Genomic DNA, 101,952 nt, shown 5'->3' on the forward strand with positions numbered 1-101,952 from the left:
ACTGATTATTTCTAACACCCAGCAAACGCAGTGCGGTAGTGTTTTATTAAAAAAGTCTCGAATTTTATTGTCTACTTTCTTGACAGAAGACCAAATCCTCCATTTTTACGTATTTCAAGTCACTAGGCGGACGGAATCTCTCCTTCTATTTTAGCTTTTTTTATCATAATTTGTAATTAAGCGGAACTTTTCCGTCTACTTATCAGCGCTGATGCTCACCTGAACCCCCACCAATAGAAGTTAATTAAAACTTCGCAGATACCACGATAAATAAAAAAGACGTATGCAAATTCATACGTCTTTTAAATAGAAAGTCCCCGTACTTTTTTATCAACCTTCTAATAATAGGTCTTCTGGATCTTCTAATAGTTCTTTTACTTTTACAAGGAATCCTACAGCATCCTTACCATCGATAATTCTGTGGTCATAGGATAATGCCACATACATCATTGGACGTACTTCAACAGTATCATTATTATCAACAACAACAGGACGTCTTTGGATTTTGTGCATTCCTAAAATACCAACCTGAGGTGCGTTAATAATTGGTGTTGAATTTAGCGAACCGAATGTACCACCGTTTGTGATTGTGAAAGTACCACCTTGTAGGTCATTTAAACCTAATTGGTTGTTTCTTGCCTTTTCAGCTAGGCGGCCAATTTCAGCTTCGATACCGGCAAAGCTTAATGTGTCGGCATTACGTACAACTGGTACAACTAATCCTTCTTCTGCTGATACGGCAATGCCGATATCGTAGAACTTTTTAAGAACAATTTCATTTCCTTGAATTTCAGCATTTACGAATGGATATGCTTTCAATGCTCCGATAACAGCCTTTGTAAAGAAAGACATGAAGCCAAGTTTCACACCATGCTTTTTGAAGAAAGCATCTTTACGACGAGCTCGTACATCCATAACAGCTGTCATATCTACTTCGTTAAATGTTGTCAGCATTGCAGCTGTGTGCTGTGCTTCAACAAGACGTTTTGCGATTGTTTGACGACGTCTAGACATTTTAATACGTTCTACACGTGGGTCATCATTTAATACCGGTGCTGCTGCAGGTTGTTTTGCTGCAGGAGCCGGCGTTGGAGCCGCTTGTGCTTGCTTATAAGCTTCTACTCCTTCAACACGTACGCGTCCAAGTGGATCTTTGTATGGAACCTCGTTTAAGTCGATACCAAGCTCTCTCGCTCTTTTTCTAGCCGCAGGTGAAGCAATTGCTTGCTTGCCTTTTTCTTCTGCAGCTTGTTCGGCCGCAACTGGCTCTTGTTTTGCTTCAGGTGCTGCCGCTTTTGGCTCTTCCGCTGGTGCAGCTTCAGGAGCCGGTGCTGCCACGCTTGATTCTGAACCATTTTCATCAAGCTTTGCGATAATTTGACCTACTTCAACATTATCACCAGGTTGAAATAAGAATTCTTTAATAACCCCAGTATGTTCACTGTTAATTTCAACGTTTACTTTGTCTGTTTCTAGTTCAGCGATTGACTCACCCTTGTTAACGAGTTCGCCTTCTTTTTTTAACCATTCTACAATTGTTCCTTCTGTAATGGACTCAGCTAGTTCTGGTACTTTAATTTCGATCATTGCTGATTCTCTCCTTTTTCTGTAAGCAGTGCATCCTGCATAATCCAAGCTTGTTCTTGTTTATGAATATCAGGGTCTCCCGTAGCTGGACTTGAACGCTTCGGTCTACCAACATAATCTAATTTAATATTTTCAGATAAAATGTCCATTAATACCGGTTGTAGAGCTGGCCATCCACCCATGTTCTTAGGCTCTTCTTGAACCCAAACAACCTCTTTAAGGTTTGGATACTGACTAACCAATTCTTCTAGCTCTTTCTTAGGGAATGGATACATTTGTTCCACTCTTGCAATATGCAAGCTTTCTGATTGCTCAGCAGGTAAATTAGCCGCTTCAGTCGCAAGGTCAATTGCTACTTTACCAGTACAAAGTATTAAGCGAGTTACTTTGTCTTTCTCCGTTCCCATTCCAGGCTGCTCAAGTAATGGCTTGAAGCTGCCATTTGTTAAATCAGCTAGTGATGATGCTGTTTGTGGGTGACGAAGTAGACTCTTTGGAGTCATTAAAATCAATGGTCTTGCTTCATCAGTTGAAGTAAGCATTGATTGTCTTCTTAATAAATGGAAGTATTGTGAAGCGCTTGTTACGTTCGCAACAATCCAGTTATTTTCCCCTGCTGCATTTAAGAAACGTTCCACTCTACCACTTGAGTGCTCTGGACCTTGTCCTTCATATCCGTGTGGTAAAAGCATCACAAGACCTGATTTTTGTCCCCATTTCGCATGACCTGAAGAAATGAATTGGTCAATTATCGGTTGTGCAACGTTCACAAAGTCACCAAACTGTGCTTCCCAAAGGACAAGAGCATTCTCGTCTTGAACACTATAACCGTATTCAAATCCAAGAACAGCAGATTCAGATAATGGGCTGTTATAGATTGAAAATGAAGCTTTAGCTTCTGGAATATTGTGTAATGGGACATATTTTTCATTAGTTTCATAGTCATTTAATGCAACATGACGATGAGCAAATGTACCTCTTTCACTATCCTGACCAGTTAAGCGAACTGTTTTTCCTTCTGCAAGAACGGATCCGAATGCGAGTGTTTCAGCCAATGCCCAGTCAATTTTATTTTCTTCATCCAATGCCGTTTCACGGCGTTTTAAAATACGCTCAAGCTTTGGATAAACAGTTAAAGATTGTGGCCATTGTAATAACCCCTTATTCATGCTGCGTAAAAGGTCCTCAGGGACTGTAGTATCGAATTCTGGAATTGCGGATAGGGCTTTCGGCTTTTTCGGCTTCACACGCTCTTCATTTTCTACAAAATCATCAAAAATAGATTGAAGACTTTGCATAAATTCTTCACGTTTAGCAGTAAGCTCTTCAGCTGTCATAACGTTCTCAGCAACTAGCTGATTCCCATATTTATCTGCAATAACAGGATGATTTGCAACCTTCTTGTATAATAATGGCTGTGTTACGCTTGGGTCATCCATTTCGTTGTGACCAAAACGTCTGTAGCCGACTAAGTCAATTAAGATATCTTTTTCAAAACGCTTACGGTACTCATACGCAAAGTGAATCGCAGCAATACAAGCCTCTGGATCGTCTGCATTGACACGTACGATAGGAATTTCATACCCTTTCGCAAGGTCACTCGAAAAACGAGTTGAACGAGAATCTGTATTATTTGTTGTAAATCCTACCATGTTGTTCGCAATTATGTGAACAGTTCCACCAGTTTGGTAGCCTTTTAATCTGCTTAGGTTTAATGATTCAGCTACTACACCCTCACCAGGGAATGCAGCGTCACCATGGATAAGGACACTAATGGCACTTTGCTTATCTTGAACAGGGTAACCAGCTTTTCTAGTGTTATCCTGTGCTGCACGAGTAATCCCTAACACAACTGGATTTACGAACTCCAAGTGACTTGGATTGTTTGCTAGATTGATATGAGTTACATGCTCCTTAGGGCCCTTGAATCTACGATCAGCTCCTAAGTGATACTTCACATCTCCGGACCAACCATAGTTAATTCCTCTAGAACCTTCAGATGGTATTAAATCTTTGTTTGGTGAATGGTGGAACTCAGAGAAAATCAATTCATATGGCTTTTGAAGAACATGTGCCAACACATTTAAACGGCCGCGGTGAGCCATACCGATCATGATATTATCGGTGCCATCACTACTGCCTTCTTGAATTAAACGTTCAAGCATTGGTACGAGCATATCCAATCCTTCGATTGAGAAACGCTTTTGACCAACGAATGTTTTGTGTAAGAATTTCTCAAAGCCGTCCACATTCATGAGACGCTCTGCAAGTTGTTTCTTTTCATCAGCGGTAAGCTTTAAGCCAACTCCATTGATTTCTACCTGCTGTCTTAACCATTCTCTTTCATCCTCAGTATCAACATGTCCAAATTCATAAGCAATGGTTTGCGTATAAACAGCTTTTAAATGCTCATAGGCATCCCAACCAGTTTGAACTGTTGGGGGAGCTTCCTCCCAGATATATGTTGCTGGAATGTCCATTAAATCTTGTTTCGTGAGATTATAGTAATCAGGCTCTAAAAAGCTTGTATCTGGCTTCGGCCTAGTGCGAAGCGGATAGATATTAGCTGCTAAATGCCCGTATGCACGAATGTTTTTGATTAATTTACTTCCTGATGTGATGGTCTTGATTGTTTTCGGTGAGATACCCCCACTTACTAGCTCTGCCGTTGCTGCTTGCTCATCTGCCGGCGGTGGTCCAAGCTCTTCGAAAAGCGCTTTCACAGATGCGTCCACTGAACTTGGATCATTCTTGTATTTTTCATACATGTCAAAGACATATCCCATGTTTGGACCATAGAATGACTCCCACACATTTTTCCTAAGTTGATTATCCATTTTGTTATTAGCCTCCATATTACATGTTGTAATATTTACATAGACAAGTTGTGTTTCATAGAATTCTGACATCTACCCCATACTATACCCTATTTCCAGTTATTTTCTAGTAAAATGCTTACATTGGCATTTTTTAAAAAATGCCGAAAAAATAGGCAAAATAAGAGTCATTATATAGTCATAATTCTGATTAAATATGTTATTCTTATCTTATAGTTGAAAACAGAAAGTTTCCTTGATTTAAATCAAGTTTTCAAAGGAAACTTTTCGAGCAGTAAGATTAAAGACTAAACACGCCAAGGCGCATTTGATTCTAAGAAAATAATATGATTTTAAAATAACATAAAGTGAAGTCTCTATTGTAGTACAACATTCCACTTGAAGTAAAGGTACCGTTAGGAAAGTGTATAATCACTTACACTTTTGCAAACCAAAAATCCGTTTAGACTTCGGCTAGGTAGGTAAACTAAAGTACAACAAGAGTCCACATTTTATGGGCATTCTGAAAGGAGAAAAAGTGTTCTGTATGATTCGCAGTCCACATGATCCAAGCTATATTCGTCTAGTTCCTATTTTTCAAGGTTTAAATGAGAAGGAAATGAATCTTTTACAAAAGGTCGTTCAAATTCGCGATTACCGTAAAGGGGATGTCATTTTTAGAGAAGGTGATCCTTCCGACACTCTGTATATCATCGGTGAGGGTATTATTAAAATTACAAAAGTAGCAGAAGACGGAAAGGAACAAATTGTTCGCCTCCTATTCCCTGATGACTTTTTTGGTCAATCCGCCATGCTTCAATCGGAAAACCATTATGCAAATGCGGTTGCGATTAACGATACTGTTATCTATACCATTCAGAAACAAGACTTTTTTAATATATTGGAGCGCAATCATAAAATGGCGCTACGCTTCATGCGTGCATTAAACGAGAGAATTTATCAAGCTGACGAATGGATGAGTTTACTAAGCTTAATGGAAGTCGAACAAAGGTTAGCAAGTGTACTCCTCTTGTTCAATAACCGAGTTCGTTCCATGGATGGGCGCTTTACGCTGCCTATTACAAAAAAGGTTTTGGCATCTTTGATTGGCACAACACCTGAAACCATCAGCCGAAAGTTTGTCAAATTTATTTCTGAAAGACTAATCGAGGTAAATGGTCAAAGGGATATTCACATTCTCGATCTTAAAGGCTTAAAAAAGAAGGCCAAAACATTGTAAAGTTGTAAACCCACATTAAGAATGTGGGTTTTTTGTTTTAAAAAACACAAACGCCCAACCATCCTCGGTCGGGCGTTTCAATTATCAAAATGACACATATTGAAGTGGATTCACTGCGTTTGAATGTCCACCACTGTATTGGGTTGGGCTATATGGTCCGTCATAGATTTCAAAATGAAGATGCGGGCCTGTTGAGTCACCTGTATTTCCCATGTATCCAATCAATTGACCTTGTTCCACTCGGTCATACTGGCTAACAAACCGTTGATCTAAATGCGCATAAACGGTTGTCATTTGACGTCCATTGATATAGTGAGTAATCATTATGACATTCCCGTAGCTGCTTTCTAGACGAGAACGTGTCACAGTACCACTAGCCGCCGCATAAATTGGTACATTTCCTACACGACCGCCTTTTCCGATATCAATTCCGAAGTGCATTCTTCCCCAACGCATTCCAAAACCAGATGTTAAACGACCTGTTGTTGGGTTTATAAATGCCCCGTTATTCACAACTGGCGGTGGTGCTTCAGGTAGAGAAGGCGGTGTTCTTCCTTCTTCTTCTGCCTTTTTACGTTCTTCTTCAGCTTTTCTTCGCTGCTCCTCAAGCTCTTTTTGCCTTTGGTTCCACGCATTGATTTCCATCTGAATTGCCTTTTCCTGTGCGGCTAATAACTCTCCGACATCTTCCAGTGCATGGAGCTCTTCATGCATCTTTTGCTCCTCGGCCTCCAGCTTTTTCATTACTTTATTTTGCTCTTGAATTTGAGCTTGCAGCTGGACTTCTAACCGATCTAGTTCCTTGAGCTGTTCCTCCTGCTGTACAAGTAAGGTTTTAACCTTTTCTTTATTTTCTTCAAGTTTTTTAATGTCTGCTTCATGCTCTTTCATAATTTCACGGTCAGCTTGTACAAATGTTGAAACTGCGCTAATCCGGTTGATAAAATCATTAAAGCTTTTCGCACCAAGCAACACATCTACATAGCTAACCACTCCACCGCTTTGCTGGAGGCTGCGCATCCGCTCCTTAATCAGCTCATCCCGCTTTTGGATCCGTTCCTCTAGCACCTTCATTTCTGCTTCGAGGCGCACAATTTCATCTTTTGTTTCTTGGATTTTTGCTTTTGTGCCATCAATTTTACTGCGCGTTTCAGCTACCGCAGTATCAAGTCGTTGAATTTCCTGTTCCACACCGACTTTTTGTTGTTTAATTTCACCGATCGCGTCTTCTTTTTGGGTGATTTCAGACTCTAGCTCTGACTTTTTTTCCTGAACTTCTTTCTTTTCGCTTTCTAGCTTTTCATTTTCCTGAATCGCTAACGCAGTATTAGGCATAGCTGTCAATAAACTACCGATTCCTATTGATATAACTACTCCAATCATTAGAAGTTTTCGCTTCAATGAAAAAGCATCCCCCTTCTACCAACCTAGCAATCTATCATTTAAAAGGGTCAGAAAAATATTCATCTATCCCCACAAATATCATATTTTGCTATATATTCTCATGTTTTGTATTATAACATAAAAATTTGTCTTAAAACCTCAAAGTAATATTACAATTTCATTTCATAATCTATTGAAAATACTGGGTTTCGCAAAGATTTTTCGACAAATCTTAAGGCTGTGAAAACTAAAACTCACTTGTCGAATTATAGCACAAAAAAACCCACCTAAATAGGTGAGTTTAATTTCCTGCTCTTACAGTTTTATTTCAAACGCTTGCCTGAGCGTAAAATGGATCTTTCCACTAATACATTCATCGCGTCAATACTATGCTTTGAGGCTTCATCACTTAATTTTATGCAGGATAATTCCGTACAAGCTAGAATGACCATTTTACAATTCTCGTTTTCAACAAGATGCTTGATTAACTCTTCAAGCTCACTAGGATCAATATCGAGGTCACTTTTGACATTGTTATAAATAATATCCATGACCTTTTCTTGTAAGCTATCATCCGGTGCAAAAAGCTCAAGCTGATATTTCTTACAAACATCCGCATAGATTCCACTGCGTATCGTTCCGTTTGTTGCAAGAATACCAATTTTTGCGCCTTCCCCATACATTTCATGGATATCCTTAATCGTTTCTTCCACCATGTTGATAATTGGGATTTTTGTCATTTTTTGCAGCTCATCGTAAAAATAATGAGATGTGTTACAAGGAATGGCAATATTTGCGACCCCTGCCGCTTCTAGCAGCTTGAAATCATTTTTAACAGCATCTAAAAACGTTTCACCTGTATTTGTAAGGATTGCATGGGTTCGATCCGGAAGGGTTGCATGATTAAGAATGACCATATTGAGATGGTCTTGGTCCTTATGAGCCTCTGTACGGTTGACGATTTTATCAAAGAAAACAGAGGTTGCCTTTGGGCCCATGCCACCGATAATACCTAATGTTTTTTGTTCCATTTTTACACCTACTTAACTGTCATTGCATGACTCCCTAAATCCTCATAGCTAGCAAAAAATGTATCTGCATCATATGTGATTTGTCCCTGCAATGGATCCATCACGTGCACCTTATCCCCTACATAACCATTTAGGACAACTGAATGTAAGTTTGTTGGCGCATTGAACTCCGTATTAGTATCGTGAATATTCCAGGAATAATCCACTTTCTTCTTACTTAAGTCTAAGGTTACCCAAATCACTACTGGATTCCCCTCTTCAAGCTCCATCATGATTTCCTCGCGAGAACTCCCGCTTAAGTCTACAGGCTCTAATTCAGTTCCCACCGAATCTATATACGTTTTTGCCGCTTGTACGATAGGAGGTGCATAGGTAAAGAATCCACTCCATTGTCGTGGGTTTCCAGCATATGCCTTATGTGGGTCTGGCCCATATAAAACATTGTTGATTGTTTTAAAGGGCTCCTTCGGCAAATAATTGTCGGCCATATCCAATTTGGAAACATGAAACCCATGAAAATTTAAGATCGAGGTTAACGATGTAATTTCACAGCCATTTGGCAGCTCCGGCAACTGGAGTACCTTTTCAACTGGAATAAACACTTCAATTTTACCGTTAGATACTTCACGATATGGATTGGTTTCCTGGGCATACACAGTTGTGAGCCCAGGAAATGCTCCATCTCCAGATAATACGCTTCTAGCGATTCCCTTAACGGTTTCAACATTCACTAATAAATAAATGACACATATGAGGTTCAAAAATAATAGACCTGTTACTATTTTTTTCACTTCTATCTGCCCCTTTTACTCAAGCACATTTACTCTGTTAAACAATCACTAGAAACCATGTATATGTGAAAAAACAAATTTTATAACTCGATGAAGAATTTCTTATACCATACAAGGAATACATAGATTGTATAGATGTTTCTGGCATAGTTATGTCTTCCGTGATAATGGTCATCAAGGTATTTCATAAGCTCTTCTGTATGGAAGAATTCTTTTGCAAGATCGGATTCGAACATCTCTTTAACGATGTTATAATATTTCTCTTCACGAAGCCAATGTCTCATTGGAACTGGGAATCCAACTTTTTCACGTTTTGCCCATTCCTCTGGTAGTACCTTTTTAGATGCTGCGCGAAGAGCATATTTTGTATCAATGTCATTCACTCGTAAATCACTCGGGATATTCGAAGCCATTTCCATGACTTCTTTATCTAAGAATGGTACCCGTAATTCAATGGAGTGAGCCATACTCATTTTGTCTGCTTTTAAAAGGATATCTCCTGGCAACCAAAGCTTCAGGTCAAGATACTGCATTTTTGTTACATCATCTTTCCCTTTAACCTTATCATACACTTTTTTCGTAATACTTTGTACAGAAGGGCCTGTTTGATATTCACCTTTTAAGACTTTGCGAGCATCATCTTCTTCAAATATCCTCGCTTGACCGATGAATTTTTCCTCTACCGGCTGGCCACCCTTTATTAGGAAGTTCGTGATTTTATTTTTTGGTAGCGCAGCGCTGATTCCGGAAAGTGCACGACGGATCCCAAATGGAATCTTTTCGTATTTTTCTAGCTTTCCAGACTTTTGGTACCATACATATCCACCAAAGATTTCATCCGCTCCTTCACCAGAAAGAACAACCGTTACATGTTCACTTGCTAATTTCGATAAAAAGTACAGCGGAACCGATGATAGGTTAGATTGAGGCTCATCCATGTGATATTGGATTGTAGGCAACATGTCAAACGCCTGATCTGCCGTCATTAGTTCTTTATAGTTTTCAATTTCAAGGATATCAGATAAATCCTTGGCTAAATTTGTTTCATTGAAGATTCCCTCATGATCCTGGAATCCTACAGAAAATGTTTTATTTGGCATTAATAAAGCCGTGATATAACTAGAGTCAACCCCACCTGAAAGGAAGGAACCAACCTTCACATCACTGATTTTATGGTAATTAACAGATTCCTTTAAGGTATTGTTAATTTCTTCAATATAGTGGTCAAGCCCTTTATCCTCTGCATTAAAATCAATATCCCAATAAGGCTTGATTTCGATGTTTCCCTTTTTGTAGAGCATGTAATGCCCAGGCTTTAACTTATAAACACCTTTGAAAAATGTCTCGTCAAGCACTGAATATTGGAAGGTTAAATAAGGCTTGATCGCGTCTTTATTTAACTCTTTCTTAAATGCAGGCTGTTTTAAGAATGACTTGATTTCAGAGCCGAAGATAAGCGAGTTGTCCGTTGTATTTTGCGTATAGTACAAAGGCTTAATCCCAAAGAAATCACGTGCAAAAAACATGGATTCATTGTTTTTGTCCCAAATTGCGAACGCAAACATCCCGCGAACCTTTTGTAACAGGTCTACACCATATTCCTCATACGCATGGACGACAACTTCACTGTCAGAATCACATTTAAAAATATGACCTTTTTCAATAAGGTCTTCGCGAAGCTCTTGATAATTGTAGATTTCACCATTGAACACTAAAACACAGCTGCCATCTTCATTAAGCATGGGCTGATTTCCTTCTTCAGATAAATCAATGATACTTAGGCGGCGAAAGCCTAATGTTGCATGATCGTCTGAAAAATAGTTCCCACTATCAGGACCTCTATGAATGATAGTGTCCATCATATCATTTATTACTTTTACTTTATCTATTTCAAGTTTTGAGTCAGCAAAACCAACGAAGCCACACATAGTTTAATCACCTTTTTATTTTTATAAATTTTCTAGTTGATTGTAGTTTGAGTTTGTTTTTGCGTTCATTCGCAAGTAGTTCGTTCACAATCTCTTTTTCATTAAATGGAATTTCCTTATCGCCAATTACTTGTGCAGTTTCATGGCCTTTTCCTGCTAGGAGGATAACATCCCCATCTTGACTGTTTTCTATTGCATATTTAATCGCTTCTCGACGATCAATTTCAACATGATACTGTCCATTAACCTCATTCATGGATTCTACGATTTCTTTGACAATTAGATTTGGATCCTGCTCTTTCGGATTATCAGAGGTCACAATCGATAAGTCTGCATAAGTGGCTGCAACTTTTCCCATCGCTCTTCTTTTAGCAATCCCATCTTTTCCTGGCGCTGCATATACACCAAAGACCACAATTAGTCTTCCTTTAGTAAAAGGCCTTAAGGTCGAGAGTGCTTTTTCTAAACCATCCTCTGTATGGGCAAAGTCTACGACAACCTTTCTACCTTTATCTTGGTAGATGACCTCAAGCCTTCCTTTTATGCCTTTTACAGCATCTATTCCTTCTTTAATATCTTCCAAAGAAATATGATTGGTGTATGCACAAGCGATAGCTGCTAAACTATTATACACATAAATGACACCTGGTATATTTACTTTTATTTCCACTGAACCAGTTGGTGTATTTAATTGAAAAGTGCTATAGTCAGCATAAAAATGAAGATCTGTTGGATATACATCTGCCTTCTGATTGATACCATAAGTAACGATTGCTTTATTTGAATCCTTTACCTTTTCGATTAGTCTTCTTCCATATGGATCGTCTACATTTATGATTAATTGATCCTGGGCTAAATCAAAAAGCTTAGCCTTTGCAAGAAAATACTCTTCCATGTTTTTATGAAGCTCTAAGTGATCAGGTGTTAAATTCGTAAAGATTGCCGTATTAAAATTGCAATAGGCCACACGGTTTAAGTCTAAAGCATGGGACGAAACCTCCATGATGCAATCATCAATACCTTCATCAACCATCTTTGTGAAAGTCTCCTGCAAATGCAAGGATTCAGGAGTCGTATTTTTAGTTTCAAAATGCCTATTGTTTATTATAGTACCCATTGTTCCTATCAGACCAATGGATTTTTCTGCCTGTTCGAAGATAGATTTAACAAAATAGGTTGTAGATGTTTTACCATTGGTCCCCGTAATCCCAATCAGATTTAACTTTTCAGTAGGATTATCATAAAAGTTTGCAGAAACTCTTGCTAACGCTAATCTTGTATCCGAAACCTTGATGATTGTCACATAGTCCTCAACCCATATATCTCTTTCAACCATAATGACAGATGCACCTTTTTTAATGGCATTTTCAATATAGTCATGACCATCAACTGTGAATCCAGATATTGCTACAAAAACACCGTTCGTTGTTACTTCCCTTGAATCAAAAGCGATGGAGGTTACATCTACATCAAGACTTCCCTTTATTTCGGTATAATCTAGATTACTTAAAATTGATTTTAATTGCATGGTTATCCACTCCAATAAATGACCTTAACTTAGCAAGGATGTTCAAAAAGTCGTCCGAAAATGACACATCGAATTTCGGCGTTGGCTTGCTTCTCCGTTCCTCACGTATTAACTGCATACGTTCCGGTACTCAAAGCTGCGCCGCCTTGAAATTCTTGGTCCTTTTCACCCTCCTTTTGAACACATACTGTTCGCATTATTTCTTCATTTTATTTAGTAGCTTTTTGGTAATTATACCCGCATATGAAAACGCAGGCTTCGGATCTTTCCAGTCCCAAATCGCATATGCTTTTGGTTTAAAGAAGGACTTTATTACCTGTGCCTTCGTTAATTGACCCGTTTTTAAATAACCCTTTATTGCGTAAAAGTCTTCATACGCATACCAAAAGACCAGATTCGTGTCGTGTTCAATTGCCTTAGGCGGCAATGGATTACCCGTTAGTTCACGATATGTGATGTATGGGAAGTTAAGCCCTGCCTTGTATAACATACTGTTCAAGTTTGTGATTCTAACATTCAATTCAATTAAGTAATACTTACCCGTTTCTTCATCTTTTTTAAATTCAATTTCGACAAAGCCTTTGAACCCAATTGCTTCTAGAAACTTGGAACCAATTTCATAAAGCTCTGGTACATATTTCTGTCCAGTATACACAGATGCACCAAAATTTATCGGATATTGACGGTATTTCTGACAGGTCATCCAGTGAGTTACCTTAGCCTCTTGATTTAAGTAAGCATCAAATGTATACATATGGTCATCAAACCCAGGTATGATTCGTTGCACAATCACTTCTTGGTTCGCATCTTTTGCTTTTTTTAATGCTTCATCCAATTCCTGACGATTATGAACCTTGAATAGCTTTCTACGAAAAATAGATACAAAGGTAGGAGAATCAGTAGGTTTTACTAAACATGGATATTTAATATTTTCTTCAATTTTTTCATAAAAATGATCTTCTCCAAGATGAACAGTTTCAGGTACCGCCATCCCGTGCTCCACGGCAAGCTTATGTAATTCATCTTTATCCATTGTTTTTGTATAAAGTCCTTGCTCCGTTTGAGGGATTAGATAGAATTCTTTTAGTTCATCTAAATATTCGTCTATCACTTCTACATAAGAGTCATGACATGGTATTAAAACCGGTTTTGCCGTTTGCTTTCTTGCATATTCTTTTAAAAAGGCGATAAATTGTTCCTTTTCCTTTTTATAATGTGGTGCAATTACCCGCTCTGAACAAAATTTCGATTCCGCTCCGTACGTATTTTCATAAGAATAATCAACGGCTACCGTATGTACCCCTTCACTACCCAAACATCTCATCGTGCTTAAGCCTATATAATAATTGTTTCCTAAGACAACTGCTTTATTGTTCATTCGTACCAGACTCCTTGATTAACTTCCTAATTTGACTCTTCGTCTAACATTACAATATTGACACAGAATAAGGGGTGTTTCAAGATGAAATACACCTTGTAACAAGCTGTAACATAATTGATAAAAAGAATAAAAAATAGAGTACAGTATATATGGTTTCGTACTCTAATCCTCTTTTTCGACTTTTTAGTAGATTTATCATCTTTCTTCTATTATATACTATTGCACGGTCCTACTCTTTTTAAGACTCAATTGGAAAGTAGAATTTTTGATCGCTTGTTCCTAAACTAGAAAAAGTTCGCTCCACATATTGAATTTCCGTATCCGACATTAATAATACGGTCGAGCTTCTCGTCCCATACCCATTTGTTTGAATAAATAATGAAGAAAGAATTCGCTCCCATTCGAATGACACACCCGTTTTAGGTAGAAGATCCTCGTTTGGTTGGTCTGTGTTTTGAAGTAACTCTAACAGGTCCTCCACTAGATTATCTTCCTTAATAATGGTTGTAAGCCCCTCTTTTCCTTTTTCTACTTTCGGCCAGTTTGTATTAAGCAAATGGTTGCTGAGTCCATGGATGCCCGGCGCTACGCTTTCGAGTTTTTTTCCAACATTTGAATAATAGTAGAGGTTATCTAGATCGCCGACTAATAGATTATAACCTGGATACTGGTCGTTCGTTTTTCCTAGCTGCTTCATATATTCAGCAATCTCTCCATTGTAGGTAAGCGCATCTTTTACGAGTTTTCCTCTCGAATGCTTTCCGTCAATAACCTCACTTGGATCCCGGTAGTTTGTTATCGCCGAAAAACGTCCAGCTTTCGTGACCCCCATCCAGGTTCCCATTTTTTCAAGATCTCTTCCTGCAAGAAGAGTTGGCTCATCCTCCCAAAAGTGAATTGGAGCTGTTGGTCGCTGCAGAAACTCATCTCGGTTTGCCGCAACAATTAATTTATAGACCGGATGCGCCCGATAAGCGAGCAAAACCAAACACATTCTACCACCGCCCTTTTTCACAAATTATAACATGTGTTCCTTGTAGGCGTAAAAACCTTCGTTTACACACAAAAAAGCAAGGGCGATTACCCCTGCTTATATGACGAAACTTATTTCTTTAAGGTTTCACTTTCGAAATGAATATCCTTATGAATTACTGATGCGTTTTTTGAAGCTCACGTGCTTTTAGCTCTCTTCTTAAAATTTTCCCGCTGATCTTTGTTTTTGGAAGTTCATCCAATACTTCAATTTCCCTCGGCGCAGCATGTGCGGCAAGATTTTGTTTTACAAATACACGAATATTCTCCAGTAATTCCGCTGATGGACTGTAGCCTTTCTTTAACACGATAAAAGCCTTTACGATTTCTCCTCTTATCGTGTCAGGCTTTCCAATCACACCCGCCTCCGCCACCGCTTCGTGTTCAATCAGCTTGCTCTCGACCTCAAAAGGACCAATGCGCTCCCCGGATGAATTAATCATATCATCGCTTCGCCCCTGGAAAAATACATATCCATCCTCATCGAGAACAGCCAAATCACCAGATACATACCAGTCATTAACAAAATATGAATTGTATTTTTCTTCATTTTTCCATACTTCTCTCATAATGGCTGGCCAGGATGCTTTGATTCCAAGATGACCCACCTGCCCGTTTGGTAACGGGTTTCCATCATCGTCTATTACTGCTACATCGATACCTGGAAACGGCCTTCCCATTGAGCCAGGTTTAATAACCTCTGTTGGCAGATTGACGATCAACTGTGCTCCTGTTTCTGTCATCCACCACGTATCATGGATTCTTTTCTTTAAAGTTTCGATTCCCCAGACGATGACCTCAGGATTTAACGGTTCACCCACACTTAAAATATGGCGTAATGTACTAAGATTGTAATTTCTGAGCACTTCATTCCCTTCTGCCTTCAGCATTCTGAATGCAGTGGGGGCACTATACCAAACTGTGACACCAGCTTTTTCAATTGTTGAATACCAGGAATCAGCATTAAATCTTCCACCATTAACGACAACTGTTGCCCGATTTAGCCAAGGAGCAAAAAGTCCGTACACAGTTCCAGTTACCCAGCCAAGATGTGCTGTACACCAATAAACATCATCCTCTTTTATATCAAGAACCCATTTTCCTGTTTGGTACTGCTGAATCATCGCTCGATGTGCATGTACAATTCCCTTTGGTTTCCCGGTTGATCCACTCGTATAATGAATATTAAGGCGGTGCTCAAGATCTACCCATTCAATGATATCGTTCTGGGGCTTTGTTTTTGCTAATTCTACTACAAGTGAGATTTCATCTTCCTTACACTTTTCCGGCCCCCCTGTAATGAACACTGTTTCTAATGAAGGTAAATCCTGTTTTGGAACCCTCTTTACCAACTCTGAGTCAGTGATGAGAAAGCGACCTTCACAGTCTGAAATCCGGTCCTTAACCGCATCCTCCATGAATGCTTCAAAAAGCGGCCCAACAACAGCCCCAAGCTTAATCGCAGCAATCATCGCAATATGATTTTCCGGGTTTTTCGGTAAAAAGATAAAAACAATATCTCCCTTTTTCACTCCGTGTTTTTTCAATACGGTCGCAAGGTGGTCAGATTTATCTTTTATATCTTTAAACGTAAAGACTTGTTCCTCGCCTTCATTCACATAGTGAAGAGCGACTTTGTCTCCATATCCTTCTGCTACATGGCGATCAATGCATTCATAGGCCATATTCACTTGCTCCGTTTGGTACCAGCTAAATTCCTTTTCAACTTCTTCCCAGGAAAAGTGCTCGCGAACCTTATCATAATTATGAAGATTATAGTTTCCGTCAAAAGGTTTTATGAAGTTCAATTGCGAAGTTGTCAATATATTTCTCTCCTTTCGTTAACTTAATAACGCTAGTATTTCCGCCTTCAATTGTGCTAACTTAACATCCCCTCGTGACCTAGGCTTTGGTTCTTCAACTTGAATGGTTTGATAGATTTCACCAGGCTGCCCTTTTAAAACGACAATTCGATCACACAAATAAAGTGCTTCATCGATATCATGGGTAACTAAAACCATTGTAGATTTGTATGTATCCCAGATCGTCAGCAGTAAATCCTGCAGCTGCATTTTTGTAAATGCATCAAGTGCACTGAAAGGCTCATCTAAGAGCAATACTTCCGGGGCTGTAATAAGTGCCCGAGCAATCGATACCCTTTGCGCCATCCCACCAGAAATATCCTTTGGATAGTGATTTTCAAAGCCTTGCAACCCAACTAGTTTTATATATTCTCTTGCCTTTTCGTTTTTCTCACGATCATTCTTTAAACCGAATGAGATATTTTCGATTACATTCAACCATGGCATTAAACGTGACTCCTGAAAAATGACCCCTACCTTTTCATGAACAGACTTGATTGTGTCACCGCTGATTTTTACAGTACCTGAATAATCAGAATCCAATCCAGCCAGGACGCGTAATAAGGTACTTTTCCCACATCCACTTGTACCTAAAACACCTATGATTTCACCTTGTTTTGTTTCAAGGCTAATATTTTTAAACCCCGTCTTACCGTTCGAAAAGGTTCGTGAAACATTTTGAACTGCCAGCATCTGTTTTCATCCTTTCAAGCCTACTTCACAAAACTGTCTTGCCAGTGTAGTGTTTTTTCCTCTGTTTTCTTCAAAATGGAGTCCGTTATTTTACCTAAAATCGCAAACAGTACAATGCTTGCAATAACCGTTTCAGGAGAATATGAGTTTTGACCAACAACGAGTAAATATCCTATCCCCTGGCTTGCTCCCATTAATTCAGCCGCAACAACAAACATCCATCCAAGCCCTAACCCGCTTCTGATTCCCACTAAAAAAGAAGGAAGGGAAGCCGGCAATATGACCCTTCTAATTAACTCGAATGTTGAAAAATTGTAGATTTTCCCTACCTCAATCAACTTTCGGTCAACACCCTGAATACCAGATACAATATTTAAATAAACCGGGAAAAATACTCCGACAGCGATTAGTGTAATTTTTGAAGGTTCAGCAATTCCCATCCAAAGAATAAAAAGGGGTACCCACGCGAGGGATGGAATGGAACGGAAGGCTTGAAGCATCGGATCCAATAATGCTTCCGCAATTCTAAAATAACCGACCAATGAACCAAATATTACAGCCGCAACTACCCCAATTAGAAAACCAAAAAAGATTCGATATAAGGTAATTCCAATATGCCCCCAAAGACTTCCATCTCCAGCAAATTCGATTATTTTCGCTAGGATGACCGTTGGTGCCGGCATAAGATGTGCTTCAAGAACACCGATATGACTTAAATACTGCCAAACTACGAGTAAAAATGCAGGTATAATACTTCCAAGTAGGACTACTTTTACATTTCCCGATAAAACAAAAGATAACTTCGATTTCACCTTTATTTGTCGCGATAACGCTTCGCCTTTTGTGCTCATTTTGCCTCCTCCTATCACGTGGGAGTGCCATCTCAAGAAAAGCGCAAAGCGCAATAACTGCGGAACATCGACTAACTACCGCCCACATCCTGTGGCGAACGTCGATGTCAGCACATCCTCGAGTTTGCTATGCATTTTCTTCGTGCGATGATTATGCTCCCGAAGCCTTTCTTGTCCTGTGCAAGTCAAGCATAAGACGAGCGCTGACAGAAGGTGTATTTTACCTTCTGAAGCGGTTGGCTTAGACCAGAGAGCCGATGGCGCCTTGCGCTAGACATTAAAGATGGCACCTCCACCTATTGTTTTATTACTTTTTCAGCAAAGGTAGGATTAATCAATTCCTGAACTAATTTTTCAACATCCACGTCTTTTTTGATGATTTCCTGTGCTTGAAGAATATTACCGGCTTCTGTCAGTGCCTCAATTTGTATCTCTCCAGGCACTGGGTCAGAAAAATCATTACGTTCATTTAATTGCTTATTTGCTACTTCAATATCAATATTTGCTTCTTTTGCTAAGATTTCTGCTGCTTCTTTTGGATTTTCTAAAGTCCATTTACGTGCTTTTTCGTAAACTTCAATTACTTTTTCTACGTACTGAGGATATTTTTCCGTAAATTCAGGACGAGCATTTAAGACTCCATACGTATTAAAATCAGCATTTCGGTAAAATAGCTTGGCATCTGTTTCTATTTCAAGTCTTGCCATGTGTGGATCTAGTCCCGACCATGCATCTACCTGACCTGATGATAATGCAGCCGCGCCATCACCGTGTTGCAGATTGACAATTCCAACATCCGAAGGACTTAATCCTTCTTCATTTAAAGCACGTAGTAAGAAAATATATGGGTCAGTCCCGATGGTTGCAGCAACCTTTTTCCCTTTTAAATCACTTACACTTTGAATCTCTGAGTCTTTATCTACCACTAGTGCTGTCCACTCAGGCTTTGAATAAAGATAAACTGATTCAACCGGTGCACCATTTGCTTTAGCCATTAAAGCAGCTGCCCCCGCGGATGAAGTGAAGTCCGCACTTCCACTATTTAAGAATTCAAGTGCTTTGTTACTACCTTGGCTTAGAACAAACTCAACCTTAATTCCTTCTTCCTCAAAAGCTTCCTCAGCCCAACCAAACTCTTTTAACACAAGACTTGTCGGTGAGTAAAAGGCATAATCTAATACGATTTTTTCCGGTTTTTCATTTTCTTGGCCAGCTTTACTTGTGCTATTTGAACAACCTACAATTCCTACCAACAATAGTACAGCAATAAAAATGGCACTTATTTTTTTCATCTTTTTTCTCCTTTATGATGTGGCTTATATTTCACAAGCAAATGTTACAATGGATCCTCGTAAACGCTGTGCCTCTTTATACGTACAACGGTTGTGAACGACCTCTATACCTGCCTCTGCAACAATCTGGGCTGCTTTTGGTGAAATGACGCCCTCTTGGAGCCAGAAAATTCTTGGGTTTACTTCGGTTGCTTCCTTGGCAATTTCGATTGCGGCCTCCGGACTTCTGAATACTTGAACCACATCAATTTCAAATGGTACGTCCTTTAAGTTCGCGTATGCCTTTTCCCCAAGGACTTCTGTTTCCCTTGGATTTACAGGAACAATTTTATAGCCCAGGCGCTGCATTTTTCTTGCCAATCGATTACTTGGACGAGCTGGATTGCTGCTTAATCCGACAACTGCCAAGGTCTTTGGTCTTTGTGTTTCAACTCCATCAACCTCTTCACGAACAATCGGTGACTGTAGTGCCCAGCGGATGACTCCTTCATCATTCACAACGACTTCTCCCTTTTCTGCACCTTTAAAAGAAAGACCAGTTGCTTCATAAAATGCACGATCAAGATCATTTTGTAGGTCGCGAACGGATTCAATTCCGACCGATAGACGAATCAGATCCTCAGTAACTCCTGTTAACAATAGCTCCTCTACACTTAGCTGCTGATGGGTTGTCGATGCCGGATGAATAATTAAGGACTTCGCATCCCCCACATTCGCTACATGTGACCAGAGTGCTATATTATCAATAACCTTTTTCCCTGCATCACGCCCACCTTTAATTCCGAAGTTCACAATTGAACCAAAGCCGTTATTTAGATACTTTTCCGCAAGGTCATAGGAAGGATGATCTTCAAGCCCTGGATAGGACACCCACTCAACTGCTGGATGGTTTTTTAAATAGTTTGCTAGTTCTAAAGCATTTTTATTATGTTTTTCAACCCTTAGATGTAGCGTTTCAAGACCTTGTAGTAGGTAAAATGCATTTTGTGGACTTAAGCATGAACCAAAATCACGTAATAGCTGTACGCGAAGTTTTGTGCTAAATGCAAGTGTTCCAAAATCATTTGCATATCTTACGCCGTTATAGCTTCGGTCAGGCTCCGTGAATCCTGGGAATTTTGGATTATTCCAATTAAAGCGTCCCCCGTCTACAACTAGACCGCCAATCGTGGTTCCATGACCACCAATCCATTTCGTTGCTGAGTGAACAACAATATCTGCACCCCATGTGATGGGTTTACAAATATATGGTGAAGCAAATGTATTATCAATAATCAGTGGAATTTCTGCTTCATGTGCAATTGCTGCAACTGCTTCAACATCTAAAACCTGTAGGCTTGGGTTTCCGATAATTTCAGCAAAAACCGCCTTTGTTTTTGGAGTAATTGCTTTTCTAAAATTCTCAGGGTCCTTTGAATCTACAAAATTCACCTTAATCCCGTATTTCGGTAGTGTGATCGAAAACAGATTATATGTACCACCATATAGGTTTGTAGCAGCGACAATCTCATCACCCGCTTCAGCGATATTCATAACCGCTAGAGCAATGGCTGCCATTCCTGAAGAAGTCGCAACAGCCGCAACCCCGTCCTCTAATAACGCAATTCGTTTTTCCAGTACATCTACAGTTGGATTTCCAATTCTCGAATAAATGTTCCCTGGTTCATCAAGTGCAAACAAACTACGTGCATGCTCAGAATTATGGAAAACGTAAGAACTCGTTTGATAGATAGGAACTGCTCGTGATCCAGTTGTCGGATCTGGCGATTGTCCCCCATGTAATAAAATTGTTTCTAAATCATAGCTTTCAAATTGCTGACTCATGTTTATACCTCCAATATTTTTATAAGAAAACTTGGGATTACAGGAATGTAATTCCAAATTTCATCTTCTAAGCAAGAACAAAAGCCCTCTTCAAGTAAGAAGAGGGCTTTTATTCCTCCTCTTATCTCTCAGGTAATAATACCTGCAGGAATTAGCACCTTTTCAAGAATAATCTTGAAGGTTGCCGGGTTTCGTAGGGCCATGTCCCTCCACCGCTCTGGATAAGAGTCTTTATTAAGTTAAAACGTTCCCGTTTTGCTTTATAAAAGGATTATAGTATGTGAATAATTCAAAGTCAAATACTTTTTAAAATATTTCATCTTGTTAGAATTTTTACTTCAGATCTATTCTTACCCCCTATTCCTATGTACTCGCTGCTTAAAATAGACTTAAAAATCATTTGTCCCGCATTAACGGGCAGAAAACCCCCACCTCAAAACTCTAGTTAAAAACGAAGATGTTTCGATGACTGATAACTGCACGTAAAAGCCTCATAAAAGGAACAAAGACTAAGAACGCCACGTCCTGTGGCAACGTAACGTCTTTGTGGCCCACATCATGTGCGCCTCAACTAACAATCAGTGGGGATTAGTAACCCCCCACTGATTGAAGTTTCACTTTATGTCATTTTTGTGAAGCCTATTGCTTTTATCCGAAATCCGTTGTATATTAAGAGTGTAGAAAGTTAGTGAAAAACTTCACAAACTAACTACTCTAGAGCTGGCAGCTAAAGCACTCATATTTTTTTACAATAACTTGTGAAGAATTTCACAAATAAATGATAAGGGGAGATTAGAATGAGAACATTCTTAAAAGGACCTAAAATGGCAGTTATTTGGACAGTATTACGTGTATGGTTAGGAATTCAATGGCTAGAAGCTGGTTTTCATAAAATTACTGGAGGATTTGACGCAGGCGGTTTCCTACAAGGCGCATTAGCTAAAGCAGGCGGGGAACATCCAGCAGTAGCAGGCTGGTACGCAACATTCCTTGAAGGCTTTGCCGTACCGAATGTTGAATTAATCAACGTGCTTATTCCTTGGGGCGAATTTCTAGTAGGTCTTGGATTAATTGTAGGTGCTGCAACTATCCCAGCATTAATTGCTGCTGGATTCATGAACCTTAACTTCTTACTTGCTGGAACTGTAAGCACAAACCCAGTATTTTATACAGTAGCAGTCATTCTCTTATTCGCAGGCGCTGCAACTTACTACTACGGTGTAGACAGATTCGCAGTACCTTTCCTTACAAAACGAATCAACGAGAAAAAAGCTGCAAAAACAGCAGCGAACGTTGCGTAACTAAAAAAAGTGTTCCTCCTAATCCAGGAGGAACACTTTTTTATATTCTATTCATCATCAATTTCGCCGTCACCAATTTCATCCTCTTCTTCGATTTCCTCGATGTCTTCGCCTTCTTCAGGCATTTCATCATCTCCGCAACCTATTAAGAAAAACATCGGGAACGACAATAGTAACAGCAGTAGCATCCGTTTCATTACAACCCCTCCCTTTTTCTAGGCTTTCCTTTCAATCCCGAAATATGTAGACTAGAAAGAGGAAAGGGTAATAGTAGTTCTAATATTGGAGGTAGAAACGATGCGAAAAATAAAGCTTGGAACCAGTTCCCTCGAGGTACCAGTTGTTGCAGTAGGCTGTATGAGGATTAATTCTTTAGAAAAGCCCGAGGCAGAAAAATTTGTACAAACAGCATTGGAAGTTGGTGCAAATTTCTTTGACCATGCTGATATTTACGGTAGTGGTGCTTGTGAGGAAATCTTTGCAGATGCGATACATATGAATGATGATATCCGTGAAAAAATTATCCTTCAATCCAAATGTGGCATTCGAAAAGGAATGTTTGATTTTTCAAAGGAATATATCCTTAATTCCGTTGATGGAATTTTAAAACGACTCAAAACTGATTATTTGGATGTCTTACTTTTACATCGTCCTGATGCCCTTGTTGAACCCGAAGAGGTTGGCGAAGCATTTGACATATTAGAGTCCTCTGGGAAAGTTCGTCACTTTGGGGTTTCCAACCAAAAACCGATGCAAATTCAGTTACTTAAAAAATATGTGAAGCAACCAATCGTTGCGAACCAGCTACAGCTAAGTATTCCAAATGCCCATATGATCGCAAGTGGCGTAACAGGTAATATGCAAATTGATCAATCCATAAACCGTGATGGAGATGTGCTTGATTTTTGTCGCTTACATGACATCACAATTCAACCGTGGTCACCTTTTCAATATGGTTATTTTGAAGGGCCTTTTCTTGGCAATGAAAAATGCCCTGAATTAAATCAAAAAATTGACGAAATCGCCGAAAAATATGGCGTTTCCAATACAACGATTGCCATTGCATGGCTATTACGTCATCCAGCAAACATGCAACCAGTTATCGGAACCATGAATATTGACCGCTTAAGGGATTCCGTGAAAGCAAGTGAAGTTCAGTTAACCCGTGAAGATTGGTACAGTATTTTTCTAGCTGCAGGATATCTATTACCATAAAAGTAGTAGAGGCACCCCAAAAAGGTGCCTCTTTCCTTTAATTTTCCGAAAATCCTGTAGCAATTACAGTCACAATAATTTCGTCTTTTAAGTTGTCATTTATGACAGAACCAAAAATCATATTTAAGTCCTCATGTGTTGCTGAAGAAATCACGTCTGCTGCTTCTTGAATTTCAAATAAGCTTAAGTTCCTTCCACCCGTGATATTTAAAATCACACCACGTGCACCACTTATCGATGTTTCAAGAAGTGGACTATTGATTGCTTTATGAGCCGCCTCAACTGCACGGCCATCCCCTTTTGCCATTCCAATACCCATTAAAGCTGTTCCGCGGTGGGACATGACCGTTTTAACATCGGCAAAGTCTAGATTGATTAAGCCTGGTACAGCAATTAAGTCAGAAATGCCTTGAACCCCGCGAAGAAGTACATTATCAGCCTCTCGGAATGCTTCAATCATTGGTGTACGCTTATCGACAATCTCTAATAGTTTTTCATTTGGAATAATAATTAACGTATCCACCGCTTCCTTCATCGCGTCAATGCCTGCATCTGCATTTACTGCTCGCTTACGACCTTCAAATCGAAACGGTCTAGTTACCACGCCGATTGTCAAGGAACCTAATTTCTTTGCGATCCTAGCAATTTCCGGGGCCGCACCAGTTCCAGTGCCACCGCCCATTCCCGCAGTAACGAAGACCATATCCGCGCCTCTTAATGCTTCCTCGATTTCTTTTTCACTCTCCTCAACGGCTCTCATTCCAATTTGCGGATTGGCACCTGCTCCAAGTCCGCGCGTTAACGATGCACCAATTTGAATGACGACCTCCGCTTTTGATTGATTCAGGGCTTGTCCATCCGTATTTACCGCAATGAATTCAACACCTTCTACCCCTGCTTCAATCATTCGATTGACCGCATTATTTCCACCGCCGCCAACACCAACTACCTTTATTCTTGCAAATTGATCTATGTATGGTTCAAACTCGAGCATGACATTTTCCTCCTAACCGCCCATTCCAGCTTCCTAAAAAGAATCGAATTTATACTATATACTTCGTAGTACTACTTCGCTTTTTGTCACGGATTTCCTCTATGAAATGAAAAGAAACCACTCCCATGTACCTAAATCGCATAATATTAAATTTGTTTTACAAACTAATAACAATATATGACGAAAGGATACGACCATGAGAACTAGAATTGCTTTGATAATCGTAGTCTTCATGTTACTCTTGCCTATTGAAACAAGCGCAAACTCCCACGACAATATCTATGTCATTCAAGCAGCTGATACATTACCAGACATTGCGAAAAAGTTCGAAACCACGGTGGATGAATTAAAAATAACCAATGGGATTCAATCCGATCTTTTAGTTGTCGGGCAAAGGCTTTGGGTCCCTTTTTCCTATGAAGTAGCATCTGGAGATACGTTAAAGGGGATTGCTGCAAGGTTTCATTCATCCCTTGAGCAAATCAAAACATCAAATGGGCTTTCATCCGAGCGAGTTGTCCCCGGGCAGATTCTTAAAATTGTTCCGAGAAGAATGAATATGCAAGGAGAACATATTTTAATGACAAAGGAAGAGTTTAAGGCGTGGCTCGGTAATCAGAATATTAAACGAAAAATAAGGCTCATCCAACAGCATCACACATGGATACCTGATTACAATCGATTTAACGGCTCCAACCATTTTGTGCTTTTAACAGGAATGGAAAGATACCATAAAACTACGATGCGTTGGAAGCATATTGCCCAAAACATCACTACCTTTCCAGATGGGAAGGTTGCTGTTTCACGGCCACTACATATAGCGCCGGAAGGCTCAATTGGTAATAAGGCCAATTCTGTCGGAATTGCAATTGAACACGTTGGAAACTTTGATATCGGTTATGATGTCATGACGAAAGAACAAAGTGACACAATCATTTATGTCAATGCTGTTCTTAGTCTTAAATTTGGCTTAACCCCTTCGATTGACAGTATTACATACCATCATTGGTGGGATTTACGGAATGGAGAAAGAGTGTTGGACAAGGGGCCTGACTATAATGTGAAGACCTGTCCGGGGACAGGCTTTTTCGGAGGAAATTCCACAACAAGTGCCGGGAAGTACTTCTACCCGCTCATCACACGTAAAATGGAAGAGCTTCGAAAAGAAATGGCACAATGATTTCGCGGTAGCGATTAGCTACCGCTATTCGTTTTATATTCATTTCACTTGAGGCCCAAATAATCTTATGATTTTCAATGGTTCCTCACTCGTATTTTGTACTTTTACAGATGGAACCTTTGCTGGAATGAAAAATTGATTTCCTTGGGCTAGTGACTGCTTGTCTACACCAGAAACGATGCTACCGTTACCTGAGATAACTAATAGACCATAAAACACACCATTTCCTTCAACTTCAATTTCATTATTCACTTCAAGAAGATTCATTTTAAAGTAAGGAATATTACCATACCCAATTAATTCAGATTCTTTGTTCCCAATCGTATCTTTTAATTGTGTCGGGGCAATTTTCCACTTGATTAGCGTTTCTTCTCTTGTGTAGTTTTCATACGTGAAGCACTCAAACATTTTCTCAAAGCCAATTCCCTGGTGGCACATAAAATCATCTAAAACAAATCCTTGAGGTGTGGTTTTTTCGATACGAATCGTAAAGTCGGTCGGCTCCTGTATTTCAACAAGAAGGCATCCTGCACCGATTGCGTGTGGTGTACCTGCCTCAATTAAGAAGGTGTCACCTGATTCTACATAAAATTTATGCATACAATCTAACATTCCCTGTATATCCTGAACCTCAAATAATTTTTTCCATTTCTCTTTTGTCACACCTGGTTTAAACCCTAGGTACACATATGGAGGTTCACCATCAATTTCTCTGCCCCCTAGTATATGCCAAGCTTCTGTTTTTCCATATGCTGAATTAAAAAGCTCACGTGCTTTGATACGATCCGGGTGAACCTGTACAGTTAATCTTTCAGCAGAATCTATGATTTTTACTAGCACACCTGTTTTTGCACCAAACTCTTCAACATGAGCTGCTCCTAAAAATCCTTCTGGGTCATTTTCGATAAGTGATTTCAATGTAAGGTCGACATCAGGTATATCAACCTTACTTAAACCCTCATCAGTAATATGCTCGCGTCCCTTATTCCTTGCCGAAACAACTGACATAATCCATTCCTCTGGAAAATGACTATCTGTTGGATTTCCTTCTCGCAATAATTCCTCTAATATTTTTCCGCCTATATATGTGCGCCAAGCCCTAGTAGAAGACAATTTAATCGGCTTTGACCCATCTAATTTCGCATTCAAAATGATCACATCCCTTAAATCTTACTGCTATACACCGGAATAGGCCATGAAGCCACCATCAACCGGTATTGTTACACCCGTTACGAATCCTGCAGTTTCTTCATCAATGAGCCATAATAAAGTGCCAAGTAGATCCTTTGGATCTCCAAAACGCTTCATTGGTGTATGCCCAATTATTTTTTGTGATCTTGCTGTTAGAGTACCGTCCTCATTTAATAAAAGATTCCGATTTTGCGTTGTGAGGAAAAACCCTGGAGCAATTGCATTTACCCGCATTCCCTTCTCAGCAAAATGGACTGCCATCCACATTGTAAAGTTATTGATTCCAGACTTTGCTGCACTGTAAGCAGGAACCTTGGTCATAGGAGAATACGCACTCATGGATGAAATATTGATAATAACAGGTGACTTCTGCTTAAGCAAATCCTGACCAAATACCTGACTCGTCAAAAAGGTGCCCGTAAAATTACTTGCAAAAACCTTCGAAAAACCACTTTCGTCAAGATCAAAAAACGACTTTTCGGAAGTCCCCTCTCCCTGATAAGTCTCATCAGAAGTAATTGCGTCAGGGTGATTTCCACCAGCACCATTTATTAAAATATCAATTTGACCAAAAGCTTCTAGAACAGCTTCTTTTGCCTTTTCTAGAGACTCTCGATCAAGTACATCTGCCGCAACGGCGATCGCTTGTCCACCATTATTGTTAATTTCAGAAGCTACTGTTTCTCCTTTTTCAGCTGTGCGATTGAGGATTGCCACATTAACACCCTGTCGTCCAAGCTCACGTGCCATTTCTGAACATAGTACACCACTACCTCCAGTAATAACGGCCGTTTTCCCCTTTAAACTTTTATGAATTGGTAACACTTTGGCTCCTCCTTTATTTCAAAGATTGATAGGCATCCCATAGCCCAAGTAAGTGCATAATGCCAAGTCCACGGTCATATAAACCATAGCCCGGTCGGCATTTTTCGTTCCAGATATGTCGTCCGTGATCAGGTCTTATATACCCATCAAATTGCCTATCCGATAACTCTTTCATAACACCCTTAATATCAATGGATCCATCAGATGTTAAATGAGACGTTTCAATAAAATCCCCATTAGGAAATAACTTTACGTTTCGAATATGGGCAAATGGTGATTTGTCGGCAAATTCACGTGCGAGCGTAACCATATCATTTTTTGGATTTACCCCTAATGAACCTGTACAAAAGGTGATTCCATTTGATGGAGAATTGGAAATGGATAATAGCTTTTGTAAGCTTTCCCTACCAGTGATAATTCTTGGCAACCCAAAGATGGACCACGGTGGGTCGTCTGGATGGATAGCCATTTTAATCCCAGCCTCTTCTGCCACTGGCAGAATTTCATTAAGAAAATAGGTGAGGTTCTCCCACAAATCTTCGTTTTTCATTCCTTCATAAGCTGCGAATAACTCTTTAATTCTACCAATCTTCTCAGGCTCCCACCCCGGTAAAGTCATCTCTGAGTAGGAGGAGAAGGTCTCAATCAACTCGTCTGGATTGTCTGTTTCTACCTTTGCCTTTTCATAAAACAAGGCGGTTGAACCATCTGGAAGCGCCCGAAACAGATCTGACCGCGTCCAATCAAAGATTGGCATAAAGTTATAGCAAATAACCTTTACCCCAAATTCTCCAAGGTTTCGTATCGTTTGTTTATAATTTTCTATATAAATGTCTTTCTCTTCATTTCCAAGTTTTATAGATTCATGGACATTTACACTTTCCACGACTTCAGCATGAAAACCTAATGATGAAATATAATTAATTTCTGATTTTATTTCATCCTTACTCCATACCTCACCTACTGCTTTTTCGTGTAGAGCCCATACAATACCTTTTACCCCAGGTATTTGTTTTACATACTCAAGTGGCACTGTATCATTTCCGCGGCCATACCAGCGAAAGGTCATATTCATTTTGGCCATTTCTCCCTACTTAGCGTTTGTAATATTTTCTTTGTTAAAATAATCGGGGTTTTGTTTTTTTATATCATACATGTGAAAAATACCCTTTGTAATATGTTCATTTGTAACTGTCACGGCAGCTTCTACATCTTTATTTTTCAGTGCATCATAGATTGCTTGATGCTCATGCAGAACAGTAGCCCACTCAGAAGGTTCTGTCGTAACTAAACGTAGCATCCTAACCCGTTTATACTGCCCGTTCAATTGGTCTATACCCTGCCAAATGCGGTCCATATCCAACCCTTTAAAAATTAGTTCATGAAATTGATCATCAAATGCTAGGAAGTCTTTACTGTTTTCTTCCTTTAGCGCTAATTCCTGCATGGTTATGCATTTTTCCAATTTATATAATGTTTCTGGTGTAAGCTTTTCAGTTGCTTCACGGATAACAGCAAGCTCCACGGCTTTTCTCATAAATCTAGACTCTTCGATAATTTTTGGATCAATTAACGACACAAACGTTCCAATTTGTGGTTTTATTTCAATTAAGTCTTCTTTGGCAAGCTCCATTAACGCCTCTCTGATAGGCGTTCTACTCACATTTAGGTGTGCACCAATCTCACTTTCTGAGATAGGTGTTCCAGGCTTTAATGATAAATCGATAATCTTGTCGTATAAATAGGAGTATACATATTGTCTTCTTGTACCCCCATTATTTCTTCCCATTCCACTATATTTCATGATTACTCTCTCCTTGAAAAATACCGTTTGTAAGCATCTCCACTCGTGTGGATAATAAAAATTATGAATCTATTTAAATTTTATCCTAAAACGCTTACATAAAATAGACCCACTTTTAAAAAAGTGGGCTCTTTCGCATCCAATTTATTCCTAATAGGAAGGCAGCGAGCTTGCTTAACCTGCCTCCCTACATTAATAAAAAAGTTATTTACCAAATACTATGTCAGGAATAAATAATACGATATCAGGGAAGAACACCATTATTAAAACTACAGCCATTACTGCGAGGTAGAATGGAATTGCTTCTTTCACCGTATCTTCTGGAGATGCTCCCATAATTTGCGACGTTGCAAATAAGGATACACCCATTGGTGGTGTCATAATACCAAATGTTGTAACAGTCATCATAACAAGTCCAAAGTGAACCGGATCTATACCAACATTTGTTATAATTGGTACAAAGATTGGCGTCAACAATAATGTTACAACCGTTGTTTCAACGAACATTCCAGCAATAATTAAAGTAAAAATAATAATTGCAAATAGGAAATATTGATTTTCAGTTATACCTGACACTAAGGAAGATAAGCTTTGCGTTACGCCATCATACACAATTCCATATCCAAAAATGCCTGATAGAGAAATGATTAGCATGATTGCTCCAATATCAACCGCACTATCATGCACAGATTCCCAGAATTTCTTCCATGTTAAATCCTTATATACGATCGCCCCAATGAAAATCGCATACATAACAGCAAATGCACCTGATTCCGACGGAGTAAATATTCCAAATCGAATACCTACAATAAGGATAATTGGGAATAACAGGGCCCAAATTCCATCTTTAAAAGCAATGAATACCTCTTTAAAACTTGGGTAAGTTGTACGTTCTGGCAAATAGTTATTTCTTCTACTTGTGTAGGAAACAGTTGCCATTAGAATAACCATCATTAAGATTCCTGGAATAATACCGCCTGCAAAAAGCCTTCCGATTGAAACCTCACCTACGGAACCATAAATGATAAGCCCCATACTTGGAGGAATTGTTGCCGTAATAAGAGACGTGATTCCATTGACTGCCGCACCATACGCAGGCTTATAGCCTCTTTTAATCATTTGTGGTCCTAATACCCTTGATTGCATCGCAGCATCGGCAACAGCAGATCCTGAAACCCCTCCCATCAAAGTACTCAACACAACACTTACCTGAGCTAGGTTACCATACATATGTCCTGTTAAAACATTCGATAACGTAATAAGGCGTTTGGTGATTCCCGTACTGTTCATTAAATGGCCTGCAAAAATAAACAAAGGAATCGCTAGCATTGTAAATGATTGAGAAGTTGTTAACGTTCTTTGAACAGCAATTGAGATTGGTACATCAGGAGCTGTTAAGAAGAATACCAATCCTGAAATTCCGATAGCAAAGGCAACAGGCATTCCGAAAATCAATAGAAATAGAAATACAAGTAATACTACTAACATTTGTTCGCCCTCCTATCGTTTATTCTCTTTCAGAAATTGGTATGTTTTAATGCAAGTCGTAATGATCATTAAAAATGATCCAATAGGCACACTGATCGTTGCCCAAGAATAACTAATTGGAAGGGTCTGAAACAATCTGTCTACACTTTCGATTGCAAGCGGAACCCCATGGAATATTAAAAACACTAAAAACCCTATGATTACAACATTCCAAAGAACTACTACAAATTTTTGTCCTTTATCAGTGAACCTTTTTATGATGATGTCAACACTTACAAGGTCAGTATTTCTAAGTGCCATATCGGCACCTAGAAATATTATCCAAGCAAAGAGAAGCAATGATACATCTGTTGCCCAGTTTAGTGGGTATTTAAAGGTTCTAGTGATAGCAGATACAAAAACGAGTAATGTGATAGTAACTAAAAATAGTTTTACAATTGACTCTTCAAGTTTACAAAAATACTCGTATGCTTTCTTCATCTGTACCCCTCTTTAAAGAGTTTATTTACCCATTTCTTGATAAATTTTTTCTCTTAATTCTGTTAATCCTAATACTTCATACGCTTTTTCTGCAGCCTTTTTGAATGCATCAACATCAGGTTCTACAATTTCCATACCTTCTGCCTTTATCTTTTCTTCAATATCCGTTTGCAGGCTAGCAACGTATTCCGCATTCTTCTGAGCTACTGCTTTTGTTTCATCTAATAAAAGCTGTTGTAAATCCTCTGGTAATGTTTTAAACCATTTTTCACCAACAATGATTCCGTTTACAAGTTGGAAGTGGCTCGTTTTATTTACATATTTAATAACTTCATACATTCTTGAAGGATATGTTGACGTATGCTGAGCCTCTGCTCCATCAATAGCACCCTGTTGAACTGCTGTATAAGCTTCACCCCATGGCATTGCAACTGGAGTAGCTCCTAATGCCTTAACTGATTCCTGCCATACTGGTGAACCCGGAGTTCTAATTCGAAGACCTTTTAGATCTTCTGGTGTCTTAACAGGTTCATTTGTAAGGAAATGTCTTGGACCGTCATACCAGTTAAAACTAAGGACTCGAATTCCATGCTCATCAGCAAGTTGTTTTTCCCAACCTTTAAACGTTTCACCTTGTGTAATTTTGAGAACATCTTCATAGTTGTCAGCAAAATAAGGTGCACCGATTATTCCCATTTCCTCTACATATACACCCATACGGCTTCCATCTGTAAGAACTGCTACGTTAACACCTTGCTCAGCTTGTTCGATAACATCATCGTCAGACCCAAGCTGTGCACTCGGATAAACTTCCATTTTAAGTCTACCATCTGATTTTTCTTCTAAATTCTTCGCTAACTCTTTGAATCCTTCAACAATTGGAGCTGTTTCAGCCTGTTGTGTAGACATTTTTAAAGTGTACACTTTGTCATCTGACTTTCCACCAGATGATTTGTCACTGCTACATCCTGCAGCAACAATAGCTGTAATGAATACTAAAACTACTAAACTAATAATCTTTTTCATGTTAACCCCCTGTTTTTCTTTATTTTTATCCGAGTACCCTTTCATTTACATGAAAGCGCTTGCGAATACATTTGTATATTAGCATACTACTATTCTAATAATCAATCAATTTTTAATATAAAAACTATTATTTATTTACAGATAAAAAAACAGCGAAAATATAATATTCCGCTGTTTTTCAATAATATTTATATCGTTAATTATACACTTTTACTATCTACTTTCTTGCAATGATAGTATTCGAATAATCGTTTTCATGACTGCATCTTCTTCATTTGAACGGGTAATAAAATTCGCAGCATCTTGTAATTCCTGAACTGCATTTCGAACAGCAAAGCTATAGGTTGCGCGTGTCATGAGTTCTAAATCATTGTAACCATCTCCGAATGCCATTGTTTCTTCTGGTGTCACATTTAACAATCGCTGTAATTGTTCAACGGTAGTACCCTTATGAACATTGGCATTCGCTATATCTATCCATGCAGCTTCAGATGCAACAATATAGGCTGACTCAAAAAATGAAGATAATTTTTCCCTTGTTTCCATACATCTTAATAATGGATCATGAATGGTAATCTTAACAAAGTCATCTGTTATTTCATTGAAATCAGTGACTTGTCTAACTTGCGCATATGATCTTCTGACAATAGCCGCTTCCTCAGAAGGGATATTATCTTTGATAACAGCACCCGTTCTTGTACAAGCAATTATTGTATGCTCTAAGCTTATTTCCTCTAGTAAACGGATAATTTCTAATCCCAATTTATTACTTAGCAGAGATTCATAAACAAATTCCCCGTTATGTTTGATTCGAGTTGCGCTATCCCCTAGAATCCATAAATCATTGGCATCCTCACCGAATAGCTCCTCTACCCGTTCACATTGTTTCCCAGTAACAGGAGCGAATACAACGTCTTTTTCTTTCATGATCTTTTTTACTTCTTTGTAGAGCTCCTTGTTGAAATCACCGCTATTATTTAAGAACGTTCCGTCCATGTCAGTTAACACTAATTTAATCAACAGGTTCCCCTCCTATTAAAAAATCTCTCTCTTTAGGGCTTAGCAGGTTTCCGACACTTGGTTAAACATGCAAAAATTTCACGCAAACTGGATATGGTACGGTTATGTCTGAGTCAATTAAAGATAGTTTTCCGGATTGCTCATCCCTTGCATACAAGACAAGGTTGCTTGATTCTTGGTTGGAGCCAACAATGAATTTTTCAGTCGGGTCAAACACAAAATCACGTGGCCAATCTCCTTCTGAGGAAACCATTTCTACCAGTGTTAGCTCACCTGTTGCTTCATTCACTTGAAAGACAGCGATGCTATTATGCCCACGGTTTCCGCCATAGACAAATTTCCCATCCTTCGAAATATGAATCGCACTACCTTGGCTGTTTTCTGTAAAATCCTCAGGAATCGTTGAAATAGTTTGAAGCTCAGTAAAGCTACCATTGCTGCTATCATAGGATAAAGCGACGACTTCATTGCTAATCTCTGTCATGATGTATGCATGTTTCCCATTTGGATGGAATGCAATATGTCTTGGTCCGCTTCCTGGTCGAACAGATAAACTGCTTACCTCTTTTAAAGCACCATCCTCTACCTTATAGGTAATTAGTTTGTCGATTCCTAAATCAATTGCCACGACATACTTTTCGTCTGGGGTAAAACCGGAAAAATGAGTGTGAGGCTTCTCTTGTCTTTCATGTGGTCCTTTTCCTTCATGCGCAACCACTGACAGAGAAGATTCAATGCTGCCAGTTTCACTATTCACTGAATATAGCTCAATTGTTCCTTTATGGTAGTTCCCCGTAACAACTTGGTTGTTCGCTTTGTTTACGCTGACATGGCAAGGTGATGCTCCTTCTGCAACATCAGTATTTAACGGCTTTAGCTCACCTGTTTGACCTTCTATAGAGTAAGCTGCTACACCGCCTGATTCTCCGTCTTTTACCACGGAGTAAAGAAAACGATTGTCCTGACTTACAGTTACATATGTAGGATTTTCTAATTCTGCTACAAGCTTTACATCCTCTATTTTTTTACCATCTGTATCTAATGTAAAAGAATAAATCCCTTTGCTGTCCCCTTTTGTATAGGTACCAACATATCCGATAAATTTGCTCATTTTGTAAACCCCTTTCACTGATAGGTAATTATTTTGCTGTTACATGATATAGACAATACTAACATTCATTCTACCATTCCATATAATTGAACTGAAGCAACCTACTTCTACCTTAAGAAAGGAAATGTGCAAGCATACCTTTTTTATAAAAAACAGGAGCAGCTCATGATGAACTGCCCCGTAATATTAAAGTTCTTCCCCATTTGACTCAATGACTTTCTTAAACCAATAGAAGGAATCCTTTCGACTTCTATCTAATGAGCCATTTCCTTCGTCATCCTTATCAACATAAATAAATCCATAACGCTTAGACATTTCACTTGTAGACATTGATACTAGGTCAATTGGTCCCCATGGTAAGTAACCCAGCAAATCAACTCCGTCTCCAATGGCTTCTTTCATTTGTTCGATATGTTTACGTAAATAGTCGATTCGATAACTGTCGTGAATCGAACCATCTTCCTCGACCTTATCATAAGCTCCTAATCCGTTTTCTACGATAAATAGCGGTAATTGATAGCGGTCGTACATTTCATTAAGGACAACACGCAACCCAATTGGATCAATTTGCCATCCCCAGTCTGACGCTTCAAGATATGGATTCTTTAGTGAATTCATTAAATTACCTTCTGTGCGCTCTCCCTCTGGGGAAGCAGATGATATCATGGACATATAGTAACTAAATGTAATGTAGTCAACTGGATATTGCTTTAAAATTTCATCGTCGCCAGTTTCCTTTTTAATATTAATATCATTTTCGATGAAGAAACGGTCCATATATTTTGGATATTCTCCCCGAGCATGTACATCAGTAAAAAATAGGTTTTCCTGGTTATCTTTTTGTGCTTTTAGCACATCTTCCGGATTTGGTGTGTATGGATAATGGCTCATTCTAGCTAACATACAACCCATTTTTCCATCTGGTATGATTTCATGGAGCTTCTTAGTCGCAAGTGCACTTGCAATAAATTGGTGATGCATGCCTTGATATTTCGCTTGCATCGGGTTTTCTTCCTTATCAGAGATAATTCCTGCTCCAGTATAAGGGCTGATCGCAATGATGTTAATTTCATTAAATGAAATCCAGTATCTTACTTTATCCTTATAGCGTTTGAATACAGTTTCTGCATAACGTACGAAATGGTCAATTGTTTTTCTACCAACCCACCCATTATATTTTTCAGTTAAACCATAAGGTGTTTCATAGTGAGAAAGTGTTACAACAGGCTCGATTCCATGCTTTAATAATTCATTGAATACATTATCGTAAAATTGCAATCCAGCTTCATTTGGTGTTTCGTCATAGCCATTTGGATAAATTCTAGTCCAATGGATGGAAAGACGAAATGCTTTGAAACCCATTTCTGCAAGTAAAGCAATGTCTTCTTTGTATCGGTGATAGAAATCAATTCCTTCACGCTTTGGATAACGTGCAGTTGACTCACCACTCAATGCTTTGCGAATTTGTTCAGATGTAATTTCCATTGCATTGTCTTTTTTGCGTTGGTCTTTAGGAATGTATTCTACGAAGTCAGCCGCAGATAACCCCTTGCCTTCTTCATCAAATGCCCCCTCAATTTGGTTAGCTGCAGTAGCGCCTCCCCATAGAAAGTTATTTGGAAATGTTAATTTAAATTGTGCCATTATTTATTTCTCCTTTTCCTTTTTCTAATTATTTCATTACGGTGAGTAATTTTTCACCAGTATTGATGTGTTTCATTTCTGCTGGTAAAACTTCTAAATAATCGTTTGTATTGGTAATAATAACAGGTGTTACTGTTTTATAACCTGCATCCTTAATACCTTGAATATCAAAAGTAACCAACTTTTCACCTTTTTTCACAACTGCATCCGCAGCTACATGCGCTTCAAAATGCTTGCCATCTAATTGAACTGTGTCAATTCCAATATGAATTAGTACTTCAATTCCATCTTCACTTACTAGACCAATCGCATGCTTTGTTGGAAATAAAGTTGCTATCTTACCATCAAATGGAGCTACAACAACCCCTTCTGTTGGTTCAATCCCGACACCTTTACCCATTGCTGCACTCGAAAATACAGGGTCATCTACATCCTCTAATGGAATCATTTCACCTTTAATTGGTGATAAAACATCGACTGTCTTTCCAGCTTCCTTGTTTGGGGTTACTACTGGTGCGTTATCTACATTTTCAGCAACTGGCTCCTCAGCCTTTTTTCTACCTTCTGTACCAAAAATGAAAGCTAATATGGTTGCTGCAATAAATGCCGCTCCAATACCAAATACGTATCCAAGAGTAGGAGTGTAAGCTGGTATCGTTAATGCGCTGTTAAATACAAATGTGAAAACTCGTACATCAAATAAAGCAACAAATGCTCCACCAATAGCACCTGAGATTAGTACAAGTGGAATCAATCTTCTATAGCGCAAAATTAGACCATATAAAATTGGCTCGGTAACTCCAGCAAGAATTCCTGATAAGGTTGCTGCAAAAGATAAAGAGCGTAAATCTTTATTTTTTCTTGAACGAAGGAAAATACCGAATGCAATACCCATTTGTGCGAAAGTAGAAGCGGCGGTAATTGGCCCAATCACATCTCCTCCACGTGTGAAGTTATCAATCATAATTGGAACAACGCCCCAATGCACGCCAAGTACCACAAGGATTGGCCAAATAAGTGCAATTAAAATTCCAGTAAGGACTGAAGAAATATCAAGCATGAATGTAACTGCATTTCCAATCCCTAAGCTAATGTACTCACCGAACGGACCAAACACCAATGCGGTAAGTGGAACCATAACTAAAATACCAATCATCGTTACGAAAAATAACTGAATGGTGTCTGGTGTTATTCGTTTTAACCATCTTTCAAATGGAGCATAAACTGCCATCGCAATAAGGATAGGGAATACGGATGATGAATAATCCGCAACAATTAATGGAATTCCAATGAAAGTTATGTCGCCTGTTCTTTCTAGTAAGGCTGTGAAATTGCTGTCTAGTAAGCCAGCCGCAACGACACCACCAACAACGGGGTTCGCGCCTAGTTTTTTTGCAGCAAAAATACCAACAAAAATTGGCAAGAAATAGAATAGGCCACTTGATGCCGCGTTTAATACCGCATATGTTGTCCCTTCAGTATCAATCCAATTAAGAGTAGTCAGAACCGCCAGTATTGCTTTGATCATACCAGCACCTGCTAATGTAGAAATTAGCGGTGAAAAAGTACCCGATATATACTCAAATACTTTGGCGATGACCCCGGTCTTTGTTCCACCATTATTGCTATCTCCTTCATTTCCGGAAGTTATATGGTGATCATTCATAATTTCCGTATAAACTTTTCCTACCTTACCTCCTATAACGACTTGGAATTGTCCGCCTTGCTCAACTACAGTTAATACATCGGGAATATCAGACAAAGCATTTTTGTCAGCCTTATCATGATCCTTAAGTTTAAATCTTAATCGCGTTGCGCAATGTACGAGGGAGGTTATGTTTTCTTCTCCCCCAACTAAATCAACTATTTTTTTACCTAACTCTTTGTTATTCATAGTTGTTTCTCCTTTATATAATTTTTGCAAATAAAAAACCTGAACCAACTTAAAACACTCTTAGAGTGTATTAACTCGGTTCAGGTTATGCCCAATTAAGGTAACATTCCTTCGAAGGATATGAAATTTACAATTTCAATATAGCATTTTGATTTTCCATTTGTCAACGCTTTCTTCGACATATTTCAACTTTTTTCGACAAAACCCTTATTCAGCCTTTTGATTTAGCAAATGGCGATTCGTGACTCGGTGAATATGCACGGTTAAATAAACTTCTTCTTCCTTAGAAATCTCCCAGCCAAATTCTTTGCTTAAATAGGTGGCAATTTTTTGCGTACACTTATATGCATCGGAGTACTTATGCTTGATCTGCTCATGGAAAAAGTCATCAATTGAATCCATCGACTTTTCCTTACGCATATACCTCATCCCAAAGAAGCGTAGGTGTGTTAAAAACCGTTCATAATTCAAAGAGGTTTCATCCAGTTCCATTTTAAAATGGTATTTGACAATGTTTAAAATATCATTCACCATTTGAGTAATTTGAATAGCTGCCGCCATATTATCTCCCGAAAGCTGGCCGTTCACCAAATGCAGCGCAATTGATGCCGCTTCATCTTCATCAAGCCTAATACCCGTTTCTTTTTCAATCATGTCCAGTGCATTTAATGCAATCTGGAATTCCGTCTTATAATATTTTCGAATCTCCCATAAAAGGGCATTCTTCAATTGAATCCCTTGTTTATGTCGACTAATCGCAAAGCTAAGATGATCAGTTAAGGCTACATATAAATAGTCATCTAGTTTATAAGGCAACTGGGTTTTGGCATAATCTAAAATTTTGGAGGATATGTTTAAATAAAGCTCTGATGTATCTTCAAGCAGTTTTGCAATCTTCTCGGAAATCCCATGCTTTTGTAGAATAAAAGTTTTCTCAATTTTTGAATCATCAATAATGTCTCCGGCCTTCCGTTGAAAGGCAAGGCCCTTTCCCATTGCGACAATCTCTTGGTTTAATTCATTTCTACACATCACCACATTATTATTTAAAACCTTCTCGATTTTCATGCTTACACCTCGTCCTTAGCCAAACAAAATAAAAAAACCTATATTTGCACATAAGAATACCATTAATGACATTCTATCACAAACATAGGTTTTGCCTGCCGAACAGTAACAATCCTTTAAATTTATTGTAAACGATTAATCTATTTATATCAAACAAATTGTTTTGTTATTTAGTTCCTTTATGCTAGACAACTTTCGTTTTCCTAAGATGGTAAGGGTTCTTCTTAAAGTTGATACTCCTTTAGCATCTCTTCGATTGCGAACGCTACCCCGTCCTCCTCGTTTGTTTTTGTTGTATATTTACAGATGTTCAGAATTTCCGGGTCAGCATTCCCCATGGCAACGCCACGTCCTGCCATTTCAAGCATACTTTTGTCGTTTAAATTGTCTCCCATTGACATGACATCCTTCATATCAATTCCCATACTTTCTGCTAATTCCTTAAGGGCTACGCCTTTTTTAGCTTCTGGATGGTTAAATTCCAGATTTAAATAGCCTGAAGAGGTAATGACTACTCCAGCCTCATCTTTAAGCTCATTAAACACTTGCTTATGGCTTTCCTCATCTTCCGCAAAGCTTAACAACTTATAAATTTTAAGATCATTTATGGCTTCCAGCTGTCCGTAATCCTCAACAAACTTAACACTCTCGTCCTGAAAACGCTGCTCAATCCGTTGATTAATTTCTTCATCTGTAAAATCAGGAAAAGCTGTTTTAAACCATCTAGTCATTCTTCTTATAAACTTGTCTCTTCCAAATGAAAATAAGCCTTTGTTCGTAAAAAATTCAGTATACATCTTACCGTTATGGCATGCAGTATACACCTTCTTGCAAACCGACAAATCCATTGGAATATCTCGTAAAACATTTCCATCAATATCAAATGAACTAGCACCGTTTAAAGTAATAACGGGACAAGTAATCCCTACTTCCTTAAGCGGCGTATGTGCAGCATCATAGGATCTTCCCGTTACAACCACAAATTTTATCCCTTTATCTATTGCCTTTTGAATGGCGCGCACATTTGTCTCGCTTACCTTGCTATTTTCGTTTAAAAGAGTTCCATCTAAATCTGAAGCAATCAGTTTCATCCCAAATCCCTCTTTCGTATAAAAATGAAAAAACCTAAATAAACTGTCTCCTAAAAAAAGAAACACCTTACTTAGGTTTTGCCTGCTTTACCAGTAACAATCCTAGATTCCATTATAACAACATATACAATTATTACAAAGTTCTTGATTATTGCATTAAAAAGGCTACTCACGACACGAGTAGCCTTTTTCTTTTTATTCCTCAATCGGCTCTGGATTTAAAGCACCATGTTTGATAATACTAATCAAATATCCGATTACCCCACCGACAATCGCTGGTACAATCCAACCTAATCCTACTGAATATAGAGGAAGAATGGATGTAAATAGGTCATTGATAGCCGCAATTTTTACGCCTGCTGCATTCAATCCGTCATTAATACTTAGGACGAGTGTAACAAAAATACTAACCTGGTATACTTCTTTCCGACCCTTGAATAGTGGGTGTAAGAATGTTAATGCCATTAAACAGATAGTCAATGGATATAGTGCCACTAGTACAGGAATTGAGAAGCTAATAATTTTACTTAAACCAAAGTTTGAGATAACTGCACTAAATAATGTAAAGATAACCGCCCATCGCTTATAAGAAAGAGCTGGAATTAATTTTGTGAAATAAGCTGCACAAGATGTGATAAGACCGATACTTGTTGTTAAACATGCTGCAATAACGATTACAGCAAGAATTACTTTACCATACCAACCAAAAAAGTGTTGAGAAGCAGCAGCTAAAACAGCACCACCATTTTCTAAAATGCCAAAGCCTTCTACACTTGTAGCTCCTAAAAATGCAAGTGAAGAGTAGATTGCTGCTAATAATACACCAGCTACTATTGCAACCTTACCTGTTGAAACCATGATTTCTTTTTTCGTACGTGCACCGCGTTCTTTCATGATATTAATAATGATAATTCCAAATACGAATGCTGCTAGTGCATCCATTGTGTTATAGCCTTCCTGGAAGCCTTTAAAGAAGCTATTAGTTGCATAGGTTTCTGTAGGATCTTGGATTGCCCCAATTGGATTCACAAATGCCGCGATAATAAGAATTGCAATAACCACCAGTAAAATCGGCGTCAATACTTTTCCGACAATATCAACAATCTTACTAGACTTTAATGAAAAGTATAATGTTAAACCGAAAAAGACGATTGTAAAAATAAATAATGGTAAGTAGCTTGATTGATTCTCTAAGAAAGGAACGATCCCAATCTCATAAGCTACCGTGTTTGTTCTTGGAATTGCAAATAAAGGACCAATTGTTAGATAAAGGGCAACGGTAAAGAAAACCCCATAAAATGGATTAACTCTGCCTGCTAGTGATTCCAAATCACTTTTACCTGAGAAAGCTAACGCCAAGATACCAAGAACAGGTAAACCTACTCCTGTAATAAGCATCCCGAAATTCGCTGAAAAAACATTACTTCCGGCCAATTGACCTATTTGAACTGGGAATATTAAGTTCCCCGCTCCAAAGAATAATGCAAATAACATAAATCCTACTGCTATGGTGTAGCTAAATGACCCTTTTGATGACATATATATTCCTCCTAAAACACCCTAGAACATCTATTTTTCCGATAACATATCTAGAGCATAAAATTATTCTAGTAAAGTCGTCTTGCTTACAAATCTCAATTTGATAGTCATTAATATATCACACAAAATATTCAAAATCAACACTTTTCAGAAAATAAAATTATATCAAAATACTTTTAATAATAAATGTAAGTATTGGAATATAGTTCCATTGCACCAGAGTGATTCAGATGTCCTTCTTTCGGCCTTATTTTCCTTGAAGGAAAAACCCATTCCAACAAAGAAGTAATGTAGTAACGAGCAAACTAAAAACGGAAGGGATGATTGAATGAAGATTGCTATTTTATCCGATATTCACGTCGGCCTGAATCGCAAAAATACAGGGATGGATATCATGTCACAGATAATAAAATGGATTGCAATCAAAAGACCCGAGGCATTTATCATAGGTGGTGACATGACAGCTGGCCCTGTAAAAAGCCTTGGTTTGTTAAATCAATTGCAAGAGGAATTTCCAAAAATGAAACTATTATTTGTCCATGGAAATCATGATATTTACCATGAAGATTCTAAATCTGCTTATGATATACTACTTAAATTTCCTGGTAATCTGGGAAATGGTCCGGTTGAATTGAATGACGAGTGGGTTGTAATTGGTGATGGGGGCTGGTATGACTATAGCTTTGGAATTGAAGGCTATACAGAGGAACAGTTTTCGATTGGAACATTTAATGATTTTACTTGGCCTGATAAGATTAACGCCCATTGGCCAGATTCAGACCAAATGGAAACGAGACGCTACCTTGAAAAACTTGAAGGTTGGCTGCAAAAATATAAAGGTAAAAAGATCATTATGGTTACACATGTCGTCCCTTTCTCACGATATATACAAGTAAAGAACGATCCCAGTTGGGACTTTTTCAATTCGATGATGGGAAGTACGCAATTTGGTGAATTAGCGGAGAAGTATCAAGTAAAAAAATATATTTTTGGCCATATCCACACGAGATATCACGAGCACTATAGAGGAATCGAAATAATCTGTAACCCGCTTGGGTATTATCCTCACGAATGGAACTCCGCTAACGCAGAGGAAGAAATTTGTTCTACCATTAAGTTTATAGAAATTTAGATGTAAGCCTGTATCAGTAAATTGATGCAGGCTTTTTTTTCGAATAAGAACCAATTCCTTAGAACAAATTAAGAAAAAGTTGGTTTCGAAAGGATTGTCATACATGATTAAAAATTCCATAAGAGTGTTTATTGTTTTATGTTCGGTCGCTGCAGCCGTACTTCTTCCTAAGAAATCGTACATAAAATATTTACCCGTTACCTTATTTTCCTCTTGCGTTGTCATGTTTGAGATCTTCTATTTTACAGTACATAAGCTTTGGAAGGTAAAAGGCGGCGTCGGTGCGTTGGTGTGTGACACCTGTATATTAATGTTGGGCCCTTATCTTTTTGCAAATTATTGGGTGTTCCACCTTTCAAAAGGGAAGTTTCTCCCATACACCATCATTAACCTTGTAGCAGATTGGATTTACGCATATCCAGTCGTATCATTGCTAAGAAAGCTACAATTTTTCAAGCTAAAAGTTAGTTCAGCCACGTTCTTTACACTAATTTTCTCAAATGCTCTTATGAATTTTATCTTCAACAAATTTTATGAGAAATGCATCGCTCCATATCAAACAACGAGTTACCGGGAATTCAATGAGGCTAACCTACCTTAATAAATAACCCAAATAAAAAGAGACCTATTAATTCACCCCGAATTAATAGGTCTCTTTTAAAATAATACTTTAAAAAGTTACTCATTAACGTGTTACTCCACTACAGTATCGGCCCCACCTTCGCCAAATACCATGATGACCACACATGTCATCCACCTGACTTCATTATAATTGACAGCGCTTTCATTTTCAATTAAAACATTTCTGCAAGTTTCGACACAGGGACGGTTCTAGTGGTCCATCCAAAGTAATTCAACCCGTTTCCAAACCCGTATATTTAAGTGAATGCCTTTCTTTGAACCACTGAAAGGTCCAAATTGAAAACCCTACCCATGTGGCACTTGCAAAATAGCCACCGATAATATCGGTTGGGTAATGGACCCCCAGATAAATTCGACTCATCCCAATTCCGAAAATCATCATTGCACTAAATAATAGAAGCGCTGTTCTCCCCCACCGTACTGGAATATGGCGCCACAACAGGAACGTAGAAATCCCATAAAACGTAAAAGCACTCATCGCATGGCCACTTGGAAAGCTATAGCCCGAGACTTCAACCAATCGATGAAAGTCAGGTCTAGCCCGTTTAAACAATTCCTTCAGTAAATAGTTCAAAATCGGCGATCCAACCATGACTCCAACAAATAAAATGAGCTCGTAGCGATGCTTCAAAACTTTATATAGACAAAACAGAATAAAAATGGATAGCAAAATGATAACTGGAGCTGACCCAATAAACGAAAGGAACTTCATCAGGAAGGTTAGCCACACAGACTCTAACCCCTGTACCAGCGATATAATATGGCTATCAAAACGAATAATATCATGACCATGGACAAAATATGCTAGTAGACCAAACACGATAAGAGAAAAAAGACAAAGGATAAAAGCAATAGATAACTGACTTTTTAATTTCATTTACGGCACACTCTTCCCTTTTGATACCTTTAGTATTATTAAATGAAAAAAGATTATACAAAATTGACTATTCCTCACTAAAAACGTCGGTGTGATAGAATAGAAGAACCTATATTAAAAAAGGTTGTGTGATGTGTGAAGCGAGTGCTTGCGATTAGTGATATTCACGGCGATTTAGATAAATTCGAGCGACTATTGGAGCTTGTACAATATGACCATAAGCATGATCAACTTTTGTTGCTAGGAGACTACGTTGATCGTGGACCACAGTCAAGGGCTGTTTTAGATAAAGTGATTCAATTACGAAGCCAGGGTGCGATTGCGTTGATTGGAAATCATGAAAAAATGATGATGGATGCCTTTCGTGCTGATTCGATGAGTGTCAAAAGGTGGTTTTACAATGGTGGAATTAAAACCCTACAAAATTACGGCTATCACATTGAAAAAGATGATGCAAACTACTGGTACACAACAGAGGAAATGCCAAACCTTCTTGAAATGAATGAAGAAATCGGTGCTCATTTAAAAATCCTAAAGGAATTTCCTTACTACTATGAAACGGATACTCATATTTTTGTTCATGCTGGCGTTCATCCGGAAACACCATTAGAATCAACAAAACCCCATTTGCTGGTGTGGATTCGAGAGGAATTTCACAATGGATATTCCGGAGAAAAGACAGTCGTCTTCGGCCATACACCTACAAAATACTTACATAAAAGCAATGAAATGTATTTCGGAGAAAATAACATCATCGGCATTGATGGCGGCTGTGCATATGGTGGAAGACTTTATTGCTATGACGCAACTAACTCACAAATTTATTTTGTCGAATAATTACCATGGGGTGGGTTCAAAGGGAACCAAGAGAACCGTCCCCATGGTTCCTTATGATTTCCACAAACTTTGTAGATGCGGGTGATAGTGGAACGTTTTTCATGTAACAGATGCCGATGCTTCGTTTTGGAACTTCTTCTTTTAGCCGCACCTTATGTAAGATTCCCTTCTCTAAATATTCCTGAGAAAACTCCTTGGTGACACAAGCAATACCTAGATTAATTTTTGCAAACTCAAGTAGGAGGTCGTGGGAGCCCAGTTCAAACTCAGGTGAGATTCTTAAGCCCTTTGATAACAAAAAATCGTCCACATATTTTCGCGAAACAGATTTTGGTTCTAGAATAATTAAAGGATGTTTCAGTAATTCAGTTAAACTCACTTGCCTTGGTAAACGTTTTTTATATTTTTCTCCACACACAAAAATATCATGAATATCCATGCACGGGATTTGTGCCAGGGCAGGATCATCGACAGGGAAATTACATATGGCAAGATCAACCTCGCCCATCTTCAATAAAGAAATAAGTTCCTGGGTAGTCCCGTTTTCGATGATAAACTTAATATTGGGATATTCCATGTGGAAGGTTTCTAAGTATGTCAGTAAAAAGTACTTTGAAATCGTATCCCCTACACCAATTATCAATTCGCCTTTTGTTAAATTCTTGATTTCTAAAATCATTTCCTCCCCGACTTTGAGGAGATTCATTGCAGAATGGACATATTCAAATAATAGCTTCCCCTCATTGGTCAAAGAAACCCCTTTTGGAGTCCGATTAAATAACCGTATGTCCAGTTCTCTTTCCAGCTGCATCATTGCCTGACTAACCGCGGGCTGTGTCATGTAAAGTTCCCTTGCCGCTTTTGAAAAGCTACCATTTTTAGCAACTATACTAAAAACCTTATATAAATCTAATTTACCTATCATATAACTCACCCTTATACCCATTATTAGATATATTAATTTTACTTATATCACATAATAGATGTATAGTACTAGTGGATACTAATTACATTAATCTTATCAGCATGTAGGAGTGATCGTTTTGGAAAGAGTAGTAGGAACAGTTGCAAGAGGTTTACGTGGACCTATCATCAATAAGGGTGACAGCATTGAGCAAATTGTTGTTGATACTGTATTAAAGGCTTCTGAGGTCGAGGGCTTTGCAATTCAGGATAAAGACATCATCACTATTACTGAGTCTATTGTGGCTCGCGCTCAAGGAAACTATGCGACCATTAATGATATCTCGAAGGATGTAGAAGCAAAATTCGGCGATGACACAATTGGCGTCATATTCCCGATTCTAAGCCGTAACCGTTTTGCAATCTGTCTTCGTGGAATCGCGAAAGGTGCAAAGAAAATTGTCCTAATGTTAAGCTATCCTTCAGATGAAGTGGGTAACCATCTTGTGGACCTCGACCTTCTTGATGAAAAAGGTGTAAACCCTTGGACAGATGTTTTAACAGAACAGCAATTCCGTGACCTTTTCGGACACAATAAACATCCTTTTACTGGTGTAGATTACATTGATTACTATAAATCATTAATTGAAGAATACGGGGTTGAATGTGAGGTTATCTTCTCAAATAATCCAAAAACCATTCTAGACTATACAAAGAGCGTGTTAACTTGTGACATCCATACAAGAATTCGCACAAAGAGAATTTTAAAAGCAAATGGCGGCGAAAAGGTATACAGCCTTGATAATATTCTTGCAGAATCAATCAACGGAAGTGGCTATAATGAACAATATGGTTTACTTGGCTCTAACAAAGCTACAGAGGAAAGCATAAAGCTCTTCCCACGTAATTGCCAGCCAATCGTTGACAAAATCCAGGAACTTCTTAAAGAGAAAACTGGTAAAAATGTAGAGGTTATGGTTTACGGAGACGGTGCGTTTAAAGACCCAGTCGGAAAGATTTGGGAGCTTGCTGATCCAGTTGTTTCCCCTGCCTATACTGCAGGTCTTGAAGGTACACCAAATGAAGTAAAATTAAAATACCTTGCTGATAACAATTTTGCGGATTTAAAAGGTGAAGAGCTTAAAAATGCAATTTCTGAGTTTATCGCAAACAAAGAAGGTGACCTTGTTGGTCAAATGGAGGCACAAGGTACAACACCTAGAAGATTAACTGACCTTATTGGTTCTCTTTCTGACTTAACATCAGGAAGCGGAGACAAAGGTACTCCATTCGTCTTCATCCAGGGTTATTTTGATAACTATACAAAATAAGTAGGTAAAAAACAGTCATATAGAACTCGCCATAGTAAAATGGGCGAGTTTCTTTATTAGGAAAACACACTAGCATACGTAAAATAAGCGGAGAATTTTCGGTTATATGCGAAATGAAGCTTATTTCGGGGTGAATAAGGGTAGGTTTTCCGATTATGCCCAGCAAAATCCCCCATTTTCCAATTTTTCGAATCCATAGGCGGAATATCTCCGTCTAGAAGGTTACTTTTAATGATTAATTACGAATTTGGCGAAATTTTTCCGTCTATTTATCAGCTCGGATGCTTGTGGTATTCTCTTACTAGGTAAAAAAGATAGGAAGGATGATAGTTTGATCAATTTAGTCAACTACAATTGGGAGGCCCTACTCATCAATTCAGGTTTCACAATCTTAAAATTAATCGGGATCTTCATTGCGTTTTTCATTGTAAAAAAGATTGGAAACAAAGTCATTGACCGCACCTTTACAAAATTACAGGATAAACAAAATATTTCTTTAGGACGAGCCCATACGCTTCAAAGGCTGATGGAAAATATCCTCTCCTATGCATTGATCTTTATTTTAGTTGCCTCCATATTTGACATCTTTAATATACCTGTTGCAAGTCTTATTGCCGGCGCTGGAGTCGTGGGACTAGCAATTGGTTTTGGAGCACAGGGACTAGTAAGTGATGTTGTAACTGGTTTCTTCTTACTATTAGAAAAGCAAATTGATGTGAACGATTATGTAACCCTTGGAGCCCTTGATGGAGTTGTTGAATCTGTAGGATTACGTACCACACAAATTCGAGGATTTGATGGAACCCTACATTATATTCCGAATCGTGACATTAAGACTGTGAGTAACCATTCTCGAGGAAATATGCGCGCACTTGTTGATATAAAAATTGCTTACGACAAGGACATTGATCAAGCCATTATTGTAATGCAAGAAGCTTGCGACCGAGTTGCTGCCGATAATCCATCTATTGTCGATGGACCAAAAGTCATTGGTGTTCAAGACATCGGAACCTCTGATATTGTGTTGCGTGTAATTGCTAAAACAGTAAATGGCGAGCAGTGGGAAGTTGAACGCCAATTGCGGAAAGCCATTAAGGAGGCATTTGACGCCGAAAAAGGTAATTCCAATGTCACATCAGAATAGCAAAAGCCTATTTAAATTGGCCCTCGATAAATTGAAAAGGGACATCCGTTTGACTGGATGCCCCTTTTTTTATATCTATTAGTTACGATTATTGTGCAGTGTATCCGCCGTCAACGATTAAGCTGTTACCTGTCATGAATGTGGAATCGTCACTAGCAAGGAATAATACAGCTTTCGCCATTTCTTCTGCTTGTCCAAGACGTTTCATTGGAGTCATACCGCGTAATACCTCTTTGCTTTCTTCAGGAATAATTGGAGTATCAATGAATCCCGGGCATAAAGCATTTACACGAATATTCTTTTCTGCATATTCAAGTGCAAGAGAACGAGTTAAGTTCACTACGCCAGCTTTTGCTGCGTTATAAGCTGCTGAACCTGGAGATCCAACCCAACCGTACATAGATGCAGTGTTTACGATTACTCCACCATCAGCTTTTAAGAATTCACGAATTGCTTCACGAGCTACTAAGAAAACTCCGTCTAAGTCTACATTTACTGTATTTCTCCACTCAGAGTATTCTAACTCATGTGATGGTTGAACGCGACCAATTCCTGCGTTATTGAAAACAACATCCACTTTTCCAAAAGCTTCAATTGTTTGTTTATAGATATTTGCTACTTCTTCTTCACTTGTAATGTTTGCTTTCACAAATAAAGCTTCTGCGTTTAGCGCTTTCAATTCTGCTTCAAAAGCTTTTCCTTTTTCTTCGTTTAAGTCTACTAGAACAACCTTTGCTCCTTCTTCAACAAATAAACGAGCAGTTGCTGCTCCAATTCCTGAAGCTCCCCCAGTTATGATTGCCACTTTATCTTGTAATTTTCCCATGATGTAATCCCCCTTAAGATATAATATGGATATAGTATTACCCAATGCTAGAGAGTAATACAAACGGTGTTGTCACCATTTGTTCACAATTTTATTCTACTATTCTGGTTATAATAAACAATCATCAAAGAAAATCAAAATGTCTAATTAATAGACACTTTTAATAAAAATGTCTTTTTTGGGGGAGGTTTTTTTAATGAATGATGAATATGAATTGGACGATAGTTTGAAACGCCGAAATCGAACAAAAGAACATTTAAAGCTTGCCCTCATCGACCTGATCAAGGAAAAGGGGTACCATTCGGTTTCTGTAAAGGACATTGTCAATAAGGCTTCCTATAATCGCAGTACCTTCTATGTCCACTACCATGACAAAATCGATTTAGCAGAGGATTTACTAGATTCCATGATGACAGGATTATGGAATTCTGTAGGAAAACCATATTCATCAGGGCAAAGGGTATATACATCAAAGATCGGTAAACCGTCTTTTCATATTGTGTCCTTTATTGATGAGCATCGAAACTTTTTTGAACTCATTAAATATGACGATACATTGCCAGGGTTACACACCATTTTTCCGCAAACCATTTTAAAAATATATCAAGAAAAATTTATATTTGAAACAATCAACAACATTCCAGTCAACATGGACTATTTCAAACGTTACACAGCTTACGGCTTTTACGGGCTTATCCAAAATTGGATAACAAGTGGATTTAGGGCAACTCAGGCTGAGTTTATTGAGGAAGTCATTGATTTAACAAAAACGCATATATACTCATTTAAATATACTGGTAACTAAAAGGATGGGTTCTTTATGTGAACCCGTCCTTTTTAATAGATTTGTCTCCGAAGCTCTGACGCAACTAATTGCATATCCTCCAACAAAAGCGGATACAAGTTTGGTCTTCTTCTTGCAGCGAGCGGATGATACGCGACAGTCGTTTGATAGCCATTTATCTGGTAAAAGTTTCCCCTCAGCCCTTTCACTTCAAGCTCGGGATTACCGAAAAATGACTGAACGGCAACATTTCCAAGACAAATAATCAACTTAGGTTTATGTTCTTCCAATTGGGCATACAAATGACGGATACAAATTTCCCTTGTTTTTTCCTTGTCATAGGCTTTTACCGGTCTTCTTTTTAAAATATACGTTACATACAATTGCTCTTTATCTATACCTGCTTCATGAGCCGCTTTCTGCAAGGTCTGCCTTGTTCCACAAATCATTGGATTGCCTTCACGGTCTTCTCGTGCACCTGGATTATCTAAAATAATCATAATAGGTGCTTTTGGATTCCCCTCACCCCATGTCATTCGCGACCCTTGCTGGTACAAACCGCACTCCTTACAATCCTTCTGATCTTCAGGCGGTGGGTCCTCATTCCACATAACTGGACAAAATGAATTCACATACCTCACACTCCTTGAGGTTAGGATAACCAAAATAAAAAAAATCTGGACTGTTTACTAAGTCCAGATTTTTTATTATAGTACATTTTCACTGACGATTTGAAAAATAAGAAGCACTGTTACAATCCTTAAAATTGGCTTTACATACTGGGGCTTTAGCTTTTGAGCAATACGCACCCCAATTTGTGCTCCTGTAAAAGAACCTAGCAACAACGCAATTGTAACAGGCCAAATAATTTGACCTGTCGCAATGTATGTGATTGCAGCCCCAAAACAACTAGAGAACGTAGCAAGTCGTACCAAGCCAACTGCTCGAATATATGCGATGTTTAAGTGATTATATAGATAGAGCATTAATGTGCCCTGTCCAGGACCAAACAACCCATCATAAATTCCAATACTGTATAGCCCCGGTGCACTGACTTTACTGAACTTCAGAGGCTCATTTCCGGTAAAATTCCCTTTTCCGATAAAAGAAACAATAAAAGCAAATAATAACAGGACAATCGCAACTATATACATATTTTCCGCTGAAATCCGTGAAGCAATAAAGCCCCCGCTGACCCCACCAGCCAAGCTAACAGGTATAATCCAAGCGGATTCTTTTAATGAGAGTTCCTTTTTTCGCATTAAGTAGAAAAAACTTGAGAACGAGCTTATTGTGTTTGAAACTTTATTCGCTCCAATTGCCGAATGAACAGGCACACCTAAAAGCAACATTGACGGCAAGCTAATCAATCCCCCACCACCAGCAAGTGTCCCTAAAGTCGTCGCACATATCCCAATAAAAAATAGAATAATATATTCCATTTCGTACCACCCCTTGTACCTTAAGTATAGTAGCAAAAAAGTGATAAAGAAATTTAATCTTTATTATGAAAATGGATAAGTTTTCCCTATGGACCAGACACAAAATGTTAACAGAATTTTCATATTTATTTAGTTAGTTTTCTTTTAAAATAAGGATAGAAATATAGAAAGGAAGTGGAAGTGTGTTACTCAAAGCACGAACTGAATCAGATGAATTGTTAACCCTGCGATTTTTAAACATTCGAACGGAGTTAACATCAAAAGAAAAATATTATTATCAAAACCTTGAAAGAGGCTATGAGGGTGAGCTGAGGTTTGATTCCATGATACAAGACCTTGGGGAAGAACGGTACGTTATCAATGACTTATGGCTTGAGATGAACAATTCCTTTTTTCAAATTGATTCGACGGTTATTTCACAGGGAGCTATTAACCTTCTTGATATAAAAAATTTCCAAGGTGACTGTTATCTGGACTCAGATAATCTCTATTCTGTTTCTACTGGACGTGAATATAAAAATCCCATAAATCAGTTAAACAGATGCGCATCTTTATTCCGCCAACTGCTTCAAAGCCTCAATCTAAATTACCTTGTGGATGCCTCCATTATTTTTATCCATCCAGAATTCACACTATATCAAGCACCTCTTGACAAGCCTTTTATTTTACCTACTCAATTAAATCGGTTTTTAAGAGATTTAAATAAGGGTTCTTCTCAGTTGAATGACGGGCATAGGAAACTTGCCCAAACATTACTGGAACTTCATCAGACGAAAAACCCTTTTGCAAAGTTACCGGCTTATACGTATGACCAAATTAAGCCTGGGACCTATTGCAAGAACTGTAAGTCATTTCAGGTTTCAATTAGGCACCATCATTTATTTTGTAATAGCTGCGGGGAGCAGGAAAAAATCGACCAAGCAATTATGCGGAATGTGAAGGAATTTAGTTTGCTATTTCCAGATCAAAAAATTACAACCCAAGCAATATTTGACTGGTGCAAACTGGATTTATGCAAACGTACATATTCACGAGTTCTTAAGAAGAACTATAATTCTATCGGCACTACCAGAAATACTTATTATAGTTAGAATTTTGAGGATTAAGAATGAATATTTCCAACCCTATCTAGCTTTTTAGATAGGGTATTTTTCTTTTTGGCTGGAACTTTTATTGCCCTTTTTATCAAACTTAGTCCAAATGATACCGGCAATTAGACAAAGGTTGGGAGTTTTGCTTTCGGACTCTTATACTCTGTTTCTCGCTTTCCATGTCCGAATGACTACTTGATTCGGACTCCACTCCACATCTTCGCCTTCTCTCTGTCCATGACCTTCGCTTTTGGACTCTATTACTCTCTTTTTCTGCTCTCTTGTCCAAATAATACCGGCATTCTGACTCATCTCAACACTTTCATCATCTCTCTGTCCAAATGACACTCGCTTTTGTACTCTATCACTCTCTTTTTCTGCTCTCTTGTCCAATTAATACTGGCATTCTGACTCATCTCAACACTTTCATCATCTCTCTGTCCAAATGACCATCGCTTTTAGACTCTATCACTCTCTTTTTCTGCTCACTTGTCCAAATGGCACCTGCATTGCGACACACTTTTGCACTTTCATCATCTCTCTGTCCAAATGACTCTCGCTTTTAGACTCTATCACTCTGTTTCTCGCTTTGCATGTCCGAATGACTACTTTATTTGGACTCCACTAAATATTTTCGCCTTATCATTGTCCAAATGACAACTGCATTCGGACTCATTTCCGCATCTTTGCTTTCTTTCTGTTCAAATCGTACTCAAATTTCTGATTTAAGACACAAAAAACAGCCTTGCTTGGTTGCTAGGCTGTTTCTACTTTCTTTCTCCCATAGACACAAAAAAACCACTTGCTTGAAACCAAGACAAGTGGATTTTTTCATTTTCATTATCCCATAATAAGCAAATAAATAAAGAACACAACCATCATCACTAAACCAAATGGAGCACCGAATTTGGCCCATTCTTTACTTGTGATTCCAAGTTTGTTGGCTGATATGATGTTAGGAATATTTCCTGGGATAAGCATCCCACCACTAATGATTAGCCCTAATAGCAAGAAACGTAGGGTTTCTGCATTCATGGATGGACTAATCTCAGCTGCAGCAAGTGTAGCATTATCGAGAACTGCTGAAATCATATTAATCCAATATAAAACCCCAGGCTGTAAATGAAGTAAATACTGATTTACTAGTGGCTCGTAACCTGCCCCTAGCAATGTTAGACCCATGACGAATAAGTAAATTTTAAACGAACGAATAATAATTTCAGAATAATTTTCCGCCTGGTTGTCCCCATCTAAGCCGCCATCACCCTCAACGGGTTTTAGTGCAAAGAACGCTACAACACCAATAGCAAGAACCGCAACAATAACTTCCAAGCCAATTAATTGAAAGAGATAAAAGAAATCCTCTTTTAATTTACTAGTCGTAATCGTCGATAATGGTTCCCCAACTGGCGTTAATACTGCTCCTAGCCCTATTGAAAAACACGCTAAGATAACAGTACGAATTTCCGTTTTGCGGTCCAAACTTAACGTACTTACGATTGATACGAGTACGATAGCGGCAATAATAGCAGTGATCACACTGGATAATAACCCTAAAACGACTATAATAATTGCAAGAAATAGACGAACATCCATTTTGTGACTTACTTTTAAAATAGCTCCTTCAATCGGCGTCTTCAACCATTTGAATAACAAGCCAGCGATAAGTACAGCTAGCGTAATGAAAATTGGGTCTTCTAAAGCGTGAAAAAATAATTTTCTATTAAAGACACCACTTACTAGTGCCGCTAGAAGTCCCATGACAAATAAAAATGGCTCTAAGTTTCGTTCAATTGGCTTTACAACGAAAGGTAAAAATAGAACGAGTAATAAAATAATAATGAGTCCAGCAGTCATAATGTATTCCTCCAATCCCTCTGTTTTTCCAGTTACTTTTACTAGTAGACCTCATGTATTGCTGGGTAAATTTCTGTGACACTCTATGATCACGTAATCTCGACTCAATTTATTTTAACACACTTTTCAGAAGAGTTTTAATAAAATTTACGGCAGTTTACTTATCATCCAAAAACCCGAAAGTTCCACATACCTAGTTGCGCAAATTAAACATTCCACACTAAAATTACACATATTTAATAGCCTTCAAGGCGCATAATTCGGTATTCGGTACTATTTCTACGATAACAGCAGATTATGTCTACTAGAAATGCCCTAAAGGGAACTTATCACGAAATACGTTGGATTATCGCATTTGATTCCATTACTTTATTATTGGTATACTTACACTCGGTTAAGCGAACCGTACGTTTCTATTTATTTTTCAGGATATTAACTTGTGAAATTATTCACAAACAAAAAAGGAGTTGATAAGATGGGATCTGTTATCCAATCGGAGCAAAATCGCAACGAAGCGTTGAGTGATGATTATTCCTTGGATAGAGTACCACTTAACAAAAGAAACATGAGTTGGTTAAGTATAACGAATATTACATTCGGAATTGCAACGGCTATTTTTTATTTCCAAATGGGAAGTGTTATGGCACTACAGTTTGGTGCTATTAACGCAATCATTTCCGCTATATATGCGATTATCGTTGCCGGTATTCTTGGAACATTCATTGCGTACTTATCTGCAAAGTCTGGTATGAACGTCAATTTATTATCAAGGGGTGGCGGATTCGGCTATATTGGCGCATCATTAACCTCCATTATTTATGCCACAAACTTCATCATGTATTGTGCCCTTGAAGGTTTAATTCTAGTTTCCGCGGTCCATGAATTCTTACCTATTATTCCCGAATGGGCTTTAATTCTTTTCTTTGGTACCCTCGTCATTCCATTAAATTGGTTTGGAATCAAACAATTGGACAAATTACAAAAATGGTCATTACCGCTTTTTGGTGTTTTTTTAATTGCCGCAATTGTGGTGGCCGCTATGAAACCATCTTTATATGATGGTAGCTTTTGGTCTTATATGCCAGAGAATGTTCAAGTTGGAGGAACCGCCCTCTTACTTTGTATAGGTATGCAGCACGGGATTATGGGATTAACTCCTTTACTTGCATCCGACTATGCTCGTTTTCTTAAACCCAAGGACAGGAAAATTGGAGTATTTGCAATTGGGTTTGTCCCACAGATTTTCTGTTTTGGTGTAATGGGTGGTTTAGGTATTTGGTTCGGTGTTCGTCTAGGAGAGCCAAATCCTGGTGTTTACATCGTTACGCTTCTAGGTATGTGGGGAGCACTCTTTACAATGATTACCCAAGTAAGAATTAACGTTACAAATATTTATAGTGGTTCACTGTCCCTTTCGAACTTCTTCGAAAACGTTTTTAATTTTAAACCTGGAAGACGTTTTTGGGTGGTTGTGACTGGCGTGTCTGCAATCTTCTTAATGCTTGGTAATATCGTCAACCATCTTAGTACAGTATTGACTTTCCAAGGAGTTTTCCTATTATCTTGGGCAGCCATTTTAGTTTCCGATGCGGTTTTCGTTAAGAAAATCTTAAAACTTAGCCCTGGCTATTATGAGTCTAAACAAAAGAACTTATTTAAATGGAATCCCGTCGGTGTTGGTGCATTATTGATTTCATGTAGCCTTGGCACAATCGCCGCACTTGGATATATGGGAACATTTCTACAAAGTACGGCAGCATTTTTTGCAGCAATACTCGCCTCTATCCTAACTATTATTTTGGCTGTTGCAACAAAAGGAAAATATTATATTAAGGAAGAAGCAACTGATATTAATAAAGAAGAATACGTCGCTTAGCGTTTTAACCCTCTACTTTTAAAAAAGTGGAGGGTTATTTTTATCCTCTTATTAAAGCCAAAATTCGCTGAAAAATAGTTTTAAATAAGATATAATCGAATTTAGATATACTAATCTTATGAAAATTGTGAAACGGAGGAATAAATCTTGTATCCTAATATTCTTAGACATCCTGGACCTACTCCAATTCCTAAAAAAGTGGAACTGGCAATGGCCCAAAATATGATTAGCCATCGAACACCAGAATTTGTAAAGCTCTATCAAGATGCAACTGGGCGTGTCAAATCTGTTTTCGGAACTGAGCAAGATATTTTGCTTCTTCCTTCAGGTGGAACAGCAGCACTAGAAGCAGCTGTGGTAAATACGGTTTCTCCTGGAGATGAAGTTGTTGTCATCACAGTGGGTGCCTTTGGGGATTATTTCGTTTCAATCTGTGAAAAATATGGCTTAACTGTACATAAACTAGCAAAAACTTGGGGTGAAGCTTGCACAAAAGAAGACCTAATTGAATTTTTGAAACCGCTATCTAATATTAAGGCTGTTTTTGCTACGTATAATGAAACTTCAACAGGAATCTTAAACCCTGTCAACGAACTAGCAGAAGTCGTACGCAATCATTCAGATGCTCTCTTCATTGTCGATGGAGTAAGTTGTATTGGCGGCGCTCCTGCTGAAATGGATGAGTGGGGCATCGATATTTTGGTCACTGGTTCACAAAAAGCAATGATGCTTCCTCCGGGACTTGCCCTGTTAGCCGTAAGTGAAAAAGCTTGGAAAGCCATAGAGGCTAATCAGTCTTCTGCTTATTATTTAAATCTATTAAGCTATCGTGAGTGGGCGAAAAAAGGAATGACACCTAATACGCCAGCAATTTCACTCATTATGGGACTTTCTGCTGTGTGTGATTTAATTGAGGAGGAAGGCGGATTTTCGAAAACCGTTGAACGACATGAATTGATGAAAAATATGGTTCGAGAGTCCATGAAGGCTTTGTCAATAGGATTGTTAACAAGTGAAAAGTATGCCTCACCAACAATTACTGCAGTTTGTGCCCCAGAAGGATTGGATTTGGCTGCCTATTTAGGGCACTTAAAAAAGAAGTATCACCTTGATTTTGCTGGTGGTCTTGGCCATCTTCAAGGTAAAATTTTCAGATTTGGACATATGGGCTATTGCCTCCCTAGCGATATCCTTCAAGCTGTATCCCTAATGGAAGCAGGATTGCAGGACTTTGGCTATCGATTTGAGCCTGGTGCTGGAGTGAATGCAGCACAGAATGTCTTCTTGTCTTCATTAAGAAAGTAATAAAAAAAGGTGCCTGACCCCAACTCATATTAACGAGTGCGGGCCAGGCACTTTTTTTAGTCATTGATTTCGGCCTCAATTCGGCTCATAAATTCCTCAGCTGCGTTGTACCCTTGCTGTTTCAAATACCAGTTATTTGCGGCAGCCTCAATAAGCCCTGCTACATCACGTCCTGGCTGTAGCTGAATTTCAATCGAAGGAATCTTAACATCCATATATTCCATGGTGTTGATTTCCTGATCCAAATCGTTATACAAGCCATCTTTTTCCCATTTCGTTAAATGAATATCGAGGGATATGCGCGTTTCATCTTGAAAGGCTTTTCGCCCATACATGCGAACCACATTTAATAAGCCGATACTGCGAAGGGCCAAAAATTCTTTTGTTTTTTCATCATGTGTTCCAAGAATCGTTTGAGAGCTTAGCTTTTTTAACACGACGATGTCATCCGCAACGAGCCGGTGTCCTCTACGAATTAATGTGTGGGCTGTCTCACTTTTTCCAACACCTGAATTTCCTCGAATGAGAATGCCAATCCCAGATACATTCATACAAACTCCGTGGACCGCAATTTCCTCAGCCAATTCCTTAATCAAATAGGCATCCAATTTTACGATAAAATCAGAGGTTATCTCAACTTCTTTCGTTACCAACAACGGAATCCCTTGATCCACACAGTGCTGTGTTAAATAAGTGAGTCCCTCTTCCCCACATGTGACGATAAAACAAGGAGGATGATATTGAACAATATTACCAATCCGAATTCTACGTTCCTCTTTTGTAAGCTTATGTAAATATGTAACTTCTTTTTTCCCTAAAATTTGAACCTGCTCTGTCGGAAAAAAGTCGAAGTGGCCTACGAACTCTAGTCCTGGACGATGTACCCGGGATTGCGTAATCGTATTTTTCAGCTGACCCTCACCGGCCAATACCTTCAACGAAAACTTCCGTACCAAGTCTTCTACAGTTATTTTCTTCACAATTCCATTCACCGTCCAAATTCCCTTTTTATAGAATTATACTTTATGTTAGGTGAAAACGTCATCATATTTAGGAAAATAATTTGGCTAGTTAGTCTGCCCCCCGGGTGAGCCGGAAGGCTTTTAATATGGGTGGGATTACAGGTTTGTCCGATACAGTTTCATGTTGGGTCGGTATCTTTAAATTTGGAGCCTATATAATTGGTTCTAGGGATGATATCCCGCTTTTAAATTTTGAGCCGATAACATAAAAAAGAGCTTCCCGAAATGGAAAGCTCCTTTTTATAAACCTTTCACAGTTTCCCAGATTTCTTCGTTTACTGGAATTCCCTCTTTTAGGTTTTCTTCACGTTCCCTCGCTGTTCTTTCACCTGGATATAATATTTCCGTAACGCCATCCCGCTTTGCTGAGGTCTTTATATACTCAGACATATTTTCAATATAGGAGTCCGCAAAATCTTCACCCGCATAAGCAGTCGGATTTATCGCAATAAATACTTGTGAAATTCCTTCGTCCCTTGCATCCATTCTCATATCAAATGTTGATCTACCAACTGACAACGCAGAGACTACCATATCGATGGCGATAGAAAGCCCTGATCCTTTCCAAAAACCAGCAGGCAGAACCTCTCCACCGTTTAAAATTGCGTCTGGGTCATTCGTAAGATTACCCGCTGCATCGAAGCCACCATCAAATGGGAGCTTCACTTCTGCTAGTGAATAGGTCTGCAGCTTCCCGTATGAAAATAAAGACTGAGCCATGTCCAATAAAACATGTCCTCCATTTTTCTGTGGGATCGATATAATCAAGGGATTATTCCCGATTCGCTTTTCTGTTCCACCCCATGGCGGCATATTTGGAAATGTATTGGTCATGCAAATTCCGATACAGCCCGCATCGGCTGCTTTCAAACCATATGTACCTCCACGTAACCAGTGGTTCGTGTTACTTAACGCAACACAGCCAATGCCAAATTCTTTGGCGAGTTCAACCGCTCTTTCCATCGCAATGCCTGCATTAATTGGGCCAAACCCCAATTGGCCATCCCATTGTTCAAGCGAACCGATACCGTTTCGTTTTTCCGGACGCATATTTGGCTTAATCGCACCCTCATCTATAGCCTTCACAATAGAGGGAAACCTGTTCAACCCGTGTGAATAGACACCATCCCGACTATTATCAGCGATAATGGATGCAGCCGCTTCTGCCATTTCTTCCTCAAAGCCTCTTTTTATAAGGACTCTCTTAATTTCATTTTTTAAGTCATCATAATGTACACGCATGTTTATTCCTCTTTCCCTTTTACTACTGGGTTTTCTTCATAGGAGACCCAATCGCTATAACTTCCTGCGTATAGTCTTACATTCTTAAACCCTGCCATTTTTAAAGCAATAAAATTGGGGGTTGCCGTTACACCTGAACCACAATAAACAATAATCTCATCTTCATTGTTAAGGTCGGCAAATCTTTTTTTCTGTTCTTCGCTATTTTTAAAGACGCCTTGCTCCAAGCTTTCTGCCCAGCACTTATTAACTGCACCCGGAATATGGCCTGCGATTCGGTCAATCGGTTCAACTTCCCCTAAGTAACGGCTTTCATCCCTTGAATCTATTAAAATTGGAGATTGTTTCTTCTGATCAACGATATCCTTTATTTCCTCGTAAGAAGCAAGCATGCTTTCGCGAATATGGACTTCAAAGGTTGCGGATTCTACTTCCGGCACTTCCTTCGACGTCGGATATCCCGCTTCACCCCAACCCCTAAAGCCTTCGTTTAAAACATATACCTTGTTATGCCCCAGATACGTTAACAGCCACCAAAAGCGTGATGCAAACTGCCCCTCGCCCCCATCATACACAACCACTGTTTTCGAATTGTCTATTCCTACTTTCTCAATTTCACGCTTTAACAGCTCCATATTTGGAAGCGGATGTCTACCCCCATGCACAGATACAGGCGCAGACAACTGCTTTTCTAAATCAAAATAAAATGCGCCCGGAATATGGCTTTCCTGATAAAGCTGTTCCCCTTCTGTTGGATTTCCTAATGCAAATCGGCAATCTACTATTTTTACATCCTTGTTATGTAGTTGTTCAACAAGCCATTCTTTATTCACGACAAAATGCACTGAAATCGCCTCCATCTATTTACTTCCTATTACCATTTTACAATTAATTATGGAACTCTTTCAAAGAAACTCGTTTTTTAATTTAATCTAGGGGGAAAATAAAGAAAATGCAGTTTGAAAGGAAGAAACAAATGAAGACAACTGATGTACTTGTCCATTGCTTGGAAAATGAAGGTGTTGAGTATCTATTTGGCATCATGGGTAAGGAAACGCTTGATCTCATGGATTCATTGTCAAAATCGAAACAAATTACGTATATCAATGTACGTCATGAACAGGGAGCCGCTTTTATGGCCGACGTTTACGGAAGATTATCCAAAAAGGTTGGCGTTTGTCTAGCAACACTAGGACCTGGTGCTACCAATCTTTTAACGGGAATAGCAAGTGCTACTCTTGATCATTCTCCAGTTGTCGCCATTACTGGACAAAAAGGATTTGAAGGTCAACACAAGGAGTCCCATCAATATCTTGATATCGTAAAAATATTTGAACCCGCGACAAAATGGAGTGTTCAAATTAAGGATTTAAAAACGATACCTAAGATAATCCGCAAAGGATTTCGGGAAGCACAAATGGAAAAGCCGGGAGCTGTCTTAATTGAATTGCCAGAGAATCTAGCACTTGAAAATTCTGCCTCCCTGCCACTACCGGTTACACCTATCCCAAAAAGTAAACCGACTGCAGAAGCGCTTGAAGCTGCACGAGTTTTAATCAAACAGAGCCAAAAGCCGGCTATAATCGTAGGAAACGTTGTAATAAGACAAGAGGCTGTAGAAGAGCTTCAAAAATTCATCGAACAACTTCAATCACCTGTTATCCATAGTTTTATGGCAAAAGGAATTTTGCCAAAGGACCATCCATTAAATTATTTTACATTTGGGTTTATGAAAAAGGATGAGGCTCTGCCTTTGATGGACGAATCAGATTTATTGATCGTCATTGGTTTTGATTCGATTGAGAAACCACCGAAGGATTGGAATAAAAAGAAATGCCCGATTTTACATATCAATCCACTCCCAGCCGAGATCGATGAATACTACCCTGTAAATGGTGAATTGATTGGTGATTTAAATGAGACCTTACAAGCACTGACTCAATTAGAGCTTTCTTCTAAACAATGGGCTCCAGCTGGAAATGTAAAAGAACGTATTGAGACTGCCTATCAAATTAATAAAGATGTAAAAGGAAAACAAGCACTTTCGATAGAAAACGTACTTACGGTAATCGAAGCTCACTCAACAGAAAAGACCATCGTAATCTCTGATGTTGGGGCTCATAAGCTTGCCATTGCCCGCACGTATCAACCAAAACAAGCCGGTCGGCTCATTATTTCAAATGGATTGGCTTCAATGGGGATTGCCATCCCTGGTGCCATTGGTGCCAAATTAGCATGCCCAGATGCTCCTGTTATTTGCATTACTGGAGATGGAGGAGCCTTAATGAATATTTCCGAATTGGAGACCGCCAAACGATTGGGGTTAGCTATCATTGTGATTATCTTAAATAATATGTCGTTAAAGTTAGAGGAACAAATGATGGAGGAAAAGTTCTATGGTAATAGTTATGGAGCCCAATTTGGAAACCCTGATTTTTCGAAGCTTGCTGAAAGTTTTGGGGCAAAGGGGCTTAGACCTATTCAGTTGAGTGATTTTGATCAAGTATTAAAGTATGCGTTAACTAACGAAAATGAGCTCACAATGATTGATATTCAAATGCCACATCAATAAAAAAGATGGTTATTTTGTTTCGAAGCAAAATAACCATCTCCTTTTTCGAGATACTTCTTCTAGTCATTAAGTTTTTTAATAAACACAACCTTCAGATAGTTCCCTTCTTTAAACTGCTTAATCGTTTGGAAATCTTGAGGTAATGAAAATTCCTCTTCGATTCTATATTTGCCGTTACTTTCCTTAAAGGCCGCATCAATAAATCCTTTAAACTTTTTCATGTCAAATGATGCACTATTTGTTGATGCGACAATAATTCCATTTTTCTCCGTAATCGCAATTGCTTCCTTCAAGAGATTCTTATAATCTTTTTCGGCACTGAAGGTGAATTTCTTCGACCTCGCAAAGCTTGGAGGATCAAGGATGACCATATCAAATTTCAGATTCTTTTTACCCGCATATTTAAAATAATGGAAAACATCCATAACGATAATATCATGGGCTTCATAATCAATGCCATTTACACTGAACTGCTCAATCGTCTTCGGTAAACTACGATTAGCCAAATCAACACTCGTTGTCTTTGCGGCTCCGCCCAATGCTGCAAAAACGGAAAAAGCCCCGGTATACGAAAAAGTATTTAATACTGTTTTCCCTTTTGCATACTTATCTCGAATGGTTCTTCTCACATCTCGCTGATCTAGAAAAACTCCAACCATCGCTTCCTCGTTAAAATAAACCGCAAAGTTAACCCCGTTCTCTTTTACAATAATCGGAAATTGTCCTCGCTCACCAGCTAAAAATCCATCTTCCTCAATAAATTTCCCATCAGCTCGAAATCTTTTTTTCTGGTATATCGCTTTGTACTCTACGAGATTTTTAAGGGAGGTAACCACATGATCGGAATACGTATAAATTCCTTCACTATACCAATTGATTAAGTAATATCCATCAAAATAATCAATCGTGAAGCCTCCGATTCCGTCTCCTTCTCCATTAAATACTCGAAAGGCGGTAGTTTCTTTATCGTTAAAAAAGGATTTTCTTTTATCTAAGGCTGCTTTTATCTTCCTTTCAAAGAACGATTGGTCAATCTTTTCCGCCTTGACCCTCGTAAGCACCCAGCCGTATCCCTTGTTTTGTTTCCCGTAATAGCCCTTGCCGATAAAAGCATGATTTTCATCAACAAGGTTAATAAGCACACCCTCTTCTAAAGCACTTGTGTCATTCATGACTTGCTTTGTGATAAGTGGATATCCTTCCTTATACTTATTAGCAAGATTTGATTTTACCTTTATAGTCAATTCCGTTCCCATCATCTTCATCCTTATCTCATGTCTACTTTTTACCTATGATACATTTCTCCAGGACAATTTAAAAGGGGACAGCCCTCGCTACCTTAAAGTAACGAGAGCTGTCCTCTTTTTTTACTTATTCATCGCAGAAAGGAAATCACCTAATAAGCTGTCTAAGTCCGCTTCTTCTAGATCATTTTCCTCTTCGATTGTTTTTTCTTGCTTTGCAGTGTCCCAGTTAAAATTATTTAATTCATCATCGAAGGCATCTCTATTATTGTTTGAAGTAGTTGGTATTTCCACCTCATTTGATGCTAATAGTTGTGACTGAATAGAGGTTACCTCTTCCTGAAGGTACAAAGCCTCATCCAGATCCAAGGAATTGCTATTTAAGGAAGCTAGCAGGGCAGTCGCACGAACTGGATCCGTTAAAAGCTGATAAATTATACTACCAAGCAGGGCCTCGGAGTGCTCATGCTTCAGCCAGTTTCGCTGGGATTTACTTAATTTATGAGGGAGTGGAACTGTAACGACTTCCCGTTCCCTTGAATTGGACTGGCCGACGCCCTGCATAACAAACTCAGCAATTTTACTTGAAAAATTCCTTCGCTCTGTTTCCTTCAATTTTTGTAGATGCTTTAATAAATGATCAGGTGTATCGGATGGTACACGAAAAGAAATCGCTTGGCCCCTTTTCACCTCGGTTGAGGCAGACTTTTTCATAGGATCACCTTATCTTATTACTTATTTTTTGACCTGCTCTTGTGGTACCTTTTGCTTCTCATTCTTCCTTACATAATCAGTAATGAGCTTATAATAAGCATTGGCCATCATCCAAATGCTCTCTTTTTCATCTTCAAAGAATTCAATATTATAGCCATCAAGATTATTATTTAATGTTTTCATATATTCTTTTAACACAATTGACCCGCCACCAACGAAATAGCAGATTTCCGTTTGCGAGTTTTTCAACCAAACATTGCGAAGTAACCGATATTGCTTTTTGGCTAATTCAAGCAGAATTCGATCTGTAATGTCGTGAACGCTTGTCCGGCTCCCTTTTACCATAATATGATTCCGGTTGTTTTTTCGTGTAATAATATCGACCACATCACGGCGACTATCTAATTCTACTCCGTGCTTAGAGCGAATTTCTTCTCTTATTGCTTCCAATGATTCAGACACACCCAAATTAAAGCCTTGTGCCTTATCATCATCGACAGTTCGGTTACGAATCACGGCAATATCTGTTGAGAGTCCACCGATATCTTGAATCAAAATTCGTTTATCAATTAAATCCTTATTAATCACCTTAAGATTATGGTCCATTACGAGGTTGATATAAGCGGCAAAGCCTTCTGGATAGACTTTAACCTCATTGAACTTAAGGTTTACCTTTAGTCCCTGGTATCTTGGTGTTACAAGAAATTCCACCTGATGGACCGAGCCTGTTAGCTTAGAGCGGTATCCCGTATCTTTGCCTTCTTTTACTTCACGAAGCGGTAATCCAGTGCCGAGAGTGTAATTTGCATCAATCACATTTTTTGAACGTGGGAAGGTAGATGTGTTTTGCTCACTAACCGCATCCAAGGCCAATGTAGCAAAAAGCATAATCAAGGTTTGATCTTCCTCTGATTTGCTGCTTCCCGGGTCTAATTCTGATGCACTACTGCTCTTAGTCGCCAAATGGCCAACTCGATAAATCGCATTATTTTCTTTTAGAGCAGGGGAATGTACCTTAATATGAATTCCCTCCAGTGGGTCCTTACTATTTAATTCTTCTATTCCGATTACCGGGCGGTCCTCGGTGTCTCTAGCGATTATATTAGGTATATTTAATTCGTAATCTAGTTCTCCAAAGATCGCCTTAATTGAGTCATTACCAACATCAACTGCTGCAATTCTTGACATAGACATTATCATCAACATCCCTTTTAGTAGATTTTTTTATTGCTATGTACACTAAAAGCGTATAAGAGATTACTAGATTTCACAATGACTCTCACTGAAAAGAAACATAACTGTAAACCTGTAAACACCTTGTAAACATGTCGATTTTTGTATACATTTTCGTAAACTTTGAACACAAAAACGTACACATGTTGTCATTCCGGGATGTATACAGATTTGTAAACATGTAAACGAAATTGTGCACATCATGTTTACGTTTTGTGGACATGCAAACAGATTTGTAAACACCAAAAAAGGGATGCTGCCAAATGACTTGGAAACATCCTCTACATGTTCTTATACAACATTATCTAATTTGTCCATTTCCTCTTATCGTATATTTAGTCGAAGTTAAGGCTGGTAAGCCCATTGGTCCACGTGCATGAAGTTTTTGAGTACTGATCCCAATTTCAGCTCCAAATCCAAACTCAAATCCATCTGTGAATCTGGTTGATGCATTATGATAAACTGCTGCAGCATCTACTTCTGTAAAAAATTGCTCTACATTATCAATGGATTCAGAAATAATCGCTTCTGAGTGCTTTGTTCCATATTGATTAATATGAGCAATGGCTTCTCCTACATTCTCAACCACTTTTACGGCAACCTCTAACCCTAAAAACTCTGTACCCCAGTCTTCTGGACGAGCAGGGATAACATCTTTTCTTACCTGCTGAATTGCATCATCACCATGAATTTGAACATCATGTTCTTGTAAAGCCTTTACTAGCTCCTGCAAATGGTTGGATGCCCAATCCTTCTGCACCAGAACATTTTCAATCGCATTACATACAGATGGGCGTTGGACTTTCGCATTAATCGCAATCTCTATCGCCATTTTTGGGTCAGCTGTTTCATCAATAAACACATGACAATTACCTGCCCCTGTTTCTAGTACTGGAACGGTTGAGTTTTGAACGACCGTCTGAATCAATTTTGCGCCACCACGCGGAATTAATACATCAAGATATTCATTTAGTTTGAACATTTCTGACGCTGTTTCCCTGCTCGTATCTTCTAATAATTGTACAGCCTCAATTGGTAGATGACTTAATTCTAAGGCATGTTGGATTACCTTTACGATCGCCTTATTAGAATGAATCGCAGTCGAACTACCTCGAAGCACTACGGCGTTCCCTGTTTTTAAACAAAGACTTGATGCATCAACTGTTACATTTGGCCTTGCCTCATAAATCATTCCAATAACTCCAAGCGGAACTCGAACCTGCGCAATCTTTAGGCCATTTGGACGCTCCCACTCCTCTAATACTTGTCCAATCGGGTCTTCTAGCTTTGTCAACAAAATAAGAGCGTCTGCCATATCTTGAATCCGCTGTGCGTTTAACTTTAAGCGGTCAAGCAACGACTCGCTCATTCCATTTTCTTTCCCTTCTTGTAAATCTTTTTGATTTTCTTCTAAAATAAATGCTTGTTCCTTCATTAATTGCTCTGAAATCGTTGAAAGTGCCTTGTTTTTTTGTTCTGTCGTCGCTTTCGCTAGAATCGCAGCTGCTATTTTTGCCTTTTTCGCTTTCTCAATTAACTCACTCATATTTAACTCTCCTCTCTTTTTGACTTACCCAATTATCCCTATGGATGACAACACCTTGATCACTGTTTACTTTAACCATTGCCTTTGTACTAGATAATCCTTTAATTTCTATTAATTGATCGGATGAAAAATTTACTTTTCCTTTTCCGATCACATCTCCCTTTACGTTCACAACCTCAACGACATCATTGATTTTGAAATTGCCAATAATATTCGTTACCCCTGCAGGGAGAAGGCTTTTACCATGTCTTAGAATAGCGGCTGCAGCACCTTGATCAACTTCAATTTTTCCACTTGGAATCGAATGTAAGGCCAGCCACTGCTTTGCTGTATTCATACTAGGCCGTGAGGAGTTCCCAATGTAAGTTCCGTCCCCTTTTCCTGCAAGAATATCAACAAATTTTTCCTCACCTGAACCAGAGCCAATAAACACTTTCACTCCGAGACCTAACGCTGTACGTGCTGCCTCTATCTTTGATTTCATTCCTCCAGTGCCTACCTTTGACCCCGCTCCAGAAGCGCCACTTAATAATTCATCATGAATTTCATCAAGGAAGTTATACTTTTTTGCATCTGGATGTGTTTGTGGATTTTGATCATAGATTCCATTGACATCTGTAATGATAATCAAAAAATTCGCATGTACAAGGCCACTTACTAGTGCTGATAACATGTCATTATCACCGAAGTTTAATTCTTCTAGTGACACGGAATCATTTTCATTGATGATGGGTACAACATTTCGTCTTAAAAGCTCGGATAATGTTGCATAGGCATTGTTATATTGATCTTTATATAAGAAATTCTGTCTTGTTAACAGCAATTGTGCGGCAACAATCCCATGCTTTTTAAATTCCTCTGTATATCCTCTTAAAAGTAATCCCTGTCCCACTGCTGCAGCTGCCTGTTTACCTGCTACGGTTTTAGGTCGGGAAGAATAACCAAGATCCATAAATCCGGCTGCAACGGCACCAGATGAAATGAGAATCACATCATGCCCGAGTTCCTTTAATCGGGCAATCGCATCAACATGTTCACGTAGCTTTTCAATACTAAGACCACCGTTTTGATTTGTTAATGAACTACTCCCTATTTTGACAACAATTCGTTTTTTCTTCATTTCATTCACCGCCAAATTAGTAACTAATCAAATACGCCATGGCGTATTTGCGCCCAGATTTTTTCGCGCCCACGCGAAAAGTTTCCTTTGAAAATCTGTGGCATCCGCCGGAGGCTTTTACTTTATTAATGGGGTTTATCCCCCATTAATAAAGTAAAAAGGCCCTTCTATCCCTATAAAAAGGACGAAAAGACCGTATCTTTCGTGGTACCACCTTTATTGATACTAGAAGCTCCCTCCTAGTATCCACTCGAAAACCCTTTAACGCAGGCGACGGTTAGGTTTTGCCTAACAGTTCAAGGGACAGGTTCAATAGCATTGCAGGCGCGTAAAATCTTTCAGCCGATGAATTTTACTCTCTTTTACCCGAGGACTATTTACTAGTTCCCTATCATTACTTCTTATATAATTAGATGAGTCCGTAACTATCTTTTTGTTTTATAGATTAGGAATATTATGAATCAAATTTGTTGCAATGTCAATCTCGCTAAATGATAATATGAAATGAATAATGGGAATTGATTATAGGAAGAAACTATTTAATTATAATAAATAATGCTTTTGCATTGACATAAATAATAATATCTATATAATAATTAGTATAAACAAGTAATAATTATAGATTTTTAGTCCATAATACTAATAATCTATTTTTAAATATTTTCATATTGGAGGAATTTTATTATGTCAATTATCGGAAAAGAAATACTACCATTCACAGCACAAGCTTACAATGCCGGAAATGGCGATTTTGTCGAGGTTTCGGAGGGAAACCTAAAAGGACAATGGAGTGTTGTTTGCTTTTACCCAGCAGATTTTACATTCGTTTGCCCAACTGAGCTTGAGGATCTTCAAAACCAATATGCAACATTAAAAGAATTAGGTGTTGAAGTTTATTCTGTTTCAACAGACACACATTTCACACATAAAGCATGGCACGATCACTCAGATGCAATTAGCAAAATTCAGTATGTGATGATTGGTGACCCTTCACAAACAATATCACGCAACTTTGACGTGTTAGATGAAGAAGCAGGTCTTGCACAACGCGGAACTTTCATCATTGATCCAGACGGTGTTGTACAAGCAATGGAAATTAATGCAGACGGTATTGGCCGTGATGCAAGTACTCTTGTTAATAAAATTAAAGCTGCACAATATGTACGTAACAATCCAGGTGAAGTTTGCCCAGCTAAATGGGAAGAAGGAAGCGAAACACTTAAGCCAAGCCTAGACTTAGTAGGTAAAATTTAAGGGGTGCGATAAATGGTATTAGATGCTGGCATAAAGCAACAATTAAACCAATATCTCGAACTTTTAGAAAATGATGTGCTACTTAAAGTCAGCGCAGGGTCTGATAAAGTTTCAAAGGACATGCTGTCACTCGTTAATGAGTTGGCAGCAATGTCACCTAAAATTAAAGTTGAACAAACTGAATTAGAAAGAACACCAAGCTTTAGTGTGAACCGTGTTGGTGAAGATACTGGGGTAACCTTTGCTGGTATCCCGCTTGGTCATGAATTTACTTCACTTGTTTTGGCTCTTTTACAAGTAAGCGGAAGAGCTCCGAAGGTTGAGCAAAAACTGATTGACCAAATCAAAAATATTAAAGATGAATATCACTTTGTCTCATATATAAGCTTAAGCTGCCAAAACTGTCCTGATGTTGTACAAGCACTTAACTTGATGAGCGTACTGAACCCTGGCATTACACATACAATGGTTGATGGGGCTGCTTTCAAAGAAGAAGTTGAAAGTAAAAATGTCATGGCAGTACCGACCGTATTCTTAAATGGTGAATCTTTTAGCAGTGGACGTATGTCATTAGAGGAAATCCTTTCGAACCTTGGAAGTACTCCTGATGCATCAGAATTTGCTGAAAAGGACCCATACGATGTTCTTGTAGTCGGAGGCGGACCTGCGGGTGCAAGTGCAGCAGTTTATTCAGCGCGTAAAGGCATTCGTACAGGCCTTGTTGCAGAACGTTTTGGTGGCCAGATTTTAGATACACTTAGCATTGAGAACTTTATCAGTGTGAAGCGTACGGAAGGTCCTAAGCTTGCAGCAAATCTCGAAGAACATGTAAAAGAATACAATGTTGATGTGATGAACCTTCAGCGTGCGAAACGTATTGAAAAGAGGGATTTCGTTGAAATTGAACTAGAAAACGGTGCTGTTCTAAAGAGTAAAACCGTTATTCTTTCAACTGGTGCTCGTTGGCGTAATGTAAATGTACCAGGTGAAGCAGAGTTCAAGAACAAAGGTGTAGCGTACTGTCCGCATTGTGATGGTCCTTTATTTGAAGGCAAGGAAGTAGCCGTTATTGGTGGCGGTAACTCTGGTGTTGAAGCTGCAATTGACCTCGCAGGTATTGTGAAGCATGTAACAGTTCTTGAATTTAATTCAGAGCTTAAGGCTGACACTGTACTGCAAGACCGTCTATTCAGTCTTTCAAACGTAACAGTTATTACAAATGCTCAGACAACAGAAATTACGGGTACTGACAAAGTAAACGGTATTTCTTATGTTGACCGTAACACTGAAAAAGAACATCATATTGAATTACAAGGTGTGTTTGTTCAAATTGGACTTGTGCCAAATACAGATTGGCTAGGTGACACAATCGAACGCAACCGAATGGGTGAGATTGTTGTTGATAATCACGGTGCTACAAATATCCCTGGAGTGTTTGCTGCAGGAGACTGCACAAATAGTCCTTATAAGCAAATTATTATTTCAATGGGCTCAGGTGCAACTGCTTCCTTAAGTGCATTTGACTACATCATTCGAAACAATTGGGATACAAGTGCCGATGAGGCTGATCAAAAAACACTCGTTCACCAATAAAAACAACCACATTTGCTGATATATAAGAAAGTCACTTTATTATCCTATCGGAAGTAAAGTGACTTTCTTTTTTCAAGTATATTATTTTACAGATATGTATCGTATTTGAAGTTTTTATGGCAATGTAATCAGAGACCGCTACTATCAGCAATTGCCCCAATCATAACCAATACCCAAAATCCTAATTTAAAGATTACCAATGAAATGATCCCAAGAATCAGTCCAGCTATAGCCATTCCTTTTTTTTCTTCATTATTTCTTTCAATAACTCCAAAAATAATAGCTAAAACAGGCATCACATAACCTAAAAAAGGAATCCACGCAAAAAACAAACCTATAATACCCAAAACTAAAGCTGCTACTGCCACGATTCCCACCCCCTTCCTTTCGTCTGTTAATCCACTTTAAATAATAGTAGGCCAAAAGAATGATTCTTACAAAATTATACAGTATTTTCCTTTAGATTGTTGTTATTATTTCCAATAGTTATTAGCAGCAGCGATTGTTTGAAAATGAATGGCAATTACCTGTGATGCCAAAGTTAGACTATCTGGATTTTTTGCATACTTAGGTCGCAACTTTTTCCTAATTTCTTCTGAGGGTTGCGTATATCCTACACCCTTCCTTGCTAACATAATGGCCAATTCAAAGCCCTCTTGAGGTGTTCTTGTCTTCAAGCTTGTAAGCCAATCATTCATAATGGTATCCCCCTTTTAGCTTCTTATCTAAATCTATAAGGGGGACACCGGGAACATTCGTAAATTTTATTAATCTCTAGCTACTAATTCCCGCATCCAGGTCCAAGTGGGTCAGCACTTATCGGCTGGGGAATGGGTTAAGTAGCCAGGCTAATAAATAGGCGGAGAAATTTCGCCTAAGTCGTAATTATTATAAAAAGGAGCAAAAATAGACGGAGAGATTCCGCCTATTGTCTCGAAAAATTCGAACTTGGGGGATTTTGTGTTGCTTAGTCGGAAAACCTCCCCTTATTTACCCCGAAACTAGCAACATTTTGAATATAAATGGAAAATCTCCTTTTATATTACTTTTGCTGGATTCCTATATCCACAGTGCAAATAGTTAAATGTTAATATTTGTTAAATTGTTCTTGTTAAGGAAATTCTAGCTCATTACAATATAGAGAGTGTGACTATTCAAATGAAATGAGGACTAGACTTGGACTATATAAAACCAACAAAGTTAGTAGAAGATGTTGCAATTGCTGGTGTTTACAAATCGAACTTGAAACCAAGTGATATTTTAATAAAAGGGATACTCTCAGGAGCCTTTTTGGGATTTGCAACTACATTCGCCTATACAGCTACGATTGAAACAAACCTAAGTATTGTAGGTGCTTTTATCTTTCCCGCTGGGTTCGTACTCATATTGTTATTAGGTCTCGAGCTGGTGACCGGTAATTTCGCCATGCTGCCGCTTGCTAGAATAAGAGGCCTAACTTCTAGCACAAAAGTTATCAATAATTTCTTTTGGGCCTTTCTTGGAAACCTTCTAGGAAGCCTTTTGTACGGTATTTTATTTTATATAGTGACAACAAAATTGGGGCATGTCACCCAAGGAGACATGCTTGACAAAATTATTTCGGTGGCAGAGGGAAAAACTCTCGCCTATAAAAGCCTTGGTGGAGAAGGAATAATTGTTGTATTAACAAAGGCCATATTATGTAATTGGATGGTCACTTTGGGTGCTTTTATGGCATTCGTTTCAAGTTCAACGATTGGAAAAATTGCGGCCATGTGGCTGCCAGTGTTTATGTTTTTCGCCCTTGGCTTTGAACACGCCGTCGTCAATATGTTTGTTATTCCCACAGCCATTTTTATGGGGGCTAATATTAGCTTAAGTGATTGGTGGCTGTGGAATCAAATTCCTGTTACAATTGGTAATTTTATTGGTGGCTTTATTTTTACAGCATTGGCACTACATTTTGTAAATAAGAAAAAGGTAACAAAAACTGAAAATGTCATCATCCACTACCCTTCTGCCCTTAAGGATAAAGAAATTTAATACATGTTATACACTAAAAAAGGTAAGAACATTTTCAAGTGAATGTTCTTACCTCTTTGTATGGGATTACCTATTAATGATGATCATGTCCATTTCCCTTTTTAGGTAATGTGGTTGGCACCTGTGATTCTGTACCTGGTTCGACTAGTAGGAATTGGCCCATCATGCCGTCGTCTTCATGACGCAATAAATGGCAGTGATACATATACGGGACATTTGGATCTGGGTAGTCTCCGAACTCTACAACAATCCTCACCTTTGATCCATTTGGAATAAACACCGTGTCCTTTCTACCTCTCTCATACTCTGCTGGTTCCTTATCATTAATGTCCAAGACACGGAAAGCGGCATTATGAATATGGAAATTATGAGACCAACCAAAATTATTAATCTCCCAAATTTCCGTTGTACCGGCTGGAACAACTTCATCAATTCGATTCATATCCATTAATTTGTCATTAATCTTGTTCTCCATTGTTAGCTTGAATTGACGGACCGGCGCATCTGTTGGAACTTCAATTGGTGGGACAGTCGATAATTGCCCCTCTATTGGCGCGACTTGCGTTAATTCAGAAGCTGCCACAATCTTCAACAAATCAAATTCTCCTTTATCAATTCCATTATTTCCGCTAAAACTATGGAGAATCGTTTCCTCGCCTGGCTTGAATTCAACTACAATTTCTGCACGTTCCCCAGGGCTTAACATAAAACGATCCATAGTGACCGGCTCTTGCAGGAGCCCAACATCATTTGCGACAAGCTTAAAAGAACGGCCATCGGTAAAGCCAAAATGATAAGCTCTAGCATTCGACCCATTAAGCAAACGAAATCGAACCTGACTTGATGTCACTTCAAGAAAAGGGTCGTACGTTCCATTCACAAGTATTTCATTACCAAGTGTGCCGAAAACCCCTTCGTTATCCTCTTTCATTTGGCCATCACTCGTAAATAATTTATCCTGTATTATAAGTGGAATATCATCAACACCATACTCAGAAGGAAGTTTGTTAGAATCCTCGTCATCGATAATAAACATGCCTGCAAGTCCTCGATATACATGCTGTCCCGTTTTCCCATGTAAATGAGGGTGGTACCAGGTCGTGGCAGAAGGTTGATCAATTATCCAATGTGGTGTCCATGTATCCCCTGCCTCAATCATTTGGTGTGGACCTCCATCCATCACAGCTGGCAATCTCATCCCGTGCCAATGTAATGTAGATGTCTCCCCTAAGTTATTTGCGACATTAAAAGAAACCTTGTCACCGCGCGAAGCCCTAATGGTTGGACCTAAATAGGTACCGTTAATTCCAAAGGTATCCGCCATTTTCCCTGGCAACAATTCCGTTTTTCCTTTTTCCATTGTTAATGTAAAGTTTTTTGTACCATCAGGCTCTATTGTAGGTTCGACAAGTTCTGGAATTTTTAAGGGTTGTGTAAAGTCTAGTTTTCCTACATTTGTTACCATCTCTTCCTTGCCACAACCTACCAAACTTATCATAAGTAACGCTATTAGCAGTGTGAAAAATCTATTATATGATCTCAATTTTTTCCCTTACTTCCTCTCTTACCCATTTGGTAAACTCCTAGCCATACATTGTTTCTAGTCTATTTTACTATGTTTTTTCTTGGTCAAATTCGAATCTCAATTTTGTCAAAAAGTTGACACATAATATGAAAATAACCCCATTTTCCGTAGTTCATAAACTTGCTTTTAAAAAATCTACTTCACCTCTAGATTTCCATAAATTTAGAAATGAAATGGTTATGATTTACATAATCGGATAAAATGGTATTTGTACATAATCCATTTTAGAGGAGTGAAATGATGTCTGTAGATATTTATCTTGTTTTTAATGGCAACTGCCGAGAAGCCGTCGAATTTTACGCAAAGGTGTTTAAATGTGAATCACCCCAGATTATGACTTTTGCTCAATCCCCGCAAAGTCCAGAATACCAGCTTCCAGAAGAAGCAAAAGACTTGGTCTTGCACGCCCGTCTTAACATCGATGGAAGTAATATCATGTTTTCAGACAACTTCCCTGGTCAGCCTTTTGTTGAAGGCAACAACGTTACACTTGCGTTAATTAGTAAAAATATGGATGATTTAAAATCTTGGTATGAACAATTAAAGGATGGCGGAACTGTTGAAATGGAACTACAAGAAACATTCTGGAGCAAACTCTACGGTCAAGTAACAGATAAATTCGGAATCCATTGGCAAATAAACTATGATAATGGTGAAATGGCCATGTAATAAAAAGAGATACAGGGAACTTTTCTAATGAAAAGGCTGTATCTTTTTTATTTGCCATTCCGTTCACCTGATGAATGTAAAAAACCCCAACTGCAACTTTCCACATTTTAAACTTTCCAATTCTTACATTGTTTCACCTAAAAAAAGACATGCTAATGAGGGATAAAGTGAAAAGCCTTCTACTACATTTAAATTTCTCTACTGATTTCGCAGCTTTAAAAACCTATGGTTGAAGGGAGTTTTATTGGTGAAATTGTTTCAGGTTAGAAAAGGACAATTTGTCTATTACAATAACGAGTTACATAAGGTTTATGGGGTAAAACCAATGTATAAGCAATCTGTTCATCTTATAAAGCTAAGAGATTTATCTCAGCATTTAACCAGTGCGGCGCAAGTGGAAAGATATAAACCAAAGGAATTTGACAGCTTTATTTTTAATCACAAGGCATATACGCTCCGGCTCGATCAAAATGCTGAAGAAGGCGATTATATATTAATTCACAATCCAAGGCCCGATTCTTTAGACACTTATTCGCTAAATGAAATTGAAATGGCTGAAACGGTAGATAGAAAAGGAATCATTACAAGTAATTCTCACGGAATCAAGCACAATGAGTACATGTTAATGGTGCCTGGCCGTGACAAAGACAGCCATCCAATCGATTTTAAAGACATGGAATCTGCTGATGTTGCAGATTTAGAGGAAGCCCTGCCCCAAAATGTGAATCTTTTAGACAATGCATTGCTACCTGCTTTAGGAGACATCTACCAGAAAAAGGACAGTACCGAATTATTTATAACAATGGTTCTGGCAGTTAAGGCCGAAACTGTTTACCTAGGAGGCGGACTAGAAATATCAGCGTTTGAGTTGATGAACGCCGACAAGTGGGAGTTTCTTTATAATCTTCAGGATCAGAATTCGTAATCTTACCTTTGAAAACATCCTACTTTCACTTAAAAAATATGCATTTTATCTTACTAGGAGGTTCCCATGGCCAGAAAAAGTCAAAACGGATCAAGCGTTTTTATTATTTCATTAATACTTACCCTTATTTTTATTATTTGGGGTGTCTTTTTTACAGAGAATCTCGCTCATGTCACCGATATCATTTATAATGGCTCAATTGATTATCTTGGCTGGGTATATCTTGGTGCAACCTTATTCTTTGTGATTTTCTCCGTCTATTTATTATTTTCAAGATATGGTGATATTCGGCTAGGTAAAAAAACGGATCGACCTGATTTCAACACCGGTTCCTGGCTTGCAATGCTGTTTGGTGCAGGGATGGGTATCGGGATTGTCTATTGGGGTGTTGCCGAACCAGTTACCCATTACACAAATCCACCAGTTGGGGAAGGTTTTACGGTTGAGGCAGCCAATACTGCAATGAAATATACCTTTTTTCATTGGGGCCTTGACCCATGGGCAATCTATACAATTATTGGTTTAGCCCTTGCTTTTTTTCAATATAATAAAAAGCTTCCTGCATCCATTAGTTCTGCGTTCTACCCAATGCTTGGCGATCGAATTTTCGGGCCGATCGGGAAGACAATTGACATACTGTCCATTTTTGCAACAGTTTTTGGGATTGCAACATCCTTAGGACTTGGTGCTATGCAGGTTACGGCCGGAATGCATGATTTATTCGGCGTTCCCAATGCATTATTCGTCCAGATCATTGTGATTGCAGTCGCGACGGTCCTTTTTACAATTTCGATTAATACAGGCTTAGAGAGAGGAATCCAGTATTTATCAAATACAGCGATGATTTTATCTTTTGCAATCATGTTAGTCGTCTTAATTGTGGGGCCGACCATGACTGTTGTAAAAGTATTTTTTAATACAACAGGTCTCTATCTAAGTGACTTTATTCATATGAGTTTAAGGCTAAAGCCCTTTGGTGAAGGGGAATGGATTGCATCGTGGACATTATTTTATTGGGCATGGTGGATAGCCTGGGCTCCATTTGTCGGAATGTTTATTGCCCGCGTTTCAAAAGGACGAACAGTAAGAGAGTTTGTGATTGGCGTGTTGATTTTCCCTACCCTTGGAACATGTCTTTGGATGTCCATATTCGGCGGTTCCGCATTAGATCTTGTTCTAAACACTGGAAATCGAGACCTTGCAACCCATATTACCGAAAACGTCTCATTGTCTATTTTTACATTCTTTGATTACCTTCCATTAAGTTCTTTGTTAAGTATTCTGGGGTTTGCCGTCGTAGCGATTTATTATATAACAGTTGCCGACACCGCTACCTTTGTATTAGGCATGCTGAGTGAAGGTGGAACATTAAATCCTTCGAATAAAATTAAAGTAACCTGGGGCGTCATCCAATCAGCTTTAGCCGCTGTACTTCTTTTAGCTGGAGGATTGGAAGTATTGCAAACAGCCTCCATCGCAGCTGCTCTTCCTTTTGCGATTATCTTAATCATCATGTGCTTCTCACTATTAAAAGGATTAAAAAGTGAGGTTGAAGTACAAAGAGGCAATAAAAATATCACTCGCTCTATAAAGAATTAAAATCATTGAGAATCTCCTTGATAATTGGTCAAGGAGATTTTTCATTTCCAAAAAGAACCTCCCTTTTAAAGGAGTGAAAAAGACCAGCCAATCCTGTTGTCATGCTATAATAGTTTAGTAGTTTTTGAGCAACTGGAGGTTTCATAATGAAAATAAATAAGGGCATCTTATTTGTATTAGTAGGTGCTGGATGTTTTGGGTTTACACCGATTTTTGCTAAATTGGGGTTTAGCTATGGCTATTCACTAGGCCAAATTAATATCGTTCAAATGATTATTTCATCATTTTTATTATGGTCTATTACTTTGATTAAACGCCCGAGCTTCAAAGGGCTAAATAAGAGAAATGTTCCACAAATAATGATAACCGGTTGTTTTATCGGATTAACTAGTATTTTTTATTATGGATCGATGCAATTTTTACCGGCTTCGTTGGCTATTATTTTAATGTTTCAATTCGTTTGGATTGGCATTATTTTAGAATGGATTTTCAGCAAAATAAAGCCTGCACCTGTCACAATTCTATCGATTGTTTTCATTTTAATCGGGGTCTTTTTTGCATCCAATATAGTAAATGGTGATATTCAGGGACTGCCTTTTAAAGGTTTCCTATTTGGTATTCTTTCTGCATTCACATATGCTGGTTTTATTTTTTTCAGCGGAAAGGTTGCTGTAGATGTAGATCCTTTAGCTAGGACTTCTTTAATGGCAACTGGATCAACCATTTTAATACTTATCCTATTCATGCGTGACATTCCATCTGTACTTCCAATGGAGGCAAACCTTTTAACGACTGCTGCTGGTGTTTCGCTATTTGGAGCAGTCCTTCCTCCACTCTTTTTTGCAGTGGGTGCACCATTGGTTTCAGGGGGAGTCGCCAATATCTTAACATCCATTGAATTACCGGTTGCCATCCTATCAGCTAGCCTTATTTTGTCAGAAACGGTTACGGGGCTACAGTGGGTAGGCACAGCTATTATATTAGTAGCAATTGCGATAAATGAACTTGGTAGTAGACTTTATCGAGCTAGAAGGCATGTTGAGGGGTAGCGTTTTTTGTAGAAATTCCTCAGTAAGTAGAAAAGCGTCAAAGACATTGATCTAGTCTTTGACGCTTTTTACATAAGAACCTTATTTATAGCTTTTTAACAAATTCTGATTTTAATTTCATTGCCCCAAAACCATCAATTTTACAATCAATGTTATGGTCTCCTTCTACTAAACGTATACCTTTTACTTTCGTACCTTGCTTTAGTGTGGATGAACTTCCTTTTACTTTAAGGTCTTTGATAACTGTTACAGTATCCCCATCACTTAATACATTTCCATTTGCATCCTTGATTATCTTATCATCTTCGTTATTCTCTACTTCTAACCCTAATGCCCACTCATGTGCACATATTGGGCAAACCAATAGCGTTCCATCCTCATAGGTGAATTCAGAATTACATTTTGGACAATTTGGTAGATTACTCATATATTTATATTCCTCCATTAATATTTTACTATCATCCACTACATCTTAGCATACTTTATCTCTCACTTGGCTAGGTACATCCCTTTTTGGCAGCTACCAGAAATGCTTTTGCAATATAATTGCCATAGATGTAACCAATTTAAAACCTCCCTGTTCTTTTTCTACGGTAAATCTATGTTACGATTATTGAAAATTAGCAACCAAAGAACATGGAGGGTAAAAGAATGCTTAAAAAAATGGTAGGGATTTTGGCAGGTACTGTACTCTCAGTATCAGTAAGTGCTAATGTACAAGCATCAACGATTACAGTACAAAAAGGTGATACCCTTTGGGATTTATCACGAGCAAATAATTCATCAGTACAAAACATCAAGATGTTAAATCATCTTACGACAGACCTAATTCACCCTGGAGATGAACTTACAATTGCACCTGAAAAACAATATACAGTTGAGCAAGGTGACACATTATGGGACATAGCAAGAGAACATCAAGTCACAGTTTCTCAACTTCAAGAGTGGAACCAAATACATACTGACCCTGACCTGATCCATCCTGGGTTAAATCTATTAATCTTTGAAGGCGTAAAAGCTACAGCGGCTGTTACTGTGGAAACACCGGCACAGTCTGTTGCAGCAGCACCAAAAGAAACTACAAATGCAGCACCAGTTGTTGAAACACAAAAGGAAACGGTAGCTACAGCACCGGCAACTAAAGCAACAAATACTAATACTGCTGCAGTGCCAGCTACTGAAACAAGTAATACAGGTTCAAAGGTAATTGTTGTAGAAGCTACAGCCTACACTGCTACATGTGAAGGTTGCTCAGGCATTACATCAACTGGAATTAATCTATTAGAAAACCCAAATGCAAAGGTTATCTCTGTTGACCCATCTGTTATCCCTCTTGGCAGTAAAGTCCATGTAGAAGGCTATGGAGAAGCAATTGCTGGAGACACTGGTGGAGCCATCAAAGGAAATAAAATTGATGTCTTTATTCCGTCTAAACAAGAAGCCATCAATTTCGGTCGAAAACAAGTGAAGGTCACTGTTTTAGACTGATTTAGAATGTTTTTCTTATTAAAAATCAGAAGAAGCCACATTAAATGTGGCTTCTTCATGGATTTTTAGTTAATTGTTTCTACGTTATCCAAACCATTCAATCGAACTTTGTTCAAAATTAGAGCGCCAATCATTTGAATGATTGTCTTAACAATAATTTGCCCTAAAATAGCAGCTGGTACGGCTTCCCATGGCAGAATATTAGCTCCTAGTGGGCTTAAGCCAACAATTACAAAAATAACAGAGTCGAGAAATCCTCCAACAATTCCGCTATAGAATACGCGCCAAGCGAGTGGCAGTTTCAATCTAGAATAAATTTCGGTATCAGCTGATTCAGAAACAACAAATGAAATGGCCGATGCCACCACAATTAATAATGTATCCCCAAGCATGAATGAAACCAATGCTGATAAGATTAAAGCTATAAAAATAAATAGATATGTTTTTGCTCTACCATATTTATTTTGCACCAAGTCCCGGAGAATAAAAGTCGCTCCAACCAATAACGTACCCATTGGAATGATAAAAATTCCAAACACCAATGGCGCAAAAGCTGCAGTAACCACATTCGCGGTAACAATCGATAATAAGTAAAATAGTATTCTCATGATATTACTCCTCTAAGTTGGATTTCCCTAAGTAAAATTCATCTAACCCTTTTTTTCGCAGTTTACACGCCGGGCATTCACCACAGCCATCTGCAATTATACCGTTATAGCAGGTTAACGTTCGTTCGCGGACAAATTCCAGTGCCCCAAGCTGATCGGCAAGCTCCCATGTTTGTGCCTTATTCAGCCACATCAACGGGGTTTCAATCACAAAGGAATCATCCATCGATAAATTTAACGTTACATTCAACGATTTCATAAAAATATCTCGGCAATCAGGATACCCGCTAAAGTCTGTTTCACTAACTCCTGTCACGATATGCTTTGCCCCAACTTGACGCGCTAAAACCCCGGCAAATGAAAGAAAAAGCAGATTTCGACCAGGCACAAAAGTCGAAGGCAACTCTCCATTTTCTCCCTCTTCTATCTTTATGTCTTGTCGTGTCAATGCATTCGGAGCAAGCTGATTCAAAAGGGACATATCAAGAATATGATGTTTGACACCAAGTTCTGCTGCAATATCCTTCGCACATTCGATTTCAAGACTGTGCTTTTGACCATAATCAAAAGTCACTGCTTCCACCTCTTCAAAACGTTCCTTTGCCCAGAACAGACATGTTGTACTGTCCTGACCCCCACTAAATACAACGATTGCTTTTTCCCGATTCATAGTCAAAACCACCTTCTAACAAAAAAACAGCACTCTAAGAAAAAGTGCTGTCTCGTCTTTTCTTAGTTTTTTTAAGAGGGTAGCTAAAAACCTCTTTCTTAATTAACTTTTTTATCGATTATCTATTTTTTCCGGATTTAAATCATGGTTCATTAAACGATAATTCGCCATTTCATCATATTTCGTTCCTGGCTTTCCATAGTTACACCATGGATCAATCGAGATACCACCACGTGGAGTAAATTTCCCCCAAACCTCGATATATCTCGGATCAAGTAAGTTAATTAAATCGTTCATAATGATATTGACACAATCCTCATGGAAATCACCATGATTTCTAAAACTGAATAAATATAGCTTTAATGATTTACTCTCAACAAGTTTTTTATCAGGAATATATGAAATATATATTGTCGCAAAGTCAGGTTGATGTGTAAGTGGGCATAGACTAGTAAACTCTGGGCAATTAAATTTTACAAAGTAATCACGATTTGAATGAAGATTATCGACTGCCTCGAGTACCTCTGGTGCATATTCAAATGAATATTGAGTATTTTGATTACCTAATAGTGTTAAATCCTTTAAACCTTCTTCATGGCTTCGGCCAGACATAAAAAAACCTCCTTGTAAATGTTTCCCAACACTTATCAAGAGAGGTTCAGCCAATCATTCTATAGAATACGTATGAAAAAACAGAAAAAGCCACATCCGATTATGGACATGGCATTTGTCATGTTTCCATAGTTTTTTATAGAGGGTATCAGCTATGAACCTCTCCCATATTTACCTGGGCATTCTTTACCTCAATACAATATATAATATCTGGGTAAGAACGTCAAATGGAAATTTTTGATGAGTATGTTAAAAAGTTGGTCCAATCCTCCATATACCAAAATCATTTTGCTTCAAAATTTCAGATTTTGTAAGTTTACCAGATGAGACAGATTTAATTTCCTCAAAGATAGACTGTCCAACTGATTGTACAGTTTCATTTCCATCAATGATAGTTCCTGCGTTCAAATCCATATTATCTCTCATACTATTAAACATAGGTGTATTAGTTGAAATCTTAATTACAGGTGCAATTGGTGATCCCGTAGGCGTACCACGGCCAGTTGTAAATAGGACTACCTGTGCACCTCCAGCCACCATTCCAGTAAGTTGTTCAATATCCTGCCCTGGAGTATCCATCCAGACAAGCCCTTTTTTGGTTGGAATGTCTGCATAGTCAATCAGTTCTTGAAGAGGGCTAGTGCCAGACTTTGTAGCCGCTCCAAGTGATTTTTCCTCAAGCGAACTTAATCCTCCCGCTATGTTCCCTGGTGTAGGATTCCCTGTGCGAATATCGATACCCATCATTAGTGCTCGACCTTCAGCTTGCTTAATCTTTTCATATACCCTATCAACAGTACGGTCATCAACTGCACGGTTTGCAAGCAAGTGCTCTGCGCCAATTAATTCTGTCGTTTCTGCAAGGATTGCAGTTCCACCCTCTTTTACAATTAAGTCACTTACATAGCCAACTGCAGGGTTTGCAGACAGACCAGAGCATGCATCCGAACCACCGCATTCTGTTCCCACAATTAACTCACTTACATGGCAAGGCTCTCTCATTATTGCGGAAGCATCCTGAACCATTTTAGCGGCAATCTTAGCTGCGTTCGCGATTGTTTGTAAAGTCCCGCCATTCTCTTGAATAGAAACTGTCTCAACTGGTTTACCACTTTTTGCAATCTCTTCCGCCACACTTCTGGCTTGATGTGTTTCACAGCCTAATCCGAGTACGACTACGCCATACACGTTTGGATTAAGTCCTACACCTACATACGTTCGGAAGGTTTGGTCATAATCCACCCCTACCTGCGTGCAACCATGCTGGTGAATAAAACTAACAGTCCCATGCACAAGTTGGGTAATTTGGTATGCAGCCTGTGTCGCACAAGTGATGGTAGGAAGAATCAATACGTGATTACGAACTCCCACTTTTCCATCCGGACGTCTATATCCCATAAAATATTGTTGGTTATCCATTTATATCCCCCCTACCACGTGTTCCCTCAAGATTATGAACATGGACATGTTCTCCTATAGCAATATCACAAGAAGCAACACCGATGATCTCACCGTACTTATAAATCTTTTCACCCTTTTTAATCGAAGCAACGGCAAATTTATGTCCAAAGGGAATTGATTGTAAAAGCTTTACACCCAATTCCTTATCTCCATACGAAGCAGTAACAAATGATTCTACCTCTAAATCAGCCAAAACAGTTGCAACATTATCATTCTCATTCATTAATACAGCCGAAAAACTTTGGGACATGACTCGGTCCTCCTCTAGTTAGAAAGGTGTAAATAGACTCCATTGTAGAAGAACTATATACTCCTATAACAATACCAGTTTTAAAAGAAAATTTAAATGATTTAGAATGGACAGATTAAAGGAGACATTAGTCCTCTGAATCGACATAAGGAATGGTTAGTGGACCTAATGGTAGTACTGCAACTGACATATCTTTACCATACTTTTCTTTAAGCTGCTCTATTAATTCTTCAATATTTTGGGTCGGCTTCAACATCGCCTGTGTCACTTGTTCATCTGTAAGCAGAGAATATACATAAACATCAGCCCATACTTGGATGACAGCCTGCTTTTGCACTTGCCACTGGTCAAAAGTTTTAAATTCAGGATTATTGATCATGTCTAGGATCTCCTGTGGGGATTTGGCCATTTTTAATATGTCGGCATAATTCCCATGGCTTGGAAGTCCATCTGAGCATTCTGAAGCAATAATAATCGTTCCACCCTTTTTCACAATTTTATGAGCCGCACTCATTCCTTTTACTGCTTGATACAGATTCTGATCGAGTGGGTAGCCGGAATTGGATGCTATGACTACATCAAAACGGTGATCACATTTCGTCATTGCATGCTCTTTTGCATAAGCACAGCCTTTGTCGTGCGCGGCAATTAATTCTCCAGCAAATACATTTGTAATCTGCTTTTCACGGTTCAAGGTAACATTCAGCATAAAATGAGGCTTGCACATCATGTTTATTTCCCTTGTCATATCCTGCAAAGGGTTATTCACCATATTTCCCCAAGTTGCTAAAGGATCACCAATCATTCTCGCATTATGAAAAGTCATAATTGTTTCAATCCCTGCAATCCCAGGCATGATTCCTTTGGGTCCACCGGAAAAACCGGCAAAAAAGTGGGGCTCGATAAAACCTGTTACAATTCGAAAATCCGCTTCAACATACTCTTTATTTAAATAAACGTCACAGCCAAATTTACTTTGTCCTACTTTGACAAGCGTTTCCTTATCATGACAATGGTTATTAATGATCCGAATGTTATCAACAACCCATTGCCCTAGCATTTGGACAAACTCTTCCTCTGTTTGATCACGATGTGTTCCGGTTCCATTAATAATCACAAAATTTTCAAGTGGAACATGGCTTAATTCTTTGATTAAAGCCGGAACAAGCTTCTCATTAGGTGTCGGGCGTGTAATATCACTAATTACGATGGCTACCTTATCCGTAGCTTTCACCATTTCCGCTAAAGGAGGTGACCCAATTGGGTTTTGAAGCGCCTCTTTTAAAGCCCCCATTTCATCATCAAGACCCGGGGAATTTCGCGGTTCTAAAATAAGTGCATCATCTGGAACATTAATCGTTAAATTGTCTTTTCCATATAGTAATGTTGTTTGCATTTTCTTCTCCTTTTCGAATCAATGAATTTTTCAATAAATAACCACCCCTAGCCTCTTAGTTGGCCAGGGGTGGAGCTTGTTTTCTTATACTGGTACCCCAGGGTCTTTTGGCGCCACTGGATTTTCCAGTTTCCCATCAATACCTTTACTTCTTTGGTATTTATCCATTAATATAACAGCAATTGGACAAAGAATGGCCGTTGTTAATGTAGATATTGAAATTTGCATCGTCGCTACGTTCGCAATATCCTGATAAGCTTGGGCTTCAGCAGCACTCATCATACCAGAACCAGATGCAACGACTGCAGCCGCAGCAATTGCTGCTGGCGTTCCTACTGCATTACCCGCTGTAGACGCTTCAGCCACTGGAGCAATTTGACTTTTTTCTTTAAACAGCTTGAACACGAGAATACCAGTTAATCCGGTTAATACTACAGTCATAATCCCAAGTAGTAACCCGGCGCCAACAACAGTTGGATTGAAGAATGTCATAAAGTTCATCCCTGCGCCAAGTGCAAATGCAAAGAATGGAACTGGCAGAATTTCTCCAGGAGCCAAAAATTCGCGAATCTCAGGGTCAAGATTTCCGAGAATCATGCCTAAGGCAATCGGTAATAAAACAGCGATAAACGCAATAATTGGGAATTTAGATCCTAATAGCCCTAATGACATTAATGTAAAGAATGGCCCATCATTTAATGATAGGACAGATACTGCACCAACATCTGACCGGTTTCCATATTGACCTGTCAAGGCAGCATACATACCACCATTTCCATTGGTCATTGCTGCAATAATTGCCATTGTCGATAAACCAAGGAAACCATTCATTGGATCAAAAAAGAATCCAAATAACAATCCAACAGCAAGTCCAGTTAAATATTTTGATGTTGTCAGTAATACTCCTTTTTTCAAGGCAACTCCACCGACTCTGAGATTCATCTGGCTACCTGCACAAAAGAGGAATAAAGCAATCAATGTTAAAGCGCCATTTTTAAATAATTGTTCAGAGAATCCACCAATACGTAAAAACTCATAATGACCGTCAGCAGTTGGTGCAACCCCTAAAGATTTTAAAGCATCCATAACTACAGGTATGTGCATTTGATCCACTGTATTAAATAACGCCCCTAGCATCAAAGGTACAACCATCAACCCACCAGGTACTTTTTCAATCGTTTGCTTGATTTTCATTTTCTCTTACCCCCCTATTATTAAAGAAAAAAGTACGGCACACCTGCTCTGCTGTGTTTTCTAATAACTCTTTTGACTCCTGCATCGCAACTTCTAAACTTATTGGGCGATTAATAATGCTAAAGACCCCAATAATTCCGTATTGATATAACGTTTGAATTCTTTCGCCAATAGAACCGGCAATAATGATGGTTGGAATACTCAGCCTCTTTGCTGTTTGTGCCACCCCCATGGGAGTTTTCCCAAATGCAGTTTGAAAATCTACCTGTCCTTCCCCCGTGATTACGAGGTCAGCATTTTTAAGATTTTCTTCGAGCTTTGAATATTGGATAACGACATCTATCCCTCTTTTCATGGTTGAAGGGAAAAATGCTTGAAATGCTCCACCAATACCTCCTGCTGCTCCAGCACCTGGCATATCATGTAAGCGGATACCCGTTAATTGTTCCACTATATTGCCCCAATGGGTAAGATTGTGATCAAGAAGTAGTACCATTTCATCTGTAGCACCTTTTTGTGGTCCAAACACATGTGAGGCTCCTTCATCACCAACGAGTGGATTTTCCACATCAGAAGCAATTAAGAAATGGCTTTCATGAATTCGTTTATCAAAGTTATGCATGAGTACTTCGTGAATTTGGTTTAATGCACCTCCACCAAACCCAATATCATTTCCAGACTTGTCCAGAACTTGCATACCAAGAGCTTGTAGCATACCAACGCCACCATCATTTGTGGCAGATCCGCCTATTGCTAAAACGAAATTCCGATACCCCTCGTCAAGCGCTTTCTTAATTAATTCCCCTGTTCCATATGTTGTTGCCGTCAATGGATTACGCTCAGAGCGACTAATTAAATCCAAGCCAGATGCACTAGCCATTTCAATAATGCATGTTTCGTTATCACCTAGCACCCCGAAAAATGCCTCGACTGGTTTACCTAGGGGACCGGTTACAGTTACTGCAACTTTGTGTCCTTTTGTTGAAGAAACGAGATTTTCCATCGTCCCTTCTCCTCCATCCGCCACAGGTATTAACCTCGTTTCTGCATTCGGAAATGCATTTTTTATTCCCTTCTCAATTGACAAGGCCGCTTCCATTGCTGTTACACTGCCCTTAAAGGAATCAGGAGCAATAATTATCTTTATTTTGTATCCCTCCTACGAAAACGTTTACAACAATCTGTATATTTAATTATAATGTACTTGCTTCAATTCTTCTTTATATATAAAATACAAATAATTACATAAATTCTAATAATTTTTTGTATTCAATAACCAAAAGGAGAATTAGATGATTACGAGGGAAATTGCTGAAATGCTGGTAAAGGAAACTTCGAAGGTCATGAACCTGAATATCAATATAATGGATGAAGAAGGAGTCATCATTGCAACTGGTGATCCCTCTCGTCTGAATTCAATCCATGAAGGGGCCTTAGAAGTTGTTAAAACTGGACAGCTACTTGAAATTACTTCCGACAATCAAAGACAACTTCGTGGAACACAACAAGGAATTAATCTACCTATTCATTTCCATGATGAGGTTGTCGGAGTCATCGGTATTACCGGAGAACCAAGCATAATCGGGGATCGCGGTGGCCTTGTAAAAATGATGGCAGAACTTTTAATTAAGCAAGCTTTTATGGCTTCACAGGCGGAGTGGCGCCAGAGAACGAAAGAAATGATTATCGAAGAGCTTTTAAAAGAAATACCGAACACAATCAATATTGAACGCTGGCAAAGTCTACTTCATAAAAAGCTTACTGGTCCTTTCGTCATTAGCTTAATTGAGATAGTTGATTATTCTTTTTCAAACCACTTGATTATTAAAAATACGGAAGAAGTAATTGGTAAAGGAAAGGTGTTAGCAGGATTTGTTCATGTTAACAAACTGCTGCTGATTTTATCTGAGGTTTCTCATGAAGAAGCAAAAAGGAAGTTATCTAACCTTTTTAAGGAATTTGAAAAAATGAAGGTTCAGGTTCGATTGGCATACTCTTCACTTCTTCAGAATCTTCTGAGCGTTAACCAAGGTTATTACGAATGTGAAATTGCCTTAGCTATTAGTAAATCTAATAATGAGATTATTTCTTATTTAGATATTGAACCGGAGGCACTCATTCACCAAATCAACCCAGAGGTAGCTGAACCATTTTGCAAAAGAATACTACAAGGCGAAGGTGATCTTAACCATTATATAGACACACTTCAAGCATTCTTTGACTCTAATTTTAATATAAAGGAAGCAGCAAAAAAACTTTACATCCATCGCAACACTTTAATTTACCGTCTGAATAAAATCAAAACAGAAAGCGGCTATGATCCCCAAAACTTTAAGGATGCTTTCGCATTACAAATTGCCATTTGGCTACGTAACAGAGCTAGTTCTCTTCCTAAAGTTGGGGGAAAAATAAAACCCGCAAAAAATAATAAATAATTTTCTCTCATGTAAGTCAAAATCCACCCTTTCATTTATCGTTTGGGTGGATTTTTGTATGTCATAGACGGCTTTTCACACTATCTTATGTAATTTCGCAGTTTACCAATGTTCTCAACTTCGACAGATACAACGTCTCCTGAATTCATTGGACAGCTTCCAGATGGTGAACCGGTAGCTATAACATCGCCTGGCTCCAAAGTCATTACCTTCGAAATCCAACTGATTAGGAAAGGAATGGAAAAGGACATCTGATTTGTATTGCCATCCTGTACGACTTTACCGTTTAAAGTCGTAACGATTTGTAAATTAGTTGGATCTAATCCTGTCACAATCCACGGGCCCAGTGGCCCAAATGTGTCAAATCCTTTGCCTCGTGTAAATTGGGGATCCGTTTTGGTCAGATCTCTTGCCGTTACATCATTAAAGATTGTACAGCCAAAAACATAATCCAAAGCTTCTTCTTCCTTAATATTTTTCCCGCGTTTTCCAATAACGAGTGCCACTTCACCCTCCATTTCCACCTGATTCGTTAAACTTGTTGGGGGAAGAATGATTTCACCCTCGTTTGGAATCAAAGAAGATAATGGTTTTAAAAATAAAAAAGGTTCTTTGAGATTAGGCTTCCCACCTGTTTCCTTTGCGTGCTCAGTATATGTCCAACCAAAATTAATTACCTTCTGGGGTTTTACAGGCTCTACTATCTTCATATCTTCAATGTTAACTCTTACACCATCGAATTTTATCTCATTGTTTATAATTTCATTAAAGCTACTAGATAACTGCAAAATTTCCTTATCTTCAACAATCCCGTAATATACTTGACCTGTTTGGTTCTGATAACGAACGATTGTTTGTGTTCGTTGCAATAACTTCATTTTCATACCGTACCTTCCCCTTATATATGAATTATGCTTCCTCTGGATTCACGTCTTAATTTCGTTATTTCAAACACCAAAGACCCCAATAAGTTGTCGTCCCTTTGTTGGTAAATTAATCATAATAAAGATTATTTGTAATGAGAACGTTTCCAAAATAAAGTGATTATCGTAAATTAAATGGTATTTTGTACATATTGTTCACGACAGAAGGCAATTTCGATAAAAGAGGAAGAAAACACGATAATAAAAAGCAGGGAATCTGTTTTGGGTTTCCCTACTTTTGTTCAACTGTTACAGTTGTCAAAAATTCTTTATGGATCATTCATTATTCTTTATCAATCGGGGAGTGAAGATGATCATTTGATGTATCAACATACACATTTCCATTGGCGGAAAGTACTGCATAAACAACATCATTTTTTGTTAAATGGCGTTTCATTAACTCTGATTCTAACCATGATGAGGTTAAATTGTTTTCTTCTAAATTCTTTGACATGATGTCTCCATCCATAATAAGTTCAATTGGTAGTTTCTGTTCCGGCGTCACTGCAATCTTCAAATCCTGTCTTGTTACGTTCCTAAATTGTGGTTTTTTCAGAACGGCTAACGTCCCATTCGTTTCAACAGTTGCAAAGAGAACCTCTTCGATATTAAATACATCCTTTTCCCGTAGTTGCTGATTTAAGTAATCTAATGTATATCGCATCTTTTTCATATTTTCTTCTAATATTTTTCCATTCTCTATCACAATAGTTGGGTCACCAGCAAGAAGTTTTCTTCCTTTCCTTATTTTTAATGATAAAAAGGCTACTAGAAAAAGAATGGCTATATAGATTACAAATGCAATAAGTGTATGATACATCTTAATAGAAGTATTAAATGCCATATTTGCCGCAATTGCTCCTAAAGAAATAGCTGCAACAAAGTCAAATAATGTCATTTTCGATATCGTTTGTTTACCTAATATTCTTGCTCCCCCAAGTAATAGACAGAATGAAATAATTGACCTCAAAATGACTTCAATATAATCTGGCATTTCCCCACCTCAATTTTATCCATTATAAGTCATATCATATCCTTGTTTTTATGAAGTATTTACTATTTTATCGGTTCATAAAAAAAGACAGGTTTCCCCGTCCCAAACACTGCTGCATATTGATTATGTACGTTCCTACTTTACGTCGCTGCTGAGGAGGCAGCAGCTTGGTCAGCCTTCACACAATCAATTGCGACAACAATAGCAATGATGATGGCTTCCATCTCTTCATTCAATATTTGAACCTTGTAGCTATCACCCCATGTGAACCACTCCTTGTTCACCTTACCGATAACTTTGCCATTCTGTAATACCTGAAAATCCATATCCCACCAATTTCCATGTACTTCAATGCCTGCTGCGTCAATCGTATATCGTGCTTTAAAGAAGGAAAACTCCTTCTTAATCGTTAACACTTCTCGACCATTCACCTCAACAAAGAACTTCGGTAACCAGCTAAATACCTTTTTTGTAATAAGCGCAACTTCATCTCTTTTTGTATTCATAATGGAGAAGGTCTTAGGAATTTTCATAAAACTCCCCTCCACGTAATAAACATCTTTCTCCTTTTGATCCTTAACCGTAAACTTACCACTAAGACTGAATACCTTCTGTTTTATATAAAGCTGCTTCATGCGTTAACCTCCTTCATATATAGTTCTATCTAACTTCTTTTTTTGCCGCACATTTGAATTGCTTAATTAATATATTCTACTTGTTTTCTTAGAATACCTTCTTAACCAATCACTTCCAAACGAATGGAATGGTGAAGTATCCATACACGAAGCGCATAAAGAAGAATTGTATAACAATTATAACTATTCATTTTACTAATGCAAATTCATATGCTAGAATCATTTAAATACAAAAAGGACATCGATATTGTCTGACAAAAAGACCCGTTCAAGCATCGTTGGAGGAGAAAAAATGAAAACAAACATAGCAGAATGGAAAAGCGGGCTAAAGAATGGAATTCCCATTGCAATGGGTTATTTTGCGGTTTCATTTACCTTTGGTATTCTTGCTAAGCAAGCTGGGCTAAATCCGTTTGAAGCGGTATTAATGTCCGTAACTAATTTAACATCAGCTGGGCAATTTGCTGGGCTAACGCTTATTGCTAGTGTCGCAACAATTGCCGAAATTGCTATCACACAGCTAATTATCAACTCTAGATATTTTCTAATGTCATTTGCATTATCCCAAAAGATTGATCCAAACACGTCCATTTTCCATCGATTATTAATGGCATATGGGATTACGGATGAGGTATTCGGAGTGTCTGCTGCGGTTCCTGGAAGGTTGAGCCCTTATTACGCGTATGGTGTGATGAGTGCTGCTGTGCCGGGATGGGCACTTGGTACACTGTTTGGGGTTATTTCTGGCAATATTCTGCCACCAAGATTGATTAGTGCCCTTAGTATCGCACTGTTCGGAATGCTGCTCGCTGTCATTATCCCTCCGGCAAAAGAGAATAAAATTCTTACCGGATTGATTGTCATTTCGATGATACTAAGCCTGGTATTTGCTGAGTTACCAACCCTTGAATCCATCTCATCAGGTGTAAAAATAATCATCTTAACGATTTTGATTGCTGGTATCGCAGCGTTTTTCTTTCCTGTAAAGGAGGATACATATGAATAATGCTATTTTTTATATCTTGGTGATGGCCATCGTTACGTATCTCATTCGGGTTCTGCCGCTTACACTCGTTAGAAAAGAAATCAAAAACGTCTATATCCGATCGTTCTTATACTATGTTCCATATGTGACATTGGCAGTGATGGTTTTTCCAGCCATTTTAGACGCAACGGCATCACCATGGTCCGCTCTAGTCGGCTTTATTGTTGCAATCCTTTTTGCATACCGCGGAGCAAGTCTTGTAAGTGTTGCCCTTTTGGCCTGTTTATCAGTTTTTGTAGTCGAACTGTTTTTGTATTGAATAAGAGATTTTACTCAAATAACCATATCACCTCCTACTGATAAGGAGTGTATGATATGGTTTTTTACATTTGCCTAGTCCAATTTAACTACATAAGTTCCTCCATTCAGTAATCTCCTCCAATAGAACCAGGACTAAATAACCAAAATATTTTAAATATTATTAATAATAAATGCATTATCCCTTAACATTTGAATCCTATCATTAAGTTGTACAAATCATCTATCGAAATTTTAGGAGGAAATAGTTAATGAATAAGAAAAAGCTAGTCATCCCTGTTTTAAGTGCCGCCCTTTTATTCCCGACTGCAGCAAATGTATTTGCACAACCAAACAAACCGCTTGAAATTACAAAAGTGGATTTTATTGGTATGGAAGCCCCTAAAACACAAGAGGAAAAGTCAACTATGCACACTCACGCAAAAGCTCTTGTTACATTATCAGATGGGTCCCAAAAAACGGTTGAATTAGACTATCACTCCTTAGCTAAACCAGGTGAAGTTATTAATGGTAAAATTGTTGGAGGTGCCGTAGACGTTCATGGCAATGCTATAACACGTGCAGATGGTAGCCCAATTTTTTCTACTGCACCTGATATGAATTCTCTATTAAGTGTAAACGGAAAGAGTGGAAAATTATATTTAATCAACCATTTTGAAAGCATGCCAAAAAATGAAATCGGGGAAATGCCAAAAGCCGTTTACTTAAATACAGTTGTACAAGATAAGAAAACGGGTGAATTGAAAATTACCGATATTGAACCAGTTGATTTTTCCGCTTATGGTGGAGTATGGACACCTTGTGCGGGCGTCCTTTCTCCTTGGAATACCCATTTAGGCAGTGAAGAATACGAACCGGATGCAAGAGCACATGAAAAAAATCCGGAAAACTCCAAGGTTACCCAATTTGCACGTAACTATTTTCAGGATGCAAAGGCTATAGGAAATCCATACCTTTACGGATACACAACAGAAGTCACAGTATCGCCTAATGGTAAGGCAGAAGCTGTGAAACATTACAGCATGGGTCGATTATCCTTTGAAAATGTAGCGGTTGCTCCAGATAATCGTACAGTTTATTACGGTGACGACGGTGGTTATGTAATGCCATTCATGTATATCGCTGACAAAGCAGGTGATTTATCTGCTGGTACCTTATATGCCGCAAAATTTAACCAGACTAGTGCTGAAAATGGCGGTGCCGGTGAATTTGAATGGATTGAATTAGGACATGCAACAGATGAAGAAATGAAAGATCTAGCCCAAAATTTAACCTTCAGTGACATTTTTGACGCGACAAATGATCCTGTCTATGCAGAGGCAAATGGATTTTCTCATATCAAAACTACTGTTGGCGAAGAATACTTAAAAGTAAAACCAGGTATGGAAAAAGCAGCAGCATTCTTGGAATCTCGTCGCTACGGTGCTATGCTTGGTGCAACATCTGAATTTAATAAAATGGAAACTCTGACGTTCAACAAAGCCGATAACAAAGTTTATATGGCAATGTCCTATATAGAAGGCGGTATGTTAGAAAATCCGAATGATCCCATAGATGATGTCCGCTTGCCAAAATTGAAAGCTGGGACAATTTTTCAAATGAATATAGCAGCTGACCAAAAAGATCGTAATGGCAATGCTATTAATAGTGATTATATTGTTACCGACATGGAAGCAATATTGAACGGTGAAGATCTCCCTGCTCCAGATGCTGATGGAAATACAGCACACCCGGATAAGATGGCGAATCCTGACAATATTGTGTACGATGAAGAATTAAGGACACTGTTTATTGCTGAAGATAGCAATATGCATTCGAATAACTTCGGTTGGGCTTATAATATCGATACGAAAGAACTGGAACGGATTATTTCCGCTCCAGATGGCGGTGAAGTAACTGGGCTACAAGCTATCAATGATTTAAATGGGGAAAATTATCTCATGATTGGTTCCCAGAATCCTGGAAACATCGGTTATATTGATTTGCCGAATGTTGGGGAAAAAATAAAACCTGGCAAAAACAAATAATGTATTCTCTTATAGGTGAAGTAAAATCCACTCATGCAATTGCATGAGTGGATTTTATTATACTTATTTATGTTTCAGTTCTTTCATCTGCAATAGTAAAATAAGAAATAACTAGCCAATCTATCTGCTAACCAGCATTGCCTATCTGTTCCAAATAGAATCGAGGAATGGTTATTATTTTCGGCTCAAAGTACCTATTAAAAGAAGAATGAAAGAAACTCTAATCATATCAAGAAAAGGCATGACTTCTAGTAGATTTGAAGTTTTCACTTCTGTCTGCAGCAATTGACCATACATCCCAAGGATAAAGACTAGGTGGTAATGAACTAACCCCCAATGGTTCTTTCCTAATCGGATGCTCAAAAGAAAGTGAATGAGCCCAGAGTGCGAGTTGTTGTCCAGCTCTATTAAGATGAACTCCATATTTTTGATCTCCAAAAATGGGGGTACCCATTGCTGACAACTGTACTCGAATTTGATGAGGTCTCCCCGTGTGAAGATTCACAGAAAGTAGGCTTAATCCTTTTTTCGATTTTATAACCTCGTAATCTAGCACTGCTTTTTTTCCTTTGGGATGATTAGAAGAGACAACAGAAACCTTGTTTTTCTGATTATCCTTATGAAGATAATGCACTAGTTGTCCCCTTTTCTTGTTCGGTGTTCCGTGAACAACCGCTAAATAATTACGTTCTATCACATGTCTCCGAATCATATCCGATAATCTTGAAGCGGCTTTAGATGTTTTTGCGAACACCATGGCGCCTCCTACTGGCCGGTCTAAGCGATGTACAAGTCCCAAATAAACATTACCAGGCTTTTGATAGCGTATTTTTAGATCATTTTTTAACATCGTTAATAAATCAAGGTCTCCACTACTATTTGCTTGTACGGGAACATTTATTGGCTTTTCTACCAAAAGTAGATGATTATCCTCATACAAAATAGGAATCTTCATAGAAAACTCTTCTCCTTAAGGCATATTGCCATCTATCATACCATCTTTTTAAGAAATATTCGCCAATTGCCTTTCATCCCTTGTTAATGTTATTCTATGCTTTCAGTTATTGTGATAACCGTGCTATATTTGTTCCATCATTTTAAGTCTCTAAAAAAAACGATGTCTGGGTTCTTTTTCTAAAATGTGGGCAAAATATCCATTGCAATCATAAATAGAACAGGTTGCATGCGATCGGTAACGATACTGGAAGCATATACATCATGTTTAAATTCATCAGGAGGTCCATATGCATTATGCTATTTCAATTTTAGGTATTCTTGTTGTATTGTTTTTGGCTTGGTTGGCAAGCTCTAATCGGAAAAAGGTAAAACTTAAACCAATCATCTTGATGCTTGTCATTCAAATTATTTTAGCGATATTCCTACTAAATACGGAATTTGGTCTCATCATCATCACGGGAATTTCTGCTATATTTAACATGCTTTTAGAGTATGCAAACGAAGGAATTTCCTTTGTTTTTGGCGGTATGGCAAATAATGGAGAAGCTCCATTCTTTTTAAATGTATTGTTACCAATCATCTTTATTTCTGTATTAATTGGAATTCTTCAATACCTAAAAATTTTGCCGTTCCTCATGAAGGGAATTGGATGGCTATTAAGTAAAGTGAATGGGATGGGTAAACTTGAATCATATAACGCAGTTGCTTCGTTGATGGTCGGCCAATCTGAGGTCTTCATCACGTTAAAAAAACAACTAGGCCTTCTTTCAAGGCAGCGGTTGTATACTCTGTGTGCTTCTGCGATGTCGACTGTATCCATATCCATAGTTGGCGCATATATGACGATGCTTGAACCAAAATATGTTGTCACGGCTTTGGCTTTAAATTTATTTGGCGGTTTTATCATAGCTTCTGTTATTAATCCGTACGAGTTAAATCAAAATGAAGATCTATTAGAAATACAGGAGAATAGAAGGCAATCCTTTTTTGAAATGCTCGGGGAGTATATCCTAGATGGTTTTAAGGTGGCAGTGATTGTCGGCGCCATGTTGATTGGGTTCATTGCTTTAATGGCCGCAATCAATCACGTGTTTGAACTTATTTTTACCATTTCCTTTCAGCAGTTACTAGGTTATCTTTTTTCCCCAATTGCACTCCTTATGGGGATTCCTTTATCAGAAGCAGTTAATGCCGGGGGGATTATGGCAACTAAACTGGTGACGAATGAATTTGTCGCAATGATGGACTTATCCGGGGGCAATCATGACTTTAGTTCCCGTACACTTGGGATTCTTTCTGTGTTCCTAGTTTCCTTTGCCAACTTCTCATCCATCGGCATTATTACCGGGGCAGTCAAAAGTCTGAATGAAGAACAAGGGAATGTCGTCGCAAGCTTTGGGTTAAAGCTATTATATGGCGCCACGCTTGTAAGCATTCTTTCAGGTATTATCGTTAGTTTAGTTCTATAAAAGGTAGAACCCACTACTTAAATAGTGGGTTTTTTTCATTACATTCAGATGTCTTAATAACCGTTAACAAAGTTGTTAATTGTCTCCATTTCATCTTCTGTCAATTCCCTTTTTACGTGCTTTTTATATTCCTCTACCATTTTCTGTTTATCTCCACCACAAATTTCTGTATACTTAGCAACAACTCTAATCTTAGCTACTTCTTGATTAAATTCTTCTTTTGAAATCGGCCTCTGATGCGAAGGGATATATGTATCTGCATCAAATCGTTCTAGTTCATCTAATAGTCGCAGTGTTTCTTTAATGGTATAGTTTTCTTTTTCAGAATACATATTTGGATAAATACAGTCTCCTAGAAAAAGAATCTTTTCTTCTTTGATATACACGATCACTGAATCGGCAGCGTGATCTCCCCCAACATGTTGAACGATACAGGTTACCCCACCGAGGTCAATTTCTATTCGTTTTTCAAAGGTTAAATCTGGCAAGACAATCTTGATATCCCTGTGATCCGTATATTCATTCTTAATAGCCTTCGCGCAAAATTCAATTTCTGTTCCTTCTTTCACACGTTCATCTATTGCTTCGTCTGACCATGAAAGCGGAATGAGCTTTTCCATTTCTTTTTTTGTTTCATGAGAAGCAATTGAAACTGTATGTGGCAATGCGTAAAGACCAAAGATATGATCCCAATGCCAATGAGTAAGAACAACCATATCAGGATGTGGGACCTTACCTTTTAAGGTCTCATTCATGAAATAATTTGCATGGTCTTCTGAGTTGCCGGCATCAATCATTAATGTCTTGTTTTGACCAACTACCATTCCTAAAATGGGCCGATCCGTCTCCGATATTGGAGTGATATACCAAAAACTCTTCCCTATTTTGTTAATTGAGTGCATAACGGGTTACCTCCTTTCCTTTATCCTATCTTTCGTCAAATTGTGGTTGTTTACTCTCTAGAGGTGCATTCCAAAAAACAACCTTCCTTACTAAATATACGGTACACCCTAGTACTTCACATCTTATGTAAATCGATTACTTGAGTATTAGAAAAGATAGTAAGTTGTTCCATCATAAACTCTGCAGAAAATTTGAATTTACCTTGAATCCAATAAAAAATTAATCCTAAAGTGGCATTGGTTTGATAATGTAAGAACATTTCATAATTTATCTCACCCATCGTGGACTTCATCTCTATAAAAACCTCACTGGAAAAGATCCGATAAAACAACGACTCTAAACGCTTTTTAAAATCTGAATGACTAGTATACAATGCATAAAATATTCGTTTGTTCTTTTCAATATATTCAAATATTTTTACTGTCGTAGGTGCTAAAGAATTTACATTAATCCTATTGTTATTTTCAAATGGAAATAGGATGGCTTCTCTTAATCCCTCTAACAATTCGCATAAAGCTTCTTCTAGAAACTCCTCTTTATTTGAATAGTGGGCATAGAATGTGGCTCTATTTAAATCTGCATATTGTGCAATCATGGATACTGTAATCTCATGTTCCGGGTATTGTTCAATTAAATTTATATAAGCATTTTTCAAAGAATGTTTTGTCTTTTTAATTCTTCTATCTATTTTAATTTCCATAAGTCTAGCTCCTATTAAAAATATAATCAACAATAGTAGTATAACTGTTGTTTAAACTTCATTTAAAGTAATTGTGTTTACCTAGTTTTTCCTAATGAATGTTACATTGAAGATGCAGATATTTTTAACATAAGTAAAGAGGAGGAATATGTTATGAAACTAGAAAACAAAATAGCTGTAGTAACTGGAGCAGCCTCTGGTATCGGTTATGGAATTGTAGAGAAATTTGTTAAAGAAGGCGCAAAGGTTGTTGCTGGGGATATAACAGATACTATATTTGATCTTGAAAGAACTTTTGGTGAAAATGTAAAAGCTGTAAAAGTAGACGTCTCAAAAGAAGCAGACGTAAAAAATCTGATTGAAACAGCAGTAAACACTTTTGGCAAACTAGATATTTTATGTAACAATGCTGGAATTATTGGAGCTTATGCAAACATAGATGAATATACGGAAGAGCAATGGAATCGAGTAATTAGCATTAACGTAAACGGACCATTCTTCGGAATAAAACATGCGGTTCCTTATATGAAACAAAACGGTGGCGGTGCCATTGTAAATACAGTTTCTATTTCATCTCGACATGCCACTCCTGGTTCTCCAGCCTACGTTGCTTCAAAAGGGGCGGTTTTAATGTTAACTCGCCAAGCTGGTCACGACTATGCTCGTGATAACATTCGTGTAAATGGAATCTCTCCAGGTGTGGTTAATACTGGTATTTTGAAAGACGTTGACGATGACATGCTAAGTGTATATTCAGAAGCAATTCCGATGGGAAGAATTGGTGAACCATCTGAGCTTGCAAATGTCGTTTGTTTCTTAGCATCTGACGAGGCTTCTTATGTCACTGGTCAGACTTACATTGTAGATGGCGGTAAAGATACAATTTAACCTTTTACAATAAAAAGCTTATCAAATAAAAAAATCTCCTAAATTGCCACTATTTATACTGAACGGCAACATTTAGGAGTTTTTTTTAATTCGGCTCACTGCATTTCTTTTTTACTTATATTTAATAAGTACTTAACCTGCTACTCTTTCCACTGTCCTATTTAATTCTTCACTTTCCAAGTTTACTTTATCAGGTCTAACAACGAAGATACTAATTAAAGTCGCAATCACGAAGAAAGTCATAATGACATATAACACCATGTCATAGGATTGTGTCTTTTCAAGAACAAATGCACTTAGCTGATTACCTGTCAGTCCTGCCATTGCCCAAGCAGATAAGGCTAATCCATGTACAGTAGAAACACTATCTAAACCAAAGCGGTCAGATAAAAGTGGTGGTATAGATGAAAATCCTCCACCGTAGCCTGCGTTTACGACGCAAAGTAAGGTAATTATAAGGAGCGTAATAGAGTTATTAATACCATCAAACACTATTGTTAATAAAATGGCTGTAATAGATGAAATAAAAATAATTTTATAAATTGTGTTACGGTCTTTTAATCGATCAGCCCATGAGGAGAAAACAATTCGGCCGCCTGCATTAAAAATAGCTGTTAATGAGCTAACCAAACCAATTGCCCCAAATCCAATGAATGCTAAAATGCCTTTTTCCTGTGAAATTAAAGCTAATCCACATGTAATATTGATATAGAACATGAACCAAATACCGATAAATGTTTTATTCGTCAATACCTTTCGATAACTAAAGCTTTGGGTTTTTTCGCTTTTTTCAACATATCCAGCTGGTTTCTTTAAAGCTAAGTGCCCAATAACCATCATCACCAAATAAACACCCGCTAGAATAAAAAACATTGTAAATATATTTGTGGGATTTACTAAGAGCCCCTCATTGTTTCTTTCTCCGAGCAGTTTTACCATTAAAGGACTTGCAATGACCTTCGCTAAGCCAAAACCTGCAACAGCAAGGCCTGTCGCCAACCCTTTTTGCTTCTCAAACCAAAGCATTAATGTTTTTACTGGTGTTAAATAACCAATCCCAAGTCCAATCCCCATCACAATTCCATAAGAAACATAAATACCTATCAAGGACTTTTGATAAATAAAGAAACCTGTTCCAGCCATCCCAGCTACAAAAAAGATTGCCGAAACTAAAGACGATTTATGAATGTCTTTTTCAACAAGTTTTCCTCCAAACGCTGCAGACATTCCAAGTACAAAAATGGCTATACTAAATGCCCATTCCACTTCACCGACTGGCTTCCCAATGTAAGAGGCAATATCGCCCTTAAATAATGACCAACAGTACACTGTACCAATACTACAGTGAATCAATAATGCTGGAAGTACAGCACGAATCCACTTGTTTTCAAAATTCCCCATAATATACCCCTTTCACCACCATTTAGCTCAAAATTAAATCACGAACATTTTTATTAAACATTAATAATTAGTTCGAATTTAATTTAAAAAAC

The 101,952-nt window shown here is 38.4% G+C and carries 91 protein-coding genes, 1 pseudogene, 2 riboswitches and 1 other annotated feature; of the genes and pseudogenes, 28 read left to right on the forward strand and 64 right to left on the reverse strand.

What is annotated here, in order from left to right:
• Positions 1-330 precede the first annotated feature (330 nt).
• Together odhB and V7112_RS09590 are read right to left on the reverse strand one after the other, a co-directional pair.
• Complete coding sequence (gene odhB, locus V7112_RS09585) at positions 331-1,587, reverse strand: 2-oxoglutarate dehydrogenase complex dihydrolipoyllysine-residue succinyltransferase (RefSeq protein WP_335418264.1); 1,257 nt, start codon at positions 1,585-1,587, stop codon at positions 331-333.
• Positions 1,584-4,424, reverse strand: coding sequence for a 2-oxoglutarate dehydrogenase E1 component (locus V7112_RS09590; RefSeq protein ID WP_335418267.1), 2,841 nt, complete (start codon positions 4,422-4,424; stop codon positions 1,584-1,586). Before V7112_RS09590 ends, odhB begins: the two co-directional genes overlap by 4 nt.
• A 493-nt stretch (positions 4,425-4,917) precedes the next feature.
• On the opposite strand from V7112_RS09590, the gene V7112_RS09595 reads away from it, so the two are divergent.
• Entirely contained in the window at positions 4,918-5,643 is a 726-nt protein-coding gene (locus V7112_RS09595) for a Crp/Fnr family transcriptional regulator (RefSeq protein ID WP_335418270.1), read from the forward strand.
• A gap of 84 nt (positions 5,644-5,727) precedes the next feature.
• Here the strand turns inward: V7112_RS09595 and V7112_RS09600 are convergent, their stop codons facing one another.
• The 12 genes from V7112_RS09600 to V7112_RS09655 all read right to left on the reverse strand — a co-directional run bounded on the left by V7112_RS09600 (position 5,728) and on the right by V7112_RS09655 (position 21,239).
• Positions 5,728-7,044: a murein hydrolase activator EnvC family protein gene (locus V7112_RS09600; RefSeq protein ID WP_335418273.1), complete on the reverse strand. Its 1,317-nt coding sequence runs from the start codon at positions 7,042-7,044 to the stop codon at positions 5,728-5,730.
• Between the two features lie 305 nt (positions 7,045-7,349).
• The gene (locus V7112_RS09605; protein ID WP_335418276.1) at positions 7,350-8,057 is read right to left on the reverse strand and encodes an aspartate/glutamate racemase family protein; all 708 of its coding nucleotides are present in this window, start codon (positions 8,055-8,057) and stop codon (positions 7,350-7,352) included.
• Between the two features lie 8 nt (positions 8,058-8,065).
• The gene (locus V7112_RS09610) at positions 8,066-8,848 is read right to left on the reverse strand and encodes a C39 family peptidase (protein ID WP_335418281.1); all 783 of its coding nucleotides are present in this window, start codon (positions 8,846-8,848) and stop codon (positions 8,066-8,068) included.
• 80 nt (positions 8,849-8,928) lie between these two features.
• Positions 8,929-10,776 carry an asparagine synthase (glutamine-hydrolyzing) gene (gene asnB / locus V7112_RS09615; protein WP_335418284.1) on the reverse strand — a complete coding sequence of 616 codons (1,848 nt, stop codon included), beginning with the start codon at positions 10,774-10,776 and terminating at the stop codon, positions 8,929-8,931.
• Positions 10,777-10,783: 7 nt separating this feature from the next.
• The gene (locus tag V7112_RS09620; RefSeq protein WP_335418287.1) at positions 10,784-12,304 is read right to left on the reverse strand and encodes a UDP-N-acetylmuramoyl-L-alanyl-D-glutamate--2,6-diaminopimelate ligase; all 1,521 of its coding nucleotides are present in this window, start codon (positions 12,302-12,304) and stop codon (positions 10,784-10,786) included.
• Between the two features lie 196 nt (positions 12,305-12,500).
• Complete coding sequence (locus tag V7112_RS09625) at positions 12,501-13,682, reverse strand: carboxylate--amine ligase (protein ID WP_335418290.1); 1,182 nt, start codon at positions 13,680-13,682, stop codon at positions 12,501-12,503.
• Between the two features lie 241 nt (positions 13,683-13,923).
• Positions 13,924-14,679: an NRDE family protein gene (locus tag V7112_RS09630; protein ID WP_335418293.1), complete on the reverse strand. Its 756-nt coding sequence runs from the start codon at positions 14,677-14,679 to the stop codon at positions 13,924-13,926.
• Between the two features lie 154 nt (positions 14,680-14,833).
• Complete coding sequence (acsA, locus tag V7112_RS09635) at positions 14,834-16,540, reverse strand: acetate--CoA ligase (RefSeq protein WP_335418296.1); 1,707 nt, start codon at positions 16,538-16,540, stop codon at positions 14,834-14,836.
• A gap of 18 nt (positions 16,541-16,558) precedes the next feature.
• Positions 16,559-17,272, reverse strand: a complete 714-nt coding sequence (locus V7112_RS09640; RefSeq protein ID WP_335418298.1) for an ABC transporter ATP-binding protein — start codon at positions 17,270-17,272, stop codon at positions 16,559-16,561.
• Between the two features lie 20 nt (positions 17,273-17,292).
• A complete protein-coding gene (locus tag V7112_RS09645) occupies positions 17,293-18,123 on the reverse strand; it encodes an ABC transporter permease (RefSeq protein WP_335418302.1) in 831 nt (276 codons plus the stop codon).
• A 296-nt stretch (positions 18,124-18,419) separates the two neighbouring features.
• Entirely contained in the window at positions 18,420-19,415 is a 996-nt protein-coding gene (locus V7112_RS09650; protein WP_335418305.1) for an aliphatic sulfonate ABC transporter substrate-binding protein, read from the reverse strand.
• Positions 19,416-19,439: 24 nt separating this feature from the next.
• Positions 19,440-21,239: a PLP-dependent aspartate aminotransferase family protein gene (locus V7112_RS09655; RefSeq protein WP_335418308.1), complete on the reverse strand. Its 1,800-nt coding sequence runs from the start codon at positions 21,237-21,239 to the stop codon at positions 19,440-19,442.
• A 118-nt stretch (positions 21,240-21,357) separates the two neighbouring features.
• Positions 21,358-21,467, reverse strand: a riboswitch (SAM riboswitch).
• Positions 21,468-22,036: 569 nt separating this feature from the next.
• Between V7112_RS09655 and V7112_RS09660 the strand changes: the two genes are divergently transcribed.
• A complete protein-coding gene (locus V7112_RS09660) occupies positions 22,037-22,540 on the forward strand; it encodes a Crp/Fnr family transcriptional regulator (protein WP_335418311.1) in 504 nt (167 codons plus the stop codon).
• A gap of 47 nt (positions 22,541-22,587) precedes the next feature.
• Here V7112_RS09660 and V7112_RS09665 read toward each other — a convergent pair whose 3' ends face one another.
• Positions 22,588-22,737 carry a hypothetical protein gene (locus tag V7112_RS09665; RefSeq protein ID WP_335418314.1) on the reverse strand — a complete coding sequence of 50 codons (150 nt, stop codon included), beginning with the start codon at positions 22,735-22,737 and terminating at the stop codon, positions 22,588-22,590.
• Positions 22,738-22,837: 100 nt separating this feature from the next.
• On the opposite strand from V7112_RS09665, the gene V7112_RS09670 reads away from it, so the two are divergent.
• On the forward strand, positions 22,838-23,755 hold the full coding sequence (locus V7112_RS09670) for an aldo/keto reductase (protein ID WP_335418317.1): 918 nt from the start codon (positions 22,838-22,840) through the stop codon (positions 23,753-23,755).
• A 43-nt stretch (positions 23,756-23,798) separates the two neighbouring features.
• Here V7112_RS09670 and ftsZ read toward each other — a convergent pair.
• Positions 23,799-24,749, reverse strand: a pseudogene (gene ftsZ / locus V7112_RS09675) (cell division protein FtsZ); the annotation flags it as partial.
• A 196-nt stretch (positions 24,750-24,945) separates the two neighbouring features.
• Here ftsZ and V7112_RS09680 point away from each other — a divergent pair.
• Complete coding sequence (locus tag V7112_RS09680; protein ID WP_335418320.1) at positions 24,946-25,929, forward strand: LysM peptidoglycan-binding domain-containing protein; 984 nt, start codon at positions 24,946-24,948, stop codon at positions 25,927-25,929.
• 39 nt (positions 25,930-25,968) lie between these two features.
• Here V7112_RS09680 and V7112_RS09685 read toward each other — a convergent pair whose 3' ends face one another.
• From V7112_RS09685 to brnQ, 14 genes are all read right to left on the reverse strand, one after another.
• Entirely contained in the window at positions 25,969-27,078 is a 1,110-nt protein-coding gene (locus tag V7112_RS09685; RefSeq protein WP_335418323.1) for a class I mannose-6-phosphate isomerase, read from the reverse strand.
• A 27-nt stretch (positions 27,079-27,105) separates the two neighbouring features.
• Positions 27,106-27,945: an SDR family oxidoreductase gene (locus V7112_RS09690; RefSeq protein WP_335418326.1), complete on the reverse strand. Its 840-nt coding sequence runs from the start codon at positions 27,943-27,945 to the stop codon at positions 27,106-27,108.
• 13 nt (positions 27,946-27,958) lie between these two features.
• Positions 27,959-29,020 carry a mannonate dehydratase gene (gene uxuA, locus V7112_RS09695; RefSeq protein WP_335418329.1) on the reverse strand — a complete coding sequence of 354 codons (1,062 nt, stop codon included), beginning with the start codon at positions 29,018-29,020 and terminating at the stop codon, positions 27,959-27,961.
• 15 nt (positions 29,021-29,035) lie between these two features.
• Complete coding sequence (locus V7112_RS09700) at positions 29,036-29,749, reverse strand: GntR family transcriptional regulator (RefSeq protein ID WP_335418332.1); 714 nt, start codon at positions 29,747-29,749, stop codon at positions 29,036-29,038.
• A gap of 204 nt (positions 29,750-29,953) precedes the next feature.
• Positions 29,954-31,237, reverse strand: a complete 1,284-nt coding sequence (locus V7112_RS09705; RefSeq protein WP_335418334.1) for a TRAP transporter large permease — start codon at positions 31,235-31,237, stop codon at positions 29,954-29,956.
• 12 nt (positions 31,238-31,249) lie between these two features.
• The gene (locus V7112_RS09710; protein ID WP_335418337.1) at positions 31,250-31,717 is read right to left on the reverse strand and encodes a TRAP transporter small permease; all 468 of its coding nucleotides are present in this window, start codon (positions 31,715-31,717) and stop codon (positions 31,250-31,252) included.
• Between the two features lie 21 nt (positions 31,718-31,738).
• A complete protein-coding gene (locus V7112_RS09715) occupies positions 31,739-32,743 on the reverse strand; it encodes a C4-dicarboxylate TRAP transporter substrate-binding protein (protein WP_335418339.1) in 1,005 nt (334 codons plus the stop codon).
• Positions 32,744-32,956: 213 nt separating this feature from the next.
• Positions 32,957-33,763 (reverse strand): HAD family hydrolase, encoded by an 807-nt coding sequence (locus V7112_RS09720; protein ID WP_335418342.1) that lies wholly within the window; start codon positions 33,761-33,763, stop codon positions 32,957-32,959.
• A gap of 61 nt (positions 33,764-33,824) precedes the next feature.
• Positions 33,825-34,874: a lactonase family protein gene (locus V7112_RS09725; RefSeq protein WP_335418345.1), complete on the reverse strand. Its 1,050-nt coding sequence runs from the start codon at positions 34,872-34,874 to the stop codon at positions 33,825-33,827.
• 186 nt (positions 34,875-35,060) lie between these two features.
• Positions 35,061-36,518 (reverse strand): glycoside hydrolase family 1 protein, encoded by a 1,458-nt coding sequence (locus V7112_RS09730; RefSeq protein WP_335418349.1) that lies wholly within the window; start codon positions 36,516-36,518, stop codon positions 35,061-35,063.
• A gap of 28 nt (positions 36,519-36,546) precedes the next feature.
• On the reverse strand, positions 36,547-38,412 hold the full coding sequence (locus tag V7112_RS09735; protein WP_335418352.1) for a beta-glucoside-specific PTS transporter subunit IIABC: 1,866 nt from the start codon (positions 38,410-38,412) through the stop codon (positions 36,547-36,549).
• 207 nt (positions 38,413-38,619) lie between these two features.
• On the reverse strand, positions 38,620-39,480 hold the full coding sequence (gene licT, locus V7112_RS09740; RefSeq protein WP_335418356.1) for a BglG family transcription antiterminator LicT: 861 nt from the start codon (positions 39,478-39,480) through the stop codon (positions 38,620-38,622).
• A 224-nt stretch (positions 39,481-39,704) separates the two neighbouring features.
• Positions 39,705-40,571 (reverse strand): Cof-type HAD-IIB family hydrolase, encoded by an 867-nt coding sequence (locus V7112_RS09745; protein WP_335418359.1) that lies wholly within the window; start codon positions 40,569-40,571, stop codon positions 39,705-39,707.
• Between the two features lie 195 nt (positions 40,572-40,766).
• Positions 40,767-42,110 carry a branched-chain amino acid transport system II carrier protein gene (brnQ, locus tag V7112_RS09750; RefSeq protein ID WP_335418361.1) on the reverse strand — a complete coding sequence of 448 codons (1,344 nt, stop codon included), beginning with the start codon at positions 42,108-42,110 and terminating at the stop codon, positions 40,767-40,769.
• Positions 42,111-42,438: 328 nt separating this feature from the next.
• Between brnQ and V7112_RS09755 the strand changes: the two genes are divergently transcribed.
• Together V7112_RS09755 and V7112_RS09760 are read left to right on the forward strand one after the other, a co-directional pair.
• Positions 42,439-43,242 carry a metallophosphoesterase gene (locus V7112_RS09755; protein ID WP_335418364.1) on the forward strand — a complete coding sequence of 268 codons (804 nt, stop codon included), beginning with the start codon at positions 42,439-42,441 and terminating at the stop codon, positions 43,240-43,242.
• Between the two features lie 103 nt (positions 43,243-43,345).
• Complete coding sequence (locus tag V7112_RS09760) at positions 43,346-43,843, forward strand: hypothetical protein (protein WP_335418368.1); 498 nt, start codon at positions 43,346-43,348, stop codon at positions 43,841-43,843.
• A gap of 252 nt (positions 43,844-44,095) precedes the next feature.
• Here the strand turns inward: V7112_RS09760 and V7112_RS09765 are convergent, their stop codons facing one another.
• Positions 44,096-44,761, reverse strand: coding sequence for a phosphatase PAP2 family protein (locus V7112_RS09765; protein WP_335418370.1), 666 nt, complete (start codon positions 44,759-44,761; stop codon positions 44,096-44,098).
• Positions 44,762-44,896: 135 nt separating this feature from the next.
• On the opposite strand from V7112_RS09765, the gene V7112_RS09770 reads away from it, so the two are divergent.
• Positions 44,897-45,598 (forward strand): metallophosphoesterase family protein, encoded by a 702-nt coding sequence (locus V7112_RS09770; protein WP_335418373.1) that lies wholly within the window; start codon positions 44,897-44,899, stop codon positions 45,596-45,598.
• Positions 45,599-45,614: 16 nt separating this feature from the next.
• On the opposite strand, the gene V7112_RS09775 is transcribed toward V7112_RS09770, so the two are convergent.
• Complete coding sequence (locus tag V7112_RS09775) at positions 45,615-46,523, reverse strand: LysR family transcriptional regulator (protein ID WP_335418376.1); 909 nt, start codon at positions 46,521-46,523, stop codon at positions 45,615-45,617.
• Positions 46,524-46,641: 118 nt separating this feature from the next.
• Between V7112_RS09775 and V7112_RS09780 the strand changes: the two genes are divergently transcribed.
• Together V7112_RS09780 and V7112_RS09785 are read left to right on the forward strand one after the other, a co-directional pair.
• Positions 46,642-47,832, forward strand: a complete 1,191-nt coding sequence (locus tag V7112_RS09780) for a coenzyme F420-0:L-glutamate ligase (protein WP_335418379.1) — start codon at positions 46,642-46,644, stop codon at positions 47,830-47,832.
• 331 nt (positions 47,833-48,163) lie between these two features.
• Positions 48,164-48,976, forward strand: coding sequence for a mechanosensitive ion channel family protein (locus V7112_RS09785; RefSeq protein WP_335418382.1), 813 nt, complete (start codon positions 48,164-48,166; stop codon positions 48,974-48,976).
• Positions 48,977-49,064: 88 nt separating this feature from the next.
• On the opposite strand, the gene V7112_RS09790 is transcribed toward V7112_RS09785, so the two are convergent.
• Positions 49,065-49,802: an SDR family NAD(P)-dependent oxidoreductase gene (locus V7112_RS09790; RefSeq protein ID WP_335418385.1), complete on the reverse strand. Its 738-nt coding sequence runs from the start codon at positions 49,800-49,802 to the stop codon at positions 49,065-49,067.
• Positions 49,803-49,998: 196 nt separating this feature from the next.
• On the opposite strand from V7112_RS09790, the gene V7112_RS09795 reads away from it, so the two are divergent.
• Positions 49,999-50,607, forward strand: a complete 609-nt coding sequence (locus tag V7112_RS09795) for a TetR/AcrR family transcriptional regulator (RefSeq protein WP_335418389.1) — start codon at positions 49,999-50,001, stop codon at positions 50,605-50,607.
• 32 nt (positions 50,608-50,639) lie between these two features.
• Here the strand turns inward: V7112_RS09795 and V7112_RS09800 are convergent, their stop codons facing one another.
• Positions 50,640-51,218, reverse strand: coding sequence for a uracil-DNA glycosylase (locus V7112_RS09800; RefSeq protein ID WP_335418392.1), 579 nt, complete (start codon positions 51,216-51,218; stop codon positions 50,640-50,642).
• A gap of 75 nt (positions 51,219-51,293) precedes the next feature.
• Entirely contained in the window at positions 51,294-52,028 is a 735-nt protein-coding gene (locus V7112_RS09805) for a sulfite exporter TauE/SafE family protein (protein ID WP_335418394.1), read from the reverse strand.
• A gap of 182 nt (positions 52,029-52,210) precedes the next feature.
• Here V7112_RS09805 and V7112_RS09810 point away from each other — a divergent pair, with 182 nt between their 5' ends.
• Positions 52,211-53,119, forward strand: coding sequence for an NERD domain-containing protein (locus V7112_RS09810; RefSeq protein WP_335418397.1), 909 nt, complete (start codon positions 52,211-52,213; stop codon positions 53,117-53,119).
• Positions 53,120-53,275: 156 nt separating this feature from the next.
• On the opposite strand, the gene V7112_RS09815 is transcribed toward V7112_RS09810, so the two are convergent.
• Together V7112_RS09815 and V7112_RS09820 are read right to left on the reverse strand one after the other, a co-directional pair.
• The gene (locus V7112_RS09815; RefSeq protein ID WP_335418404.1) at positions 53,276-53,512 is read right to left on the reverse strand and encodes a hypothetical protein; all 237 of its coding nucleotides are present in this window, start codon (positions 53,510-53,512) and stop codon (positions 53,276-53,278) included.
• Positions 53,513-53,959: 447 nt separating this feature from the next.
• The gene (locus V7112_RS09820; protein WP_335418407.1) at positions 53,960-54,976 is read right to left on the reverse strand and encodes a DUF1646 family protein; all 1,017 of its coding nucleotides are present in this window, start codon (positions 54,974-54,976) and stop codon (positions 53,960-53,962) included.
• A gap of 475 nt (positions 54,977-55,451) precedes the next feature.
• On the opposite strand from V7112_RS09820, the gene V7112_RS09825 reads away from it, so the two are divergent.
• The gene (locus tag V7112_RS09825; protein ID WP_335418410.1) at positions 55,452-56,852 is read left to right on the forward strand and encodes a purine-cytosine permease family protein; all 1,401 of its coding nucleotides are present in this window, start codon (positions 55,452-55,454) and stop codon (positions 56,850-56,852) included.
• A gap of 147 nt (positions 56,853-56,999) precedes the next feature.
• Positions 57,000-58,157 carry a pyridoxal-phosphate-dependent aminotransferase family protein gene (locus tag V7112_RS09830; protein WP_335418413.1) on the forward strand — a complete coding sequence of 386 codons (1,158 nt, stop codon included), beginning with the start codon at positions 57,000-57,002 and terminating at the stop codon, positions 58,155-58,157.
• A gap of 56 nt (positions 58,158-58,213) precedes the next feature.
• Here V7112_RS09830 and hprK read toward each other — a convergent pair whose 3' ends face one another.
• The 3 genes from hprK to V7112_RS09845 all read right to left on the reverse strand — a co-directional run bounded on the left by hprK (position 58,214) and on the right by V7112_RS09845 (position 61,281).
• Entirely contained in the window at positions 58,214-59,137 is a 924-nt protein-coding gene (gene hprK / locus V7112_RS09835) for an HPr(Ser) kinase/phosphatase (RefSeq protein ID WP_335418540.1), read from the reverse strand.
• A gap of 282 nt (positions 59,138-59,419) precedes the next feature.
• Positions 59,420-60,421: a 3-dehydro-L-gulonate 2-dehydrogenase gene (gene yiaK / locus V7112_RS09840; RefSeq protein ID WP_335418416.1), complete on the reverse strand. Its 1,002-nt coding sequence runs from the start codon at positions 60,419-60,421 to the stop codon at positions 59,420-59,422.
• 2 nt (positions 60,422-60,423) lie between these two features.
• Positions 60,424-61,281, reverse strand: coding sequence for a sulfurtransferase (locus V7112_RS09845; RefSeq protein WP_335418419.1), 858 nt, complete (start codon positions 61,279-61,281; stop codon positions 60,424-60,426).
• 92 nt (positions 61,282-61,373) lie between these two features.
• On the opposite strand from V7112_RS09845, the gene V7112_RS09850 reads away from it, so the two are divergent.
• Positions 61,374-62,993, forward strand: a complete 1,620-nt coding sequence (locus tag V7112_RS09850; protein ID WP_335418423.1) for an acetolactate synthase large subunit — start codon at positions 61,374-61,376, stop codon at positions 62,991-62,993.
• Positions 62,994-63,052: 59 nt separating this feature from the next.
• Here the strand turns inward: V7112_RS09850 and V7112_RS09855 are convergent, their stop codons facing one another.
• The 5 genes from V7112_RS09855 to proB form a co-directional block, all read right to left on the reverse strand.
• The gene (locus V7112_RS09855; protein WP_335418426.1) at positions 63,053-64,249 is read right to left on the reverse strand and encodes a class I SAM-dependent rRNA methyltransferase; all 1,197 of its coding nucleotides are present in this window, start codon (positions 64,247-64,249) and stop codon (positions 63,053-63,055) included.
• A gap of 111 nt (positions 64,250-64,360) precedes the next feature.
• Positions 64,361-64,951: a hypothetical protein gene (locus tag V7112_RS09860; protein ID WP_335418429.1), complete on the reverse strand. Its 591-nt coding sequence runs from the start codon at positions 64,949-64,951 to the stop codon at positions 64,361-64,363.
• A 21-nt stretch (positions 64,952-64,972) separates the two neighbouring features.
• Complete coding sequence (locus V7112_RS09865; RefSeq protein ID WP_335418432.1) at positions 64,973-66,145, reverse strand: ParM/StbA family protein; 1,173 nt, start codon at positions 66,143-66,145, stop codon at positions 64,973-64,975.
• A 340-nt stretch (positions 66,146-66,485) separates the two neighbouring features.
• Positions 66,486-67,730: a glutamate-5-semialdehyde dehydrogenase gene (locus V7112_RS09870; RefSeq protein ID WP_335418435.1), complete on the reverse strand. Its 1,245-nt coding sequence runs from the start codon at positions 67,728-67,730 to the stop codon at positions 66,486-66,488.
• Positions 67,723-68,850 carry a glutamate 5-kinase gene (gene proB / locus V7112_RS09875; protein WP_335418438.1) on the reverse strand — a complete coding sequence of 376 codons (1,128 nt, stop codon included), beginning with the start codon at positions 68,848-68,850 and terminating at the stop codon, positions 67,723-67,725. The genes V7112_RS09870 and proB overlap by 8 nt, the downstream gene beginning before the upstream one ends.
• Positions 68,851-69,027: 177 nt before the next feature.
• Positions 69,028-69,254, reverse strand: a binding site (T-box leader).
• Positions 69,255-69,534: 280 nt separating this feature from the next.
• Here proB and ahpC point away from each other — a divergent pair.
• Together ahpC and ahpF are read left to right on the forward strand one after the other, a co-directional pair.
• Positions 69,535-70,104, forward strand: coding sequence for an alkyl hydroperoxide reductase subunit C (gene ahpC, locus V7112_RS09880; protein WP_335418441.1), 570 nt, complete (start codon positions 69,535-69,537; stop codon positions 70,102-70,104).
• Positions 70,105-70,116: 12 nt separating this feature from the next.
• Positions 70,117-71,697 (forward strand): alkyl hydroperoxide reductase subunit F, encoded by a 1,581-nt coding sequence (ahpF, locus tag V7112_RS09885; RefSeq protein WP_335418443.1) that lies wholly within the window; start codon positions 70,117-70,119, stop codon positions 71,695-71,697.
• 128 nt (positions 71,698-71,825) lie between these two features.
• Here ahpF and V7112_RS09890 read toward each other — a convergent pair whose 3' ends face one another.
• Together V7112_RS09890 and V7112_RS09895 are read right to left on the reverse strand one after the other, a co-directional pair.
• The gene (locus V7112_RS09890; protein WP_335418446.1) at positions 71,826-72,065 is read right to left on the reverse strand and encodes a DUF4190 domain-containing protein; all 240 of its coding nucleotides are present in this window, start codon (positions 72,063-72,065) and stop codon (positions 71,826-71,828) included.
• Between the two features lie 105 nt (positions 72,066-72,170).
• Entirely contained in the window at positions 72,171-72,395 is a 225-nt protein-coding gene (locus V7112_RS09895) for a hexameric tyrosine-coordinated heme protein (RefSeq protein WP_335418449.1), read from the reverse strand.
• Positions 72,396-72,873: 478 nt separating this feature from the next.
• Here V7112_RS09895 and V7112_RS09900 point away from each other — a divergent pair, with 478 nt between their 5' ends.
• Complete coding sequence (locus tag V7112_RS09900) at positions 72,874-73,719, forward strand: formate/nitrite transporter family protein (protein ID WP_335418452.1); 846 nt, start codon at positions 72,874-72,876, stop codon at positions 73,717-73,719.
• Between the two features lie 73 nt (positions 73,720-73,792).
• On the opposite strand, the gene V7112_RS09905 is transcribed toward V7112_RS09900, so the two are convergent.
• Positions 73,793-75,262: a multicopper oxidase family protein gene (locus V7112_RS09905; RefSeq protein WP_335418455.1), complete on the reverse strand. Its 1,470-nt coding sequence runs from the start codon at positions 75,260-75,262 to the stop codon at positions 73,793-73,795.
• Between the two features lie 282 nt (positions 75,263-75,544).
• On the opposite strand from V7112_RS09905, the gene V7112_RS09910 reads away from it, so the two are divergent.
• The 4 genes from V7112_RS09910 (at position 75,545) to V7112_RS09925 (ending at position 79,546) form a co-directional block, all read left to right on the forward strand.
• Positions 75,545-75,973: a VOC family protein gene (locus V7112_RS09910; protein WP_335418458.1), complete on the forward strand. Its 429-nt coding sequence runs from the start codon at positions 75,545-75,547 to the stop codon at positions 75,971-75,973.
• Between the two features lie 247 nt (positions 75,974-76,220).
• A complete protein-coding gene (locus V7112_RS09915) occupies positions 76,221-76,898 on the forward strand; it encodes a hypothetical protein (protein ID WP_335418461.1) in 678 nt (225 codons plus the stop codon).
• Between the two features lie 66 nt (positions 76,899-76,964).
• Complete coding sequence (locus tag V7112_RS09920; protein WP_335418463.1) at positions 76,965-78,497, forward strand: glycine betaine uptake BCCT transporter; 1,533 nt, start codon at positions 76,965-76,967, stop codon at positions 78,495-78,497.
• A gap of 146 nt (positions 78,498-78,643) precedes the next feature.
• Complete coding sequence (locus tag V7112_RS09925; RefSeq protein WP_335418466.1) at positions 78,644-79,546, forward strand: EamA family transporter; 903 nt, start codon at positions 78,644-78,646, stop codon at positions 79,544-79,546.
• 85 nt (positions 79,547-79,631) lie between these two features.
• Here V7112_RS09925 and V7112_RS09930 read toward each other — a convergent pair whose 3' ends face one another.
• A complete protein-coding gene (locus tag V7112_RS09930) occupies positions 79,632-79,973 on the reverse strand; it encodes a zinc ribbon domain-containing protein YjdM (RefSeq protein WP_335418469.1) in 342 nt (113 codons plus the stop codon).
• Positions 79,974-80,197: 224 nt separating this feature from the next.
• Here V7112_RS09930 and V7112_RS09935 point away from each other — a divergent pair, with 224 nt between their 5' ends.
• Positions 80,198-81,034 (forward strand): LysM peptidoglycan-binding domain-containing protein, encoded by an 837-nt coding sequence (locus V7112_RS09935; RefSeq protein WP_335418472.1) that lies wholly within the window; start codon positions 80,198-80,200, stop codon positions 81,032-81,034.
• 65 nt (positions 81,035-81,099) lie between these two features.
• Here V7112_RS09935 and V7112_RS09940 read toward each other — a convergent pair whose 3' ends face one another.
• From V7112_RS09940 to V7112_RS09975, 8 genes are all read right to left on the reverse strand, one after another.
• Positions 81,100-81,642 carry a VUT family protein gene (locus tag V7112_RS09940; protein WP_335418475.1) on the reverse strand — a complete coding sequence of 181 codons (543 nt, stop codon included), beginning with the start codon at positions 81,640-81,642 and terminating at the stop codon, positions 81,100-81,102.
• Positions 81,643-81,646: 4 nt separating this feature from the next.
• Positions 81,647-82,312 carry a 7-cyano-7-deazaguanine synthase QueC gene (queC, locus tag V7112_RS09945; protein ID WP_335418479.1) on the reverse strand — a complete coding sequence of 222 codons (666 nt, stop codon included), beginning with the start codon at positions 82,310-82,312 and terminating at the stop codon, positions 81,647-81,649.
• Positions 82,313-82,423: 111 nt separating this feature from the next.
• Complete coding sequence (gene queF / locus V7112_RS09950) at positions 82,424-82,924, reverse strand: preQ(1) synthase (protein WP_335418482.1); 501 nt, start codon at positions 82,922-82,924, stop codon at positions 82,424-82,426.
• Positions 82,925-83,046: 122 nt separating this feature from the next.
• A riboswitch (PreQ1 riboswitch) is annotated at positions 83,047-83,093 on the reverse strand.
• A gap of 80 nt (positions 83,094-83,173) precedes the next feature.
• Positions 83,174-84,343, reverse strand: coding sequence for a UxaA family hydrolase (locus tag V7112_RS09955; protein WP_335418485.1), 1,170 nt, complete (start codon positions 84,341-84,343; stop codon positions 83,174-83,176).
• Positions 84,336-84,635: a UxaA family hydrolase gene (locus V7112_RS09960; protein WP_335418488.1), complete on the reverse strand. Its 300-nt coding sequence runs from the start codon at positions 84,633-84,635 to the stop codon at positions 84,336-84,338. The genes V7112_RS09955 and V7112_RS09960 overlap by 8 nt, the downstream gene beginning before the upstream one ends.
• A 127-nt stretch (positions 84,636-84,762) precedes the next feature.
• Positions 84,763-86,031 (reverse strand): nickel-dependent lactate racemase, encoded by a 1,269-nt coding sequence (gene larA / locus V7112_RS09965; protein ID WP_335418491.1) that lies wholly within the window; start codon positions 86,029-86,031, stop codon positions 84,763-84,765.
• A gap of 84 nt (positions 86,032-86,115) precedes the next feature.
• A complete protein-coding gene (locus V7112_RS09970) occupies positions 86,116-87,225 on the reverse strand; it encodes a 2-keto-3-deoxygluconate permease (RefSeq protein ID WP_335418493.1) in 1,110 nt (369 codons plus the stop codon).
• Positions 87,203-88,372 carry a glycerate kinase gene (locus V7112_RS09975; protein ID WP_335418543.1) on the reverse strand — a complete coding sequence of 390 codons (1,170 nt, stop codon included), beginning with the start codon at positions 88,370-88,372 and terminating at the stop codon, positions 87,203-87,205. Before V7112_RS09975 ends, V7112_RS09970 begins: the two co-directional genes overlap by 23 nt.
• A gap of 145 nt (positions 88,373-88,517) precedes the next feature.
• Between V7112_RS09975 and V7112_RS09980 the strand changes: the two genes are divergently transcribed.
• Positions 88,518-89,660 carry a CdaR family transcriptional regulator gene (locus V7112_RS09980; RefSeq protein ID WP_335418496.1) on the forward strand — a complete coding sequence of 381 codons (1,143 nt, stop codon included), beginning with the start codon at positions 88,518-88,520 and terminating at the stop codon, positions 89,658-89,660.
• Between the two features lie 80 nt (positions 89,661-89,740).
• On the opposite strand, the gene V7112_RS09985 is transcribed toward V7112_RS09980, so the two are convergent.
• The 3 genes from V7112_RS09985 to V7112_RS09995 all read right to left on the reverse strand — a co-directional run bounded on the left by V7112_RS09985 (position 89,741) and on the right by V7112_RS09995 (position 92,212).
• Entirely contained in the window at positions 89,741-90,544 is an 804-nt protein-coding gene (locus V7112_RS09985) for a fumarylacetoacetate hydrolase family protein (protein ID WP_335418499.1), read from the reverse strand.
• Positions 90,545-90,866: 322 nt separating this feature from the next.
• Positions 90,867-91,577, reverse strand: coding sequence for a DUF421 domain-containing protein (locus V7112_RS09990; RefSeq protein WP_335418502.1), 711 nt, complete (start codon positions 91,575-91,577; stop codon positions 90,867-90,869).
• A gap of 140 nt (positions 91,578-91,717) precedes the next feature.
• Positions 91,718-92,212 carry an LURP-one-related/scramblase family protein gene (locus tag V7112_RS09995; RefSeq protein WP_335418505.1) on the reverse strand — a complete coding sequence of 165 codons (495 nt, stop codon included), beginning with the start codon at positions 92,210-92,212 and terminating at the stop codon, positions 91,718-91,720.
• Positions 92,213-92,504: 292 nt separating this feature from the next.
• On the opposite strand from V7112_RS09995, the gene V7112_RS10000 reads away from it, so the two are divergent.
• The 3 genes from V7112_RS10000 to V7112_RS10010 all read left to right on the forward strand — a co-directional run bounded on the left by V7112_RS10000 (position 92,505) and on the right by V7112_RS10010 (position 95,542).
• A complete protein-coding gene (locus V7112_RS10000) occupies positions 92,505-93,218 on the forward strand; it encodes an AzlC family ABC transporter permease (RefSeq protein WP_335418508.1) in 714 nt (237 codons plus the stop codon).
• Positions 93,211-93,516, forward strand: coding sequence for an AzlD domain-containing protein (locus V7112_RS10005; RefSeq protein WP_335418511.1), 306 nt, complete (start codon positions 93,211-93,213; stop codon positions 93,514-93,516). The genes V7112_RS10000 and V7112_RS10005 overlap by 8 nt, the downstream gene beginning before the upstream one ends.
• Before the next feature lie 250 nt (positions 93,517-93,766).
• Positions 93,767-95,542 (forward strand): PhoX family protein, encoded by a 1,776-nt coding sequence (locus V7112_RS10010; RefSeq protein WP_335418514.1) that lies wholly within the window; start codon positions 93,767-93,769, stop codon positions 95,540-95,542.
• Positions 95,543-95,771: 229 nt separating this feature from the next.
• Here the strand turns inward: V7112_RS10010 and V7112_RS10015 are convergent, their stop codons facing one another.
• The gene (locus tag V7112_RS10015) at positions 95,772-96,497 is read right to left on the reverse strand and encodes an RluA family pseudouridine synthase (RefSeq protein WP_335418519.1); all 726 of its coding nucleotides are present in this window, start codon (positions 96,495-96,497) and stop codon (positions 95,772-95,774) included.
• A gap of 289 nt (positions 96,498-96,786) precedes the next feature.
• Between V7112_RS10015 and V7112_RS10020 the strand changes: the two genes are divergently transcribed.
• Positions 96,787-97,968: a NupC/NupG family nucleoside CNT transporter gene (locus V7112_RS10020; protein WP_335418522.1), complete on the forward strand. Its 1,182-nt coding sequence runs from the start codon at positions 96,787-96,789 to the stop codon at positions 97,966-97,968.
• Between the two features lie 53 nt (positions 97,969-98,021).
• Here the strand turns inward: V7112_RS10020 and V7112_RS10025 are convergent, their stop codons facing one another.
• Both V7112_RS10025 and V7112_RS10030 read right to left on the reverse strand, forming a co-directional pair.
• The gene (locus V7112_RS10025) at positions 98,022-98,870 is read right to left on the reverse strand and encodes an MBL fold metallo-hydrolase (RefSeq protein ID WP_335418526.1); all 849 of its coding nucleotides are present in this window, start codon (positions 98,868-98,870) and stop codon (positions 98,022-98,024) included.
• Positions 98,871-98,986: 116 nt separating this feature from the next.
• Positions 98,987-99,571, reverse strand: coding sequence for a TetR/AcrR family transcriptional regulator (locus V7112_RS10030; RefSeq protein WP_335418529.1), 585 nt, complete (start codon positions 99,569-99,571; stop codon positions 98,987-98,989).
• Positions 99,572-99,724: 153 nt separating this feature from the next.
• Between V7112_RS10030 and V7112_RS10035 the strand changes: the two genes are divergently transcribed.
• Positions 99,725-100,459, forward strand: coding sequence for an SDR family NAD(P)-dependent oxidoreductase (locus tag V7112_RS10035; RefSeq protein WP_335418533.1), 735 nt, complete (start codon positions 99,725-99,727; stop codon positions 100,457-100,459).
• A gap of 132 nt (positions 100,460-100,591) precedes the next feature.
• On the opposite strand, the gene V7112_RS10040 is transcribed toward V7112_RS10035, so the two are convergent.
• Positions 100,592-101,860, reverse strand: a complete 1,269-nt coding sequence (locus V7112_RS10040; RefSeq protein ID WP_335418537.1) for an OFA family MFS transporter — start codon at positions 101,858-101,860, stop codon at positions 100,592-100,594.
• Between the last annotated feature and the right edge of the window lie 92 nt (positions 101,861-101,952).

Source organism: Bacillus sp. JJ1566, assembly GCF_036962685.1.
Classification (GTDB): Bacteria; Bacillota; Bacilli; order Bacillales; family Bacillaceae_L; genus Ferdinandcohnia.

Bases quoted from the DNA above. Each gene is read 5' to 3' on its own strand.
- proB (WP_335418438.1), bottom strand. From the start codon at position 68,850: ATGAAGAAAAAACGAATTGTTGTCAAAATAGGGAGTAGTTCATTAACA.
- V7112_RS09705 (WP_335418334.1), bottom strand. From the start codon at position 31,237: ATGTTAGTAGTATTACTTGTATTTCTATTTCTATTGATTTTCGGAATG.
- V7112_RS09630 (WP_335418293.1), bottom strand. From the start codon at position 14,679: ATGTGTTTGGTTTTGCTCGCTTATCGGGCGCATCCGGTCTATAAATTA.
- ahpC (WP_335418441.1), top strand. From the start codon at position 69,535: ATGTCAATTATCGGAAAAGAAATACTACCATTCACAGCACAAGCTTAC.
- V7112_RS09995 (WP_335418505.1), bottom strand. From the start codon at position 92,212: ATGAAGCAGCTTTATATAAAACAGAAGGTATTCAGTCTTAGTGGTAAG.
- queC (WP_335418479.1), bottom strand. From the start codon at position 82,312: ATGAATCGGGAAAAAGCAATCGTTGTATTTAGTGGGGGTCAGGACAGT.
- V7112_RS09710 (WP_335418337.1), bottom strand. From the start codon at position 31,717: ATGAAGAAAGCATACGAGTATTTTTGTAAACTTGAAGAGTCAATTGTA.
- V7112_RS09640 (WP_335418298.1), bottom strand. From the start codon at position 17,272: ATGCTGGCAGTTCAAAATGTTTCACGAACCTTTTCGAACGGTAAGACG.
- licT (WP_335418356.1), bottom strand. From the start codon at position 39,480: ATGAAAATCGAGAAGGTTTTAAATAATAATGTGGTGATGTGTAGAAAT.
- V7112_RS09940 (WP_335418475.1), bottom strand. From the start codon at position 81,642: ATGAGAATACTATTTTACTTATTATCGATTGTTACCGCGAATGTGGTT.
- V7112_RS09700 (WP_335418332.1), bottom strand. From the start codon at position 29,749: ATGAAATATAGTGGAATGGGAAGAAATAATGGGGGTACAAGAAGACAA.
- V7112_RS09670 (WP_335418317.1), top strand. From the start codon at position 22,838: ATGCGAAAAATAAAGCTTGGAACCAGTTCCCTCGAGGTACCAGTTGTT.
- V7112_RS09795 (WP_335418389.1), top strand. From the start codon at position 49,999: ATGAATGATGAATATGAATTGGACGATAGTTTGAAACGCCGAAATCGA.
- V7112_RS09645 (WP_335418302.1), bottom strand. From the start codon at position 18,123: ATGAGCACAAAAGGCGAAGCGTTATCGCGACAAATAAAGGTGAAATCG.
- V7112_RS09620 (WP_335418287.1), bottom strand. From the start codon at position 12,304: ATGCAATTAAAATCAATTTTAAGTAATCTAGATTATACCGAAATAAAG.
- V7112_RS10005 (WP_335418511.1), top strand. From the start codon at position 93,211: ATGAATAATGCTATTTTTTATATCTTGGTGATGGCCATCGTTACGTAT.
- V7112_RS09970 (WP_335418493.1), bottom strand. From the start codon at position 87,225: ATGAAAATCAAGCAAACGATTGAAAAAGTACCTGGTGGGTTGATGGTT.
- V7112_RS09850 (WP_335418423.1), top strand. From the start codon at position 61,374: ATGCAGTTTGAAAGGAAGAAACAAATGAAGACAACTGATGTACTTGTC.
- V7112_RS09955 (WP_335418485.1), bottom strand. From the start codon at position 84,343: ATGGATAACCAACAATATTTTATGGGATATAGACGTCCGGATGGAAAA.
- V7112_RS09595 (WP_335418270.1), top strand. From the start codon at position 4,918: ATGGGCATTCTGAAAGGAGAAAAAGTGTTCTGTATGATTCGCAGTCCA.
- V7112_RS09735 (WP_335418352.1), bottom strand. From the start codon at position 38,412: ATGAATAACAAAGAGTTAGGTAAAAAAATAGTTGATTTAGTTGGGGGA.
- V7112_RS09825 (WP_335418410.1), top strand. From the start codon at position 55,452: ATGGGATCTGTTATCCAATCGGAGCAAAATCGCAACGAAGCGTTGAGT.
- V7112_RS09895 (WP_335418449.1), bottom strand. From the start codon at position 72,395: ATGAATGATTGGCTTACAAGCTTGAAGACAAGAACACCTCAAGAGGGC.
- queF (WP_335418482.1), bottom strand. From the start codon at position 82,924: ATGTCTGGCCGAAGCCATGAAGAAGGTTTAAAGGATTTAACACTATTA.
- uxuA (WP_335418329.1), bottom strand. From the start codon at position 29,020: ATGAATATGACCTTTCGCTGGTATGGCCGCGGAAATGATACAGTGCCA.
- V7112_RS09730 (WP_335418349.1), bottom strand. From the start codon at position 36,518: ATGGCACAATTTAAATTAACATTTCCAAATAACTTTCTATGGGGAGGC.
- V7112_RS10015 (WP_335418519.1), bottom strand. From the start codon at position 96,497: ATGAAGATTCCTATTTTGTATGAGGATAATCATCTACTTTTGGTAGAA.
- V7112_RS09790 (WP_335418385.1), bottom strand. From the start codon at position 49,802: ATGGGAAAATTACAAGATAAAGTGGCAATCATAACTGGGGGAGCTTCA.
- V7112_RS10000 (WP_335418508.1), top strand. From the start codon at position 92,505: ATGAAAACAAACATAGCAGAATGGAAAAGCGGGCTAAAGAATGGAATT.
- V7112_RS09660 (WP_335418311.1), top strand. From the start codon at position 22,037: ATGAGAACATTCTTAAAAGGACCTAAAATGGCAGTTATTTGGACAGTA.
- V7112_RS09655 (WP_335418308.1), bottom strand. From the start codon at position 21,239: ATGAGTCAGCAATTTGAAAGCTATGATTTAGAAACAATTTTATTACAT.
- V7112_RS09745 (WP_335418359.1), bottom strand. From the start codon at position 40,571: ATGAAACTGATTGCTTCAGATTTAGATGGAACTCTTTTAAACGAAAAT.
- ahpF (WP_335418443.1), top strand. From the start codon at position 70,117: ATGGTATTAGATGCTGGCATAAAGCAACAATTAAACCAATATCTCGAA.
- V7112_RS09920 (WP_335418463.1), top strand. From the start codon at position 76,965: ATGGCCAGAAAAAGTCAAAACGGATCAAGCGTTTTTATTATTTCATTA.
- V7112_RS09925 (WP_335418466.1), top strand. From the start codon at position 78,644: ATGAAAATAAATAAGGGCATCTTATTTGTATTAGTAGGTGCTGGATGT.
- V7112_RS09590 (WP_335418267.1), bottom strand. From the start codon at position 4,424: ATGGATAATCAACTTAGGAAAAATGTGTGGGAGTCATTCTATGGTCCA.
- V7112_RS09990 (WP_335418502.1), bottom strand. From the start codon at position 91,577: ATGCCAGATTATATTGAAGTCATTTTGAGGTCAATTATTTCATTCTGT.
- V7112_RS09820 (WP_335418407.1), bottom strand. From the start codon at position 54,976: ATGACTGCTGGACTCATTATTATTTTATTACTCGTTCTATTTTTACCT.
- V7112_RS09870 (WP_335418435.1), bottom strand. From the start codon at position 67,730: ATGAGTGAGTTAATTGAGAAAGCGAAAAAGGCAAAAATAGCAGCTGCG.
- V7112_RS09665 (WP_335418314.1), bottom strand. From the start codon at position 22,737: ATGAAACGGATGCTACTGCTGTTACTATTGTCGTTCCCGATGTTTTTC.
- V7112_RS10010 (WP_335418514.1), top strand. From the start codon at position 93,767: ATGAATAAGAAAAAGCTAGTCATCCCTGTTTTAAGTGCCGCCCTTTTA.
- V7112_RS09680 (WP_335418320.1), top strand. From the start codon at position 24,946: ATGAGAACTAGAATTGCTTTGATAATCGTAGTCTTCATGTTACTCTTG.
- V7112_RS09860 (WP_335418429.1), bottom strand. From the start codon at position 64,951: ATGAAAAAGTCTGCCTCAACCGAGGTGAAAAGGGGCCAAGCGATTTCT.
- V7112_RS09760 (WP_335418368.1), top strand. From the start codon at position 43,346: ATGATTAAAAATTCCATAAGAGTGTTTATTGTTTTATGTTCGGTCGCT.
- V7112_RS09960 (WP_335418488.1), bottom strand. From the start codon at position 84,635: ATGTCCCAAAGTTTTTCGGCTGTATTAATGAATGAGAATGATAATGTT.
- V7112_RS10025 (WP_335418526.1), bottom strand. From the start codon at position 98,870: ATGCACTCAATTAACAAAATAGGGAAGAGTTTTTGGTATATCACTCCA.
- V7112_RS10030 (WP_335418529.1), bottom strand. From the start codon at position 99,571: ATGGAAATTAAAATAGATAGAAGAATTAAAAAGACAAAACATTCTTTG.
- V7112_RS09865 (WP_335418432.1), bottom strand. From the start codon at position 66,145: ATGTCTATGTCAAGAATTGCAGCAGTTGATGTTGGTAATGACTCAATT.
- V7112_RS09755 (WP_335418364.1), top strand. From the start codon at position 42,439: ATGAAGATTGCTATTTTATCCGATATTCACGTCGGCCTGAATCGCAAA.
- asnB (WP_335418284.1), bottom strand. From the start codon at position 10,776: ATGTGTGGCTTCGTTGGTTTTGCTGACTCAAAACTTGAAATAGATAAA.
- V7112_RS09985 (WP_335418499.1), bottom strand. From the start codon at position 90,544: ATGAAAATGAAGTTATTGCAACGAACACAAACAATCGTTCGTTATCAG.
- V7112_RS09845 (WP_335418419.1), bottom strand. From the start codon at position 61,281: ATGGAGGCGATTTCAGTGCATTTTGTCGTGAATAAAGAATGGCTTGTT.
- V7112_RS09980 (WP_335418496.1), top strand. From the start codon at position 88,518: ATGATTACGAGGGAAATTGCTGAAATGCTGGTAAAGGAAACTTCGAAG.
- brnQ (WP_335418361.1), bottom strand. From the start codon at position 42,110: ATGTCATCAAAAGGGTCATTTAGCTACACCATAGCAGTAGGATTTATG.
- V7112_RS09775 (WP_335418376.1), bottom strand. From the start codon at position 46,523: ATGATAGGTAAATTAGATTTATATAAGGTTTTTAGTATAGTTGCTAAA.
- V7112_RS10035 (WP_335418533.1), top strand. From the start codon at position 99,725: ATGAAACTAGAAAACAAAATAGCTGTAGTAACTGGAGCAGCCTCTGGT.
- odhB (WP_335418264.1), bottom strand. From the start codon at position 1,587: ATGATCGAAATTAAAGTACCAGAACTAGCTGAGTCCATTACAGAAGGA.
- larA (WP_335418491.1), bottom strand. From the start codon at position 86,031: ATGCAAACAACATTACTATATGGAAAAGACAATTTAACGATTAATGTT.
- V7112_RS09805 (WP_335418394.1), bottom strand. From the start codon at position 52,028: ATGGAATATATTATTCTATTTTTTATTGGGATATGTGCGACGACTTTA.
- yiaK (WP_335418416.1), bottom strand. From the start codon at position 60,421: ATGCGTGTACATTATGATGACTTAAAAAATGAAATTAAGAGAGTCCTT.
- V7112_RS10040 (WP_335418537.1), bottom strand. From the start codon at position 101,860: ATGGGGAATTTTGAAAACAAGTGGATTCGTGCTGTACTTCCAGCATTA.
- V7112_RS09855 (WP_335418426.1), bottom strand. From the start codon at position 64,249: ATGGGAACGGAATTGACTATAAAGGTAAAATCAAATCTTGCTAATAAG.
- V7112_RS10020 (WP_335418522.1), top strand. From the start codon at position 96,787: ATGCATTATGCTATTTCAATTTTAGGTATTCTTGTTGTATTGTTTTTG.
- V7112_RS09625 (WP_335418290.1), bottom strand. From the start codon at position 13,682: ATGAACAATAAAGCAGTTGTCTTAGGAAACAATTATTATATAGGCTTA.
- V7112_RS09725 (WP_335418345.1), bottom strand. From the start codon at position 34,874: ATGAGCAAATTTATCGGATATGTTGGTACCTATACAAAAGGGGACAGC.
- V7112_RS09650 (WP_335418305.1), bottom strand. From the start codon at position 19,415: ATGAAAAAAATAAGTGCCATTTTTATTGCTGTACTATTGTTGGTAGGA.
- V7112_RS09910 (WP_335418458.1), top strand. From the start codon at position 75,545: ATGTCTGTAGATATTTATCTTGTTTTTAATGGCAACTGCCGAGAAGCC.
- V7112_RS09935 (WP_335418472.1), top strand. From the start codon at position 80,198: ATGCTTAAAAAAATGGTAGGGATTTTGGCAGGTACTGTACTCTCAGTA.
- V7112_RS09765 (WP_335418370.1), bottom strand. From the start codon at position 44,761: ATGAAATTAAAAAGTCAGTTATCTATTGCTTTTATCCTTTGTCTTTTT.
- V7112_RS09930 (WP_335418469.1), bottom strand. From the start codon at position 79,973: ATGAGTAATCTACCAAATTGTCCAAAATGTAATTCTGAATTCACCTAT.
- V7112_RS09605 (WP_335418276.1), bottom strand. From the start codon at position 8,057: ATGGAACAAAAAACATTAGGTATTATCGGTGGCATGGGCCCAAAGGCA.
- V7112_RS09715 (WP_335418339.1), bottom strand. From the start codon at position 32,743: ATGAAAAAGATTATTAGTTTAGTAGTTTTAGTATTCATTACAGCTATT.